Source organism: Streptomyces peucetius (assembly GCF_025854275.1).
Taxonomy (GTDB): domain Bacteria; phylum Actinomycetota; class Actinomycetes; order Streptomycetales; family Streptomycetaceae; genus Streptomyces; species Streptomyces peucetius_A.
Map to the genome: position 1 here is coordinate 5,295,187 of NZ_CP107567.1, position 114,541 is coordinate 5,409,727.

The 114,541-nt window shown below is 71.4% G+C and carries 104 protein-coding genes, 1 tRNA gene and 2 pseudogenes (2 of these 107 running past the window's edge); 55 read left to right on the plus strand and 52 right to left on the minus strand.

Translation table 11 applies throughout. The annotated features are described in order from the left end of the window. Positions 1-437, plus strand: the 3' end of a protein-coding gene (locus OGH68_RS24505) for a PAS domain-containing sensor histidine kinase (protein WP_264250259.1). It extends 1,039 nt beyond the left edge of the window; only the last 437 of its 1,476 coding nucleotides appear in the window; its start codon lies beyond the left edge, outside the window; the stop codon is at positions 435-437. A 217-nt stretch (positions 438-654) separates the two neighbouring features. Here OGH68_RS24505 and OGH68_RS24510 read toward each other — a convergent pair whose 3' ends face one another. Further along, on the minus strand, positions 655-912 hold the full coding sequence (locus OGH68_RS24510) for a WhiB family transcriptional regulator (protein WP_003953983.1): 258 nt from the start codon (positions 910-912) through the stop codon (positions 655-657). 319 nt (positions 913-1,231) lie between these two features. Then, positions 1,232-2,200, minus strand: a complete 969-nt coding sequence (locus tag OGH68_RS24515) for a diacylglycerol/lipid kinase family protein (protein WP_264247120.1) — start codon at positions 2,198-2,200, stop codon at positions 1,232-1,234. A 119-nt stretch (positions 2,201-2,319) separates the two neighbouring features. On the opposite strand from OGH68_RS24515, the gene OGH68_RS24520 reads away from it, so the two are divergent. Beyond that, complete coding sequence (locus OGH68_RS24520; protein ID WP_264247121.1) at positions 2,320-2,736, plus strand: hypothetical protein; 417 nt, start codon at positions 2,320-2,322, stop codon at positions 2,734-2,736. A gap of 354 nt (positions 2,737-3,090) precedes the next feature. On the opposite strand, the gene OGH68_RS24525 is transcribed toward OGH68_RS24520, so the two are convergent. The 3 genes from OGH68_RS24525 to OGH68_RS24535 form a co-directional block, all read right to left on the minus strand. Continuing rightward, entirely contained in the window at positions 3,091-4,140 is a 1,050-nt protein-coding gene (locus OGH68_RS24525; RefSeq protein ID WP_413471123.1) for an RNA polymerase sigma factor SigF, read from the minus strand. After that, entirely contained in the window at positions 4,029-4,442 is a 414-nt protein-coding gene (locus OGH68_RS24530; RefSeq protein ID WP_005312080.1) for a hypothetical protein, read from the minus strand. Before OGH68_RS24530 ends, OGH68_RS24525 begins: the two co-directional genes overlap by 112 nt. Positions 4,443-4,685: 243 nt before the next feature. Beyond that, on the minus strand, positions 4,686-4,946 hold the full coding sequence (locus tag OGH68_RS24535; protein WP_264247122.1) for a UBP-type zinc finger domain-containing protein: 261 nt from the start codon (positions 4,944-4,946) through the stop codon (positions 4,686-4,688). Between the two features lie 40 nt (positions 4,947-4,986). Here OGH68_RS24535 and OGH68_RS24540 point away from each other — a divergent pair, with 40 nt between their 5' ends. Continuing rightward, the gene (locus tag OGH68_RS24540) at positions 4,987-6,585 is read left to right on the plus strand and encodes a Na+/H+ antiporter (RefSeq protein ID WP_264247123.1); all 1,599 of its coding nucleotides are present in this window, start codon (positions 4,987-4,989) and stop codon (positions 6,583-6,585) included. 4 nt (positions 6,586-6,589) lie between these two features. Here OGH68_RS24540 and OGH68_RS24545 read toward each other — a convergent pair whose 3' ends face one another. Beyond that, positions 6,590-7,519, minus strand: coding sequence for a 1-aminocyclopropane-1-carboxylate deaminase/D-cysteine desulfhydrase (locus tag OGH68_RS24545; RefSeq protein WP_264247124.1), 930 nt, complete (start codon positions 7,517-7,519; stop codon positions 6,590-6,592). Positions 7,520-7,667: 148 nt separating this feature from the next. On the opposite strand from OGH68_RS24545, the gene OGH68_RS24550 reads away from it, so the two are divergent. The 4 genes from OGH68_RS24550 (at position 7,668) to OGH68_RS24570 (ending at position 11,849) form a co-directional block, all read left to right on the plus strand. Further along, complete coding sequence (locus tag OGH68_RS24550; RefSeq protein ID WP_264247125.1) at positions 7,668-9,086, plus strand: family 2B encapsulin nanocompartment shell protein; 1,419 nt, start codon at positions 7,668-7,670, stop codon at positions 9,084-9,086. Between the two features lie 98 nt (positions 9,087-9,184). Continuing rightward, complete coding sequence (locus OGH68_RS24555; RefSeq protein WP_264250262.1) at positions 9,185-10,216, plus strand: family 2 encapsulin nanocompartment cargo protein polyprenyl transferase; 1,032 nt, start codon at positions 9,185-9,187, stop codon at positions 10,214-10,216. Between the two features lie 205 nt (positions 10,217-10,421). Further along, positions 10,422-11,003, plus strand: coding sequence for a dihydrofolate reductase family protein (locus tag OGH68_RS24560; RefSeq protein WP_264247126.1), 582 nt, complete (start codon positions 10,422-10,424; stop codon positions 11,001-11,003). Between the two features lie 402 nt (positions 11,004-11,405). Next, the gene (locus tag OGH68_RS24570; RefSeq protein ID WP_264247128.1) at positions 11,406-11,849 is read left to right on the plus strand and encodes a DUF6304 family protein; all 444 of its coding nucleotides are present in this window, start codon (positions 11,406-11,408) and stop codon (positions 11,847-11,849) included. A 76-nt stretch (positions 11,850-11,925) separates the two neighbouring features. Here the strand turns inward: OGH68_RS24570 and snpA are convergent, their stop codons facing one another. Beyond that, positions 11,926-12,594: a snapalysin gene (gene snpA / locus OGH68_RS24575; RefSeq protein ID WP_264247129.1), complete on the minus strand. Its 669-nt coding sequence runs from the start codon at positions 12,592-12,594 to the stop codon at positions 11,926-11,928. Between the two features lie 193 nt (positions 12,595-12,787). Here snpA and OGH68_RS24580 point away from each other — a divergent pair, with 193 nt between their 5' ends. After that, complete coding sequence (locus tag OGH68_RS24580) at positions 12,788-13,768, plus strand: LysR family transcriptional regulator (RefSeq protein ID WP_264247130.1); 981 nt, start codon at positions 12,788-12,790, stop codon at positions 13,766-13,768. Positions 13,769-13,801: 33 nt separating this feature from the next. Here the strand turns inward: OGH68_RS24580 and OGH68_RS24585 are convergent, their stop codons facing one another. Then, complete coding sequence (locus OGH68_RS24585) at positions 13,802-15,196, minus strand: glycosyltransferase family 39 protein (RefSeq protein ID WP_264247131.1); 1,395 nt, start codon at positions 15,194-15,196, stop codon at positions 13,802-13,804. A 298-nt stretch (positions 15,197-15,494) separates the two neighbouring features. Continuing rightward, the gene (sodN, locus tag OGH68_RS24590) at positions 15,495-15,890 is read right to left on the minus strand and encodes a superoxide dismutase, Ni (protein WP_100109020.1); all 396 of its coding nucleotides are present in this window, start codon (positions 15,888-15,890) and stop codon (positions 15,495-15,497) included. A 151-nt stretch (positions 15,891-16,041) separates the two neighbouring features. Here sodN and sodX point away from each other — a divergent pair, with 151 nt between their 5' ends. Further along, positions 16,042-16,461: a nickel-type superoxide dismutase maturation protease gene (sodX, locus tag OGH68_RS24595; protein ID WP_264247132.1), complete on the plus strand. Its 420-nt coding sequence runs from the start codon at positions 16,042-16,044 to the stop codon at positions 16,459-16,461. On the opposite strand, the gene OGH68_RS24600 is transcribed toward sodX, so the two are convergent. Further along, positions 16,365-16,994: a CGNR zinc finger domain-containing protein gene (locus tag OGH68_RS24600; RefSeq protein ID WP_264247133.1), complete on the minus strand. Its 630-nt coding sequence runs from the start codon at positions 16,992-16,994 to the stop codon at positions 16,365-16,367. The two genes, sodX and OGH68_RS24600, sit on opposite strands and share 97 nt — an antisense overlap. Positions 16,995-17,200: 206 nt before the next feature. Between OGH68_RS24600 and OGH68_RS24605 the strand changes: the two genes are divergently transcribed. Next, positions 17,201-17,890, plus strand: a complete 690-nt coding sequence (locus OGH68_RS24605; RefSeq protein ID WP_264250263.1) for a class I SAM-dependent methyltransferase — start codon at positions 17,201-17,203, stop codon at positions 17,888-17,890. A 59-nt stretch (positions 17,891-17,949) separates the two neighbouring features. Here OGH68_RS24605 and OGH68_RS24610 read toward each other — a convergent pair whose 3' ends face one another. Genes OGH68_RS24610 through OGH68_RS24620 form a run of 3 tightly spaced genes read right to left on the minus strand, consistent with a single transcriptional unit; the run spans position 17,950 to position 20,696 of the window. Beyond that, positions 17,950-18,726, minus strand: a complete 777-nt coding sequence (locus OGH68_RS24610; protein WP_319020239.1) for an amino acid ABC transporter ATP-binding protein — start codon at positions 18,724-18,726, stop codon at positions 17,950-17,952. Continuing rightward, positions 18,723-19,703: an amino acid ABC transporter permease gene (locus OGH68_RS24615; protein ID WP_264247134.1), complete on the minus strand. Its 981-nt coding sequence runs from the start codon at positions 19,701-19,703 to the stop codon at positions 18,723-18,725. Before OGH68_RS24615 ends, OGH68_RS24610 begins: the two co-directional genes overlap by 4 nt. A 45-nt stretch (positions 19,704-19,748) precedes the next feature. Next, positions 19,749-20,696: an ABC transporter substrate-binding protein gene (locus OGH68_RS24620; protein ID WP_264247135.1), complete on the minus strand. Its 948-nt coding sequence runs from the start codon at positions 20,694-20,696 to the stop codon at positions 19,749-19,751. A gap of 523 nt (positions 20,697-21,219) precedes the next feature. Between OGH68_RS24620 and OGH68_RS24625 the strand changes: the two genes are divergently transcribed. From OGH68_RS24625 to OGH68_RS24655, 7 genes are all read left to right on the plus strand, one after another. Further along, positions 21,220-22,431: an NADP-dependent malic enzyme gene (locus OGH68_RS24625; RefSeq protein WP_264247136.1), complete on the plus strand. Its 1,212-nt coding sequence runs from the start codon at positions 21,220-21,222 to the stop codon at positions 22,429-22,431. A gap of 621 nt (positions 22,432-23,052) precedes the next feature. Continuing rightward, positions 23,053-23,631: a phosphoesterase gene (locus OGH68_RS24630; protein ID WP_264247137.1), complete on the plus strand. Its 579-nt coding sequence runs from the start codon at positions 23,053-23,055 to the stop codon at positions 23,629-23,631. Then, entirely contained in the window at positions 23,628-25,193 is a 1,566-nt protein-coding gene (locus OGH68_RS24635; protein WP_264247138.1) for an alkaline phosphatase D family protein, read from the plus strand. The genes OGH68_RS24630 and OGH68_RS24635 overlap by 4 nt, the downstream gene beginning before the upstream one ends. 63 nt (positions 25,194-25,256) lie before the next feature. Next, on the plus strand, positions 25,257-26,222 hold the full coding sequence (locus tag OGH68_RS24640; protein ID WP_264247139.1) for a zinc-binding dehydrogenase: 966 nt from the start codon (positions 25,257-25,259) through the stop codon (positions 26,220-26,222). 62 nt (positions 26,223-26,284) lie between these two features. Next, a complete protein-coding gene (locus OGH68_RS24645; RefSeq protein ID WP_264247140.1) occupies positions 26,285-27,730 on the plus strand; it encodes a cellulase family glycosylhydrolase in 1,446 nt (481 codons plus the stop codon). A 5-nt stretch (positions 27,731-27,735) separates the two neighbouring features. After that, positions 27,736-27,945, plus strand: a complete 210-nt coding sequence (locus tag OGH68_RS24650; RefSeq protein ID WP_005312042.1) for a helix-turn-helix domain-containing protein — start codon at positions 27,736-27,738, stop codon at positions 27,943-27,945. After that, complete coding sequence (locus OGH68_RS24655; protein WP_264247141.1) at positions 27,945-28,517, plus strand: Clp protease N-terminal domain-containing protein; 573 nt, start codon at positions 27,945-27,947, stop codon at positions 28,515-28,517. Before OGH68_RS24650 ends, OGH68_RS24655 begins: the two co-directional genes overlap by 1 nt. A gap of 88 nt (positions 28,518-28,605) precedes the next feature. On the opposite strand, the gene OGH68_RS24660 is transcribed toward OGH68_RS24655, so the two are convergent. Both OGH68_RS24660 and OGH68_RS24665 read right to left on the minus strand, forming a co-directional pair. Further along, the gene (locus tag OGH68_RS24660; RefSeq protein WP_264247142.1) at positions 28,606-29,598 is read right to left on the minus strand and encodes a helix-turn-helix transcriptional regulator; all 993 of its coding nucleotides are present in this window, start codon (positions 29,596-29,598) and stop codon (positions 28,606-28,608) included. Between the two features lies 1 nt (position 29,599). Continuing rightward, on the minus strand, positions 29,600-30,469 hold the full coding sequence (locus tag OGH68_RS24665) for a DUF4097 family beta strand repeat-containing protein (protein ID WP_264247143.1): 870 nt from the start codon (positions 30,467-30,469) through the stop codon (positions 29,600-29,602). Between the two features lie 170 nt (positions 30,470-30,639). On the opposite strand from OGH68_RS24665, the gene OGH68_RS24670 reads away from it, so the two are divergent. Then, the gene (locus tag OGH68_RS24670; protein WP_264247144.1) at positions 30,640-31,413 is read left to right on the plus strand and encodes a hypothetical protein; all 774 of its coding nucleotides are present in this window, start codon (positions 30,640-30,642) and stop codon (positions 31,411-31,413) included. 88 nt (positions 31,414-31,501) lie between these two features. Here OGH68_RS24670 and OGH68_RS24675 read toward each other — a convergent pair whose 3' ends face one another. The 12 genes from OGH68_RS24675 to OGH68_RS24730 all read right to left on the minus strand — a co-directional run bounded on the left by OGH68_RS24675 (position 31,502) and on the right by OGH68_RS24730 (position 44,696). Then, entirely contained in the window at positions 31,502-31,681 is a 180-nt protein-coding gene (locus OGH68_RS24675) for a DUF6104 family protein (RefSeq protein WP_030049542.1), read from the minus strand. Positions 31,682-31,761: 80 nt separating this feature from the next. After that, positions 31,762-35,547, minus strand: a complete 3,786-nt coding sequence (locus tag OGH68_RS24680) for a multifunctional oxoglutarate decarboxylase/oxoglutarate dehydrogenase thiamine pyrophosphate-binding subunit/dihydrolipoyllysine-residue succinyltransferase subunit (protein ID WP_264247145.1) — start codon at positions 35,545-35,547, stop codon at positions 31,762-31,764. Positions 35,548-35,870: 323 nt separating this feature from the next. Further along, positions 35,871-36,977 (minus strand): ATP-binding protein, encoded by a 1,107-nt coding sequence (locus tag OGH68_RS24685; RefSeq protein ID WP_264247146.1) that lies wholly within the window; start codon positions 36,975-36,977, stop codon positions 35,871-35,873. Then, on the minus strand, positions 36,974-37,711 hold the full coding sequence (locus OGH68_RS24690; protein WP_100111355.1) for a response regulator transcription factor: 738 nt from the start codon (positions 37,709-37,711) through the stop codon (positions 36,974-36,976). The genes OGH68_RS24685 and OGH68_RS24690 overlap by 4 nt, the downstream gene beginning before the upstream one ends. 103 nt (positions 37,712-37,814) lie before the next feature. Continuing rightward, on the minus strand, positions 37,815-38,510 hold the full coding sequence (locus tag OGH68_RS24695; RefSeq protein WP_264247147.1) for a spermidine synthase: 696 nt from the start codon (positions 38,508-38,510) through the stop codon (positions 37,815-37,817). A 123-nt stretch (positions 38,511-38,633) separates the two neighbouring features. Next, positions 38,634-39,269: a hypothetical protein gene (locus OGH68_RS24700; protein ID WP_264247148.1), complete on the minus strand. Its 636-nt coding sequence runs from the start codon at positions 39,267-39,269 to the stop codon at positions 38,634-38,636. Beyond that, the gene (locus OGH68_RS24705; RefSeq protein ID WP_264247149.1) at positions 39,266-40,633 is read right to left on the minus strand and encodes a hypothetical protein; all 1,368 of its coding nucleotides are present in this window, start codon (positions 40,631-40,633) and stop codon (positions 39,266-39,268) included. The genes OGH68_RS24700 and OGH68_RS24705 overlap by 4 nt, the downstream gene beginning before the upstream one ends. Next, entirely contained in the window at positions 40,630-41,418 is a 789-nt protein-coding gene (locus tag OGH68_RS24710) for an ABC transporter ATP-binding protein (RefSeq protein WP_264250267.1), read from the minus strand. Before OGH68_RS24710 ends, OGH68_RS24705 begins: the two co-directional genes overlap by 4 nt. Before the next feature lie 2 nt (positions 41,419-41,420). Continuing rightward, the gene (locus tag OGH68_RS24715; protein WP_264247150.1) at positions 41,421-42,359 is read right to left on the minus strand and encodes a zf-HC2 domain-containing protein; all 939 of its coding nucleotides are present in this window, start codon (positions 42,357-42,359) and stop codon (positions 41,421-41,423) included. After that, positions 42,356-42,913 (minus strand): RNA polymerase sigma factor, encoded by a 558-nt coding sequence (locus OGH68_RS24720; protein ID WP_264250269.1) that lies wholly within the window; start codon positions 42,911-42,913, stop codon positions 42,356-42,358. The genes OGH68_RS24715 and OGH68_RS24720 overlap by 4 nt, the downstream gene beginning before the upstream one ends. A 123-nt stretch (positions 42,914-43,036) precedes the next feature. After that, positions 43,037-43,684: a GNAT family N-acetyltransferase gene (locus OGH68_RS24725; RefSeq protein ID WP_264247151.1), complete on the minus strand. Its 648-nt coding sequence runs from the start codon at positions 43,682-43,684 to the stop codon at positions 43,037-43,039. Between the two features lie 175 nt (positions 43,685-43,859). Then, the gene (locus OGH68_RS24730; protein ID WP_264247152.1) at positions 43,860-44,696 is read right to left on the minus strand and encodes a nucleotidyltransferase domain-containing protein; all 837 of its coding nucleotides are present in this window, start codon (positions 44,694-44,696) and stop codon (positions 43,860-43,862) included. Positions 44,697-44,834: 138 nt separating this feature from the next. Between OGH68_RS24730 and lon the strand changes: the two genes are divergently transcribed. Further along, complete coding sequence (lon, locus tag OGH68_RS24735) at positions 44,835-47,246, plus strand: endopeptidase La (RefSeq protein WP_264247153.1); 2,412 nt, start codon at positions 44,835-44,837, stop codon at positions 47,244-47,246. Positions 47,247-47,330: 84 nt separating this feature from the next. Further along, positions 47,331-48,128 (plus strand): pentapeptide repeat-containing protein, encoded by a 798-nt coding sequence (locus OGH68_RS24740; RefSeq protein ID WP_264247154.1) that lies wholly within the window; start codon positions 47,331-47,333, stop codon positions 48,126-48,128. A gap of 34 nt (positions 48,129-48,162) precedes the next feature. Here the strand turns inward: OGH68_RS24740 and OGH68_RS24745 are convergent, their stop codons facing one another. After that, positions 48,163-48,990, minus strand: coding sequence for a lysozyme (locus OGH68_RS24745; protein ID WP_264247155.1), 828 nt, complete (start codon positions 48,988-48,990; stop codon positions 48,163-48,165). 229 nt (positions 48,991-49,219) lie between these two features. Here OGH68_RS24745 and OGH68_RS24750 point away from each other — a divergent pair, with 229 nt between their 5' ends. Both OGH68_RS24750 and OGH68_RS24755 read left to right on the plus strand, forming a co-directional pair. Continuing rightward, entirely contained in the window at positions 49,220-49,708 is a 489-nt protein-coding gene (locus tag OGH68_RS24750) for a MarR family winged helix-turn-helix transcriptional regulator (RefSeq protein ID WP_264247156.1), read from the plus strand. An 803-nt stretch (positions 49,709-50,511) separates the two neighbouring features. Continuing rightward, on the plus strand, positions 50,512-51,810 hold the full coding sequence (locus tag OGH68_RS24755) for a hypothetical protein (protein WP_264247157.1): 1,299 nt from the start codon (positions 50,512-50,514) through the stop codon (positions 51,808-51,810). 77 nt (positions 51,811-51,887) lie between these two features. On the opposite strand, the gene OGH68_RS24760 is transcribed toward OGH68_RS24755, so the two are convergent. Then, positions 51,888-52,676: a hypothetical protein gene (locus OGH68_RS24760; RefSeq protein ID WP_264247158.1), complete on the minus strand. Its 789-nt coding sequence runs from the start codon at positions 52,674-52,676 to the stop codon at positions 51,888-51,890. A gap of 493 nt (positions 52,677-53,169) precedes the next feature. Here OGH68_RS24760 and OGH68_RS24765 point away from each other — a divergent pair, with 493 nt between their 5' ends. The 5 genes from OGH68_RS24765 (at position 53,170) to OGH68_RS24785 (ending at position 59,252) form a co-directional block, all read left to right on the plus strand. Further along, complete coding sequence (locus tag OGH68_RS24765; RefSeq protein ID WP_264247159.1) at positions 53,170-56,388, plus strand: nitrate- and nitrite sensing domain-containing protein; 3,219 nt, start codon at positions 53,170-53,172, stop codon at positions 56,386-56,388. Next, positions 56,385-56,879, plus strand: coding sequence for a roadblock/LC7 domain-containing protein (locus OGH68_RS24770; protein ID WP_264247160.1), 495 nt, complete (start codon positions 56,385-56,387; stop codon positions 56,877-56,879). Before OGH68_RS24765 ends, OGH68_RS24770 begins: the two co-directional genes overlap by 4 nt. After that, a complete protein-coding gene (locus OGH68_RS24775; protein WP_264247161.1) occupies positions 56,879-57,277 on the plus strand; it encodes a DUF742 domain-containing protein in 399 nt (132 codons plus the stop codon). Before OGH68_RS24770 ends, OGH68_RS24775 begins: the two co-directional genes overlap by 1 nt. Further along, positions 57,258-57,908, plus strand: a complete 651-nt coding sequence (locus OGH68_RS24780; protein ID WP_413471026.1) for a GTP-binding protein — start codon at positions 57,258-57,260, stop codon at positions 57,906-57,908. The genes OGH68_RS24775 and OGH68_RS24780 overlap by 20 nt, the downstream gene beginning before the upstream one ends. A 108-nt stretch (positions 57,909-58,016) precedes the next feature. Next, positions 58,017-59,252, plus strand: a complete 1,236-nt coding sequence (locus OGH68_RS24785) for a styrene monooxygenase/indole monooxygenase family protein (RefSeq protein WP_264247162.1) — start codon at positions 58,017-58,019, stop codon at positions 59,250-59,252. Here the strand turns inward: OGH68_RS24785 and OGH68_RS24790 are convergent. From OGH68_RS24790 to OGH68_RS24805, 4 genes are all read right to left on the minus strand, one after another. Beyond that, a complete protein-coding gene (locus OGH68_RS24790) occupies positions 59,225-60,073 on the minus strand; it encodes a hypothetical protein (RefSeq protein ID WP_264247163.1) in 849 nt (282 codons plus the stop codon). The two genes, OGH68_RS24785 and OGH68_RS24790, sit on opposite strands and share 28 nt — an antisense overlap. Before the next feature lie 200 nt (positions 60,074-60,273). After that, on the minus strand, positions 60,274-60,555 hold the full coding sequence (locus OGH68_RS24795; protein ID WP_264247164.1) for a hypothetical protein: 282 nt from the start codon (positions 60,553-60,555) through the stop codon (positions 60,274-60,276). A gap of 10 nt (positions 60,556-60,565) precedes the next feature. After that, on the minus strand, positions 60,566-61,294 hold the full coding sequence (locus OGH68_RS24800) for a TetR/AcrR family transcriptional regulator (protein ID WP_264247165.1): 729 nt from the start codon (positions 61,292-61,294) through the stop codon (positions 60,566-60,568). A gap of 43 nt (positions 61,295-61,337) precedes the next feature. Next, a complete protein-coding gene (locus OGH68_RS24805; RefSeq protein WP_264247166.1) occupies positions 61,338-62,273 on the minus strand; it encodes an AurF N-oxygenase family protein in 936 nt (311 codons plus the stop codon). Positions 62,274-62,440: 167 nt separating this feature from the next. Between OGH68_RS24805 and OGH68_RS24810 the strand changes: the two genes are divergently transcribed. After that, complete coding sequence (locus OGH68_RS24810; RefSeq protein ID WP_264247167.1) at positions 62,441-63,553, plus strand: ferritin-like domain-containing protein; 1,113 nt, start codon at positions 62,441-62,443, stop codon at positions 63,551-63,553. Positions 63,554-63,644: 91 nt separating this feature from the next. Here OGH68_RS24810 and OGH68_RS24815 read toward each other — a convergent pair whose 3' ends face one another. The 6 genes from OGH68_RS24815 to OGH68_RS24840 form a co-directional block, all read right to left on the minus strand. Continuing rightward, entirely contained in the window at positions 63,645-64,097 is a 453-nt protein-coding gene (locus OGH68_RS24815; RefSeq protein ID WP_264247168.1) for a DUF3291 domain-containing protein, read from the minus strand. Beyond that, the gene (locus OGH68_RS24820; protein ID WP_413471027.1) at positions 64,094-65,152 is read right to left on the minus strand and encodes an amidase family protein; all 1,059 of its coding nucleotides are present in this window, start codon (positions 65,150-65,152) and stop codon (positions 64,094-64,096) included. Before OGH68_RS24820 ends, OGH68_RS24815 begins: the two co-directional genes overlap by 4 nt. Then, a complete protein-coding gene (locus OGH68_RS24825; RefSeq protein ID WP_264247169.1) occupies positions 65,149-66,609 on the minus strand; it encodes a penicillin-binding transpeptidase domain-containing protein in 1,461 nt (486 codons plus the stop codon). The genes OGH68_RS24820 and OGH68_RS24825 overlap by 4 nt, the downstream gene beginning before the upstream one ends. Next, positions 66,606-67,994: an FtsW/RodA/SpoVE family cell cycle protein gene (locus OGH68_RS24830; RefSeq protein ID WP_264247170.1), complete on the minus strand. Its 1,389-nt coding sequence runs from the start codon at positions 67,992-67,994 to the stop codon at positions 66,606-66,608. Before OGH68_RS24830 ends, OGH68_RS24825 begins: the two co-directional genes overlap by 4 nt. A gap of 109 nt (positions 67,995-68,103) precedes the next feature. After that, complete coding sequence (locus OGH68_RS24835; RefSeq protein ID WP_264247171.1) at positions 68,104-68,415, minus strand: zinc ribbon domain-containing protein; 312 nt, start codon at positions 68,413-68,415, stop codon at positions 68,104-68,106. A 48-nt stretch (positions 68,416-68,463) separates the two neighbouring features. Continuing rightward, positions 68,464-70,596 carry a HEAT repeat domain-containing protein gene (locus OGH68_RS24840; RefSeq protein ID WP_264247172.1) on the minus strand — a complete coding sequence of 711 codons (2,133 nt, stop codon included), beginning with the start codon at positions 70,594-70,596 and terminating at the stop codon, positions 68,464-68,466. A gap of 189 nt (positions 70,597-70,785) precedes the next feature. Between OGH68_RS24840 and OGH68_RS24845 the strand changes: the two genes are divergently transcribed. Beyond that, a complete protein-coding gene (locus OGH68_RS24845) occupies positions 70,786-71,586 on the plus strand; it encodes a nuclease-related domain-containing protein (RefSeq protein WP_264247173.1) in 801 nt (266 codons plus the stop codon). A gap of 55 nt (positions 71,587-71,641) precedes the next feature. Here OGH68_RS24845 and OGH68_RS24850 read toward each other — a convergent pair whose 3' ends face one another. The 3 genes from OGH68_RS24850 to ligD form a co-directional block, all read right to left on the minus strand. Beyond that, a complete protein-coding gene (locus tag OGH68_RS24850) occupies positions 71,642-72,073 on the minus strand; it encodes a nuclear transport factor 2 family protein (RefSeq protein WP_264247174.1) in 432 nt (143 codons plus the stop codon). A 78-nt stretch (positions 72,074-72,151) separates the two neighbouring features. Further along, positions 72,152-73,057 carry an ATP-dependent DNA ligase gene (locus OGH68_RS24855; RefSeq protein ID WP_264247175.1) on the minus strand — a complete coding sequence of 302 codons (906 nt, stop codon included), beginning with the start codon at positions 73,055-73,057 and terminating at the stop codon, positions 72,152-72,154. After that, entirely contained in the window at positions 73,054-73,941 is an 888-nt protein-coding gene (gene ligD, locus OGH68_RS24860) for a non-homologous end-joining DNA ligase (RefSeq protein WP_264247176.1), read from the minus strand. The genes OGH68_RS24855 and ligD overlap by 4 nt, the downstream gene beginning before the upstream one ends. A 49-nt stretch (positions 73,942-73,990) precedes the next feature. Here ligD and OGH68_RS24865 point away from each other — a divergent pair, with 49 nt between their 5' ends. Both OGH68_RS24865 and OGH68_RS36490 read left to right on the plus strand, forming a co-directional pair. Further along, the gene (locus OGH68_RS24865; RefSeq protein WP_264247177.1) at positions 73,991-75,085 is read left to right on the plus strand and encodes a Ku protein; all 1,095 of its coding nucleotides are present in this window, start codon (positions 73,991-73,993) and stop codon (positions 75,083-75,085) included. A gap of 108 nt (positions 75,086-75,193) precedes the next feature. After that, entirely contained in the window at positions 75,194-75,268 is a 75-nt protein-coding gene (locus tag OGH68_RS36490; RefSeq protein WP_373297613.1) for a 50S ribosomal protein bL37, read from the plus strand. A 116-nt stretch (positions 75,269-75,384) separates the two neighbouring features. On the opposite strand, the gene OGH68_RS24870 is transcribed toward OGH68_RS36490, so the two are convergent. From OGH68_RS24870 to OGH68_RS24880, 3 genes are all read right to left on the minus strand, one after another. Next, the gene (locus OGH68_RS24870; protein WP_264247178.1) at positions 75,385-75,789 is read right to left on the minus strand and encodes a DUF779 domain-containing protein; all 405 of its coding nucleotides are present in this window, start codon (positions 75,787-75,789) and stop codon (positions 75,385-75,387) included. Then, a complete protein-coding gene (gene adh, locus OGH68_RS24875; protein ID WP_264247179.1) occupies positions 75,789-77,306 on the minus strand; it encodes an aldehyde dehydrogenase in 1,518 nt (505 codons plus the stop codon). The genes OGH68_RS24870 and adh overlap by 1 nt, the downstream gene beginning before the upstream one ends. Positions 77,307-77,499: 193 nt before the next feature. After that, positions 77,500-78,747, minus strand: a complete 1,248-nt coding sequence (locus OGH68_RS24880; protein ID WP_264247180.1) for a GAF domain-containing protein — start codon at positions 78,745-78,747, stop codon at positions 77,500-77,502. Between the two features lie 303 nt (positions 78,748-79,050). Here OGH68_RS24880 and OGH68_RS24885 point away from each other — a divergent pair, with 303 nt between their 5' ends. Next, positions 79,051-80,022, plus strand: coding sequence for a polyprenyl synthetase family protein (locus tag OGH68_RS24885; protein WP_264247181.1), 972 nt, complete (start codon positions 79,051-79,053; stop codon positions 80,020-80,022). Between the two features lie 145 nt (positions 80,023-80,167). On the opposite strand, the gene OGH68_RS24890 is transcribed toward OGH68_RS24885, so the two are convergent. Beyond that, complete coding sequence (locus OGH68_RS24890; protein ID WP_264247182.1) at positions 80,168-81,262, minus strand: hypothetical protein; 1,095 nt, start codon at positions 81,260-81,262, stop codon at positions 80,168-80,170. 109 nt (positions 81,263-81,371) lie between these two features. Between OGH68_RS24890 and OGH68_RS24895 the strand changes: the two genes are divergently transcribed. Next, positions 81,372-81,887, plus strand: coding sequence for a hypothetical protein (locus tag OGH68_RS24895; protein WP_264247183.1), 516 nt, complete (start codon positions 81,372-81,374; stop codon positions 81,885-81,887). Positions 81,888-81,967: 80 nt separating this feature from the next. Further along, positions 81,968-82,699: a hypothetical protein gene (locus tag OGH68_RS24900; protein ID WP_264247184.1), complete on the plus strand. Its 732-nt coding sequence runs from the start codon at positions 81,968-81,970 to the stop codon at positions 82,697-82,699. 497 nt (positions 82,700-83,196) lie between these two features. On the opposite strand, the gene OGH68_RS24905 is transcribed toward OGH68_RS24900, so the two are convergent. After that, positions 83,197-85,797 (minus strand): NACHT domain-containing protein, encoded by a 2,601-nt coding sequence (locus tag OGH68_RS24905; protein ID WP_264247185.1) that lies wholly within the window; start codon positions 85,795-85,797, stop codon positions 83,197-83,199. A 272-nt stretch (positions 85,798-86,069) separates the two neighbouring features. Between OGH68_RS24905 and OGH68_RS24910 the strand changes: the two genes are divergently transcribed. Further along, the gene (locus tag OGH68_RS24910) at positions 86,070-87,161 is read left to right on the plus strand and encodes a nuclease-related domain-containing protein (RefSeq protein WP_264247186.1); all 1,092 of its coding nucleotides are present in this window, start codon (positions 86,070-86,072) and stop codon (positions 87,159-87,161) included. 484 nt (positions 87,162-87,645) lie between these two features. On the opposite strand, the gene OGH68_RS24915 is transcribed toward OGH68_RS24910, so the two are convergent. Beyond that, the gene (locus OGH68_RS24915; protein WP_264247187.1) at positions 87,646-88,344 is read right to left on the minus strand and encodes a phospholipase D family protein; all 699 of its coding nucleotides are present in this window, start codon (positions 88,342-88,344) and stop codon (positions 87,646-87,648) included. A gap of 45 nt (positions 88,345-88,389) precedes the next feature. On the opposite strand from OGH68_RS24915, the gene OGH68_RS24920 reads away from it, so the two are divergent. Next, positions 88,390-88,539, plus strand: a complete 150-nt coding sequence (locus OGH68_RS24920; protein WP_264247188.1) for a hypothetical protein — start codon at positions 88,390-88,392, stop codon at positions 88,537-88,539. A 175-nt stretch (positions 88,540-88,714) separates the two neighbouring features. Here the strand turns inward: OGH68_RS24920 and OGH68_RS24925 are convergent, their stop codons facing one another. Beyond that, a complete protein-coding gene (locus tag OGH68_RS24925) occupies positions 88,715-89,917 on the minus strand; it encodes a S8 family peptidase (protein ID WP_264247189.1) in 1,203 nt (400 codons plus the stop codon). Positions 89,918-90,249: 332 nt separating this feature from the next. Between OGH68_RS24925 and OGH68_RS24930 the strand changes: the two genes are divergently transcribed. The 4 genes from OGH68_RS24930 (at position 90,250) to OGH68_RS24945 (ending at position 95,943) form a co-directional block, all read left to right on the plus strand. Beyond that, positions 90,250-90,975: a DUF6333 family protein gene (locus OGH68_RS24930; RefSeq protein WP_264247190.1), complete on the plus strand. Its 726-nt coding sequence runs from the start codon at positions 90,250-90,252 to the stop codon at positions 90,973-90,975. Positions 90,976-91,143: 168 nt separating this feature from the next. Beyond that, positions 91,144-93,600: a hypothetical protein gene (locus OGH68_RS24935; RefSeq protein WP_264247191.1), complete on the plus strand. Its 2,457-nt coding sequence runs from the start codon at positions 91,144-91,146 to the stop codon at positions 93,598-93,600. 314 nt (positions 93,601-93,914) lie between these two features. Beyond that, positions 93,915-95,105: an IS110 family transposase gene (locus tag OGH68_RS24940; RefSeq protein ID WP_264241780.1), complete on the plus strand. Its 1,191-nt coding sequence runs from the start codon at positions 93,915-93,917 to the stop codon at positions 95,103-95,105. 304 nt (positions 95,106-95,409) lie between these two features. Beyond that, complete coding sequence (locus tag OGH68_RS24945; protein ID WP_264247192.1) at positions 95,410-95,943, plus strand: hypothetical protein; 534 nt, start codon at positions 95,410-95,412, stop codon at positions 95,941-95,943. Positions 95,944-95,947: 4 nt separating this feature from the next. Here the strand turns inward: OGH68_RS24945 and OGH68_RS24950 are convergent. The 3 genes and pseudogenes from OGH68_RS24950 to OGH68_RS24960 form a co-directional block, all read right to left on the minus strand. Beyond that, positions 95,948-96,103: pseudogene (locus tag OGH68_RS24950) on the minus strand (IS701 family transposase); the annotation flags it as partial. Positions 96,104-96,106: 3 nt separating this feature from the next. Further along, positions 96,107-96,954: pseudogene (locus tag OGH68_RS24955) on the minus strand (transposase); the annotation flags it as partial. 257 nt (positions 96,955-97,211) lie between these two features. Then, a tRNA-Arg gene (locus OGH68_RS24960) sits at positions 97,212-97,283 on the minus strand. Between the two features lie 242 nt (positions 97,284-97,525). Between OGH68_RS24960 and OGH68_RS24965 the strand changes: the two genes are divergently transcribed. The 15 genes from OGH68_RS24965 to OGH68_RS25035 all read left to right on the plus strand — a co-directional run. Next, entirely contained in the window at positions 97,526-98,017 is a 492-nt protein-coding gene (locus OGH68_RS24965; RefSeq protein WP_413471124.1) for a response regulator, read from the plus strand. Between the two features lie 113 nt (positions 98,018-98,130). Beyond that, entirely contained in the window at positions 98,131-99,117 is a 987-nt protein-coding gene (gene nrtL, locus OGH68_RS24970; protein WP_264247194.1) for an ArgS-related anticodon-binding protein NrtL, read from the plus strand. 23 nt (positions 99,118-99,140) lie between these two features. Beyond that, entirely contained in the window at positions 99,141-100,532 is a 1,392-nt protein-coding gene (lysA, locus tag OGH68_RS24975) for a diaminopimelate decarboxylase (RefSeq protein WP_264247195.1), read from the plus strand. A 100-nt stretch (positions 100,533-100,632) separates the two neighbouring features. Then, a complete protein-coding gene (locus OGH68_RS24980; protein ID WP_264250274.1) occupies positions 100,633-101,922 on the plus strand; it encodes a homoserine dehydrogenase in 1,290 nt (429 codons plus the stop codon). Between the two features lie 7 nt (positions 101,923-101,929). Further along, on the plus strand, positions 101,930-103,000 hold the full coding sequence (gene thrC / locus OGH68_RS24985) for a threonine synthase (RefSeq protein ID WP_264247196.1): 1,071 nt from the start codon (positions 101,930-101,932) through the stop codon (positions 102,998-103,000). A 278-nt stretch (positions 103,001-103,278) separates the two neighbouring features. Beyond that, positions 103,279-104,196, plus strand: coding sequence for a homoserine kinase (gene thrB, locus OGH68_RS24990; protein ID WP_264247197.1), 918 nt, complete (start codon positions 103,279-103,281; stop codon positions 104,194-104,196). A gap of 398 nt (positions 104,197-104,594) precedes the next feature. Further along, the gene (gene rho / locus OGH68_RS24995) at positions 104,595-106,655 is read left to right on the plus strand and encodes a transcription termination factor Rho (protein ID WP_264247198.1); all 2,061 of its coding nucleotides are present in this window, start codon (positions 104,595-104,597) and stop codon (positions 106,653-106,655) included. A 280-nt stretch (positions 106,656-106,935) separates the two neighbouring features. Beyond that, complete coding sequence (locus tag OGH68_RS25000) at positions 106,936-108,099, plus strand: LCP family protein (protein ID WP_264247199.1); 1,164 nt, start codon at positions 106,936-106,938, stop codon at positions 108,097-108,099. A gap of 147 nt (positions 108,100-108,246) precedes the next feature. Then, entirely contained in the window at positions 108,247-108,471 is a 225-nt protein-coding gene (gene rpmE, locus OGH68_RS25005; RefSeq protein WP_264247201.1) for a 50S ribosomal protein L31, read from the plus strand. A 129-nt stretch (positions 108,472-108,600) separates the two neighbouring features. Further along, a complete protein-coding gene (gene prfA / locus OGH68_RS25010; RefSeq protein WP_264247202.1) occupies positions 108,601-109,680 on the plus strand; it encodes a peptide chain release factor 1 in 1,080 nt (359 codons plus the stop codon). A 54-nt stretch (positions 109,681-109,734) separates the two neighbouring features. Then, a complete protein-coding gene (prmC, locus tag OGH68_RS25015; RefSeq protein ID WP_264247204.1) occupies positions 109,735-110,580 on the plus strand; it encodes a peptide chain release factor N(5)-glutamine methyltransferase in 846 nt (281 codons plus the stop codon). Between the two features lie 40 nt (positions 110,581-110,620). Continuing rightward, a complete protein-coding gene (locus tag OGH68_RS25020) occupies positions 110,621-111,268 on the plus strand; it encodes an L-threonylcarbamoyladenylate synthase (RefSeq protein WP_264247205.1) in 648 nt (215 codons plus the stop codon). Next, positions 111,265-111,921 (plus strand): protein-tyrosine-phosphatase, encoded by a 657-nt coding sequence (locus tag OGH68_RS25025; protein WP_264247207.1) that lies wholly within the window; start codon positions 111,265-111,267, stop codon positions 111,919-111,921. Before OGH68_RS25020 ends, OGH68_RS25025 begins: the two co-directional genes overlap by 4 nt. A gap of 411 nt (positions 111,922-112,332) precedes the next feature. Then, the gene (gene glyA, locus OGH68_RS25030) at positions 112,333-113,598 is read left to right on the plus strand and encodes a serine hydroxymethyltransferase (protein WP_264247209.1); all 1,266 of its coding nucleotides are present in this window, start codon (positions 112,333-112,335) and stop codon (positions 113,596-113,598) included. A 117-nt stretch (positions 113,599-113,715) separates the two neighbouring features. Continuing rightward, on the plus strand, positions 113,716-114,541 hold the 5' portion of the coding sequence (locus OGH68_RS25035) for an MraY family glycosyltransferase (RefSeq protein ID WP_264247210.1). Its footprint extends 506 nt past the window's final position; only the first 826 of its 1,332 coding nucleotides appear in the window; its start codon is at positions 113,716-113,718; its stop codon lies off the right edge, out of view.

Below are 114,541 nucleotides of genomic sequence, written 5' to 3' on the forward strand. Positions count from 1 at the left end.
TGGAGTTCGACGACATCGCGGACCGGGTGATCGCGATGGTGGCGGAGATCTCACCGGGAAAGGTCGACTGCCGGCGCACGGGCCGCTTCGGCATCCTGGACGCGGAGGTCGCCACACCCCTGTCCATGGTGCTCACCGAGGTGCTGCAGAACGCCCTGGAGCACGGCTTCGCGCAGGGGGAGCAGGGCTCGGTGGAGGTCGCGGCGGTCCGCGGCGAGAACCGCGCCCAGGGCTCCCGGCTGCTGATCACCGTCCAGGACGACGGGGCGGGTCTGCCGGAGGGCTTCGACCCGCAGCGGGCCGGGAATCTGGGGCTGCAGATCGTCCGGACCCTGGTCGAGGGGGAGCTGGGCGGCACCTTCGACATGCTTCCGGTCCCCGAGCCCGGGCGTGGCACCCGGGTCGTGCTGGACGTCCCCGTACCCGACAAGCGCTGACCCCGCCGACGGTGCCCCCGCCGACGGTGCCCCTCCGGCGCCGGGGTGCGGGCCGGTGCACAGCGAAGAGCCCCGGACCGTGTGGAACGGTCCGGGGCTCGAAGCTCACGTGCTCGCATGTGCGATGCGCATCGGGGGTACTGCGCGCTGCGGCTCGAAGGCGGTGAGTGCGTACTCGCTGTACGCGCCGCCGGCGGAGGCCGGTAGCGGGGTGGCGTCAGGCGCTGGCGTTACGCGCCCGGTTGCGGGCGGCGCGGCGCTTCATCGCGCGGCGCTCGTCCTCGCTGAGGCCACCCCAGACGCCGGAGTCCTGGCCGGACTCGAGCGCCCACTGCAGGCACTGCTCCATGACGGGGCAGCGACGGCAGACGGCCTTGGCTTCCTCGATCTGCAGCAGCGCAGGACCGGTGTTGCCGATGGGGAAGAACAGCTCGGGGTCTTCCTCGCGGCAAACGGCGTTGTGACGCCAGTCCATGGCTGCTACCTCTCCTTGGTATTACGTTCAGGTTGCTTGTGAATGTGAACGCTTTCACGAATCCCTACGCGAGGGAAGGGCCGATCGCCAGTTGCCCGGCGCTGGGTCCTGGATTCGTGGAAGGGGTTCCGGCGGTCTGTGGGGCCGATGTTGCGGGCCGTCCCGATCGCCATGTAGAGATTCGCAAACCTCGGCGGCGGATACAACCCCTTCCGGAAAGTTTTTTTTGATTCCTCGGTGTCGACTAGGTCACAGCCGTACTTCTATGGGGTGGATCGCAGCCCATACGTTCGAGATAAAGGACTTTCGGTCCTTCTGGTCACACAATCACACGCAGTGCACGGCGTACGCCTGTGAACGCCACGCTGGTACGCAGCCCGAGGTGGTCACCGTCCATCTGGAAGGGCAGCGGCACCTTTGAATGCAAGGTGAAGTCGGTCTGGTCATGAAGTGTGAGTGCGTGCTTTCCGCGCGGCCCGCGCTCCGGGCCGGAAGTCAGCAGCTGGGTCCCGTAACGGGCCACGGCGGGGGTCGACAGCTTCGACAGTCCGAGCACGTCGAGAGCCGTGTCGAAGGAGGCCTTCGGGGACGCGTACACCGGGCGATTGCCCAGGTAGGTCCAGGGGGAGGTGTTGCAGACTATGGACAGCACCAGGCCCGCCACGGGGTCCGCGCCGGGCCGTTCCAGGGTGATCGTGCCGTGCCGGCGGTGCGGGTCGTCGAAGAACTGGCGCAGTACCTGCCGGACGTAGAGCGAGTGGGTCGAGCGCTTGCCGCGTTCGCGATGCTGTTCGACCCGGCCGACCACGCCGGCGTCGAAGCCGAGCCCGGCGCAGAAGGTGAACCAGCGCGGCGGCACACCCTCGTCCTCGGTCCCGGGAACGCCGGCCGCGAGACCGAGGCCGACCGTCTGCTCGGTCCGGTCGCGCAGCGCGTCCAGGATCGCGCCGGTCGCTTCGACGGCGTCGTTCGGCAGACCGAGGGCGCGGGCGAACACGTTCGTCGAGCCGCCGGGGACGACGGCGAGGCGGGGGAGATGGTCGGGGTCGGGGCCGTTGTGGAGCAGCCCGTTCACGACCTCGTTGACGGTGCCGTCGCCACCGAGGGCGACGACGAGGTCGATGTCACTGGACTCGGCGGCGCGGCGGCCGAGGTCGCGGGCGTGGCCGCGGTACTCCGTGGTGACCGCCTCGAGTTTCATCTCGCTGGCGAGCGCGTGGATCAGTACGTCGCGCGTGCGGGCACTGGTGGTGGTTGCTGCCGGATTGACCACGAGAAGTGCGCGCATGCGATGCAGCGTACCTACTGGGGGGTACCTGGCCCAGTCCGGGCTTCCGGGGCGGGGGCGGGCTTCCGGGTCCGGCCCGGAAGCCCGGGGAGGCTCGGCGTGACGGCTACCCTGCAGGGGTGAGCAGCGACGACCAGACCCCCCGCCCCGACCGCCCCTCGCGCCTGACCGCGGCGGCCGCGGTGTGCGCCGCCGAGGGGCTGGCGCTGGTGGTGGGTGGCGTGTACATGCTTGTGATGGGCCTGCTGGGGCGCTCCGACAGCGCCTCCCAGGCGGAGATGGGCGGCCTGACGCTGATGGCGCTCGGCGTGATCCCGCTGGCGGCGGCGCGTGGGCTGGTGCGGCGACGCGGCTGGAGCCGCGGGCCGGCGATCATCACCCAGCTGATCGCGCTGATCCCCGCGTGGACGCTGCTGCGCGCCTCGGGCGCGCTGATTCCGCTGGGCGTGGTGCTGGCGGCGGTCGCGGTGACGGGGCTGGTGCTGCTGGTCAACCCGACGACGGCGGAAGCGCTGGGTATTCGCGGCCGCGCGTAGCCCTTGGGCGGGCGGCAGGCCGGTCCGCTCGGGTTGCGGTGGGCCGCTGCGCGGGGCCTGTTCCCCACCCCGCCCCTTCCCGCTGTACCGATATGCGCCTCCGCTGCGTGGCGGGCTCCTCCCCCTACGCCTGGCGGCGTGGGGGGACCCCCAGGACCGGTACCGCGCTTCGCGCGGCGGCCTCGAACGCCGGCCGGGCCGACTGTGTCAGCCGCGCTGGGGGTACTCCCCCTACGCCTGGCGGCGTGGGAGGTACCCCCCACCCACGGCCGCCAGGCCGTAGGGGAGATCGAGGCGCGGGGGTCCGGTGGGGGTCCCCCCAGGCCGCCAGGCCTAGGGGGAGGAGCCCCGGGGCTACTCCTCGACCAGCAGGCGTTCGCGCAGCTGTGCCAGCGTCCGCGCCAGCAGGCGGGAGACGTGCATCTGGGAGATGCCGACCTCCTGCGCGATCTGGGACTGGGTCATGTTCCCGAAGAACCGCAGCAGCAGAATGCGCTTCTCGCGCGGCGGCAGGTCCTCCAGCAGCGGCTTGAGGGACTCGCGGTACTCGACGCCCTCCAGCGCCTCGTCCTCCGCCCCCAGGGTGTCCGCCACCGCGGGGGACTCGTCGTCGGTGTCGGGGACGTCGAGGGACAGCGTGGAGTACGCGTTCGCGGACTCCAGGCCTTCAAGGACCTCCTCCTCCGAGATGCCGAGGCGCTCCGCCAGCTCGTGCACGGTCGGGGAGCGGCCGTGCTGCTGGGAGAGCTCGGCGGTCGCCGTCGTGAGCGAGAGCCGCAGCTCCTGCAGACGGCGCGGCACCCGGACCGCCCACCCCTTGTCCCGGAAGTGCCGCTTGATCTCGCCGACCACGGTCGGTGTCGCGTACGTCGAGAACTCGACACCGCGGTCCGGGTCGAACCGGTCCACCGACTTGATCAGACCGATCGTCGCGACCTGAGTGAGGTCGTCCAGCGGTTCCCCGCGGTTGCGGAAGCGCCGCGCCAGGTGCTCGACCAGCGGCAGATGCATCCGGACGAGCTGGTTGCGCAGCTCCGCCCGCTCGGGCGACCCGTCGGGCAGTGCGCGCAGTGCGATGAACATCGCCCGCGCGCCGCTGCGGTCGTGGGGGTCCGGGTGCTGCCGGTGTTCGCTCATACGGTCCGCCCGCTCTGCCGAGGCCGTACGGCCCTCAGGTTCGTCCACCACCGGGTGCGGCCGCGCCTGTTGCTCAGGGATGCCGGCCGACGTGCTCAGCGCCCTGGGGCTCCGCTCCTCGTCCTCCCGCATCGAACCGTCCCCGTTTCCGCTGCTCACGCCGGCCCGGGTCCCGCGCCGCGCTGTTTGTACAGGCTGATGGCCACCGTACGGTCGTCGGCGACCGACGAGTCGACCTTCCCGGCCAGTGCGGAGAGCACCGTCCAGGCGAACGTGTCGCGCTCCGGCGCCCGGCCGTCGGTGGTGGGCGCGGAGACCGTCACCTCCAGTGAGTCGTCGACGAGGCGGAACACACAGCTCAGAACAGATCCGGGGACGGCCTGCTGGAGCAGGATCGCGCACGCCTCGTCCACCGCGATCCGCAGGTCCTCGATCTCGTCGAGGGTGAAGTCCAAGCGCGCTGCGAGGCCGGCGGTGGCCGTTCGCAGCACGGACAGGTAGGCACCCGCAGCGGGCAGCCGGACTTCCACGAAGTCCTGGGTCCCGGGCTCGCCTGCGATATGGGACACCCTCACCTCCAAGGTGGCACAAGCTCAATCCGGGCCGCGGCGTTGGCCCGCGGCCGTGCGTTACGTGTTCGATCACGCAGCCAGGTCTGGCCTGGCGACGCTATCGCGATCCATGGTGCCGTGTCGCCAGGGCCCCCATGGTGATGACTGTCACTCAATGTAAATCGATGAGCACACACAGTGGCTAGTGGTCTGCGTCTGCCAATTCATCCGGATCCGGGGGATGGTTGACGTACCCAGACGTCAGACGATCGAACCGTCGACGAAGCACCACCGCCACACCTGTCCCGGCTCGAAACTGCGCATCACCGCGTGCGCGGTCTCCTGGAAATGCGTGCTCGCGTGCTGTTTCGGCGATGAGTCGCAGCAGCCGACGTGCCCGCACACCAGGCACAACCGCAGCTGGACCGGGTGGCTGCCGGCCGCCAGGCACTCCACGCAGGTGTCGCTCAGCGGCAGTGGTTCGGGGCGCGGCAGTTCGGCCACGTGCGGACACTCGCTCATGATTGCCAGACTACGACGTAGCTGAGCGAGGGTCGGTGCGATGGAAGCATTGCCGCTGGTGGGGCTGATCGCCGTGAGCGCCGCGGTGGCCGGGGCGGCCCGCAGGACGCCGGTGCCGGCGCCGCTGCTGCTGGTGGCGGCCGGGCTGATCGCCTCGTACGTACCGGGCGTACCCGACTACCACCTCGACCCGCACATCGTGCTGCCGCTGGTGCTGCCGCCGCTGCTGCACATGGCCGCTCTGGAGAGCTCGTACCTCGACCTGCGGGCCAACATCCGGCCCGTCGCGCTGCTGTCGGTGGGCTATGTCCTGTTCGCGACGGTCGCGGTCGGCTGTCTCGCCTACCTGCTGGTGCCCGAGCTGCCGCTGCCGACCGCCCTGGTGCTCGGCGCGGTGATCGCGCCTCCGGACGCCGTCGCCGCCACGGCCATCGCGCGCCGGCTCGGTCTGCCCGGCCGGATCACCACGATCCTCCAAGGTGAATCCTTGGTGAACGATGCCACCGCGATCACCGCCTACAAGGTGGCACTGGCCGCCGCCGTCGGTGCCGGCGCGAGCTGGGGCGGCGGACTCGAGGAGTTCGCGCTCGCCTCGCTCGGCGGTGTGGGCGTCGGCCTGGCGCTGATGCTTCCCATCCACTGGCTGCGCCGCCGTCTGAAGGAGGCGCTGCTGCAGAACACGCTGTCGTTGCTCATCCCGTTCATCGCCTACGCCGCCGCGGAGCAGGTCCACGCGTCCGGGGTGCTCGCGGTGGTCGTCGTCGCGCTGTACCTGGGCCACCACTCCTGGCAGGTGGACTTCGCGACACGGCTCCAGGAGGAAGCGGTCTGGAAGATGGTCGCGTTCGTCCTGGAGTCCGCCGTCTTCGCGCTGATCGGCCTGCAGCTGGCGTTCGTGGTGGAGGGGCTCGGCGGCTACGGCGTCGCCGAAGCGCTCCTGTACGCGGCCGGGGTGTTCGCCGCCGTGGTCGTGGTGCGGTTCGTGTGGGTGTACCCGGCGACGTTCCTGCCGCCCATGGTGTCCCGGCGGATCAGGGAACGTGAGCCCGACACCAACTGGACCGCTCCCCTGATCGTCGGCTGGGCCGGTATGCGCGGAGTCGTGTCCCTCGCCATCGCCTTCTCGATCCCGCTGACGACCGCGAGCGGCGAGGACTTCCCGGCCCGCAACCTGGTCCTGTTCCTCACCTTCACGACGGTCATCGGGACGCTGGTGGTGCAGGGACTGACACTGCCGTCGCTGATCCGCGCGCTCAGGATTCCCGGACGCGACGTCCAGGCGGAGACGCTGGCCGAGGCGCAGGCCCAGAGCAAGGCGTCCGCGGCGGCCGAACAGCGGCTGCGCGAGCTGCTCGACGACGAACGCAACACGCTGCCCGAGCCGCTGGCGGACCGGCTGCGGGCAGTGCTAGAACGCCGCAGGAACGCCGTCTGGGAGCGCCTCGGCACGGTCAACGCGGTGACGGGGGAGTCCGCGGACGACACGTACCGGCGGCTGGCCAGGGAGATGATCTCCACCGAGCGGGACGTCTTCGTCGAGCTGCGCGACCGGCGGGAGATCGACGACGAGATGATGCGTACGCTGCTGCGCCGGCTCGACCTGGAGGAGGCGGCCGCGTACCGCGAGGAGACGGCCTGAGCGGTCACGCGCGGCGGTCGAGGGCCGATCCGTCCTCCTGGCCGGTGACGACCGCCGCGACGGTCGTACCGGGCGCGAAGGCGCCCTCGGCGGCGAGTCCCACCAGCCCGTGGAGCAGCTTGGCGACGTACACCCGCTCCACGGGCACCTTGTGACGGGCCTCGAAGTCGGCCGCGAACCGCTCGAGTCCGGGGGTCGTACGGGCGTATCCGCCGAAGTGGAACCGCTCGTCCAGGGACCAGTCGCCGACGGGGCCGCCGAAGGCGGCGTGCTGGAGGGAGCGCACAGCCTCTGCCATGAAGCCGCCCCTCAGTACGGGGAAGCCCACGGCACGCTGTCCGTCGTCGAGGCCCGCGGCCAGCCCCGCGAGGGTGCCGCCCGTCCCGCAGGCGACGGCCACCACGTCGGCCAGGCCGCGCAGTTCGCGGCCGAGCTCCGCGCAGCCGGTGGCGGCGAGTGCGTTGCTGCCGCCCTCGGGGACCACGTACACGTCGTCCGCCCCCGTCTGTTCGCGTATCCGTGCCAGCACCGCGGGGTCGTCCTTGGTGCGGTAGGTCGTGCGGTCGACGAACAGCAGCCGCATGCCGTCCGCGGCGCACCGGGCCAGGGAGGGGTTGAGGGGGCGCTTGGCGAGCTCGTCGCCCCGCACGACGCCGATGGTGCGGAAGCCGAGCAGCCGGCCCGCGGCGGCCGTCGCGCGCAGATGGTTGGAGTAGGCGCCGCCGAACGTCAGCACCGGCCGGCCGGCGGCGGCCCGCAGGTTCGGGGCCAGCTTGCGCCACTTGTTGCCCGGCAGATCCGGATGGATCAGATCGTCGCGCTTGAGGAGCAGCCGCACCCCGTAGCGGGAGAAACGATTGTCCTCGACCTGCTCCAGCGGTGACGGCAGCCTCGGCCGCAGGGTGGCGGCGGGATCGGGGGTCGTCTGCGGCATGGATACATTCTGGCCGCCGGTGCGAACAGATCCGGCTACTGCCCGGTTCTGCGGTGATTCAGTCGCACTCATTTGTGTAATGGCGTACTTACAGACCGCGGTGAAACGCTCTCTTCTGCAGGCCAGCACATGATCGAGAGGGAGTCCCATGACGGTTGGTTCGGTCGGTTCCGTAGGCGAGGACGTGCGCGACCAGTCGCCCCAGCAGAGTCTCGGCACCGCCGCCGCACGGAATCTCGCAACCACCACCAAGTCCGTGCCGCAGATGCAGGAGATCACCTCTCGGTGGCTGCTGCGGATGCTGCCGTGGGTGCAGGTCCAGGGCGGCACGTACCGGGTGAACCGCCGCCTCAGCTACTCGGTGGGCGACGGGCGGGTCACATTCGTCCAGACCGGGGACCGTGTCACGGTGATCCCCGCCGAGCTCGGTGAGCTGCCCGCACTGCGCAACTTCGGCGACGAGGCGGCGCTCACGGAGCTCGCGCAGCGGTGCGAGCAGCGCGAGTTCGAAGCGGGGCAGGTGCTGGCGGCCGGCGGGGAGGCGGCCGACAGGATCTTCCTCCTCGCGCACGGCAGGGTGGAGAAGGTCGGCGAGGGCCCGTACGGGGACGAGGCGGTCGTCGAAGTCCTCGCCGACGGCTCCTACTTCGGCGACCAGTCGCTGCTGGACGGCGACGCGGTCTGGCAGTACACCGCGCGGGCGGCGACCGCCTGCACCGTGCTGGTCCTCACCAGGGCCGACGTGCTCAACCTGGCGGAGCGGGCGGAGTCGCTGCGCACCCATCTGGCGAGCCTCGTGTCGCTGCCTCGGCAGCGGACGAACAAGTACGGCGAAGCGGAAATCGACCTGTCGGCCGGCCATGTCGGCGAAGCCGTCGTGCCGCACACCTACGTGGACTACGAGGCGGCGCCGCGGGAGTACGAACTGAGCGTCGCCCAGACGGTGCTGAAAGTGCACAGCCGGGTCGCGGACCTCTACAACCAGCCGATGAACCAGACGGAACAGCAGCTGCGGCTGACCGTCGAGGCACTGCGCGAGCGACAGGAGCACGAGCTCGTCAACAACCGCGAGTTCGGTCTGCTCAACAACTGCGACTACGGGCAGCGGCTCCAGCCGCACGACGGTGTGCCCAGCCCCGACGACATGGACGAACTGCTCTCGCGGCGCCGGGGTTCGAAGCTCTTTCTCGCCCACCCGCGTGCCATCGCCGCCTTCGGACGCGAGTGCAACAGGCGCGGACTGGTGCCCGACAGCGTGGAGGTCGCCGGCCACCAGGTGCCCGCCTGGCGCGGGGTGCCGATCTTCCCGTGCAACAAGATCCCGGTGTCCGAGGCCCGGACCACCTCGATCATCTGCATGCGTACGGGCGAGGAGGAGCAGGGCGTCATCGGGCTGCAGCAGAGCGGCATCCCGGACGAGATCGAGCCGAGCCTGTCGGTGCGCTTCATGGGTATCGACGAGCAGGCGATCATCTCGTACCTGGTCACCGCCTACTACTCGGCGGCGGTGCTGGTCCCGGACGCGCTCGGCGTCCTGGAGAACGTGGAGGTGAGCCGTTGGCGGTGACATGCCCCTCCACGACGTGACCTCCGGGGACGCGGCACCGCCGCGTCCCCGCCCGTGAGGAGCGAAGCCACCATCGGGAAAGGACCGCCCAGTTGACCATGCCGGACACCGTCGAGGGCCGTGACGCCGTCGACCTCCTCGAGCGCACCCGCAGCGCCGTGGACCCCGAACTCCGTTCCGCCGTGGCGTCGCTGCCCGCCTCCATGCGCCGGGTCGCCATGTACCACTTCGGCTGGGAGCGGGCCGACGGCGCCGCGGACACCGGGTCCGTCGGCAAGGCCGTCAGGCCGGCACTGGTGCTCGCCGCCTGCCGGGCGCTCGGCGGCGATCCGCACCGGGCGGTACGGGCGGCCGCCGCCGTGGAGCTCGTGCACAACTTCACCCTGCTGCACGACGACGTGATCGACGAGGACCCCACCCGCAGGCACCGCCCCACCGCGTGGAGCGTCTTCGGTGTCCCCGACGCCATCATCGCCGGGGACGCGATGTCGGCACTCGCGCTCGGACTGCTCGCGGGCGACCCGCACCCGGCCGCCGCGGCGGCGTCGGTACGGCTGAGCGCCTGCGTCATCGAACTGTGCGCGGGACAGCAGGCCGACTGCGCCTTCGAGGAACGCCCACCGCACGAGGTCACTCTGGAGGAGTGCCTCACCATGGCGACCGCCAAGACCGGGGCGCTGCTCGGCTGTGCCTGCGCGATCGGCGCGCTGTACGCGGGCGGGGGAGCGGAGGAAGCCGCGGCGCTGGACGCCTTCGGTCGGGAGGCCGGGCTGGCCTTCCAGCTCATCGACGATCTCATCGGCATCTGGGGGGACCCGGAGCGGACGGGCAAGCCGGCCGGCGCGGATCTCGCCGCGCACAAGAAGTCCCTTCCGGTGGTCGCGGCGCTCGCCTCGGGCACCGCGGCCGGCGCCGAGCTGGCCGAGCTGTACCGCGGCGCGATGAACGCTTCGGCGGTCCGCCGTGCCGCCGACGCCGTGGAGCGGGCAGGCGGCCGGGAATGGGCCCAGCTGCAGGCGGGCGACCGGATGTCCCGGGCGGTCGGCGAACTGTCCCGGGCGGTACCCGACCTGACGGCGGCGGGTGATCTGCTGTCACTGGCCGACTTCGTCACCCGCCGCAACCGCTGAGCGAGCCGTCGGCCAAGGGACCGGTCGAGCCGCCGCCTCATCGACCGGTCCCGGTCCCCGGGAGATGTGTTGATCCCTGTGGACGCCGCAGAAAGCACTTGCGGTGATCACTGCGCCCGAAGCACTATGGCCGAAGTGGTCAGCGGCGGGGTGAACCCCGGCCGCCGGTCGCCGCCCCTTAGGTGCCGACGGACAGAGGATCAGAGTGCGAAAGCTCAGCTACTTCATGGCGGCCTCCATCGACGGCTTCATCGGGGCGCCGGACGGTGAAGCGGACTTCTTCACCAAGCTCGTGACCGGCGACTACCTGGAGTACCTCAAGAACGAGTGCCCCGACACCCTGCCGACCGCGGCCCGCCGCGCCTTCGGCGTCGACGACGTGCCGACCACCAGGTACGACACGATCGTCCAGGGCCGCGGCAGCTACGACCTCGCGCTGAAGGCCGGCATCACCAGCCCGTATGCGCACCTGCGCGAATACGTGGTGTCGGCCGGCATCACGGAGTCCCCCGACCCGAACGTGCGCCTCCTCTCCGGCGACGTGGTGGCCGCGGTCCGGGAGCTCAAGAAGGAGGAGGGTCTGGACATCTATCTCTGCGGGGGCGCCAATCTCGCGGGGCAACTCATCGATGAGGTCGACGAACTCCTCATCAAGACCTACCCGGCCGTGCTCGGGTCCGGCATGCCCATGTTCGCGGCGCCGTTCCAGGTCGCCGACTTCTCGCTGGACTCGGTGCGCGCCTTCGACAACGGCGTGGTCGTCAGGCAGTACAGCCGGAAAAGCTGACGGGCGGGGCGCGCCGCCGGAGGGGCCGAACCGGCATATTCTGGATGTATGGGCAGCAGTAAAGAACCTGAGTCGTCCCGAACCAGTCATGACCCGCGGCACGCATACAAGTGCCCCGAATGCGGACAGCCGGTGGTCGCGGTGGCGAAGCGGCACAAGACGCTGGGGGCATACGTCCCGCTGTGGGAAGCCGGCCCCTGCCGCAATCCGGACTGCCCGCTCTATGTGCCTCCGGAGCCGACCCACAATCCCTCGGAAGGGCGGGACGACCCCTCGGAAGGGCGCGGTGGTCCCTCGAAAACATCGGACGACCCGCCCGGGCGGGAGGCGGAAACGTCCTGAGAGGCGCCTGAGGGGGCACCTGGGGCGCAGCCGGCGCGGCCGTACCGCTACAGTCCGCGCATGTCATCGGAGTCTACGGAAGCCTGGGCGGGCTGGTACCGCGACCGGCAGGGCGCGGAATCGGTCACCATATCGGCGAGCGGCGGCCAACTGCGCACATGTATCAGGGGTGTTGAGTACGAAGGGGCGACCTTCGCCGCGCTCACGTCCGTGGGGGCGTCTCACGTCCTGGCCTCATGCGTCCTGGAATGGGACATGCCGCTGCCCGTCCACACGGACGGCACGGTCCAGCAGGCCACTCTCAGCTGTCTGCTGACACTGGGTGAGCCCACTCAGGGCGACCCGCCCCTCGACCGGTCGGACCTCAACCTCACACTCCACTTCGGCGGTGCGGCGTACGAGGCGGGGGTCGGGGACGGCGACTTCGACGACGCGCTCGCCCGTGTCGGCCGCCAACTGCCGCCCGGCGCCCGGCTCGGACAGCGCGAGCCGACCGGGGCCTGACCCGGCCCGGAAGGACCGGACGCGACGAGGCGCCCCGCCGTGCACTGCGGGGCGCCCCTGGCTGTGCCGGGCCCTGTCAGGAGACCTTGGCGAGGGCCGCCGCGAGCCCGTAGGCCCACAGCTGGTTCACCCGGGCCCGCTCCCGCGAGTCCGGGTAGGCGTTCTGGCAGGAGGTGCCGGGCCCGCCGCCCGACATCAGCTCGCTGCACGGACCCGAGTAGTGGTCCGGCAGACCGAGCACGTGCCCGGTCTCATGGGCCGTGACCCGGGTGGAGTTGTACTGCTGGTTCTGCCGGTAGTCCAGGAAGATGTAGCCGCGGCCGTGCCCGTCGGTGCTGGCGTACGAGCCGCGTGAGTCGTTGCCCTCGTAGTAGGCGAAGTCGGCGCCCGAACCCTCGACCAGCCGGACATTGCTGACCGAGCTGTTCCAGATCTGGGTGCTGCGCGCTATCTGGGTGCGGAAGGTGGGCGCGTTGCTCGCGTTGTAGACGACGGTCACGGCCTGCGCGCCCGGGTTGGCGGCGCGCTTCTCGGCGACCGACTTCACGACGGCGTCGAAGAAGGCCCGGGTGGCCTTCGCGTCCTCGGCGGACCCTTCGTACGCGGCGTACGAGGAATGCGACGCGTGCCAGGGCGATGACACCGCGGCCGCAGGGGAGTTGGCGGCGGTGGCGGACCCGGTGCCGAGGGCCGCGGCGAGGCCGAGGCCGAGTACGGCGGAGATCAACGTTCTCGAGTGACGCATGGGGGGCTCCTACTCGTCCGTTGAACGAACTTCGGTAGCCCAGAGTCTCGATGAGCCCGTCCCAGGGCGGATGATGCCGGCCGGCGATAGCGCAAGCGCATCCCCCACAGGGCCACAGCCTGTCCCGATCCGCCCGTCCTGCCCCGACTAGGGTGTCTGGTGTGGCAGTTGGTGCGGCTCTACGCTCGCATGCATGGAGCTCGAGGTGAGGCACCTGCGCGCGCTGTGCGCCATAGCCGACACCGGCAGCGTGCACAAAGCCGCCCGGCAGCTCGGTGTGAGCCAGCCGTCCTTGACCACCCAACTGCGCCGCATCGAGAACTTCCTGGGCGCGGCGCTCTTCTCCCGGGAGCGCACCGGCTGCCGGCCGACACCGCTCGGCCGTGCCGTACTGAGCCGCGCCCGGCCGCTCGTCGCGGAGATGAGGGCTCTCGTCGTGGAGGCGAAAGCCGCCGCGGCGGGCGACGGCGGTCACCGGCTGCGTATCGGCTCGACCGCGAGCCGGGCGCTCGCGGGCTGGCTGCGCCGGCTGCGCCAGCGGCTCCCGGGAACCGACATCTCGCTCCATGTGGACGTGTCGGCCAACGCGTTGCTGCGGATGGTCGCCGTCGGCCAGCTCGACGTCGCCTTCGTGCACGAGGTGGAGGGGTGTCCGCTGCTGGTGCCCGACGGGCTGTCGTTACGCGTACTCGTCGAGCGGGAGCCGCAGTTCGTCTCCATGGCGCGTGACCATCCGGCGGCCGCCGCGGCCGTCGTGGATCTCGCCGAACTGGCCCACGACCGCTGGATGGTCGATCCCACGGTGGACGGCGAATGGGACGCGCTGCGCCGGGTGCTGTGCGCCGCGGGCATCGATCCGCCCGTACTGCACGGGGACTACCACACCGCGGCCACCCTGATCGCCGTCGGTGAGGCGGTCGCCCCCTGCCAGCCGACGTCCCTCCCGCACGACGACATGGCCATCCGCCCGCTCAGCGGTGACCCCCTGGCCGTACGGCTGCTGCTGTTCTCCAGACCCGGGCCGTCCGCCGAGCTGCACGAGGCGGTGTACGCGGACCTGACCGACGCGTACCGCGAGGCGGCGATGCGGGCGGCCGGGTACCGGCAGTGGCTGCTGCGCCACAACAGCCCGCTCCTGGAGACGACTGCACCCGCCCCGCTGCCGGTGGCGTGACCCGGTGGTGCGACCGTGGGCGAGACGCCCCCGCTACGGCGTCGCCGGGCACTTCCCGGGGCGGGCGTAGAGCGTCACCTGAGCGCCCTTCACCTGCGCCCGCGAGCATGCGCGGAAGCGGGTACGCAGCACCTCACGTTTGACCGCCTCCTGTTCGACCGCGTCCTCCGGCCGGCCCGGAGGGTCGCTCAGCACGACGATCCGGTCCATGGCGAGCATGCGGCTGCGGATCTCCGCGGCGGGGAGTTCCTCGCCCTGGAGCGACGCCGAAGCCCTGGGACCGGTCCCCAGCGCGAGGTCCACGAGGCCGCCGTACTCGGCAGGGTGGGAGAGCCTCCACTCGCGCCGGCGTGAGGGTGTGAAGACGACCCCGTCACCCGGGGCGGAGAGGCGCTCCACCTCGTCGGCGACGGCCGTCACATCGTCCTTGCGGCTGTCCGGCGTGCGCATCTGCAGCATCACGGGGGTCAGCGCGAGCAGCACCGGGATCGCCACCGTGCCGACCGCCGCGGCACGCGGCAGCCGGCCGCGCAGCGGCGCGAGAGCGGACACCCGCGTGAACACCCGGCTCAGCGCGGTGCCGACGAGCAGCGAGAGACCGACGTCGGTGAACAGGACGTACCGGTCCACGTACATGGGCTCATGGACGGCGGCCAGCAGCAGCACGGCCGTCGGAAGGAGCGCCAGCGGCAGTGCCAGCCGGGGCACGAATCCAGCTCCGCCGCCCGGGTCTTGGCGCCCGGCGCCCGCGCCGGAGGCGAGGTACCCGGCGCACAGCACGGCGACGAAGGCCACGCCCGCGATCTCCAGCCACTCCCTGAGCCCGGGCCCGCTGATCCAGGACACCTGGCCGGACTGCCCCGCGCTGAACACGACGAGCGGGACCGTACCGGCCGCTGCCGCTCCGGCCGCCACCGCCCAGGAGCGCCTGACCTGCCGGGCGGTGCGGGCTGCCCGTACGGTGACGCCGTGCGCCATGAGGGCGAGCACGGCGAACTCGTGCAGCAGGCCGGCGGCGAGCACGGCGAGCCCGTACGCGGCATGGCCGCGCCACCCGGACGATCCGGTCAGCGCGCGGGTGAGCAGATATGTGGCGAGCGCGACGAGGGCGCAGACCAGCGCATAGGAGCGGCCCTCCTGCGCGTACATCTGCACTTCCGGGGTGAGCGCGAACACCAGCCCGCTCACCACGCCCGCCCGGCGCCCGGCGACACGGGACGCCGTCAGCCCCACGAGCCCCGCGGCCGCGGCCACGGCCAGTACGGACGGCAGGCGGAGCGTGACGAGGCCGCCCTCCCACACGGAGTAGAGGGCGTGCATGAAGAAGTAGTAGAGCCCGTGCACCGCATCGGCGTTGCCCATCAGCGCCCAGATCTCGGCCGGGCTGCGGTGGGCGACCTGGTATGTGACGGACTCGTCGCGCCACATCGTGCCCTGCCGTGTGATGCCCCACAGCCCGAGGGCCAGCGCCAGGGCGGCCGGGGCGAGGAAGGCGGTGGCCGGCCCGGTCCACGTCCCGCGAGCAGCCGTCGTCCCCGGACCGGGCGGCGCGGCCCCGGGCGACGGGCCCGCGGCCGGGGCCTGTTCCTGAAGCTCGATGGCTCCTCCTCCACCGCCCTGGAACCGGGGGGTACGTGTCCGGTTGACGCCTCATACGGCCGCACCCGGCCCGCACGGACTCCGGTGAGGAGTCCCGCTGGCCGGGTGCGGGGAAGCCGACGTGTCGTCAAGCCTTCTTGGTCTCCCAGAAGATCTTGTCGATCTGGGCGATGTAGTCGAGGGCCTTCTGGCCGGTCGCCGGGTCCGTCGAACCCTTGGCGGCCGAGAGCGCCTTCAGCGTGTCGTTGATGAGCTGGTGCAGCTCCGGGTACTTCTCGAAGTGCGGGGGCTTGAAGTAGTCGCTCCACAGCACCGAGACGTGGTGCTTGGCGAGCTCCGCGCGCTGCTCCTTGATGACCGTGGCGCGGGCGCGGAAGTGCGGGTCCTCGTTGGCCTGGTACTTCTCCTGGACGGCCTTGACCGACTCCGCCTCGATGCGGGCCTGGGCCGGGTCGTACACACCGCAGGGCAGGTCGCAGTGGGCGCTGACCTTCACCTTGGGGGCAAACAGGCGGGAGAGCATTGAGCTGTCCTTCCTCGTGATCGTCTTCTCAGGTGGGACATTACTCCGTGTGGCACCCGTTTCGGCGGGTGCCCCCTTGGGCTTAGGTCAAAAGTCCGGGGTCCGTGTCGGGCCGGTGGCCGAACATACAGTGGGGAGCCGGAGGTGGCTGATGACTGAGCAGTGGCACGAGCCGAGGGCGCGTTTCGGGTTCGCCGAAGTGACGGGGCCCTCCATGGTGCCGACGCTGGTGCACGGTGACCAGTTGCTGGTCGACTACCGCGCCCCGTTCCGTGCCGGCGACGTGGCGGTGCTCCGTCACCCGTTGCAGCAGGACCTCCTGATCGTCAAACGGCTGGCCGAGCGGCGCGGCGAGGGCTGGTGGGTGCTCGGCGACAACCCCGGCGCGGACGGCGACAGCCGGGTGTTCGGCGTGGTGCCGCCCGAGCTGCTGCTCGGGCGGGTGCGCAGCCGGTTCCGCCCGCTCGGGCAGGATCAGCGGTCCGTACTCGGTGTCCTGATCTGGCTGGTTTCGGCGGTGCGTCCCGTGCTCGCCGACCGCTCGCTCTCCAGGCGCTTGCGGGCGCGGTAGGCGGCGACGTTGGCGCGGGTGGCGCAGCGGTCGGAGCAGTAGCGGCGGGAGCGGTTGGTCGACGTGTCGAGGTAGGCGTTGCGGCAGGGGGCGGCCTCGCACAGACCGAGACGGTCGACGCCGTACTCGGTGAGGTGGAAGGCGAGCCCCATCGCGGCGATCGCGGCGTATCCCGCCGTCGCGTTGGAGGGGTGGTCGGCGAGGTGCATGTGCCACTTGGGGCGGCCGTCCTCGTCGCGGTAGTCGTGCCCGGAGATCTGCGGGCTGACGGGGAACTCCAGCAGGAGCGAGTTCAGCAGGTCGACGGCCTGGGTCTCCTCGCCCGCGTCCGCCGCGGCGAAGACCGCGCGCAGCCGGCCGCGTACGGAGCGGAAGCGGGTGACGTCCGAGTCGCCGACGCGGCGTGCGGCCTGGGTCGACTCGCCGAAGAGCTCGCGGACCGACTCGACCGAGGTGAGGGAGTCCTTGTTGCGAGCCGGCTCCTCGGTGTTGACCAGGCGCACGGCGTAGTCCGAGTAATAGGCCAGTTCCACTTGTAGTCCTTACCGCAGACATTCTAAGGTGAGGTAACGGCTGCTTTTGCTTCGAGGGTATTACGGACGGGAGGATTCCGGTGAGCGGGACCGAGACGGGGACGGACATCGTGGCGGACGCTGGGACGGGTGCTGAGGCGGGTGCCGGGACGGGTGCCGACTGGACGGCCTGGCAGCAGAGCTGGGACCGGCAGCAGGAGTGGTACATGCCCGACCGCGAGGAGCGGTTCAGGGTGATGCTGGACATGCTCGAGGCGACGGTCGGCCCCGAGCCGAGGGTGCTGGACCTCGCGTGCGGTACGGGAAGTATCACGGACCGGCTCCTGAGGCGGTTCCCGAAGGCGACCAGCACCGGGGTGGACCTCGATCCCGCGCTGTTGACCATTGCCCGGGGCTACTTCGCCGGGGACGAGCGCGCCACCTTCGTCACCGCCGACCTCAAGGACCCGGACTGGACGGCGGCCCTGCCGCACACCACGTACGACGCGGTGCTCACCGCCACCGCCCTGCACTGGTTGCACAGCGGACCGCTGGCCACCCTCTACGGGCAGGTCGCCGCGCTCGTGCGCGACGGCGGCGTCTTCATGAACGCCGACCACATGAAGGACGGATCCACGCCCCGCATCAATGCCGCCGAGCGCGCGCACCGGCACGAGGGCATGGAGCGGGCCAGGACGGCCGGCGCCCTCGACTGGGCGGACTGGTGGGCGCTCGCCGCCAAGGACCCGATGCTCGCGGAGCCCACCGCGGAACGGTTCCGCATCTACGGCGAGCACGCCGACGGCGACACCCCTTCCGCACGGTGGCACGCCGAGACGCTGTGCGCGGCCGGCTTCGACGAGGCCCGCGCGGTGTGGGCGTCGCCGAGCGACGCGCTGGTACTGGCGCTGAAGTAGCGCATGCGCGAGGGGGCGGCAGGGACCCGAGGTCCTTGCCGCCCCCTCGCACTGCCGCGCTACAGCACCTTCGACAGGAACGACTTCGTCCGCTCGTGCTGCGGGTTCCCGAGCACGTCACGCGGGTGGCCGGCCTCGACGACGACGCCGTCGTCCATGAAGACCAGCGCGTCGCCGACCTCACGGGCGAAGCCCATCTCGTGCGTCACGACGATCATCGTCATGCCGTCCTCCGCGAGACCGCGCATCACGTCCAGGACCTCGCCCACCAGCTCGGGGTCGAGGGCCGACGTCGGCTCGTCGAAGAGCATCAGCTTCGGCTCCATCGCCAGCGCACGGGCGATGGCGACACGCTGCTGCTGGCCACCGGAGAGCTGGGTCGGGTAGTTCCCGGCCTTGTCGGCCAGGCCCACCCGGTCCAGCAGCCGCAGCGCACGCTCACGTGCGACGGCCTTCGACTCGCCCTTGACCTGGACCGGAGCCTCCATGACGTTCGCGAGAGCCGTCATGTGCGGGAAGAGGTTGAAGCGCTGGAAGACCATGCCGATGTCTCTGCGCTGCGCCGCGACCTCCTTCTCCTTCAGCTCGTAGAGCTTGTCGCCCTTCTCGCGGTAGCCCACCAGCTGCCCGTCGACCGAGAGGCGGCCGCCGTTGATCTGCTCCAGGTGGTTGATGCACCGCAGGAAGGTCGACTTGCCGGAACCCGACGGGCCGACCAGGCAGAACACCTCGCGGTGCGCGACCTCGAGGTCGATGCCCTTGAGCACCTTCACATGGCCGAACGACTTGTGGACGTTCTCGGCCTTCACCATCGGCTGCGCCGTCTGGGACTTCATACCTTCACGCCTCCGACGTTGCTCTGCACACGGAACGAGGACAGCTGCTTGCGCAGACGCTGCAGCGGCGTCGGGGGAAGCGAGCGGCTCGAACCGCGGGCGTAATACCGCTCAAGGTAGTACTGGCCGATGCTGAACACGGTCGTCAGCGCCAGGTACCAGAGCGAGATCACGATGTAGCCCTCCATGATGGCGAGCGTCCGCGAGCCGAATTCACGGCCGCGCAGGAACAGCTCGCCGTAACCGATGGCGAACGCCAGCGAGGAGGTCTTGAGCATGTTGATGAACTCGTTGCCGGTGGGCGGAATGATCACCCGCATGGCCTGCGGCAGCACGATGCGGCGCATCGTCTTGCCGCCCTTCATGCCGAGCGCGTGCGCCGCCTCCGTCTGACCGGAGTCGACCGACTGGATGCCGGCCCGGCAGATCTCGGCCATGTACGCGGCCTCGTTCAGACCGAGGGCCAGCAGCGCCGCCACGAACGGCGTCATGACCTGGTTCATCTCGTCCTTGTAGATGAAACCGAGGTCGAGATACGCGAAGACCAGGGAGAGGTTGAACCACAGCAGGATCTGCACCAGCACCGGAGTGCCGCGGAAGAACCAGATGTAGCCCCAGGCCACGGAGGAGAGCACCGGGTTCGGCGAGAGCCTCATCACCGCGAGGATCGCGCCGAGGACCACACCGATCACCATCGAGTACACGGTGATCTTCAGGGTCTCCCAGGCGCCCCAGGCGAACGTGCCGTTGGTGATCTGCTCACCGACCACGCTCCACTGGATCTGGGCGTCCGCGAACGCCCGCACCAGCAGCGCCAGGAGTCCGAGCACCACGACGGCGCCGATCCAGCGTCCGTAGTGGCGCACGGGAACCGCCTTGATCGGTCCCGGATGGGCGGCGGTGTCCTTCCGGGGGGAGTCGCCCTGGCCGCCGTCCGGTGGGACGTCGGCCGGTGCCTTGTCGAGGGGGTCAGTCACAGGGTTGCTGCCTTACATGGGGGAGACGGTGGCGAAAAGTGGTCGTCACTTGCCGGCGTTGATCGTGGCCTTCTCGATGGCGCCGCTCTCGGCCTTCCACTCCTTGAGCACCTCGGCGTACGAGCCGTCGTCGATGATCTTCTGGACGGCGGCCTTGAGCGCGTCGCGCAGTTCCGGGTTCTTCTTGCTGACCGCGATGCCGTACGGCGCGGCGTCGATCTGCTGGCCCACGACCTCGAAGAGCTTGCCGCCGCCGGCGTTCAGCTCGTTGTAGAGGGCGACCGGGAAGTCGGTGATCACCGCGTCGGCACGCTTCGTCTGGAGCTGCGTGATCGAGTCGCTGTCCTGGTCGGAGATGAAGGGCTTGATCTTGTTGGAGCCGCACTTCTTCTGCGTCTCGTTCAGCAGCGTCTCGTTCGCCGTGCCGCGCTGGGCGGCGACCGTCAGACCGCACAGGTCGTCCAGCGTGGTGACCTTCTCGGGGTTGCCCTTCTGGACGAGGATGGCGGAGCCTGCCCGGAAGTAGTTCACGAAGTCGGCGCCGCCCTTGGCGTCGTCGGTCGCACCCTGCTGGCGCTCCTTGGTGTCCGTCATCGAGGACATGACGATGTCGGTGCGGCCGTTGTTCATGCCCAGCACGAGCTGGTCGAACGTGGCGTTCTCGAACTGGAACTCGACGCCGAGGACCTTGCCCAGCGCCTTGGCGATGTCGATGTCGACACCGGCCGGCTTGTTGTTCTCGTCCATGAACTCCATCGGCGCGTACGCGATGTCCGACCCGACCTTGATGACGCCCCTGTCGCGGATGTCCTGCGGGAGCTGGTCGTTGAGCGGCGCGCTGGACGCGTTGCCCTTGGTCTCCGACTCCTTGGATCCGCTGTCCGTCTGGTCGCCACAGGCGGTCAGCAGCATGGCGCCGGCGACCGCGATGGCGCTGACCGCCGCAATCCGGGCCTTGACGGCGGTCGTACGGCGCGTGGTGCTTGCGGTCATGATCGGGGTCCTCCGGCGGGTGAAGGTGGGTGTTACCAGGTCGTATGTACTCATCTTCGAGTGTCGCGACCTTGTCTGTTTTCGGCATCTTGCCATTCGGACGAGCCCATTCAGGGGGCCGCGCATGTCAAAATCGGATAACGGGTGACCCCCGAACCCCAGCGGGCCGGTACATCAAGGCCGGACCATTCGCTGGAAAGCCTCCTTCTGACCGGAAGATCTTCGGCCGTCTTGCCTTCTGGACGGGTACCACCGCAGCTGGTGGTCTTGTCCGGGTTTCCGGCTATGAGTCGCGTCACCGGGCGCATATGGACTCGTCCGCGGTGCGGTCGTTCCGGTAAGAAGGATCCTTACACCCCTCATCCGGGGCTCAGGGCGCGTGTGCGGCGCGCCCGCGCGTGCGTACCTCCCCCTGCCGGGGCGGGCCAACCGCCTGGTGCAGGGACGGACGCGGTGCCCGCCCACCCCTCCTCAACCAGGAGTGGCCACCCTCAACCTTGAATACTTAAGGGGTCAACGAAAAATGGCAGCGGAGATCGTCAATCCTCACAGCGACAGCGCCGACACGGAGAGTGCCGACGAGCCCTTCGATCCGGCGTTCGCGCTGCACCGCGGCGGCAAGATGGCCGTCCAGGCCACCGTGCCGGTGCGGAACAAGGACGACCTGTCCCTCGCTTACACACCCGGTGTCGCCAAGGTGTGCACCGCCATCGCCGAGAAGCCCGAGCTCGTCCACGACTACACGTGGAAGTCGCAGGTCGTCGCCGTCGTGACCGACGGCACGGCAGTGCTCGGCCTCGGTGACATCGGACCGGAGGCGTCGCTCCCGGTCATGGAGGGGAAGGCGATCCTCTTCAAGCAGTTCGGCGGCGTGGACGCGGTCCCGATCGCCCTCGCGACGACCGACGCCGACGAGATCGTCGAGACCGTCGTGCGCCTCGCGCCGTCCTTCGGCGGAGTGAACCTCGAGGACATCTCGGCACCCCGGTGCTTCGAGATCGAGCGCAAGCTCCAGGAGCGCCTCGACATCCCCGTCTTCCACGACGACCAGCACGGCACCGCCGTCGTGACCCTCGCCGCCCTGCGCAACGCCGCGAAGCTGACCGGGCGCACGCTCGGCGACCTGCGCGGTGTCATCTCCGGTGCCGGCGCGGCCGGCGTGGCCATCGCCAAGTTCCTGCTGGAGGCCGGTCTCGGTGACGTGGCGGTCGCCGACCGCAAGGGCATCGTCAGCCGTGACCGCGACGATCTGACCCCGGTCAAGCGAGAGCTCGCCGAGCTCACCAACCGGGCGGGGCTTTCCGGCTCCCTGGAGACCGCGCTCGCCGGCGCCGACGTCTTCATCGGTGTCTCCGGCGGCACCGTGCCGGAGGCCGCCGTCGCGTCGATGGCGCCGAACGCGTTCGTCTTCGCCATGGCCAACCCGAACCCGGAGGTCCATCCCGACGTCGCGCACAAGTACGCGGCGGTCGTGGCCACGGGGCGCTCGGACTACCCCAACCAGATCAACAACGTCCTCGCCTTCCCGGGCATCTTCGCGGGTGCGCTCCAGGTGCGGGCCTCCCGCATCACCGAGGGCATGAAGATCGCGGCGGCGGACGCGCTGGCGGACGTCGTCGGCGACGCGCTCTCCGCGGACTACGTGATCCCCTCGCCCTTCGACGAGCGGGTCGCCCCGGCGGTCACCGCGGCGGTCGCCGCGGCGGCGCGGGCCGAGGGTGTCGCCCGGCGCTGATTCGCTGCGCCTGCGGTTTCCGTGACGGGCCGCGCCGTCCCCGTGCGGGGGGCGGCGCGGCCCGTTCGCATACGGGCGTGCCGCTGCACGAAGCCGCTCCCTTCCCCTCCCTTCCCCTCCCCTCAACCGGGGCAAGCCCCGGCCCAGCCGGGCTCGCCCCGGCCCGTCACCGGGCTGCGCCCGGGCCGCCGTGGGGCAGCCCGGGGCCCCGGTTGGGCTGCGTCGGGCCCCGTTCCGGGCTGTGTCCGGGCCCCGTTCCGGGCTGTGTCCGGGCCGCAGTGAGGCAAGCCCGGGCCCCGGTCGGCTTGTGCACGGGACCCCCGGTTGGGCTGCGCCCGGGTCCGTCACGAGGCTGCGCAGGGCCGTCGACATGTCCTCGCCAACTCGTGAGGGTTCTGCGGTCGTAACGGTCAGAACTCGTCGAGGCCCCGGATCCGGCGTCCAGGGCGCCACCGGAGCGAGGAGCGCTGACCCGACCCGCCGGAATCCGCTTCGTGCCGGGCGGGGTCCGGAGGGGGAGGAGTGGCCGGAACACGGCGGGCGTTTCGTCGGGGGACTTCTCAGGTTCATCTCGCGCTGGTGTGCTGCTCGGCGCCAACCCACGTACTCCAGGAGGCGCTTGTGAATCTGGTCGTCAACGGTGATGCGGAGAGCGGCCCGGGAGGGAGCGCCGAGCCGGTCGGCAGGGTGACCGGCTGGGTGGTCGCTCAGGGCGCTCCCGCACTGGTCGGGTACGACGTGGGCGGCGGCTATCCGACCGCCGCCGACCCCGGGCCGGCCCGCCGCGGATCGCGGTTCTTCAGCGGCGGCAACTCGCCCCGCACGGCCCTCGTACAGGACGTCACGCTCCCCGCGACCGGGCAGACCGGCCGGGGCGCCGTCGACGCCGGGCGGGTGCGGTACACGCTGACCGCCCATCTCGGCGGATACGCCACGCAGGAGGACGGAGCCCGGCTCTCCGTCGAGTTCCGGGACGCGGCGGGGAACCCGGTGGCGCTCAGTGTGCTCGGGCCCGTCACGGCCGCCGAACGCGGTGGGCGCACCGGGCTGCTGGAGCGGACGGCGTCCGCGGCCGTACCGCCCGGCTCCCGTACCGCACGTCTGCTGCTGGTGTTCACCCGCAGCGGCGGCGGGACCTCCAACGACGGCTACGCCGACGCGATGACGCTCGGCCTCACGACCACCGGGGGACGCATATGACCGGGCTCGACCGACGGACTCTGCTCAGGGCCGCCGCGGCCGCCGGTGCGCTGAACGTCGCCTGGCCGCTGAGCGCCGGGCTCAGCCCCGCGCAGGCGCGCGAGGCGGCGGAGGCACTCGGCGCCGACTACGATCCCGCGCCGTTCACGCTCGGCGTCGCCTCCGGCGACCCGCAGCCGACGAGCGTCCTGCTCTGGACCCGGCTCGCGCCCGAGCCGCTCGCCGCCGAACAGGCTCTGCCCGAGGTCGTCGAGGTCGAGTGGACCGTCGCCCTGGACCGGTCGCTGCGCCGTGTCGTGGCGCGCGGTACGACGCCGGCCTCCGCGACCCTCGGCCACAGCGTGCACGTGCCGGTCTCCGGGCTGCGGCCGGGCACCCGCTACTGGTACGCCTTCAAGGTGCTGGGCAGGACCAGCCGTGTCGGCCGTACCCGGACCGCGCCCGCCGGCCGGGTGGCCGGTGTGCGGTTCGCCGCCGCCAACTGCCAGGCCTTCCACGACGGTTTCTACGCCGCCCACCTCGGGATCGCCCGCGAGGACGTGGACTTCGTCGTCCATCTCGGCGACTACATCTACGAGCACGGCCAGGTCGGCGGCGTACCCGCCGACCATGTGCGCGACCACGAGGGCCCGGCCGTCTTCACCGTCGCCGACTACCGCCGCCGGCACGCGCTCTACAAGGGCGACGCGTCCCTGCGCGCCGCGCACGCCGCCCATCCGTGGTTCCTGACGTGGGACGACCACGAGGTGGCCAACGACTACTCGGGCACCGGCGGCGGCGCGCCGTTCATGCGGCGCCGGGCGGCCGCGTACCAGGCGTGGTACGAGCACATGCCCCACCGCGACAGCAGCGCCTTCGCGCTGCCCGACCCGGAGATCCACCGGGTCCGCCGCTGGGGCGACCTGCTGGAACTGACCGTTCTGGACCTGCGTTCGTACCGCTCCGCGCAGAACATCGAGGGCGGCACGATCCTCGGGGCCGAGCAGAAGTCCTGGCTCAAGGAGGGCATCGGCCGGGCGCCCGACTCCTGGCACGTCTGGGCCAACTCCATCATGCTCAGCCAGCTCCGCGGCAGGCCCGGCGGCCCGTACATGTTCACCGACCAGTGGGACGGCTTCCTCGCCGAGCGGAAGGAGGTGCTGGGCCATGTGCACGCGAGCGGCCTTGAGGACCTCGTCGTCATCACCGGCGACTGGCACTCCGCGTTCGTCGACGACATCAGGACCGACTTCGACGACCCGTCGTCCCCGCTGGTCGGTACGGAGTTCACGGCGCACTCGGTCACCTCGGGCGCGTACAGCGCGGACTGGAACGAGGCGAACGGACCGCTCATGGGCGCCGCCAACCCGCATCTGAAGTACTTCGAGGGCAACCGCTACGGCTACGACGTCTACGAGGTCACCCCGGAGCGCTTCAGCGCCCACATGCGGGTCATCGCCGACCGCCGGGACGCGGCGTCGCCCGTCACCACGCTCACGAGCTTCCACGTGGACCGCGGCAGCACCGGCTCGTACGAGGACCCGGCGACGAAGGACTCGCCCGCCCAGTGGCGGAGGGAGTAGCGGGACGCGTGTCACACCGGTGCGTGGTTCCACCACGCACCGGCCCGGCCTACTCTCGACGTCATGTTCGCCGCCTACGCCGCCCGTATCGACCGTGACCAGCCGCTCAACGGCCTCGAACTGGGCGAACGCCCGGCGCCGGAGGCACGACCGGGCTGGACGACCGTCACCGTCAAAGCCGCCTCGCTCAACCACCACGACCTCTGGTCGCTGCGCGGTGTCGGTCTCGCCGAGGACAAGCTGCCGATGATCCTCGGCTGCGACGCCGCCGGTGTCGACGAGGACGGGAACGAGGTGGTGCTGCACTCCGTCATCGGACAGAGCGGTCACGGCGTCGGCCCCGACGAGCCCCGGTCCATCCTCACCGAGCGCTACCAGGGCACCTTCGCCGAGCAGGTCGCCGTGCCGGCGTGGAACGTGCTGCCGAAGCCCAAGGAGCTCAGCTTCGAACAGGCCGCGTGCCTGCCGACCGCCTGGCTCACCGCCTACCGGATGCTGTTCACCAACGCCGGGGTCCGTCCCGGTGATTCGGTCCTCGTCCAGGGTGCGGGCGGCGGCGTGGCCACCGCCGCGATCGTGCTCGGCAAGGCCGCCGGCCTGCGGATGTTCGCCACCAGCCGCGACGAGGCCAAGCGCAAGCGCGCCGTCGAGCTGGGCGCTCAGGAGGCGTACGAGCCGGGGGCACGGCTGCCGCGGCGGGTGGACGCCGTCATCGAGACGGTCGGGGCCGCGACCTGGTCGCACTCGGTCAAGTCGCTGCGCCCGGGCGGGACTCTGGTCATCTCCGGCGCGACCAGCGGTGACCGTCCGTCGCACGCCGAGCTGACCCGGATCTTCTTCCTCGAACTGAAGGTCGTCGGCTCGACGATGGGCTCGAAGGACGAACTGGAGGACCTGCTCTCGTTCTGCGCCGCCACGGGTGTGCGGCCGGTGATCGACGAGGTGCTGCCGCTGGACCGGGCCAGGGAGGGCTTCGAGAAGATCGCGTCCGGCGATCTGTTCGGAAAGATTGTCCTGACGAACTGTTGATGGGTCGTCAGTTCCACTGATGGGATCTCCGGCACTGCTCCACGACCGTGCCGGAGGTCCTCATGCACCGCCGTCTGCTCGTCGTCCTCTTCTGCGCCGTCCTGCTGCTTGGCCCCGCACCCGTGCGGGCGCACGGCGACGCGGTCGCCGGCGCACCGGACGGCATTCCCCGGCTGACCGACGACCGGGGCCGCGTCCTGACCCTGCGCGGCTGGAACGTCGAGGACAAGACCCACCGCGGCGAGGCCGCCCTCTCCGCCATCACCGAGCGGCACTTCCGCGACCTGCGCGCGAACGGCTTCAACTTCGCCCGGCTGCTCGTTTTCTGGGACGACCTGGAGCCGGAGCCCGGCCGGTACAGCGAGCGGTACCTGCGCAGGATCGAACGGGTGCTGGACTGGGCGGCCGAGTACCGGATCCATGTGCTCATCGATGCCCACCAGGACGTCTTCGGGCCCGCCTTCGGACACCGGGGCATCCCCGAGTGGGCGACCCGGACCGACGGGCTGTTGTTCACCCCGCACCCCGACGACTGGTTCGCCGAGTACTTCGAGCCGGCCGTGCAGCGCGCGTTCACCCATCTCTACGAGGACCGGGACCTGCGGCTCGCCCAGGCGCGGATGTGGCGGGTGCTGGCCGGCCGCTTCGAGCACCACCCCGCCGTCATCGGCTACGACCTGATCAACGAACCCATGGGGGAGATCCGGGACGGCGAGGACCTTCCGACGGCCGCCCGGCGCATCGAGGCCGAGCAGCTCACGCCGATGTACAACCGGCTCGCGGACGCGGTCCGTTCGGTGGACCGGGACACCTGGCTGTTCGTCGAGCCGACGCCGATCGTCGGTGAGGGGGTGCCGACCGGCCTGGGACGGATCGAGGACCCGAGGACCGTCTACGCCCCGCACTTCTACAACACCGCCATGGAGGCGGGCGCCGACTACGATCCCGCCGCGGGCTGGATCGAGGCGTACGAGCGTGCCGTGACCCAGTACCCGGCGCGGCACCGGATGCCGGTCGTGGTGGGCGAGTGGGGCCCACTGAACAACGCGCTGCCGAACATGGGCCGTTTCTACCGTGAGGCACTCGCCTCCCTGAACCGCTACAGCTCCGGCTGGGCCGGCTACGTCTGGTGCTACGGCGGTGGGTACTGCGCGGTCGGCGCGGACGGCCGCTTCCGTACCAACAAGGAGCAGACCGCGGCCCCGTACGCACCGGCCGTGGCGGGCCGGGTGACGGCCGAGGGGTACGACGACGGAAGCGGCACGTACCGGCTGGAGTACCGCTCCTCGCGCGGGGTCAGCGAGATCTCCGTGCCGCCGGGCGCCGGCGGCTGGCGGATCGAGGTGTCCGGCCGTGCCCACCCGCAGGTCCGCACCGTCCCGGCCGGCCGCACGGCCACGGTCCGCGTCCACGCCCGCCCGGGCGAGCACGTCACGGTCCGGGTGGGCCCCCGGTGCGCCGCTTGTCAATTAAGGTTGACAGAGGCAGAGTGTGTCAATGTAGGTTGACAGGCATGACGGAAGCAACGGATCTCGCCGAGCGTGCGGGCGACCGCGACCCGCGCGTCGGGCTGCGAGCGGTCGCCGCACTGCGCCGGCTGCTGGAACAACTCGAAGCCGTACAGGTCAGAAGCGCCCGCAACCAGGGCTGGTCGTGGCAGGAGATCGCGGCGGAACTCGGCGTCAGCCGCCAGGCGGTCCACAAGAAGCACGGGAGGCTGTGATGTTCGAACGGTTCACCGACGACGCCCGCGCGGTGGTGACCGGCGCCACGGCCTGTGCGCAACGGGCCGACGCGTCCACCGTCACCAGCGAGCATCTGCTGCTCGCCCTGCTGGATCTGGAGGGAGCGCGGACCGGGTTCGCCTTCCGGGCCCTCGGGATCACGGACCGGCGGGCGTCGCTGGAGGCCGCCCTCGCCGAGGCGCGGCGGCGCGGCGGCATGTCCAAGGCCGACGAGGAGGCCCTCGCCGGTCTGGGGATCGACGTGGGGGAGATCGTCGCCAGGGTCGAGGAGACCCACGGAGCCGGTGCTCTGGCGGGCGACCGCAAGGGCCGCCGCTGGTGGTCGGGCCACCGGTCGTTCACCCGCGAGGCGAAGCAGACGCTGGAGAAGTCGCTGCGGATCGCGCTGGGAAGACGCGACAGGTCCATCGGCGCGGAGCACATCCTGCTGGCGCTGACCGCCGTGCCCGGCGTCGTCTCCGAGGTCCTGGCCGACCACGGCGCGACCTACGCGGCGCTGGAGCGGGCCATGTTCGGCCAGGCGGACGGCGGTACGGCGAAGGCCGGCTGAGCGGGACGGGTGGCGCGGCGGGGCACCGGGCCGGTGAGACCCCGGCGCCCCCGGGGTCGCCGTCCCCTCGGACTGCCCGTTCCCGCCGTCAGGCCTTGGGGCCGCGCAGCAGGGCGACGATGTGCGCCGCCGCCGTCGACAGATGGCGTCTCGTCTCGCCCAGCTGCTCCGGCGTCACGCCGTGGTCCCGCGCCGCGTCCCGCACGTCGTCGCGGAAGCGGTCCAGCAGCCGTTCGAGGTCACGCGCCGGATCGGCGGAACCCTCCGGGCCGACGGCGTCCTTCGCCCAGTCCGGGTCGGCGTCCGCCGGGTCCGGCTTCACGTACGGCGGCCAGGCCGTGCCCCGCGCCAGCCCGCCGAGCTGCGTCGTCAGCTCCGACAGGCCCTCGCGCACGCCGGTCGGCCAGTCGCCGCGTGTGAAGTGGTCCTGCACCTGCTCCTGTACCTGCCGGGCGATGCGCTGCATCTCGGCGCGGGCGGTCTCCTGCGCCTCCTGTGCCTGGCGGCGTGCCTGCCGGGCGTCCTCGCGGGCCCGCCGTGACTCGTCCTTCGCGCGGCGGGTCTGCTCCTTCCACTCCTGCTTGGCGCGCTTGAGTTCCTCCTTCGCGGCGCGCCACGACTCCTTGTCCGTGAAGTCGCCCAGGTCGCCGAAGTCCCCGGGGGCGTGCCCCGGGCCACCGGTGCCGGACGACTTGCGGGTCCGGCTCGCCGCCGCGCGCATCTCGCTGCGCAGCTGGCCCGCCGCACCGCGGACGTCGTCGCGGATCTCCGCGGCCAGTTCGGAGACGGAGTCGCGGATCTCCAGCTCCAGGTCGGCCAGCTCACCGCTGCGGCCGGCCAGCTCCGCACGGCCCGCGTCGGTGATCGAGTACACCTTGCGGCCGCCCTCGGTGGCGTGGGTGACGAGGCCCTCGGCCTCCAGTTTGGCCAGCCGCGGGTAGACGGTGCCGGCGCTCGGTGCGTACAGCCCCTGGAAGCGTTCCTCGAGGAGGCGGATCACCTCGTAGCCGTGGCGCGGCGCCTCGTCGAGCAGCTTCAGCAGATACAGGCGCAGCCGGCCGTGGGCGAAGACGGGAGGCATGTCAGAGCACCTTCCCACTCGGGCGGTCGGCGGTCGGGTCCTCGTACGGATCGTCCTGCGCGGGGGGCCTGCGCAGCAGGGCGATGGCCCCGGAGACGGTGGTCGCCTTGAGGGTGCCGGTGCCCGCTCCCAGGGTTCCGGTGATGCGCTTCGTGCCCCACTGGCCGCTGACCCGCAGATCGTCGAAGGCGTTGGACAGGGCGCCGCTGGCGGTGTTCGCGTCGACCCGCGCGTCCGCCGGGTGCGGGAGCCGGATGGCGACCTCGCCGGAGACCGTGGTCAGCCGGATGTCCGTCGGTCTTCCGCCCGGGCCCAGATCGACGACCATGTCACCGCTGACGGATTCCGCCTTCACCGAGGCGCCCGCGCCGTCGATCACGGTCAGGTCGCCGGAGACCGAGTTGTACCGCAGGTCGCCGGTGACCGACTGGGCCTCGACGTTGCCGGTGACGGTCTCCGCGCGGACGTCGCCCGACAGGCCGACGAGGGTGGTGTCCCCGCTGACGCCCCGCACCACGGTCGTGCCCCGTACGCCGGAGACGACCGCGCCGGCACCGACGGCACCGAGCTCGACGGCCGTCTGCGCCGGCACCGCCACGGACACCACGGCGCTGCGGTGGTGTCCCTTGGGACCGAGCCACTTGAGGAGGCCCTTCCAGGGCAGGTCCTCGTAGGCGACGGTCAGCGTCGAGCCGCTTCTGGTGACGACCAGGGGCGGGCCCTCCACCGCGGAGATCTCCAGACGGGTGGAATCCTCCTCCGTGCCCACGACGTTGACCGTTCCGCCTACGATCCGGACACTGAGCGTGGTCAGCGGGTCGTCGAAGGTGAGCTTCCGGTTCTCGGAGACTTCCCACGTCGTCTCTGCCATGGTGCTGACCTCCCGGATCGCCCGCGACGCAACATATCGCGTCTATTGATGAACACGATATATCGCGGCCTAGAGATGTCAAGTGAGGTGCCGTCGGGCCGGTCCGTTCGTCGGCGGGCGACGCGCGGCATTGCCGCCTGATACGGGACAAATTGCCCTAGCGTAGGGGCATGAACGCGACACCCGCAGGAGCCGTGCTGCTCTGCCGGGCCGACCTCGCGGCCGTACGGACCCCGGCCGCCCATCTGCTCCGCGAACGGATGCTGCTCGCCCCGGCAGGCGACGGCTGGAGTCTGCTCGTCCCCGAGGGCGGGCCGTGGCAGGACGGCGGCGAAGCGGTCGACGCGGTGCTGGGCGGCTGGGCCGCGGCGCTCTCGATCGGCGCCGGGCGGCCGGTCCTCGCCCTGTGGTGGGACGACGACGGCGCCGGTCTCACCCTGGCCTCCGGCTTCCGCCGCCCGGTCGGATACGTCTGGCTGGCCGACGGCACTCCGGTGGGCGAGGACGAGGCGATGCGGACCTTCGCGGCGCGGCTGGGGCTCGACCCGGTCCTCGATCTGCAGGCCCTGGAACCGCTGACGGCCGAGGACCGCGAGTCCGACGCACGGGCCAGGCTGATCGCACTGACCGCCGTCCTCACCCACACCGGCCTCGCCCTGCCCACGGGCCTGGTGCCCGGTGCCTCGGCGGAAGCACTGCGTACCGCCGCGCACGCGGCGGCAGTCGAGGAGGTGCCCGCCACCCGGGGCCCGCGCGAGGCGCCGGCCGGTGGGACCTCACCGGGGCCCTCCTGGCACCGCGCGGCCGGCGCGGCCCAACTGGCGGCCGGGGTGGCGCTGGTGGCGTGGGGAGTGCGGCGACGCAGCGGGGGATGGGTGACGGCTGGAGCGGTGCTGATCGCGCACGGGCTGGTGCCGTTGGCGCGGGAGCGGCCACGGCCGTGACACCGGCCCGGTAGCGCCGTCCGGGGGCCGCGCCCCCGGTCCGGTGGAGCCGTAGCACCGCGCCCCGCGGAGACCGGCCCCGCAGGGATCAGTCGTCGTCCTCGTCGTCGAGGCGGGCCAGCCAGGTGGCGAGGCGTTCCACGGGGACCTCGAAGTCCGGGTTGAGGTCGACGAACGTGCGGAGCTGTTCGGCGAGCCACTCGAAGGTGACCTCCTCCTCGCCGCGCCTCTTCTCCAGCTCCTCGATACCGCGATCGGTGAAGTACATACGGACAGAATATGGCCCGGCCCCGCGATCGGATCGCGGGGCCGGGCCAGAGACTGCGGTCATGCGGCGGCGCAGCCGCCTCAGGCGTCGAAGACCTCGTTGACCAGCTGCTGCTGCTCCGCCTGGTGGCGCTTCGCGGAGCCCACCGCCGGGGACGAGCTGTGCGGACGCGAGATGCGCCGCAGGCGCTCGCCGTGCGGGATGTCCGCGCCGACGGCCAGGTCCAGGTGGTCGATCAGGTTGAGCGCGATGAACGGCCAGGCACCCTGGTTCGCCGGCTCCTCCTGCGTCCACAGGTACTTCTCGGCGCTCGGGTACTTGGCGATCTCGGCCTGGAGCTCCGCACCCGGCAGCGGGTACAGGCGCTCGAGGCGGATGATCGCGGTGTCCGTGACGCCCCGCTTCTGACGCTCGGCCTCCAGGTCGTAGTAGACCTTGCCGGCGCAGAAGACGACCTTGCGGACCGCGGCCGGGTCGACCGACTCGTCGCCGATCACCGGGCGGAAGCCGCCGGTGGTGAACTCCTCCGCCTTGGACGCCGCGGCCTTCAGACGCAGCATCGACTTCGGGGTGAAGACGATCAGCGGCTTGTGGTGCGGGTTGTGGACCTGCCAGCGCAGCAGGTGGAAGTAGTTCGACGGCAGGGTCGGCATCGCGACCGTCATGTTGTCCTGCGCGCACATCTGGAGGAAGCGCTCGGGACGCGCGGACGAGTGGTCCGGGCCCTGGCCCTCGTAGCCGTGCGGCAGGAGCAGCGTGACGCCGGAGTGCTGGCCCCACTTCTGCTCGGCGGAGGAGATGAACTCGTCGACGACGGTCTGCGCGCCGTTGACGAAGTCACCGAACTGGGCCTCCCACATGACCAGCGCGTTCGGGCGGGCCAGCGAGTAGCCGTACTCGAAGCCCATCGCCGCGTACTCGCTGAGCAGCGAGTCGTAGACGTTGTAGCGGGCCTGGTCCTCGGACAGGTAGAGCAGCGGGGTGTAGTCCTCGTTGGTCTCCTGATCCACCAGCACTGCGTGGCGCTGGCCGAACGTGCCCCGGCGGGTGTCCTGGCCCGAGAGACGGACCGGGGTGCCCTCCATCAGCAGGGAGCCGATGGCGAGGGTCTCGCCCATGCCCCAGTCGATGGTGCCGTCCTCCACCGAGGCCGCGCGGCGCTGCATCTGCGGCATCAGACGCGGGTGCACGGTGATGTGGTCGGGGATGTTGACCTGGGACTCGGCGATCCGCTTGACGACCTCCTGGGAGACCGCCGTGTTCACCGAGACCGGGAACTCGGGCTCGGCGTCCGGGACATGGGCCGGGGCCGGGTGGCTGGTGGCCTCGCGGACCTCCGCGAACACCTTCTCCAGCTGGCCCTGGAAGTCCTGGAGCGCCTGCTCGGCCTCTTCCAGCGTGATGTCGCCGCGACCGATGAGCGACTCGGTGTAGAGCTTGCGCACCGAGCGCTTCTTGTCGATCAGGCTCACCATCTGCGGGTTGGTGAACTGCGGGTTGTCGCCCTCGTTGTGACCGCGGCGACGGTAGCAGATGAGGTCGATCACGACGTCCTTGTTGAACGTCTGGCGGAACTCGAAGGCGAGCCGCGCCACGCGGACGCACGCCTCCGGGTCGTCGCCGTTCACATGGAAGATCGGCGCCTCGATCATGCGGGCCACGTCGGTCGCGTACATCGAGGAACGCGAGGACTCCGGCGCCGCCGTGAAGCCGACCTGGTTGTTGATGACGACGTGGACCGTGCCGCCGGTGCGGTAGCCGCGCAGCTGCGACATGTTCAGCGTCTCGGCGACGACACCCTGGCCGGCGAAGGCCGCGTCACCGTGCAGGGCGATCGGCAGGACCGTGAAGTCCGTGCCGCCCTTGTTGATGACGTCCTGCTTGGCGCGGGCGACACCCTCGAGGACCGGGTCGACGGCCTCCAGGTGGGAGGGGTTGGCGACCAGGGAGACCTTGATCTGCTCGCCGTCGAGGCCGGTGAAGGTGCCCTCGGCGCCCAGGTGGTACTTCACGTCGCCGGAGCCGTGCATCGACTTCGGGTCGAGGTTGCCCTCGAACTCGCGGAAGATCTGGGCGTACGACTTGCCGACGATGTTCGCCAGGACGTTGAGCCGGCCGCGGTGGGCCATGCCGATGACGACCTCGTCGAGGCGCGACTCGGCGGCCGAGTCGATGACCGCGTCGAGCAGCGGGATGACGGACTCGCCGCCCTCCAGCGAGAAGCGCTTCTGGCCGACGTACTTGGTCTGCAGGAAGGTCTCGAACGCCTCCGCCGCGTTCAGCCGGCGCAGGATGCGCAGCTGCTCCTCGCGCTCCGGCTTGGTGGCGGCGCGCTCGACCCGGTCCTGGAGCCACTTGCGCTGCTTCGGGTCCTGGATGTGCATGAACTCGATGCCGGTGGTGCGGCAGTACGACTCACGCAGCACGCCCAGGATGTCGCGCAGCTTCATCATCGACTTGCCGGCGAAACCGCCGACGGCGAACTCGCGCTCCAGGTCCCAGAGCGTGAGGCCGTGCTCGGTGATGTCCAGGTCGGGGTGCTTGCGCTGGCGGTACTCCAGCGGGTCGGTGTCGGCCATCACGTGCCCGCGGACCCGGTAGGAGTGGATCAGCTCGAAGACCCGCGCGGCCTTGGTGACGTCGTCGTCGTGGGAGGCGTCGATGTCCTTGAGCCAGCGGACCGGCTCGTAGGGGATGCGCAGCGCCTCGAAGATCTCGTCGTAGAAGTTCTCCTCGCCGAGGAGGAAGTTCGCGACGATCCGCAGGAACTCGCCCGACGCGGCGCCCTGGATGACCCGGTGGTCGTACGTCGAGGTGAGGGTCATCACCTTGGAGATGCCCAGCTTGTTCAGGGTGTCCTGCGAGGTGCCCTGGAACTCGGCCGGGTAGTCCATGGAGCCGACGCCCATGATGACCGACTGCCCGGGCATCAGACGCGGCACGGAGTGGACGGTGCCGAGGCCGCCGGGGTTGGTCAGCGAGACGGTGACGCCGGTGAAGTCGTCCATCGTCAGCTTGTTGTTGCGGGCGCGGCGGACGATGTCCTCGTAGGCCTGCCAGAACTCGAAGAAGTTCAGCGTCTCGGCCTTCTTGATGCCCGCGACGACCAGCTGGCGGTCGCCGTTGGGCTTCACCAGGTCGATGGCCAGGCCGAAGTTCACGTGGTCGGGCTTGACCAGGGTCGGCTTGCCGTCCTTCTCCGCGAAGGACCAGTTCATCGACGGCATGGCCTTGATGGCCTGCACCATCGCGTACCCGATGAGGTGGGTGAAGGAGATCTTCCCGCCACGGGCGCGCTTGAGGTGGTTGTTGATGACGATGCGGTTGTCGAAGAGCAGCTTCACCGGGACGGCGCGCACGGACGTGGCCGTGGGCAGCTCCAGGGAGGCGTTCATGTTCTTCGCGACCGCGGCGGCCGGGCCGCGCAGCGTCACGAACTCGGGGCCGTCGGCCGGCTGCGCATCGGCCTTGGCGGCCGGGGCCGGCGCGGCGGCGGGCTTGGCCGGGGCGGGCTGCGCCGGGGCCGCCTTGGCGGGTGCCGGAGCCGGGGCCTCGGCGGCCGGGGCCGGGGCGGCGGGGGCGGCAGGCTGCGCCGGTGCGGCGGCCGGGGCGGGAGCCGGAGCGGCCCCGTCGCCCTGAGTCTGCTTCGCTCCCGCGGCGGGGGCGTCCGCGGTGGCGGCCGCGCCCGGCTTGTAGTCGGCGAAGAAGTCCCACCAGGCACGGTCGACCGAATTCGGATCCTGGAGGTACTGCTGGTAGATCTCGTCGACGAGCCACTCATTGGCGCCGAACGCGGTGGCAGGGTTCTGACCCTGACCGGTTTGGTCGGTCGAGAGACTCGAGTTACTGGGGGACTGAGACGACACGGCGAGAACCGCCCTCTTCCGCTTCACAAGGTGATGGACAGCGGAAATAAAGGCTACGCCTCCCTGGCCGGGAGGTGCAGGCCGGGCCGGTCAACGTCGCGCAAGTCACACCGAACAGCGCGTTTCGGTGCTGGGAATGGCGGGAAACAAGCATGGTTCGGTCGCGCCGGGGTACGCCTGGCGGCGGGCACAGGCCCTCGGCCCGCGTCCCTGACGGAACTCCGCAGCGGTTTGACCGGCAGTTTTCCGTGGCTCGGCAGGTCGGCTTCCCGGTGTCTCGACCACTTACACGGAGAATCTGCGTTTCCGGTTCGAACCCTACGTCAAGCGCGTGCCGACCTGGCCCCCGGAAGAGTGACCCGGATGCGGCAGCCTTGTGCGGATTCGGCCACTCCGATGCGCCCGCCGTGCAGATCGACCGCCCAGCGCGCGATCGCCAGCCCCAGTCCCGTGCCACCGTCGCTGCCCGGCCCGTGCGGGGACGGGACGCCGCCCCGGTTGAACCGCTCGAAGACCCGGTGCCGCTCCTGCTCGGGGATGCCCGGCCCTTCGTCCAGCACCTCCAGGTCGAGCGACTCCGGGTACGGCCCGCGCCTGGCCCGTACGGTCACCCGGCCGTGCGGCGGGGAGTGCTTCACCGCGTTGTCGATCAGATTCGCCACCACCTGGTGCAGCCGTTCGGCGTCCGCGTGCGCCGTCAGCTCCGGCGGCGACACGTCCAGGTGCAGATGGACGTCGGTACGGGTGTGATGACCGGACCCGGACGCCAGGCCGCGCCGGGAGGACACCAGGCCGGCCTCCTTCAGCACCCCGGACAGATAGGGCCACACCTCGAAGCGCGAGGCCCGCAGCGGCAGCACGCCGTTGTCGAGGCGGGACAGGTCGAGCAGCGTCTCGACCAGCCGCCCCAGGCGCTCGGTCTGCTTCAGCGCCGTGCGCATCGTCTCCGGATCGGCGGCGGACACCCCGTCGACGACGTTCTCCAGCACGGCGCGCAGCGCGGCGATCGGGGTGCGCAGCTCGTGCGAGACGTTGGCGACCAGCTCCTTGCGGTGCCGGTCGACGGCCTCCAGGTCGTCCGCCATGCGGTTGATCGTGGAGGCCAGGTCCCCGAGTTCGTCGCGGCGGTCGGCGCCGCGCACCCGGCGGGTGTAGTCGCCGTGGGAGATGCCCTTGGCGACGGTGTTCATCTCGTCCAGCGGCGCCGTCAGGCCGTGCGCCACGAACTGGGTGATCAGCAGGGTCGCGATGATCGTGAAGACCGTGATGAAACGCACCTCGGTCTTGCTGTGGAACGCCATCAGCATCAGACCGGTGGTGATGAGGACCGAGACCACGACGAGCGTGCTGAGCTTGGTCTTGATCGATATCGTGATGGACGCGGTACTCAGCCGCTTCCCCGGCCTGCCGCCCTGCCGCCGCCGTCTCATGGCGCCGGCGTCTCCAAGGCGTATCCGACACCGTGGACGGTACGGATCCGCTCGGCGCCGATCTTGCGGCGCAGAGCCTTGATGTGACTGTCCACCGTGCGCGTGCCGGAGGCGTCCGCCCAGTCCCACACCTCCGCGAGCAGCTGCTCGCGCGAGAGGACGGCGCGCGGCGTGTTCGCCAGGCACACCAGCAGGTCGAACTCCGTCGGTGTCAGGTGCACGTCCTCGGCCCGGACCCGTACGCGGCGCTGCGCGTGGTCGATCTCCAGTTCGCCGAGACGGAGGATGCCGCTACGGGGAGTCACCGCGGCGAGCGCCGCCCGCTCCACACGGCGCAGCAGGACATGCACCCTGGCCGCGAGCTCCCGCATCGAGAACGGCTTGGTCATGTAGTCGTCAGCGCCGACGCCGAGCCCGACGAGCATGTCCGTCTCGTCGTCCCGCGCCGTCAGCATCAGCACCGGGACGGGGCGCTGTGCCTGGACCCGGCGGCATACCTCGAGACCGTCGAAGCCGGGCAGCATGACGTCGAGGACCATCAGGTCCGGCTGCCAGGCGTCCGCCGCGTCGACGGCGGCCGGGCCGTCGAGTGCGGTCTGCACCAGAAAGCCCTCGGCCCGCAGCCGTGCCGCGATGGCATCGACGATCGTGGCGTCGTCCTCGACCACCAGCACCCGGCGCTGGGCCCCGGGAGTGGCCGCGACGCCGCCTTGCGTGGTGTGTGTCTGCTCCATCGCCCCGCCCTTGTACGCGTTCTCTGCGAGCTGCATGTGGTTCTGCTTCGAAGGTGGATCCGGTGTGTAGTCCAGCAGCGTAAAGGCAGCGGCTGTGTCCCGGCTACGCAGGGCGAACAGCGAGGTGGACGACGTCCGGTACGCCCCGGGCAAGGTGGATCTCTTCGGTTCTTACCCCGGTGAATCCGGCATTCCGCAACGCCTCTTCGAATTCCGGGGACGGCTTCGCGGACCATACGGCGAGCACTCCGCCCGGTTCCAACGCGGCTGCGCACGCGGCGAGTCCGGCCGGGGAGTAGAGCGCCCCGTTGTCCTCCGTGACGGTCCAGTCGGGCCCGTTGTCGATGTCCAGGCACAGCGCGTCGTAACGGTCCGCAGTCGAATGGAGATGACTCACCAGGTCCGTGTGGAGGATCACGCACCGGGGATCTCCGAGCGCCCGCCCGGAGATCGCGGCGAGCGGCCCGTCGTGGTGCCAGTCGATGATCGCCTGCTCGCGCTCCACCACGGCGATCCGCCGCCACGACGGCATGGCCGCGGCATGGGCGAGCGAGAAGCCGACCCCCAGACCGCCGATGAGGACCCGCGGGGCGGCGTTCCCCGTGCCGATCGCCCGGTATGCGGCGTCGACGAGAAGCCGCTCGGACCGCCCGTCGGAGGTGTCCATCAGGAAGCACCCGTTGGCGATGATCTCGTACACCTTCTCCGCGCCGTCGCCACGGCTGCGTAGCACCACCTCCCCGAAAGGCCCCTCGCGCCGGTCCAGCGTGACGGGAGCGTCGGTGGCGGGGAACGGCATGGCTATCGGCCTCCGGGGGCGGCTGTTGGACACGACACGGACCGGAGCCATCTTGGCCGGGTCCCGGTGCAGGAACAAACCGCCGGCCCGGCCGCCCACTCGTACGGCGGGGCCCGGCCGTGGTCAGACGGGCCCCCGGCCGCATCCGAGCCGGGCGTGCAGGGCGACACCGAGTGCGAAGAGCGCGACCGCCGCCGCCCACGCCCAGGGCCGGTCGCCCGGCTGCATCGGCCACGCCCAGACCTGGGCGGCGCCACTGTGCGTCCTGGGCGCGCCCAGATAGACGGCACTGAGGTAGGCGAACGCGGGAAGCCAGCTCAGCCGCGCGCCGGTCACGGTGGCCGCGGCCGTCGTGATGCCGACGGCGCCGAGCGTGTTGCGGACCATGGCCGCGGCGCCGAACCGGCTGTCGTGCGCGACCACCGCGAGCGCCAGCAGGGCCGCGGCGACCGCCGTCGGACCGGCCGACTGCGCGAGGCGGCGTGGCCGCCAGGGGCGCACCGCCGTGCGTTCGAGTTCCTCCATGGACGAGTGGAGACCGGTGCCGATCACGGCGGCGGCCATCAGCGGGGCGAGCGCGACCACCGGCACGAGACGCCGGGGATCGAGGTACACGTCCAGGCCGTACGCCGCCCAGGCCGCCAGCAGGGCGACGCCCGTGAGCGACACCAGGGTGAGCGGGACGCCGTGCGCGCGGGCCGGCAGCAGCGTGCCGGTGGGGCGGGGGAGCGGGGCGACCGGTGTCGTACGGGCGGTCACAGCGCAGGCACGTCCTTCGGGTCGCAGTTGTCGGCGGTCGCGAAGTACCGGGACAGCCAGGCACGCCGGGCGTCGTCCGGCATGGCGGCCAGGCGGTCGCGCGCGGCGCGGTCGGCGGAGATGTCGGCGGCCTCGGCCTGGTCGCCGCGCTCAAGGGCCCACCGCAAGGAGTCCTGCTCGGTCCGCGCGCGGCCGGGGGCGAGCCATTCGGTGACCGCCGTGTCGACGCGCAGGGCCCGCTCGTCGCTGCGGCGCGCGTCGCAGGCGTCATGGCTGCCCGTGATCGCGGCCGCCGCCTCCCAGGCGTACTGTTCCGGATCGGTCAGCTTCCCGCGTACGACGGACCAGCCGAGCGGTGTCAGCATCGGCAGACCGGCCTCGCCAGGGCCCGGGTCCGCAGGCAGGTCCTCGAAGCGGACGGGCAGGTTCTCGACCCCTGCCAGGCGGCCGTGGAGACCGCCGAGGGCGCTCCTGACCTCCGAGAGAAGGCCGGCGTACAGGGCGTTCACACAGATGTGGGGCCGTACGGCGGTGTCGCACACCTGCTTCCGCGAGAGGGGGTGGTCGCGCCACATGCCGTCGCCGCTCTGTACGACGACGGCGGCCGCGACCGCCGCGGCGGTGAGCGGCAGCAGAGCGGTGGACCGGTGACGGCCGGCGTACGCGAGCACCGCGGCGGCTGCCAGACCGCCCATCCAGGCGATCGCGGCGATGGGCTGCCACCACACGGGGAGCATCTCGCCCATGGTGGAGGCCGATGCCGGGCTGAGGTGACGAGCTCCGCCGGTTCCGTACGACGGGACGCCGAGCAGCGGGTAGCAGCAGACGGCGAGAGCCGGTGCGGCTGCCCGCCATGCCACCAGCCGCCCCACCACATGACCCAGCAGAGTCATGGCTGCCAGGAAGACGGCGTCCACGAGCATCCAGGAGAGCAGCGGACGGCCCGCCGAGGTGTACGGCCAGGTGGCGGCCAGCGCCCCGGCCGCCACCAGGGCATAGCCGGCGACGATCCAGACCGCCGTGGGCACCGCTGCCGTCAGGAACTGGGCGAGCGTCCCGCGCACGGCCGTGGCACGCAGCTCGCCGGTGCCCCTGCGCCGTTCCCGGCCGCCCTGCCAGCAGCCGGCGGCCGCCGCGAGCGGGCCGCCCAGCAGTGAGGCCACGACGTGCAGCAGGGTCTGGGTCTCGCCCCAGCTTCCCTGCCACTGCGCCGCCTTGGCGGCTAGGGAGATCCCGAGCGTGACGGCGACGGCGGTGCCCGTCCACGGCGCGGAGCCGCGCAGCAGCTCGCTGCGGAGCGGATGCGGTGCGCGGAGCGCCGCCGTGCTGTCCGGGGCGGCGGGTGCGGCGGCCGTGGTGGTCATCGGCGCGTCCCGACCGGGAGCGAGGGATGGGCGCGGTGGGCGCGCAGCGCGGCCGTGTAGCCGCGTTCGACGGGGTTGTCCCCGTGGTCGTCGGCGGAGTCCTTGCCGAGGACGGTCAGTTCCGCGGTGGAGCCGTGGAACGCGAGCCGGCCGGACTCGATCAGGGTCACCTCCGAGCAGGCCGCCGCCACGTCCTCCACCAGGTGGGTGGAGACGATCACGGTGGCAGCGGCGCCCAGTTCCCGGAGCAGTGCTCTGAATTCGACGCGCTGCTCCGGATCGAGACCGGCGGTTGGCTCGTCGAGCAGCAGCAGTTCCGGTTCGTTCACGATCGCCTGTGCGATACCGACCCGGCGCACCATGCCGCCCGACAGCGTCTTCACCTTCGTGTCGATCCGGTCCCCGAGACCGACCCGCCGCACCGCGCGTTCCACCGCCGCCGGGACGTCTGCCGTCCGCATCTCCTTCAGCCACGCCACATAGGCGACGAACTCGCGCACCGTGAAGCCCGGGTAGTAGCCGAACTCCTGCGGCAGATAGCCCAGCCTGCGCCGGACCTCCGCCCGCTCGACGTGCCCCGACACATCGCGGCCCAGCAGCGTCACCCGGCCCGCGGCGGGTGCGGTGACGGTTGCCAGGACCCGGATCAGCGACGTCTTGCCCGCGCCGTTGGGCCCGAGCAGACCGTGCACCCCGCTCCCGAAGGAGATGTCGACCGCGTCCAACGCCACCGTCCTGCGGTGCCGGACCGTCAGACCGGTGACCTGTGCCGTGCTCCCGGTGATGCTCACATCTTCTCCAGACGGTCGAACGAGTAACGGCGCAGCGTGAGGAGCCCCGCGCACAGCGCCGCCGCGACCCCCCAGGCACCCTGCGCGGACGGTCCGCCCGCGATGTGACCGAGGCGGTCGGCCATCTCGGGCGGCATCGCCGCCAGTACGGGAAGCACCACCACGGCCAGCCAGCCGGCGCCCAGGACCGCGGCCGCGGTCCGGCAGCCGACGTACGAACCGAGCGCCAGTGCCGCGAGGGTCAGAGCCAGCCCGGGCAGCAGCCACGCCGCCGCCCCGGGTCCCCCGGCGCCGGACGGCAGCAGCGCGCCGACCGCAGTGAGCAGGGGGACACCTGCCGCGAGCACGGCGGCCGTGCGGGTCAGCAGGAGGCGCAGCCCGCCGGACGGGGTGGACACGGCGATCTCGTGGGCCGGATCGGAGTGCCGCCCGTACGACAGACCGACCCCGGCGAGTGGCAGCAGCGGCGCGACGAGCAGCAGCAGGGGCCGGGCGCCGGCGAAGCCGGCGCCGTACCCGAGCCCGAGCGCCCCCGCCCCGACCAGCAGCAGCGCGACGGTCCACGCCCGGTGCAGCCCGTGTCCGAACGTGCCCGTCAGCCGGACGACGGCCCGTGCCCGGCGGGCGCGTCCGATGGCGGTCGGGTTTGCCGGGCGGGCGCGTCCGGCGGCGTGCGGCCCCGCCTCCGAGGCGGCCCGGAGGCCGGACAGGAACGGGCGGCGGACCGGGGCCGTCGTGCCTGTCGTCGCCAGCAGTCCGGACCGCAGCTCAGCCAGCAGTGGTCCTGCGGCTCCCGCAGCGACCATGGCGGAGACACGGGACGCGCAGCCGGTGCACGACTCGACGTGCTTCTCCAGCGACCAGGCGTCGGGCTCCGGCGCGGAGCCGTCGGCGTACCGGGCCGCCAGCTCGTGGCTCACATGCCAGCTGTTCACGCGGTGCCCCCCAACGGCAGCCGGCCGAGTGCGGTGCGCAGCTCGCGGCGCGCCCTGAGGGCCCGGGTCTTGACCGTGCCCTCCGGTATGCCGAGCAGATGCGCGGTCTCACGTGTCGTCAGGCCATCGACCACCGTGGCCCGCAGAACCTCGCGCAGCTCCGGCGCGATGCGGTCGAGGGCGGAGCCCACATCTCCGTACTCCAGGTTCGCGAGGACGCGTTCCTCCGCCGAGGGTGCCGTCCCGGCCGGTTCGTGGACGACACGCTCCTGCCTGGCTCGCACCCGCTGCGCGTCGACCAGCCGGCGCGCGGCGATCACCCAGAGCCAGCCGCCCGCCTCGCCGCCCCGGTGGGAAGCGGCCGAACGCCAGGCGGTCACAAAGGTGTCTTGGAGCACTTCCCGTACGGTCTCGGGGTCGGTGCACCGGCGGGTCAGGCGCATGTGCAGCCACCCGGCGTGCCGGTCGTACAGCACGCCGAGGGCTTCTGTGTCCCCGCGCGCGACGGCCCGCAGCAGTGCCGCGTCGTCCCGCTCTCCCCCCGAGGGGCGCATCAGTCTCACGTCACCTCTATCGCCGCCGCCCCGGCCGTCGGTTCACGGCACTTCCACGGCGGCGGCATTGCCGCAGTATCGGCCGCGGTCCGCCGCCCGGCCGGTGTCCCCCCGGCGGCCTGATCAGGAGCCGGGCGGGGCGTGGAAGAGGCTCACGAGCGGCGCGTGCGTGTGCCAGCCCAGGGACTCGTACAACGCACGGCCGTCCGGGGTGCCGCCCAGCACGCCGACGGTGGCGCCGTGGTCGAGGGCGGCGTTGTGGAGGGTGTGCATCACGAGCCGGCCGAGGCCCTTGCGGCGGTGCTCGGGGGCGGTCTCCACCTGGTCGACGACGGCCGTGCGTCCCGTCGGCGCGATCTGGGCGCGCGCCGCGAAGGAGCCGTCGGGCGCCACGACCAGGGCCCGGACGACGCCGCCGCGGGTCCAGGTCCGCAGGGTGTAGCCGGCGGGGACCACCGTCGGGTTGCGGCGCAGCGTGGTCGACATCAGCCAGCCGGGCTCGTCGACGGCCCAGTCGGGACCGGCCCATTCGACGACGGAGTCCGGATCGGCGAAGACCTTCAGCCACACCGTCGGTGCGGCCACCTCGGCGGCGACCTTGCGGACGGTGGCCTCGTCGTCCGCGGTCAGGACGTGGCGGGTGGCGTGCTTGACCTGGCCGACGTCGACGGTGAAGCCCCAGGGCCGGGCCACCGGGTCCGCCGCGCCGCGGGAGACGACCCAGCCCTGGACCCAGGCGTGGACGGTCTCCGCGGTCGACTCGAAGGACATACAGGCTCCTCAGAAGCGCTAAGTAACAGGTGGAGTAGGTCTGTGTCTATTACGCGGAGCGTATTACACACTGCTCGGGCGCGCCCTGGCCACCGAATAACCGACGGCGTGACGGGCGACCGGCGGCGCAGGTTCACGGCCGCGCACCGTCCGTCCGCGCCCGCGCACCGCAGGTTCACGGCCGCGCCGCTTTCCGGCCGTGCACCGCCGTGTACTCGGCGGCCAGCCAGGGGCCCAGGTCCTCCACGAGGACGCGGATCACGGCCGGGTCCGACGTCGGGGCACGGGCCACGGCGGCGGCGATGCGCATCTGGTCCGCACGCTGTGGGTAGTGGCCGGCGAAGAGCTCCGCCGACTCGTGCAGATCGCTGGTCCAGCCGCCCCAGCGGGGCATCACCAAGGTGAACCCGGACCGCACGACGCGCCGCGCGATCCGGCGGCACAGCGTCCGCCGCCCGGCGTCCGTCCCGGCGTTCCGCAGTGCCTCCCGCCAGCGCGGCAGCGTGAGCTCCAGGTCGCCGTTGGTCTCACGGGCCAGCAGCGAGGTGGGGCGCTGGGCGGGAAGGCGGGCGGCGAGATCGTCGCCCAGCAGCGGCGTGCACAGGCAGGAGATGAAGAAGCCCAGGTCGTACCGTTCGAGTTCGCTCAGTGCCGCCCGGGTGTCGACGAGCAGGATGCCGGCGCCGTCGATGGCGTCGAACGACCCGTCGAGCGCGGCCTCGGCCGCGTCGGCGTCCGCCCGGTCCCGCGCGGCGGGCTCCTCGTGCAGCACCAGCATGAGGTCGAGGTCCGAGGTGCCGGGCACGGCCGTGCCGCGCGGGATGCTGCCGTACAGGTACGCGCTGTGCAGCCGTCCGCCACCGGGTCGTCCGCCACCGAGCCGCCCGTCGCCGAACCGGCCGGTGATCTCCGTGCGGGCGGCGGCGACCACGGGTGCGAAAGCCGTGGTCACGCGGTCGAGGGAACCCTCACGCGCGATGGTCCCGTCCGGGTTCAGTCCCTTGTCTGCCATCGGCTCACTCTGCCCGCCGGGCCCTGCGTCGCCCACCGGATTTCTGTGATCGCTCAGAGCGAACACGCCCGGGGGAACATTGGCGGGCTCATATGCATTGAGTCGGTACAGCTCAACTTGACTGCCTAAGGGGAGATCATGGCTGCCGATATCAAGGCGAACTCACCGCTCACTCTGCCCGTGCTGCCGCTCGACGACGAGGTCGTGCTGCCCGGCATGGTCGTGCCGCTCGACCTGTCCGACACCGACGTACGCGCTGCGGTCGAGGCCGCCCAGGCCGCCGCCCGCCCCTCGGGCAACAAGCCGAAGGTGCTGCTCGTTCCCCGGGTCGACGGCACCTACGCCGCGACCGGTGTGCTCGGCACCGTCGAGCAGGTCGGCCGGCTCTCCGACGGCGACCCCGGCGCGCTGATCCGAGGCGTCGGCCGGGTCCGCATCGGCGCCGGTACGACCGGGCCCGGCGCGGCCCTGTGGGTGGAGGGCACCGTGGTCGAGGAGACCGTGCCCGATCCCCTGCCCGGCGCGGTGACCGAACTGGCCAAGGAGTACAAGGCCCTTGCCACCGACTGGCTGAAGAAGCGCGGCGCCTGGCAGGTCGTCGACCGTGTGCAGCAGATCGAGGGCATCTCGCAGCTCGCCGACAACTCCGGTTACTCACCGTTCCTGACGACCGCCCAGAAGATCGAGCTGCTCGAGACCGGTGACCCCGTCGCCCGGCTCAAGCTCGCCACCGAGCAACTGCGCGAGCACCTCGCCGAGCAGGACGTCGCCGAGTCCATCGCCAAGGACGTCCAGGAAGGCGTCGACAAGCAGCAGCGGGAGTACCTGCTGCGCCGTCAGCTCGACGCCGTACGCAAGGAGCTGCGCGAACTGGGCGGCCAGGAGGGCGAGGACGAGTCCGACGACTACCGCGCCCGCGTAGAGGCCGCCGACCTGCCCGAAAAGGTCCGCGAGGCCGCGCTCAAGGAGGTCGACAAGCTGGAGCGGGCGAGCGACCAGTCGCCCGAGGGCTCCTGGATCCGCACCTGGCTGGACACGGTGCTCGAACTGCCGTGGAACGAGCGCACGGAGGACGCCTACGACATCCAGGGCGCCAAGTCCGTCCTGGACGCCGAGCACGCGGGCCTGCAGGACGTGAAGGAGCGGATCACCGAGTACCTGGCGGTGCGCAAGCGGCGCGCCGACCGCGGGCTGGGCGTGGTCGGCGGGCGGCGCGGGGGCGCGGTGCTCGCGCTCGTCGGCCCGCCCGGTGTGGGCAAGACTTCGCTCGGCGAGTCCGTCGCACACGCCATGGGCCGCAAGTTCGTGCGCGTCGCGCTCGGCGGCGTACGGGACGAGGCCGAGATCCGCGGTCACCGCCGTACGTACGTCGGTGCGCTGCCCGGCCGGATCGTGCGTGCGATCAAGGAGGCCGGCTCCATGAACCCGGTCGTCCTCCTCGACGAGATCGACAAGGTCGGCTCCGACTTCCGGGGCGACCCGGCCGCCGCGCTGCTCGAGGTCCTGGACCCCGCGCAGAACCACACCTTCCGCGACCACTACCTCGAGGTCGAACTCGACCTCAGCGACGTCGTCTTCCTCGCCACCGCCAACGTGCTGGAAGCCATCCCGGAAGCGCTGCTCGACCGGATGGAGCTGGTGCGCCTCGACGGCTACACGGAGGACGAGAAGATCGTCATCGCCCGCGACCACCTCGTACCGCGTCAGCTGGAGCGGGCCGGCCTGGAGGCCGGCGAGGTGACCCTCGACGACTCGGCGCTGCGCAAGCTCGCCGGCGAGTACACCCGCGAGGCCGGCGTACGGAACCTGGAGCGGTCCGTCGCGAGGCTGCTGCGGAAGGTCGCGGCGCAGCACGAGCTGGGCGACAGGGAGCTGCCGTTCACCATCACGCACGAGGAGCTGCGCGGGCTCATCGGCCGGCCGCACCACGTGCCCGAGTCCGCCCAGGACCCGGCCGAGCGCCGCACCGCCGTGCCGGGTGTGGCCACCGGGCTCGCCGTGACCGGCGCCGGCGGGGACGTGCTCTTCGTGGAGGCGTCGCTCGCCGACCCGGAGACCGGCGCGTCCGGACTGACCCTGACCGGTCAGCTCGGTGACGTGATGAAGGAGTCCGCGCAGATCGCGCTGAGCTTTTTGCGCTCGCACGGCGCCGAACTGGAGCTGCCGGTCGCCGATCTCAAGGACCGGGGCGTGCACATCCACTTCCCGGCGGGCGCGGTGCCCAAGGACGGGCCGAGCGCCGGCATCACGATGACCACGGCCCTCGCGTCGCTGCTCTCCGGTCGCCAGGTGCGCACGGACGTCGCGATGACCGGCGAGGTGTCGCTCACCGGCCGGGTGCTGCCCATCGGCGGCGTGAAGCAGAAGCTGCTCGCGGCGCACCGGGCCGGCATCACCACGGTCGTCATCCCGAAGCGGAACGAGGCCGACCTGGACGACGTTCCGGCGGAGATTCTCGAGAAGCTGGAGGTGCACCCGGTGACGGATGTCCGCCAGGTGCTGGAGCTCGCGCTGTCCTCGGCCGAGGTTCCGGTGACGGCGGCGGCCTGACCGGCTCCGCAGCACGCGCACGGGCCCGGCGCTGGTGATCCACCGCCGGGCCCGGCCGTGTCCGCCCTCCCGCACAATGGACGGATGACCACCCTGCGGGCCGACTGCTCGAACTGCTTCGGGCTGTGCTGTGTCGCACTGCCCTTCGCCGCCTCCGCCGACTTCGCTGTCACCAAGGACGCCGGCACGCCGTGCGCCAACCTGCGCACCGACTTCACCTGCGGCATCCACGACCGCCTCCGTGACAGCGGCTTCCCCGGCTGCACGGTCTACGACTGCTTCGGCGCCGGACAGCACGTCTCGCAGATCACCTTCGGCGGCACGAGCTGGCGGGACGCCCCGGCCACGGCCCGGCAGATGTTCGACGTCTTCCCCGTGGTCCGGCAGCTGCACGAGCTGCTCTGGTACGTCGAGGAGGCACTGACCCTGAGCGCCGCGCGCGAGGTGCACCCGGAGCTGCGCCGGCAGCGGGACGTCGTCACCGGCCTCACCCGGCTCGCGCCCGACGCCCTGGAGAAGACGGACGTGGCCGCCCACCGCCAGGAGGTGAACGTCCTCCTGCTGCGGGTGAGCGAACTGGTGCGGGCCCAGGTGAAGGGCCGGCGGAAGGACCGCAGGGGAGCGGACCTGATGGGTGCCCGCCTCAGGAACGCCGACCTGCGGGGCGCCGGGCTGCGCGGCGCGTATCTGATCGCCGCCGACCTGATGGGCGCCGACCTGCGGCTGGCGGACCTCATCGGTGCCGACCTCAGGGACGCCGACCTTTCCGGCGCGGACCTGACCGGCTGCATCTTCCTCACCCAGCCGCAGCTGGGCGCGGCCAGGGGCGACGCGGCCACCCGTCTCCCGGACGGGCTGGCCCGCCCCGCTCACTGGGCGTGAACGGGGCGGGCCGTGGCGGCGTCACCGGGCGGGATCAGCCGTTGGCGAGAGCCACGACGCGGTCGTACGCGCCGTTGAACTTGTTGTGGTCGCCGACGATCGGTCCGGACGAGGTGTACTGCCACATCGTGTAGTAGGGCCAGCCGGCAGGCAGGGTGCCCGGCGTGGTGTTGTAGCGGGCGACCCACAGCGGGTTGGTGGAGCCGAAGCCGGCGTAGTTGCCGGTGCACCGGGTCCACCAGCTGGTCGCCGTGTAGATGACCGCGTCGCGGCCGGTGCGGTACTCGTAGCGGTTCAGGAAGTCGCGGATCCAGGCGACCATCGCGGACTGCGACTTGCCGTAGCAGGCGGCGCCGTACGGGTTCCATTCGATGTCGAGCACGCCCGGGAGGGTTTTGCCGTCGCGGGACCAGCCACCGCCGTTGTTGACGAAGTAGTCCGCCTGCGCGGCGCCCGTGGTGGTGTTCGGGGTGGCGAAGTGGTACGAGCCGCGGGTCATGCCGATGTTGTAGGAGCCGTTGTACTGCTGCGTGAAGTAGGTGTTCTTGTAGTACGTGCCCTCGGTGGCCTTCACATAGGCCCACTTGACGCCGCTGTTCCACAGGGCCGCCCAGTCGACGTTCCCCTGGTGGCCGGAGACGTCGACGCCTTCCGTCTGGGCGGCGCGGGTGTCTCGTGGGGGACCGCCCTGACCGTCGTGGGCGACGACCCCCATGCCCATGTGGGCGGAGCCCCGCTCCGGCTTGGGGTCGGCCGTCGCGGTGCCGGGGAGAGCGAGAAGGAGGGACAGGACGGCGAGGAGGGTGGCGGCCGCGGCGAAACGCCTGCGGCAGGTCGTCGTTCCGGATCTGTGCACGGGCATGGCGTGCCTCCGAAGCCTCGGTGGGGGTCGTTTGACGAGGTGTCGACATGTCGCGGGCATCGATTGGTGTGAACATGCCATGCAGGACGCTACGCACGTAGACCCGCAGGCAGGAAGAGGCGTCGGCCGCCGCCGTTGGTCTACGCCTGCGAAATACTGGCCGAGCTGCGGCAATACCGGCCGCCGGAAGAAACTTTCACGATCCAGAAAGCGCGCGAGGAGTGCTGACGTGCACGAAGGCAGTACGGCGGGTGAAGCGGACCCGAAGGGCGAGAGCGGCGGCGGGGCGGACCAGGAATTCCTGGCGCTCGAGCGGGAGCTGACCGTCTTCCTGCGCCGCGCGAGGGCGTCCTCCGGCGAGATGGCCCGCGAGGTCCACCCGGAGCTCGAACCCGCCGCCTACGGGCTGTTCGTACGCCTGGAGGAGGCCGGACAGCAGCGGGCGACGGAACTGGCCGGCTACTTCGGCGTCGGCAAGGCGACCATGAGCCGCCAGCTGCGCGCCCTGGAGGAGCTCGGCCTCGTCACCCGTGAGCCCGACCCCGCCGACGGCCGCGCGTCCCTCGTGCGGCTCACGGACGAAGGGGTGGCCCGGTTCCGCCATGTGCGCGACGCGCGCCGTGACCGGTACCGAAGCAAGCTGGCAGGCTGGGACCGCGGCGAGGTCGCGGAGCTGGCGAGGCTGCTGCATCAGCTCAACGCCCGCGCGGAGGGCTGAGGAGGGCCGCTGCGCGGGGCCTGTGCCCCTACCCGCGCCTTCCCGAAACCGGGGCAAGCCCCGGGCTCCGTACGGATTCGGCCGTGCCCTCAAACGCCGGGCGGGCTGGATTTGTGGTCGGCCCGCTGATCCAACGAAACCGTTTGGGTGAGGGTCTGGAGGCAGCGCAACGAATCGTGCGGCGAACGGTCACAATAACCGCAGCGCGTACGCCGGAGGGATCTTCAACTTTTTCCGTGTCAATTGCGGTTGGTTGTGGTGATCTTAGGATTCTCGGTCTGACGCTCGGTGATGGCCGCAGGCCCCGATCCCGTAGGTCTGCCAGAGCGGCGGAGTCGGCGTCCCTGGAGGCCGCTGCCCGTTGTGCGCGGCAAGCAGGTGATGTTCGCGTGTCCCGACCTTTCAGTACGACTGCGGGTTTCACCCCCTCTCCATGATGGCCCGGTATTTCCGACATCAGCCTTAGGGCTGTGCATCAGGAAAAGAGGGTCATCTTGACGACCAGACGAAGCGTTCGTCGAGTCCTGCCACTCGTGCTGGCAGCACTCACGCTGGGCTTCGGCATCCCCGAGGCGCCTTCGAGCGCCGCGGCACGGGACCACGGGGACGCCGTGGTGGCGACCGACCACATCCGACTGCCACCGGCGAAGGCCGTGACGCCCAGGGGAAACGCAGAGTCCGAGGACCGACGTCAGCCCCCGGCGCCACTCCCCACCGACACCGAAGAGCTGCGTGCCACCCCCCGAGGGCTTCCTCCGCAGCAGCGCCCGAGCCTCGGCGGCTCACGGTCATCCACTCACCTGGTGCCGCCTGCGAGTCAGTTCGGCTTCGAGGGCCTGAACCAGGGCAGCACTGGCGTCCGCCCACCGGACACGCACGGCGCCGTCGGCCTGAACCACTTCGTGGAGGTCACCAACGGCAGGGGCATCGGCGTCTTCAACAAGGCCAACGGCACCAACGTGCTGACGGTGTCGTTCGCCAGCTTCTTCAACTACACGACGAGCTTGATCTTCGATCCACGGGTCGTCTACGACAAGAAGTGGAATCGATGGGTCATCGTCGCCGAGGCGCTCCCCGAGCCGAGCAGCCCTTCGGTCCAGTACCTCCTCGTCGCCGTGTCCACGTCGTCCGACCCGACCGGCTCGTACTACCGCTACAGGTTCGACCTCCCGGAGGGCATTCAAGGCGACTTCTTCGACTTCCCGCAGCTGGGCCTGGACCAGGGCGCCGTAATCATCACGGGCAACGTCTTCAACGCGTCCCTCACCGCCTACCTCCGCACGCGTACGCTGGGCCTCGCCAAGGCGGACATCTACAACGGGCGCGCCACCGCGTTCCAGTACTTCAATCTCGGGGCGGTGGGTTCGGTGGCCCCTCCGATCGTTGAGGACAACAACGCCAACGCTTTCCTCCTGACGGCCAGCCCCTCCGGGGCCCTGAGGCTGTTCCGGGCCACGGGCCTTGGGCGGAGCAACGCGAGCATCGCCGGGCCGGTGAACGTGCCGGTGCCGGCGTTCGCCCTTCCTCCGGACGCGCGGCAGCCCGGAATCGCCGCCCGGCTCGACGCGCAGGACGCCCGTTTCCAGAACGCCAGCACCCAGATCGGCAACCAGCTCCTCAACATTCACACCATCGCGGACGGCTCGCGCCCGACGTCGAAGTGGTACCAGGTCAACACCACCACCAACGCCCTGACCGCGTCCGGGTTCGTCTTTGAATCCGGTGACTCCGACGACTTCAACCCCGCGGTGGTCGGCTCCCCGGTCGGCGGCACCGCGGCCAACCCCATCGGACGCATGTTCTTCACCTGGTCGTCGACCGACGCGGTCGGCTCCGGCCTCCACCACGCAGCGGTCAAGGGCAGCGGCCGGTTGGCGACCGATTCCACGACCGTCACCGGAGGGGTGACCTTCGCGCTGGCGACCGGTCCTTACAACCCGTCGTCGGCCACCGTCGAACGGTGGGGAGACTACTCGGCGGTCACCATCGACCCCGTGGCCGCCAGCGGCTGTCCCGTCGGCCAGCGTGCCTGGCTCGTGAACGAGCGGCACGTGAGCACGGCCATGTGGGGTTCACGGATCGGACGTCTCGGTTACTGCTAGGGGGAGGAGTCCCCGGTTTCTGGAAGGGGCGGGTAGGGGACGGCCCCGCGCAGCGGCCCCCCGCCGCCCGCCCCCTGTCAGAGCTCCGCGAACACCGCCGACGCGTCGTCGTGCAGCTTCCACCGGACCGCCGCCGCCCGCGCCTGCGCCGCCACCTCCAGCTCCCGCACCCGGTCGATCAGCCCCTGCGCCCCCTCCTTGCGGAGCAGCGCCACACACGCCGCCCAGTCGCCCTCGGCGAACATGTCCACCCATCGCGAGGCGCCGTCCGTGAGCGCGACCACCGAGCGCACCCCGCCGCGCGGAACGCTGCCCGCGACCGCGCGCAGGGCCACCGACGGGTCCGCAGCCGCCGTGAAGAATCCACCCTCCGCGTTCCGCAGCGCGTCCGCGGAGGCGTGGGTCCGCAACGCCTCGTGCGGCAGGCGGTCCAGCCGGTCGTCCAGCACCGGGCGGACCGCGCCCTCGGGCGACTCCAGCAGGAGTGTCGAGTCGGAGAGCACCAGGTACTCGACGTCCCGATCCGGTCCGCCCCAGCGCACCAGGACCACTGTCGCCTGAGGCGTGCGGACGTGAGAAAGGTCACAGGTTTCGCGGTGGGCGTCCGCGGTGCGCCGGATTGATTCCGCGAGAACGTCCCGAAGCGTCAGTTCGCGCCGCGAACCGGACAGTTCGACCAGGGCGCCGCCCAGCCGGGCGGTGAACCACGGCACGCCGTGCACACACCCCGCGTCGTCGCGCGGCGGTGTCACGCCGTCGAGCGCCACCAGTGTGCCGCCCTGACCCGAAGCGGGCAGGGAGACGGACACCCAGTCCTCGTTGGGGCGTGCGGGGGAACCGGGCGAGGAGGCGAGCTCGATGCGCATGGGCCCAGTCTGCATCAGACCTTCACAAGGGTCTCACCGAGCGGTGGTTGGTCTGTACCGGCAGGTCAGGCGGGTGCTTCGCCCCGAATGAGCAGCTGTGCGAAGCTGCGGGCGGGCATCTTGCCAAAGGGGCGCCCGAAGGTCCAACCCGCCCGCGCCGCAGGGCCCCGTGGGCGGCGCGCGGAAGTTGTTCGCCAACTCCAGAGTATTGTTCACTCGTTCGGGTGGCGGAGCGGCCGATGCGCGCCTCCCTCCCAAAAGCACTGGAATGGTCGGAAGCCGTACCAGGGGTGGGGCTCTCGCGTGTGACCGGTCGTCATCTCTGCTTCAAGGGTGGACGAGTCAAGCAAGATTGCGAGCACCGGTGCAGATGAAGCGGCCTCGGGGCAACGGCGGCAGGCCTACGGGAACCCCGTCCACGGGAGCCTCGGGCGACCCTCAGGTCCCGGCCTCTCCCCGACCGATCCCGGCCCCCCGTGATCACGGCACAGGCATGTCCGACGCAGCCGTGCAGACCCCAGCCGCACCGCCCTCGCAGACCGCCGACGCGCAGTCGCCCGCGGCCCTGCCGTCCCAGGCGCAGTCGCCCGCGGGTCGCCCCCGTCGCGTGCGCAACCGGCTCGTCGCAGGCGTCGCCGTCACCGTTCTCCTCGTCGTCGGTGCCGGCGCCCCCGGCATCCTCGCGAGCTCCGCGGACATGACCGAGTCCCAGCGGCTCGTCACCCTTGCCGCGCTCGACCGGCAGGCCGTCACCCTCGCCCACTCGCTCGCCGACGAGCGCGACGAGGTCACCGCGTACATCGCCGCCGGCCGCGACGACCAGGAAGGCGGGAAGAAGGACCGCCGCAAGATCTCCGGCAGCCTCAGCGCCCGCGTCGACCGGCAGACCGACGAGATGCGCGACGCCCTGGGCTCCGAACGTGCCGAGCTGCGCCAGCAGCTCGCGTCCGTGCCCTCCGTCCGGCGCGCCGCGCTCACCGGCAAGGGCACCGCGATGGAGGCCCACCAGGCCTACACCGCCGTCATCTCCGCCCTGCACGCCCTCGCCGGTGAACTCGCCGACCGGACACCGCCCCGCGCCGCTGAGGCCACCCGGGCACCCTCCCAGCTCGGACTCGCCGTCGAGCAGGCCTCCGCCGCCCGCGGGCTGCTGCTCGCCGCGCTCGCCGTGCCGCAGCCCGACCCGGTGATCGGCTACGACCCGGTCACCGGCCTCCCCGTCGAGAGCCCCGGCGAGGACTCCGGCGCCGACGCCCGCACCCGCAACGCCCTCACCGCCGCCGCGCAGCAGGCCCGGGTACGCGAACTCGCCGCCCTCGCCGACTTCGACCAGGCCGCGGGCAAGACCACCCGCGAGAAACTCGCCGCCACCGTCACCGGTCCCGAGGTCAAGGCCGCGGAGAGCTACCTGGCCCGCCTCACCGACCAGCCCACGCTCTCCGACGCGGAACGCGGCACCGACCCCGCCAAGCTGGAGGCCGCGCTCACCGCCCGTATCGAACAGATGCGGGGCGCGGAGTCGTCCCTCGCCACGGAGCGGACCGAACGCTTCGAGCAGCTGCGCGACGACGACCTCACCGCGCTCGAGATCCGCATCGCCCTCCTCGGCGGACTGGTCGTCGTCACCATCGGCGTGCTCGCCGCCGTCTCCCGTACGCTCACCCGCCCGCTCGCCGTCCTGCGCATCGGCGCGGCCAGGCTGGCCGAGGCGCCCGCCCCGCAGACGGAGGAGCCGGTCCGCTTCACCGGCCGTAACGACGAGTTCGCCCAGGTCGTACGGTCCCTCAACGCCCTGCACGGCAGGCTCGGCGACCTCGGGGCACGGGCCGAGCGGCTGGAGTCGGAGAACGGCGAACTCGCGGGCGCCCGCGAGGCGCTCGAGGCGGAAGTCGCCGCGGCGCGTCGGGAACTGCGGGAGCGCACCGAGGAGATCAGCACCGAACTGGACCGGCTGCGCCACACCGTCCACCACACGTTTGTCAACCTCTCGCTGCGCACCCTCGGCCTCGTCGAGCGGCAACTGGGCGTCATCGAGAGGCTGGAGGAGCGCGAGCAGGACCCCGAGCGCCTCGCCACACTCTTCAAGCTCGACCACATGGCCACGGTCATGCGCAGACACAGCGAGAACCTGCTGGTCCTCGCCGGCACCGAGCACGGGCACGGGCACGTCGCGCCGGTCCCGCTCGTCGACGTGCTGCGCGCGGCGGTCAGCGAGATCGAGCGCTACGAGCGGGTCGTCATCCAGTCCCTGCCGCCGCACGCCCAGGTCGCCGGCTTCGCCGCGGACGACCTCAGCCACCTGGTCGCCGAACTCCTCGAGAACGCCACGTCGTTCTCGCCGCCGGACGCCCAGGTCGAGCTCTCCGGCTGGCTGCTGGAGAGCGGGGAGGTCATGCTCTCCGTCCAGGACGCGGGCATCGGCATGACCGCGGGCCGCATCTCGGAGATCAACGCACGGCTCGACAATCCGGAGTCGTACGAGACCGAGCCCCCGGCGGGCCGCGAGGGCGAGGGCCTCGGCCTGCGGGTCGCCGCGCTGCTGGCGGCACGCCACGGCGTACGGATCCAGCTGCGCGAGCACAAGCAGGGCGGGATCACGGCGGTGGTCGTCGTGCCGAAGCCCCTGCTGCCGACGGGGCCGCCCGCGGCGAGCGGCCGCCAGGTGCCCGTACCGGGCGCGGCACCGACGTTGAACCTCCCGGGCTCGGTGGCCGAGGCCAACTCCAACGCGCTCCCCAGCAGCGACCGCCGCGCCGTCCCGGCCGAGGCCGCCGCACAGGACGCGGCCGTCGCCGACGACGCCGCTCCGGCGGACCCCGTCACCGCGCCGGGTGGGGCAGACGTACCGGACCCGGAGGCCGGCACCGATCCGGTCGACCTGCCGGATCCGGCCCCCGACGAGCCGCTCACTCACGCGGACGCGACCCCCGGCCGTCTGGACGCCGGGGCCACCTTCGAGCCGGACCTGTTCGCGCAAGCGCCCGCCGAGCGGGACCCGTCCGCGGACGCGGCCCCCGACTCGGACGCCGAGGCCGCTCCTGAGCGCGACCTGTTCGCGGACGCGGCTCCTGAGCGCGACCTGTTCGCGGAAGCGTCGCCCGCGCCGGGCGCCGAGGCCGCCCCCGAGCGCGACCTGTTCGCGGAGACCGTCTCCGAGCCGGACCCGTTCGTCACGGTCGCCCCTGAGCGGGACCCGTTCGCGGAAGCGTCCCCCGCCCCGGACCCGTTCGCGGAGACCGTTCCCGAGTCCGACCCGTTCGTCGAGGCCGCCGAACGGGCCGTCGCAGCCGCGGCGGAGTCGGACACGCACGAGCAGGTGGCCGACGGCGGTCCGGGGACGGCCGGTGTCGATCAGGAGACGTTCGTCATGCGGCTCCCGGAGCCGCCCGAGCCGGAGGCACCCGAGCCTCCGGCCGTCTGGGACCGTGTGACCGACAAGGGGCTGCCCAAGCGGACCCCGAAGTCCGTCACGCCCGCCACCGCCCCGACCGGGCGCACCGGGAGCGTCGACGCGGAGGCCCTGCGCCGGCGGCTCGGCGGCTTCCAGCAGGGCGCGAAGGACGGCCGCCGGGACGCCGAGGCGGAGATCGCGGAGCTGACGGAGGCCACCGAGCCCACGGACACCGCGGGGACCACCGCGACCGCCGAGCCGGGCAACAGCGCACACACCGAAGCGGAAACGGGGGACACAGTCGAGGAGGTACGCAGTTGACTGCGACCGGCACGTTCGGCCTGAGCAGCGAGGCCCGCAACCTTCAGTGGTTGCTGGGCAATCTGGTGGAGGAGGTGCCAGGCGTCCACTCGGTCGCCGTCGTCTCGTCCGACGGCCTGCTGCTGCTCTCCTCCGACCCCGAGCAGAACGCCGCCCAGGCCACCGGCCAGGACACCGTCACGCCCCGTGAGGGGCCGAAAGGCTCCGGCGCGGACCTCGCGACGATCGTTTCCGGCATCGGCAGTCTCACGATCGGGGCCGCGGGCCTGATGGACGGCGGAGGCGTCAAACAGACGATGGTCGCCATGGACGAGGGCAGCCTCTTCGTCATGTCGATCAGCGACGGCTCCCTCCTCGGAGTGCACGCCACGCCCGACTGCGACATGAGCGTGGTCGCCTACCACATGGCCCTCTTCGTGGGCCGCGCCGGACACGTACTCACCCCCGAAGTCCGCAGTGAACTGCGCAAATCGATGGAGAGGGGCCTGTGATGTCCGTCCCCAAGCTACCCGTCCGCAGTGACGGCAAACGCCCCGCCCGAGTACGCCCGTACTCCCTCACCGGCGGCCGTACCCGCTTCGGGCACGTGCTGCTCGTCGAGACGTTCGTCGCCGCGCTGGAGGCGCCTGTGGAGCGGCGGGAGCTGCCCGGCGGCAACCTCACCTCCCGCGTCATGCCCGAGCTGCGGGCGATCGTCGAGCTGTGCCGCCGGATGCGTACCGTCGCCGAGATCTCGGCGCTGCTCAAGATGCCGCTGGGCGTCGTCCGGGTGCTGCTCAGCGACCTGGCGGACCAGGGAAAGATCCGCGTGTACGGGACCGGTCACGGCACCGGCCAGCCCGACCGCGCACTGCTCGAAAGGGTGCTGAGTGGACTCCGCCGCCTCTGACACGCTCCTCGACCGCACTCAGGCCGCCGCGCCCGGCACCGAACCGGAAGGGCCCCTCCAGCCCTGGCAGTTGGACACCACCCGGGCTCCCACCGCGACGAAGATAGTCGTCGCGGGCGGTTTCGGTGTCGGCAAGACGACGTTCGTCGGCTCCGTCTCCGAGATCAAGCCGCTGCAGACAGAGGCGCTGATGACCCGCGCGAGCGAGGACACCGACGACCTCACCGCCACGCCGGACAAGGTCACCACGACCGTGGCGATGGACTTCGGCCGGATCACGCTCGACGACGACCTGGTGCTGTACGTCTTCGGCACACCGGGCCAGCAGCGGTTCTGGTTCATGTGGGACGACCTGGTGCGCGGGGCGATCGGCGCGATAGTGCTCGCCGACACCCGACGGCTGCCCGACTGCTTCCCCGCGCTCGACTACTTCGAGAGCTGCGGGCTGCCGTACATCGTCGCCGTCAACCACTTCGAGGGGTCGACCGCCTACGAGGCGGAGGACGTACGGGAGGCCCTGACGGTGCCGCCGCACGTACCGGTGGTGATCATGGATGCCCGTCACCGGATCACGGTGATCGAGTCGCTGCTGGCGCTGGTCGCCCACGCCCTCGAAGCCACCCCCGAATAACCTTCCGGGACCGGGACGCCGCGACCGGGAAGCCGGAACCAGGACCCGGCAGCAGGACGCCGGACCACGACCCCGGAACCACGACGCAGAACCACGGAGAACCCCGCCATGCGGAAGATACTCATAGTCGGAGCAGGTCAGTCAGGCCTCCAGCTCGCCCTCGGCCTCCAGTCGAAGGGCTACGAGGTCACCCTGATGTCCAACCGCACGGCGGACGAGATCCGGTCCGGCCGGGTCATGTCCACCCAGTGCATGTTCCACACGGCCCTGCAGCACGAGCGGGACCTCGGCATCAACTTCTGGGAGTCGCAGGCCCCGAAGATCGAGGGACTCGGTGTCTCCGTCGCCGCCCCCGACTCGAGTCGCGCGATCGACTGGGTCGGCAAGCTCGACGGCTACGCGCAGTCCGTCGACCAGCGCGTGAAGATGGCCGGCTGGATGGAGACGTTCGCGCAGCGCGGCGGGCAGCTCGTCATCCACGGCGCGGCCGTCTCCGACCTGGACTACTTCTCCCGCGCCTACGACCTCGTGCTGGTGTCGGCCGGCAAGGGCGAGCTGGTCTCGATGTTCGGCCGGGACGCGTCCCGCTCCCCGTACTCGGAGCCGCAGCGCGCGCTCGCCGTCGCATATGTGCACGGCCTCGGCCCCCGCCCCGAGCACCCGGACTACGACGCGGTGCGCTGCAACCTCGTGCCGGGCGTGGGCGAGATGTTCGTCATGCCGACGCTCACCCTCTCCGGCAGGGCCGACATCCTCTTCTGGGAGGGCATCCCGGGCGGGCCGCTCGACGCCTTCCAGGGCGTCAAGGAACCGGCGGAACACCTTGCCCTGACACTGGAGCTGATGGAGAAGTTCCTGCCGTGGGAGTACGCGCGGGCAACCAACGTCGAGCTGACCGACGCGGGCGGCACGCTCGCCGGACGGTACGCGCCCACGGTGCGCAACCCGATCGGCCGGCTGCCCGGGGGCGGGCTGGTCCTCGGTGTCGCGGACGTCGTCGTCGCCAACGACCCGATCACCGGTCAGGGCTCCAACTCGGCCTCCAAGTGCGCGGCCTCGTACCTCGCCTCGATCACCGAGCACGGCGACCGGCCGTTCGACGAGCAGTGGATGCAGGGCACGTTCGACCGGTACTGGGAGACGGCGCAGCACGTCACCAAGTGGACGAACGCGATGCTCGGCGTGCCGCCGGAGCACGTCCTCAACCTGATCGGCGCGGCCGGTCAGCTCCAGCCGGTCGCGAACCGGTTCGCCAACGGCTTCAACGACCCGTCCGACTTCGAGAACTTCTTCTACGAGCCGGAGAAGACCTCCGCCTACCTGGCGTCCGTGTCCGGCGCCTGACCGCTGCCGCCCGCTTCGCCCGCCTCGTCCGCCACGACCGCCTCGTCCGGGCCGCCGTCCGCCACGACCGCCTCGTCCGGGCCGCCGTCCGCCACGGCCCCGGGCGGGGCGGCGGCCGCGCCCTGCGCGGTGGCGAGGGCGGTGAGCTGCTCGGCCGAGAGCGAGGCGAGCAGCCCTTCGGCCGACCGCAGCCGGGCCGCGGCCCGGTCGCGGGCCTGCTTCTTCCTGGCGGCGAGCACCAGTTCCCGGTCCAGGGCCTTGCGTGCGGCGGCGGCCAGCTCCCGGGACCGCTTCTCGCGGGCCTCCAGCCGGGCCATGGACGCCAGACGGCCGGTGGCCACGCGTTCGATGAGATGCCCTTGGTCCAGGGCACGTTGCGGTTCGCGGGCGAGCAGCAGCTCCAGGTACGCGGAGAGCTGGGACGTGCCCTGGTACTGCTCGCGTGCGATCCGGCCCGCCTCGGCGCGGCTCAGCGCGAGCGCGCCGCGCGCCTCGGCGAGCGCCTTGTTCAGCCGTGCGGTCCCGGTGCTCCGGTAGGTCTCACCGGCCGCCTCCGCCTGAGGGTACAGCTCGCGCAGCCGGGTCAGCACACCGGCGGTGCCGGGCGCGGCGGTGAGCTCCCCGAGCCGTAGTGGCGGGCCGGCTGCGGGCCCCTCGGCGGCGAACCGCTCCATGACGGCGTCCCCGAGCTCGCCGAGCACCTTGTCGACGGCCCCCTTGTGACGCTCCCGGTCCTCCGCCGCCGCGGGCAGCGTCGTCGCCGTCGCGGCGACGACCACCGCCCCCACGCAGAGGGTAGGCAGCACATACCTGCCTGACACCCGATCACCTCCGGCCGTACGGGCGGCTCCTCCGCCCGCACCCGAGGCTGCGCGTCACGCGTCCCGGCGGCGACCGGGGCTGCGCGCCCCGGCGCAACCCGGTCACTCCCGCAGTGCACGATCCCCGTCCTCCCGGCGCGGCTGCTTGCCCACGACGCCCCGGCATCCCGCACCGACACCCCGGGACCCGGCGCTCGTGCCTACGCCGCGCCGCCGCCCCCCGGCTTCGACCAGGGCCACTTCAGCTCCCGGCGCTCCACGCCGCCGGGGGCGTACTCGTACTTCCAGCCGCGCTGGAGCCCCAGGCGCCTGGTGTAGCCGGAGGGGACGCGGCGGTAGGCGTGGACGGTGGGCGGGGTGCCGTCGTCGTTCGGGACGGGGACCTTGTACCACTTCGGGGGGTGGCCGGTGGGGCCGACCAGCACGGGCAGCACGCGGCCGTCGAGCGGGCCGCCCTCGAAGGGGGTGTTCTCGCTTCTCACCGGACCAGTCTCACAGCAGGTGCGCGGCGCCGCCGACGACGGGCCCGAGCCTTTGCACCAGCGTGCCGACGGGGCCGTCCGCCGTCTCCTGCGCGAGCAGGTCCGCGACCACGGCCGCCGTCTCCTCGTCCGTCGCCGCCGTCGCGGTGAGCAGCGCGACCAGATGGTCGACGAGCCATTCGCGCAGCTCGTCCGCCGCCGGCTGCTTGTCCTCGTCCAGCCAGATCAGCGACGCGGCCTCGACCGACGCGATCCAGGTGCGGACCATCATCCCGAGGCGCGGGCCGGGCCGGTCCACGCCGAGGTGGACGAGGATCTGCTCGGCCGCCGCCCGCCGCACCTCGTCGACGATCGCGGTCGTACGGGAGGTCTCCGCGACGCTCCCGCCGCGCAGCAGCGCGCTGAAGCCCGCGTCGTGCTCGTCGACGAAGACGAGGTAGCGGTCCAGCACCCGGGTCAGCCGCTCGGTCGGCGGTCCGGTCTGCGGTTCGGCGAAGCACTGCTCCAGCCGGTCGGCGGCCGACCGCAGGGCCGCCTCGTACAGCTGCTGCTTGCCGCCGGCGAAATACCGGTAGACGAGCGGCCTCGACACCCCGGCCGCCTCCGCCACGTCGTCGAGCGAGATCTCCTCCGGCGGCCGGTGCGCGAAGAGGGTGAGCGCCGCTTCGAGCAGCTGCTCGCGGCGCTCCTCGACGCTGAGCCGTCGGTAGGCGCGGGTGGCGGGAGCGGGACCGGTCATGCTCCGCAGCGTAACCGCAGGGTGCGCGGCGCCCCTCATACGATCACGCGAGAAGGCCGGAACTCTTCCACAGCCTGCGGCCGGGCCCGCGCAGCACGCCGATGTCGTCCAGGAAGTCGGTCAGCCTGCGGGCGCCCGTCTGCATGACCTCGCGGCGGTGCCCGCTCGCCCGCACCTGGGAGACGGCCTCGCGGCGGTCGAGGCCGACGTTCTCGTACACCTGCGGATTGACGAAGCAGACGCTGAAGACGCGGGCGGCCTCGCCGCAGCTGAGCCGGGTGAACTCCTGCTCCCAGCGCGGCGCGGTCACCATCTGGCGGCGCAGCTCCTCGCGGGCGTACCGCACATGGCGGGCCTCCTCGACGACATGGATACGGGTGACCCCGCGCACCAGCGTCTGCACCCGCTCGTCGGGGAAGGTGAGACGCTGCATCCAGTCGAGGATCTCCTCGCCGAGGAGGGTCGCGGCGAACGAGCCGGGGGTCGTGGAGACCGTCTTCAGCACCCGGGCCATGTTGTGGTAGACCCGCGGGACCTGGTACGACGGGGCCCCGCCCTTCTGGATCATCCGGGCGAACATCATCGAGTGCCGGCACTCGTCGGCGATCTCGGTGAGCGCGTAGCGGACGTGGTTGCTGGTCACCGACTTGTCGTAGACGTGGCGCACCAGCAGCTGCATCAGGATGATCTCGAACCAGATCCCGAGCGAGGCGAGCGAGGCGGCCTCGTGCCGGGCGAGGTCCATCCGCTGCTCCTCGGACATCCTCCGCCACAGCGGCGTGTCGTAGAGGGAGACCAGCTCCGGAGGCCAGAACCACTTGCCCTCCTCGACGGGCGCCTCCCAGTCGAGCTCCTTGTCGGGGTCGAAGGAGTGCTTGGCCGAGGACTCGAGCAGGCGTGCGGCGACCTGTTCGCGGTCCCGTAGCGGGCCGAGGGCGTCGCGGAGCAGCTGCACGTCGCGGTCGGTCACTGTCGTCATGGCTGAGGGCACCTCGCGAGTGGGGGTCACCGGCTTCTGTGGTTATGAGACTCCCTGTCAGTAACCTCGTCAATCCCCCGTGCACGACTTGTTGACTCCTCGTCTACCAACGTGTGAGCCTGCCAACTGTCCTTGTGCGTAAGGGATACGAGGCGAAGGAGCCGCCGGTGTCGAGTCAGGACCGCTACACGAAAGCCCCCTCGGAGCCGATCTGGCAGATCCCCGCCACCGGCTCGGCCCGCTTCAGCTGGGAGTACGAAGAGGGGCGCGAACGCCTCCTCGCCCTCTACCAGAAGGGCAAGGACAAGCAGTGGGACGGCGCCAAGCGCATCGACTGGGACCTGGAGGTCGACCCGTACGACCCGCTGGGCACCCCCGACGAGGCGCTCACCCTGTACGGCACCCGCCACTGGGCGAAGATGACCGAACAGGACAAGGGTGAACTGCGCAAGCACTACACGTCCTGGCAGTTCAGCCAGTTCCTCCACGGCGAGCAGGGCGCCATGGTCTGCGCGGCGCGCATCGTCGAGTCCGTCCCCGACCTCGACGCCAAGTTCTACTCGGCGACCCAGACCATGGACGAGGCGCGGCACGCCGAGATCTACGGCCGGTTCCTGCACGAGAAGATCGGGATGCTCTACCCGGTCAACGACAACCTGCAGTCCCTGCTCGGGGACACCCTGCGCGACTCCCGCTGGGACATGCCCTACCTCGGCATGCAGGTGCTCATCGAGGGCCTGGCGCTCGCCGCCTTCGGCATGATCCGCGACACCACGACCAAGCCGCTGCCCAAGCAGATCCTCGCGTACATCATGCAGGACGAGGCCCGGCACGTGGCCTTCGGGCGGATGGCGCTGCGCGACTACTACAAGCAGCTGACCGACGCGGAACTGCGCGAACGCGAGGAGTTCGTGATCGAGGGCTGCTATCTGATGCGCGACCGGCTGCGCGGCGTCGAGGTCCTGGAGAACTTCGGCGTCTCGAAGAAGGAGGCGGAGGAGTACTCCGAGCAGTCCGAGTTCCTCCACCTCTTCCGCAAACTGCTCTTCAGCCGGATCGTGCCCTGCGTCAAGGACATCGGCCTCTGGGGCGAGCGGCTGCAGAAGGCCTACCTCGACATGGGTGTCTTCGAGATGGGTGACGCCAGCCTCGACCTGCTGATGTCCCAGGACGAGGAGATCGCGGAAGCGCTCGACCGCGAGCGGTTCGCGGCCGAGGAGCAGGAACGGGTGGCGGAGGTGGCGGAGGCCGTCGCCCAGGGCGCGGCAGAGGCGTCCTGACCCGGGGCTGCCGCCGTGACGGCCTCGGGCCGGAGCCGTCCGTCCCTTCCGCGTCGACATCGACCTCACCGCCGTCAACCGGCGTCGCTGATCACATCTGGGGCGCCGGGAACGGCTTGCGGAGGGTGAACGCGTACTGCGTCGGGCCGTGTTCGCGTACATGGAGGAGGCGTTCCTCCGCCTCGGGGACCGTCGGGCGGTGGCCGGCCGGGACCCACCACATCGTCGTCATGACCTCCTGCATCCGCTCGAAGAACTCGTAGCGGCGCGCCAGCAGTTCGCGGTGCGTGCCCTGGTACATGAACGCCGTCAGAGCGTTGCTGTCCCGCCACACCGACATGTTGACCAGCAACCACTCGTCGCCGAAGATCCGCAGGTCTGTCGCGTCACCGGTCTCCGTCTGGAGGCGCCAGACGAAACCGTCGGCCGCGTCCGCCACCGCGTTGACCGGCTCCAGGTTGTCGCTGAAGTCCTTCAACTGCGGCGAGTCCAGCGGGGCCCTGAGGCGGCCTATGTTCACCTGGGCGAGCTCGTAGGAGGTCATGGACGCACAGTAATCAGACCCCCCTCCACGGTCACCGCCATTTCGACCAGTGAGACGTCCGTCCCACGGGCCGTCACCAGTTGGAGCCCGACCGGGCAGCCGTCGCTGGTGAAACCGGCGGGGACGCTGGCCGCCGGGTGGCCGCTCAGGTTGAACGCCCAGGTCAGCGCCGTCGAGTAGACATCGCGACCGGGGCCGTCGTGACCGTGCGGGCGGTTCGGGGTGGCCGGCGTGAGCAGGACGTCAGCGCCGTCGAACAGCGCGTCCAGACGCCGGTCGTTCTCCGCGCGCACCGCCGCACCCCGCGACGGCCGGCCGCCCCGTACCGCCGACCACGCGTCGAAGGGGTCGGCCAGCACCGGGCGGGTGTCCGCCGTCCGTACGACACCGGCGGACTCCAGCCGTTCCACCGCCGCCTGCGCGACCGCCGCCACCTCGGGGTCCGTGTCCGCGAAGCCCAGGTCGGGAGACCACACCGCGCGCAGCGGAAGCTCCGGCGCCACCGGCTCGCAGACGTCCAGGACGCAACGCAGATAGACCCGGGCGCCGGCCGCCGACGGCGTCAGCACGCCCGCCGACGCCAGGCCCGTACGGTCGGGCGACGGCAGCAGCCCGTTGGTCGTCTTCAGCCCGAACACGCCGCACCACGCCGCCGGGATCCGCACCGAGCCCGCCCCGTCGCTGCCGGTGGCGAGACCCACCATGCCCGCCGCGACCGCCGCCGCGGACCCCGCGGACGACCCTCCCGGCGTACGGTCCGCCCGCCACGGGTTGCGGGTCGGCCCGTGCGCGCCGAGGCCCCAGGTCTGCCAGTACGTGCCGGGTCCCGGCACCGAGGTCGCGCCGACCGCCACCGCGCCCGCCGCGGTCAGCCGCCGCGCCGCGTACGAGCGGATGCCGGTAGGTCCCTTCACCGCGAACGGCCGTCCCGCGAGGGGAAGTTCCGGGTCGGTGCGGCCCGCCTGGGCGAGCGCCTCCTCGCCCCACACGTCGGTGAAGGCGCTCAGGCCGGGGTCGAGGCGTTCGATGGCCTCCAGTGTCGCGTCGATGCTCACGAGGTCCACAGTGCCGCCTCCATCACGGCCCGTGCGACAGGTGCCGCGCTGCCCCCGCCGCTGATGTCCTCCCGCAGGACTGCCGCGTCCTCCACGACCACGGCGACGGCGACGGCGGGCTGCGCCGCGTCATGGGCCTGGGCCCACCCGATGAACCAGGCGTAGGGAAGTCCGGAGTTGTCGATGCCGTGCTGGGCGGTGCCGGTCTTGCCGCCGACCGTGGCGCCCCTGATCACCGCGTTCTCCCCCGTGCCCTCCTCGACGGCCCGCACCATCAGTTCCCGCATCCGCTGCGCGGTGACCGGCGTCATCGCCTCCCGGTAGGCGCGCGGGCCGTTCTGCGCGACCAGGTCGCCGTTCGCCCTGGTGACCCGGTCCACCAGGTAGGGGTGCCGGATGTCGCCCCCGCCCGCCACGGCGGCCGCGACCATCGCCATCTGCAGGGGTGTGGCCGTCGTGTTGAACTGCCCGATCGAGGACAGGGCCAGCTGGTCGGGGGACATGTCGGTGTCGAAGTTGGAGGCCGTGACACTCGCGGGGATCCGCAGCCCCGGGTCGTTGAAGCCGAACCCGCGGACCGTGGCGACCATGTCCGCGAGGCCGACCCGCGCCCCCAGGTTCGCCATCACGCTGTTGCAGGACCACTGGACGGCATACGCGAGCGAGGCGTTCTCGCACCCCTCGGTGGCGTTGGGCAGCGGCGTGCGGGTGTTCGGCAGCAGATACGGCTCCGGGGTGCGGGTGGGGTCGTCCACGTCGTGGACGACCCCCGCCTCCAGGGCCGCCGCGGCCGTCACGATTTTGAACGCGGAGCCGGGCGGATACGTCTGGCGGATCGCCCGGTTCAGCATCGGCTGCTCCTCGGCGCCGTTCAGGTCCGCCCATGCCCGGGAGACCTTCCTCCCGGTGCCCGACAGCAGGCCGGGGTCGTACGAGGGGCTGCTGACCAGCGCGAGGATCCGGCCCGTCGCCGGCTCGACCGCCGCCACCGCGCCGCGCCTGCCGTCCAGGCCGCGGTAGGCGGCCTCCTGCGCGGCCGCCCTGATGGTGGTCGCCACGTCTCCGCCGGGCGGGCGGCTTCGGGTCAGGTCGTTGAAGAGGGGCAGCGGCGCCAGCAGCGGGTCGGTGCCGCTCAGGACCGGGTCCTGGGCGTACTCGACGAACGAGGTGCCGTACGTCTGCGACGCGTAGCCCGTCACCGGCGCGTACAGGGGGCCGTCGCGGTACGTCCGCTCGTGGCGCAGCTGCTCGCCGGTGTCCTTGGAGCCGGTGACCGGTTTCCCGTCGACGAGGATGTCGCCGCGCGGCTGGGCGTAACGGGCGATGTCCGCCCGGCGGTTGGCCGGGTGGTCGTCGAGCCCGGGGGCCTCGACGACCTGTACGCGGGCGGCGTTGACCAGTAGCGCGAGCAGCAGCAGCAGGCACAGGACGGCGGCGTGCCGGATGGTGCGGGTCACCGGCGCACCGCCTGCGGGGTGAGAATGCCCGTCTCCACGGGCGCGGGCAGCGGTGCGCGGGCCGAGTGGCTGAGCCGGATCAGCAGCGCCACGATGACCCAGTTGGTGACCACGGACGAGCCGCCCTGCGCGAGGAACGGCATCGCCATGCCGGTCAGCGGGATCAGCCCCGTCACGCCGCCCGCGATGACGAAGACCTGGAGCGCGACGATCGAGGAGAGGCCGACCGCGAGGAGACTGCCGAACGGGTCGCGCAGGCCGAGTGCGGTGCTCAGCCCGCGTGCCACCAGCAGTCCGTACAGCAGGAAGATCGCGCTCAGGCCCGCCAGACCCAGTTCCTCGCCGGCGGTGGCGAGGATGAAGTCCGACTTGGTGGCGAAGCCGATCAGGACCGAGTGGCCGAGCCCCAGACCGGTGCCCAGCACCCCGCCGGCGGCGAAGGCGAACAGGGACTGCGCCAGCTGACCGGGGCCCTGCCCGGCCTCGATGCCGGCGTACGGGTTCAGCCAGTCCTCGACCCGGCTGTGGACGTGCGGTTCGAGCGAGCCGACGGCGAACGCCCCGGCGGAGGCCAGCACCAGTCCCACGGCGATCCAGCCGATCCGGCCCGTCGCCACGTAGAGCATGACGACGAACAGCCCGAAGAAGAGGAGCGAGGTGCCGAGGTCCCGTTCCAGCACCAGCACCCCGACGCTGACCAGCCACACCGCGACGACCGGTCCGAGCACCCGTCCGGTGGGCAGTTGCAGCCTGCGGATCAGCCGGCTCGCGTGCGAGAGGGCGCCCCGGTTCACGGCGAGGTACGCGGCGAAGAAGACGGCCAGCAGGACCTTGGCGAACTCTCCTGGCTGGAAGGACAGTTGCCCGATCCGGATCCAGATCCTGGCGCCGTTGACGGCGGGGAAGAAGATCGGGGCGCAGAGCAGGGCGAGGGCGGCCGTGACGCTGACGTAGGCGTACCGGGCCAGGACCCGGTGGTCGCGCAGGAGGACGACGGCGGTGATGAACAGGGCGACGCCGAAGGTGGACCAGACGAGCTGGGCGGGGGCGGCCCGGTCCAGCGGGGTCTCCAGGTCGAGGCGGTAGATCAGCACCAGGCCCAGTCCGTTGAGCAGGACCGCGATGGGCAGCAGCAGCGGGTCGGCGTAGGGCGCGCGCAGCCGGACGGCCAGGTGCGCGAGGAGCGCCAGGACGCCGAGGCCCGCCCCGTAGCCGGCGACGTCCGGCGGCACGGCGCCGTTCCTGGCGAGCCCGACGGCGACATAGCCGTGGACGCAGATCAGGACGGCGCAGACGAGGAGCGACAGCTCGACGCCCCGGCGCTTCGGCGGACGCGGCCCGGGGCCCGGCTCGTGCGGCGAAGTCCCCGCCGTCGTTGCGGTCATGCCACGCAACGTAGCAAGCGGCGACTTGCTTTGTCCCTTTATGTCATAGTGTGCCGACGTCGAACAGACGCGCCGTCACATCCGGCCCGCCGCCTGCACGGAACCGCCCTCAGCGCTGGTAGGGGTGCTGCCCGGGCTGCTGCACGTGACCGCCCGGCTGCCCGCCCCGGAAGTCCTGGCCGCCGCCCGCGCCCTGGAGCTGGAGCTGCTCCGCCTGCTCCGAGGTGATCTGCTGCTCCGCGCCGCAGAAGGTGCACTGCGTGGCGTACTTCGTCGAGAACGGGAACAGCGGCACGAAGAACAGCGTGAACTTGGTGACCCGCTTCCTGAGCGTGTGCGCCGACGGATTGCCGCAGTGGCCGCACACCAGGGTGAGTATCGCCAGCTGGTAGATGTACCCCTTGGTGCCAAAAATGATCATGATCTCGGGTCCTCCCCGTCGATGGTGCGTCCGATGACCGACGGCCGGTCACGGCCCGCGATGGACCGCCTGCCGGCACAGGGCCAGCAGCCTCTCGTCCTCCACGATGTCACGACTGTCCGCCACGTTGTCGTTCCCGTTGTGGCGCCGGGCGGACAGCAGCTCGCGGTCGACCAGCCGCTCGGCGCCCTCGGCGCCCGCCGTGGACAGATCCGCCAGGCACGCCGCGGCCGACATCCGGGTCCGCGGCATCGTCTCCCAGGCCGCGCGCAGCACCGGCCACGCCTGCTCGGGGTCCTCGCTCACCCGCCACAGCGCGACCGCCGCCCGCACCCGCGTCCACGGCTCCATCGACCGCAGCAGCCTCGCGAGCTGCGGCGCGGCGGCCGCTCCGGCCGTGCCCATCGTGCCGAGCACCGAGGCCGCCGACTGCCGGCCGGCCTGCTCGGGCGTGTTCAGCACCGCGCACAGCACCGGCAGCACCGCGTCCCGGTCGCCCTCGATCGCCCACAGGGCGCCCGCGGTCCGCGCGGCGAGCGCCGGCGGTAAGGCGGCGCCGGCGGGGGACAGGTACGCGGCGGGGTCGGCGCCCTGCCCGTATCCGGCCTCGCGCAGCAGCCCCCACAGGTGCGGCACTGCCTCCCGGGCGGCGGGCCCGAAAGCCGTGAGCGTCCGCACGGCGGACCTGACCACCCCCTCGCGCCGCTCACCCGTCGCGCCCCGCAGCACCCGCAGGACGGCAGGCACCGACTCGGCCGCCGCGGCACCCGGGCCCAGCACGGACAGTCCGTGCAGCAGCGGCCCGACCCGGTCGGCCAGCCGGTCGTCGAGCGCGAGACCCGCCAGCCGCTCGCGCAGCGCCGGGGCGAGCGGCGCGGCGGCCCTTCCCAGCTCGTCCAGCGAGTGCCCCAGGTCCCCCGGGGCCTCCGCCCGATCGAGGATCTCCGCCAGTACGGGCACCACGCGTGCGTCGCCCGCCCGCGCGAGCGCCACGATCGCGGGGCAGAGCGTCGGCGGCCCGTTCTCCCATCTGAGCACCCAGGTGGACGGCTCGGCGGCCACCCGCTGCGCCAGGGCGTCCGCCGCCGGCAGCGCGAGGCCGAACAGCTCCTTGAGCGCGTACGCCGCGCCCATGGCGAGCCGCGGCTCGGGGTCCGCGAGCTGCTCGCCGAGCAGGCCGACCAGTTCCCCGTACGCGCCCCGCCACGTCCGCAGCAGCGAGCTGCTCATCCGGACCGCCTCGACCCGCTGCGCCCGGTCCGGGCTGCACAGCTGGTCCGCGAGCAGCGCTGTCCGGTCGTCCACCCGGTCGCCGAGGCCGTCGTGGAGCGTCCGCAGCAGGTCCGCCGTCCACGGGGCGCGGTGGGGCGCGGTGTCCGCGGACCGCACCTGCCGCAGCTGGCCGAGCAGCGTCGCCGAGGGGAGCCCCTCGGCGGCCGGGGCCGATGCCACCGGCTGTGTGCGCAGCTCCCGCAGCAGGCCCGTCACGCCCGGCACGACGTCGGACGGCAGCGCACCGGGCGCGCAGCGGGCCAGCTGCGCGAGCGCCGCGAGCCGCACCCCCGCGCCGTACGCCGCGCGGGACAGGGTGGTGAGCAGATCCACCACCTCGGGCAGCAGGCTCTCGTGGCGCAGCGCTATCCGGCCGGCGGCCTCCACGCACGCCAGCCGCACCTCCGTGTCCTGCTCCGCCTCGAGCCGCCCGCGCAGCAGGCGCAGCACCCGGACCGGATCGCTGTGCAGCGTGGCCAGCGCGTGCGGCGCCGCGAGCCGCACCCCGCGGTCAGGATCGTCCAGCAGCCCGAGGAAGACGTCCGCGCCGGCCGTGACCGCCGACGCGGCCATGGCGTAGTTCGCGGCGTCCTCGAACTCCTCGTCCTCCGGATCCAGTTCGTCGCCGTCCAGATCGATGCCGCCGATGCTGGTCAGCAGTTCGACGACGCAGCCCCGGTCCCGCACGTCGGGATCGGCCACCAGCTCCATCAGGAATGGGATGCAGGCCAGCGTGGAGTCGTACACGTCCCCCTGGTGGTGCACGGCCCCGTACATTCCGTCGAGTGCGTTCTCGCGCTCGGCCGGATCCGCGGAGGCGAGTCCGCGCAGCAGCTCCGGCACATCGTCGGCCGGGCCGTAGGCATGCTCCAGCGAGGCCCACTCGACCTCGTCGATTCCCGCGAACACGACTGTCCCCCTCCCAAGAAACCTTGGGTCTCCAAGCAACTTCGGGTCTCGACCCTTGTGTCTGGGGGAAGTGTGCCCCAAGGACCCGACATCCTGACCGGTATCGGTCGGGGTTGTCCGGGGGTTGTTGAATCCAGGCCTGTTGCCGCCGTCGGCGGCGGCTGTTCCCATGGGCGGGGGGTGATGCCGATGCAGCGACTGCGGGTGACGCCGGTGCGCGTCCGGGGCGGGGACCGGCTCTGTGTGAGCCTTCCCGACGGCCGTGACGTCGCCTGGTGCGACCGCGACACGGGCCGGGTCGCCCTGTTCTCCGCCGCCCACCGCGACGCGGTGCTCCAGGCGCTCGCCCCCTTCACGGCCGGGGAGCTCACCGTGGGGCCGCCGCCCGTGCCCACCCGCGACGAACTCGCCCGTCTCGCACTGCCCCCCGACGACGACCTGGCCCCCAACCGGCCCGGCGAGGCGCTGTGCACGGACCTCGAACGCCGTCCGCCGGCCGCGCTGCGGCTGCGGCGCGACCCGCGGCGTGCGGACCTGGCCGCGCAGCAGCGGCTCGGCGACGCGCTCGACGGACTGGAGCCCGCGGGATGGCGGGTGCTGCACGCCGTGCCGCTGCCGGGCGCCGACCACATCGACCACCTGGCCTTCGGTCCGGGCGGGGTGCTCGCCCTGCACGCGTTCGCGGCCGACCGGACGCGGGTGCGCGTCGGCGACCGGCTGGTCCAGGGCGGCCGGGGCACGGCCGTCGACCTGACGCTGACGCGCCGCCGGGCCGACCGGGCCGCGCATGTGCTGGCCGTCGTGGTCCGGCCGGTCCTGGTCGTCGTCGGCGCGGCCCGGCTGGACGCGGCCTCGGCGCCGGGTGACATCCAGGTTCTGCGGGACGACGAGGTGCCGGCGCTGGCCCGGCTCGGCGGCGTGCTCAAGCCCGCGGACATCGAGTCCCTGTACGCGGCGGCCCGCGACCGGCGCACCTGGCTCGCGGCCTGAGCGGGCGGCCGAGGCCCGGCCGATTCCGCCACGGCCGGGCCACGGCGCGCCGGACCTACCGCAGGCCGTCGCCCCAGCCGGCCTGCATCATCGTCTGGAACGCCCACGTCCCGTTCCGCCTGACCAGCACGTCCGCGTACCGCAGCTGCCGGGTTTGACCCTCCATGGTCATGGTGGAGTCGGTGAAGACGACGGCCATCGCGGCGGACAGGAACACCGGCGTCCGCACCGACTCGAACGAGATGTCGGCATCGCCGTCGCCCATCACCCGGGTCATGGTCTCCACGAACTGCCGGCGGTCCCACTGGGCGCAGACACCGTCGCCGGCGGTGTCGTCGCTGATCAGGTTGAGCGGGAAGACGGCCATGTCCGCCATGCGCTCGACGTCGCGTGCGGCGCTGTGCGCGTCGTAGGCGGCGAACCACTCCTGGATGCTTGCCAGCTCCTCGGCGCTCGGGATGTGTCCGGTGTCGGGCAGAAACGTCACTCTGTCTCCTCGTCGTCATACGTGACCGGTCGCTCGGCCATGGAAGGTAATGCCCGGACGCAGACTAGTCAAACTTGATTAGTCGAGTTCCTCGGGTGCCCTCAGCCGCACCACCGTCGTCACCGTGTGCCGCGTGGTGCCCAGTTCCACCTCCGCGACCACCCCCGGCTCGACGACCCGGTAGGCGACCTCGCCGATCCCGGTCGCGACCGCCGTCCCGCTCGCGCCGCCGGCCCGCCCGGCCAGCAGGGCCGCCGCCTGCGCCCGCAGCCCGGGCGGCATCGGGCTGGACACCACCGGCGTGTCGTCGTCGGGCAGCACCAGGGTCAGCGCGGTGGGCCGGGCCGGAGCGCCGGTGAAGCCGACCACGGCCGCGTCGTGCGTGCGGGTGTGCCGGAGCTTGCGCCACAACCGCACCCCGCCCCGGTAGGTCTGGTCCAGCCGCTTGACCACCAGCCCCTCGACACCGATCGCCGGCAGGCTCTCGTACCAGCCCGCCGCCTCCGCCCGGTCCAGCGTCATCGGCACGGGCTGCAGCGGCGGCCCCAGCGGCCCGGTCACCGCCACCAGCCGCGCCCGCCGCTTCTCGTACGCCAGCGGCCGCAGGTCCTCGCCGGCCTCCGCCAGCAGATCGAAGGCGGCGTACGAGGCGGGCAGGGCGCGGGCGAGCGCGGGAGCCCGTCCGGGCGTGGCGGCCGCCCGCTTCTGCACGGCGGCGAAGTCGGTCCGCCCGTCCCGCCACACCACGACCTCGCCGTCGAGCACGGTGTCGTCCGGCAGCTGCCGGGCGGCGGCGGCGAGATCGGGGAACGCGGCCGTGACGATCCGCCCCGAACGGGCCTGCAGCAGCACCTCGCCGCCGATGCGGAAGATCACCATGCGGTGCCCGTCGAACTTGGGCTCGTAGGCCAGATTGGTACCGCTCGGCAGGGCGTTCACCGACTCGGCGAGCGCCACCTTCAGGGGCGGCCGGGGCAGCGTCACGGCAGGTGCCCGGCTCTGTCGCGGTCGTCGAGCGGGGCGAGCAGGTCGCCGTACCGCTCGAGCCGGGGGGCGATGTCGGAGAGCCGGAAGACGAGCCCGGCCCCGTCCGCGCGGCCCTCGTCCACCTCCTCCCAGGTCACCGGCGCGGAGACGGCCGGCTCCGGGCGCGCCCGCAGGGTGTACGGGGTCGCGGTGGTCTTCGCGGCGGCGTTCTGGCTGTGGTCGACGAAGACCTTGCCGGGCCGCAGAGCCCGGGCCATCCGGTGCAGGACCAGCTTCGGCAGGGCGGCCTCCCCCTCGACGGCCAGCGACTTCGCATAGGCCGAGACCTGCTCGGAGGGGGTGGGCTCCAGCGGCACGGCCAGATGCAGCCCCTTGGAGCCGGACGTCTTGGCGTACGCGTCGAGGCCGTCGCGCGCGAGCCGGTCGCGCAGCCACAGGGCCACCTCGCAGCACTCGGCGATGCCGGCGGGCGCGCCCGGGTCGAGGTCGAACACCATGCGGTCCGCGACGGCGGGCCGGTCGGCCCGCCACTGCGGCGTGTGGAACTCGACCACCAAGTTGGCCGCCCAGACGAGTGAGGCCAGGTCGCAGATCACCACCTGGCGCGCCTTCGGGTCCTCCGAGCGGGGGACCGGCGCCGTGCGCACCCAGTCGGGAGTGCCGGGCGGCGGGTTCTTGGTGAAGAACACCTGGCCGTCGGGACCGTCCGGGTATCGGAGGAAGGAGACCGGGCGGTCCCTGAGGTGGGGCAGGATCGCCTCGGCCGTGACCGCGTAGTAGTGCACGATCTCGCCCTTGGTGGTCCCGGTGGCGGGATGGATGACCTTTTCCAGGTTGGTGAGCGCCAGGCGCCGCCCCTCCACCTCTGTGATCGGCGTCATACGATGAGAATCCCACGATTTCCGGAATTTCGGATGAAAGGGATGAAACGTGCGATCCATCTGGAACGGCGCGATCTCCTTCGGGCTGGTCAGCATCCCGATCAAGCTGGTCAACGCCACGGAGAACCACTCCGTCTCGTTCCGCCAGATCCACGCCGCCGACGGCGGGCGCATCCGCTACCGCAAGGTGTGCGAGCTGGAGGAGAAGGAGGTGACGCAGGCCGAGATCGGCAAGGCGTACGAGGACGCGGACGGGTCGATGATCCCGATCACGGAGGAGGACCTCGCCGCCCTCCCGCTGCCGACCGCGAAGACCATCGAGATCGTCGCCTTCGTGCCGGCCTCCGAGATCGACCCGCTCCAGATGGACGCGGCCTACTACCTCTCGGCGAACGGCGTGCCGGCCGCCAAGCCGTACACCCTGCTGCGCGAGGCGCTCAAGCGCAGCAACCGCGTCGCCATCGCCAAGTTCGCGCTGCGCGGACGGGAGCGGCTCGGCATGCTCCGCGTCGTCGACGACGTGATCGCCATGCACGGGCTGCTGTGGCCGGACGAGATCAGGCAGCCGGAAGGCGTGGCCCCGCAGAGCGACGTGACCGTGCGGGACGCGGAACTCGACCTCGCCGACGCTCTGATGGACACGCTCGGTGAGGTCGACCTCGAGTCGCTGCACGACGACTACCGCGACGCGGTCGAGGCCATGATCGCCGCGAAGGCCGAGGGCGGCGGCGCTGCCGTCGAGCCGGCTCCGGCGGAGCGCGAGGGCGGCAAGGTCATCGACCTGATGGCGGCGCTGGAGAGCAGTGTGCGCGCGGCGCAGGAGGCGCGCGGCGAGGGGGCGGAGGAGCCCGCCGGTGACGAGGCGCGGGTGACGCCGATCAAGGGGCGGCGTTCCGCGGCGGCTCCGAAGGAGCAGGGCGGCAAGAAGTCGACGTCCGCGGCGAAGAAGACCGCGGCCAAGAAGACCACGGCCAAGTCGACGTCCACGGCGGCCAAGAAGTCCGCGTCGAAGTCCACGGCGGCCAAGAAGTCCGCGTCGAAGTCCACGGCCAAGTCGGCGTCCTCGGGCTCCTCTTCGTCCGGCGGGGCGTCGAAGAAGTCCGCGTCGAAGAAGGCGGCCCCGAGGAAGCGCTCCTCGGCGTGAGTACGGGGCCGCCCCGGTCGGCGGCCACGGTCGAGCTGATGCGGGCCGTGGGGGCCGAACCTAGACTGGCGAGGCCCGGAAAGTCCCGTTTCAAGGGAGATGCACGTCATGTCCAAACGAGGCAACAAGCGCCGCGCCCGCAAGAAGAAGGGCGCGAACCACGGCAAGCGCCCCAACGCCTGACGCCGAGCGGTCGTGCGAGCTGTGCGAGGGAGCCGGACCCGGCGAAACGGGTCCGGCTCCGTGCCGTGAATCCGCCGCCACCGCGGCAGCGGCAGAGTGCGGTCGGCGGTAAGCGGTCAGCCGGTCACCTCGGCGCCTGTCGGGAGCGGCGGTTCGGCGCCGATCCGGTCCAGCTCCTCGTCGGTGAGGACCCGGGAGCGGAGCAGGAAACGCACCCCCTCCGGCGCCTCCAGCGAGAAGCCGCTGCCGCGCCCGGCCACCACGTCGACGGTGAGGCGGGTGTGCCGCCAGTACGCGTACTGGTCCGCGCTCATCCAGAACGGCGTGTCACCGGCCACCCTGCCCAGCAGGACGTCCGAGCCGCCGACCCGGAACTCGCCGCGCGGATAGCACATCGGCGCGCTGCCGTCGCAGCAGCCGCCCGACTGGTGGAACATCACCGGCCCGTGCACGGCGACCAGTTGGGCGACGAGCTCCCCGGCTGCCGGCGTCAGCGACACCCGGACCGCCCGCTCGGCCATCAGAAGAACCCGAGCTTCTTCGCGGAGTAGCTGACCAGCAGGTTCTTCGTCTGCTGGTAGTGGTCGAGCATCATCTTGTGGTTCTCCCTGCCCACCCCGGACTTCTTGTAGCCGCCGAACGCCGCGTGCGCCGGGTAGGCGTGGTAGCAGTTGGTCCACACCCGGCCGGCCTTGATCTCCCGCCCCAGGCGGTACGCCGTGTTCCCGTCGCGGGTCCACACGCCCGCGCCCAGGCCGTACAGCGTGTCGTTCGCGATCTTCAGGGCCTCGTCGACCGAGTCGTACGTCGTCACGGAGACGACCGGCCCGAAGATCTCCTCCTGGAAGACCCGCATGTCGTTCCTGCCGCGGAAGATGGTCGGCTCGATGTAAAAGCCGCCGTCCAGGCCCGGCACCGAGCGCCGCCCGCCACCGGTGAGGATCTCGGCGCCCTCCTGCGTACCGATGTCGATGTACGAGAGGATCTTCTCGTACTGGTCGTTGCTCGCCTGTGCGCCGATCATGGTCGCCGGGTCGAGCGGGTCGCCGCCGACGATCGCCCGGGTGCGCTCCACGCAGCGCGCCATGAACTCGTCGTAGATGGAGGAGTGGACCAGGGCACGCGACGGGCAGGTGCACACCTCGCCCTGGTTGAGCGCGAACATCACGAACCCCTCGACGGCCTTGTCCAGGAAGTCGTCGTCCGCGGCGGTGACGTCGGGCAGGAAGATGTTCGGGCTCTTGCCGCCCAGCTCCAGCGTGACGGGGATGATGTTCTCGCTCGCGTACTGCATGATCAATCGCCCGGTCGTCGTCTCGCCGGTGAACGCCACCTTGGCGACGCGCGGGCTGGAGGCGAGCGGCTTGCCGGCCTCGACGCCGAAGCCGTTCACGACGTTCAGCACGCCGGCGGGGAGCAGGTCGGCGATCAGCTCGACCACCAGCAGCAGGCTGGCCGGGGTCTGCTCGGCGGGCTTGATGACGACGCAGTTGCCGGCCGCCAGCGCGGGCGCCAGCTTCCACGCCGCCATCAGGATCGGGAAGTTCCACGGGATGATCTGGCCGACCACGCCCAACGGCTCGTGGTAGTGGTACGCGACGGTGTCGGCGTCGATCTCCGCGATGCTGCCTTCCTGGGCGCGGACCACACCGGCGAAGTAGCGGAAGTGGTCCACGGCCAGCGGGATGTCGGCGGCCAGCGTCTCGCGCACCGGCTTGCCGTTCTCCCAGGTCTCGGCCACGGCGATCTTCTCGAGGTTCTGCTCGATCCGGTCCGCGATCCTGTTCAGGATGTTCGCCCGCTCGGTGGCGGACGTCCGCCCCCACGCGTCCGCGGCGGCGTGGGCGGCGTCCAGGGCCAGTTCGACATCGGCCGCTGACGACCGGGCCACCTCGCAGAAGACCTTGCCGGTCACGGGAGTCGGGTTCTCGAAGTACCGGCCCTCCACGGGGGCGACCCAGTCGCCACCGATGAAGTTGTCGTACCGGCGGGCGAAGTCGACGATGCTGCCTTCTGATCCTGGCTGCGCGTACACCATGGTGGCTCTCCTCGGAGGATGGCGAGTGAGGTGCCGCGGCGGCGTCGTGCCGCCGTGGCGGCTCACACTGTGCGCCGGAGAGGTTGGCGCGAGGTTGGCGTCCGGCGCGGGCACCGCCACCGGCTGGGCAGCAGCCGGCCGTCGTCCGCCGGCCTTCGGTCGTCGTGCGGGCCGCCGGCCGTCGTGCGGGCCGTCAGTCGTCGTGCAGGGCCGTGCTCAACCGCCCGGCGGCCAGCGCCCGGCGCGCGTCGCCCGCCCCCAGCAGACGCAGCGCGTGCTCGTGCACCGCCACGTCGTACGGGGCACGTTCGCCGTAACGGAGCGCGTGCTCGGGGCGGGTGCTGGCGAGGACCGCCTCCCGTACGGCCACCTCCAGCCGGGCCCGCCACTCGACGATCCCCGGCGCCTCCGACCGGTGGAGCAGCGGGCCGCGGTAGTGGCGCAGCGCGGCGGCGGTGTCACCGCTCTCCAGCGCGCGCATCAGATCGACGGCGTCGCACGAGACGGGCGCGGTGAGGGCGTACCTGCGCGTGGCGATGCCACCGGACAGCGCGCGTCGCAGGTGCGAGATCTCCGCCTTGAAGGTGGAGGCCGTGACCGGCCGCTCCCCGTACAGCGCCTCGCGCAGCCGCTCCGGCGAGAAGCCGTCCGGCTCCAGCGTGAGCAGCGTCAGGATCTCCAGCTGGCGTGGCCGCAACGGCAGCGGAGCACCGTCCCGCACCGCCTCCCGCGCCCCGAGGCAGCGCAGTCGCACGCCGCTGCCCGGCGCCCCGGGCGGGCCCGCGGCCCCGGCATCGGCCCGCAGCCGTGCCTCGATCGTCGAGACGAGCGTCCGCACGGTGGACATGGCCAGCGGATGCGAACGGTCCCATGTCGTCGACAGGTCCAGGACACCGAGCACCCGGCCGCCGGGGTCGTGGATCGGCGCGCAGTAGCAGACCCAGCCGTGCAGCGCGGTCACCAGGTGTTCGGCGGAGAAGACGGTGCTGGGGCGGTCCGTGCGCAGGGCGAGTGACAGGGCGTTGGTGCCCATGGCCTGCTCGTCCCAGCGCCCGCCGGGTGCGAAGTTGACCCGCTCGGCGCGACGCTTCATGGTCTGCCCGCCGCAGGTCCACAGGATGGTGCCGGACTCGTCGGTCACCGCCGTCACGAAACCGGCGTCCTCGGCGATGCTGAGCAGTTCGTCCCCGAGATCGTCGACCGGCCGGCGCAGCGGCGAGCGGGCCCAGCGGTGGTGCACCGTGCCCCCGTCGGAGACCGGGGCGCTGTCCAGGCCGGGGTCCACGCTGCTCAGCGAACGCACCCACGACTCGGTGACCTCGGGCCGCAGTGCCTCGCCGCCGCCCGGCGACCGTCGGGCGGCCCTCAGCCGGGGCACCCAGCGGGACCACTCGTCCTCCAGGGCGGCCCGGCGCCGCCGGAGGTCACTGCGCTGTGACATGTTCTCCCCTGTCGCGGATCGGGGGACGACCGCCCATTCTCCGCCGGGAAGCCCCGCAGCGCACCACCCCGTACGGACGGTTTCGGGGTGGGTCCCGAGCCGCCGGCGGCAGCCCGTATCGGATGCGAGTGCACGTTCCCAGCGCCGCATGGTTGGGGTAGCGTCCCGAAGGGCAGCGCCCAGTACCTGCTGCCCACATGGCCTGCGCCGGCCGGCGGCCGGGCGAGCAGCGCAACCGCCCCCGCAGCCGTACACCGCGACGTGGGCCGGACCCGACGGTACTCACCGGGACGGAGCCCGCGCATGGCATCCATGTCGTACCTTGACCTGCACCAGAAGTTCGCCGCTGACATCGAAGCGGAGACGGAGATCGCCCTCGAAAGGCTCGGCCCGGCAGCGGGGGAGCTGCGGAACGCGGTGACCGGTCTCTTACGGAACCAGAAGTTCACGTACCCCCTGTCCGTCCTGCCGTTGCTCGTGCACGGTGCGGAGACCGGTGTGCCGGGTCCTGCCGTCCCGCTCGCCGTCGTGCACGACCTCTGGTGGACCTCGGCCTGCTACCTCGACGACGTGGCGGACGGCAATACGTCGATCGTGGCCGGCGGTGCCATGGGCGCGAACGAAGCCCTCCTCGCGTCCGTCGTCACGGGGCACGTGCTGCCGCTGTCGATCCTGCGGTCCCTGCGGGTCCCGGAAGAGATACGCGCCGTCCTGACGACCGAGGCACTGTCCTGCGCGACCGCTGCCGCCGAAGGCCAGCTGGCCGACATGCGCGGGGACGCCGCGGGCGCCACCAGGGCGTCCGTCCTCGCCGCGTACCGCGGCAAGTCGAGCGCACCCTTCCGCATGATCATGGCGATGGCGGCGACCCTGGCGGAGGCGGACACGGACCGGACCGAAACGTGGCGCGGCTTCGGCGATGTGTTCGGCGTCCTGTGGCAGCTCTTCAACGACCAGGAGGACATGCTCACCGGCCGCGACGAGGACCTGCGGAACGGCACGGTGACCTACCTCTTCGCCTGCGCCCTCGACGGCGGCTCTCCCGCGCCGGCCGAACGCCTCCTGTCGCTGCACGCCGCTGCCCCGGCGTCCCACGCCGCGCGCCGCGAACTGGCCGGCCTCCTCAGGGCGCCCACCAACCTCGACCGCTTCCGCCGGGACGTCGACGCCTTCCGCGAGAGCGCGCTCCGTCTGCTCGGCGAACTGGGCGGCGACAAGGAGTACTTGCCGGTGCTGGCCGACCTCGTGGACCGCTCGTCCCGGGTGATGCTGTGATCCGACGGGGGACGACCCGCCGGCCCCGGGTCCTGGGTGTTGCTCCTCGACGTGGCGAACGGTGACTGCCCACCGACGAGGAAGAGTGGTCGCGACTCCTCACGCATCGCCCTCTCGGGGCCGTCGGCCTCGCGGCCGCCACGGTTCAGCTCCCGTCCGGCGGCAGGTCCCACAAGCACAGCGATGTCCCGTCCCCGGAGACCGTGTACCAGCTGCCGCCACCCGCCGAGCGGGCCGGTCCGGCGACGGCGAAGGGGTAGGCGATCCGGCCGCGCAGCGACATCGTGCGCGCGTCGACGAGCCAGTGGCGGGCCGTGCCGTGGGCCGCGTCGCACTCTGAGGTGCCGGCGACGACGGTGTCCTCGTCCACGAAGGCAGCCTCGTGGTCCCAGTGCACGCGGCCCTCGCCGGTGCCGTCGGGGTGCGGCGGCACAGTGCCCTCGGCGTCGAGCTCCCGCAGGACCGAGCCGTCGTCCGCCGAGTGGAGGTACAGGGTGTACTGCCCGATGTCCCCGGCCAGCAGCAGCCCGCCGGACGGACTCACCCCGTGCAGCAGCAGTTCGTCGTCGATCTTCCTGACCGACAGCCGCCGCCCGTCCCACCGCCCCCAGAGCGCGGGGGACCCCTCCTCGCCCTCGCCGACACTCAGCCCCGTCTGCGCCGGGTCCGGGTGCGGCGTGTGGTGCGAACCGGAGCCCACGGTCAGGGTCTGCGCCTGTCCCAGCACCCTGCCGTCGGCGGCGTCGAGGACCAGCCACAGCTCCTGGTCGTCCTCACCCTGCCCGCCGGCGCTCAACGGTCCGCGGACGTGCGTCCACACGAGCCTGCCGTCCGCGGAGAACGCCGCCGACCCGCTGTCCGGATACCGGTGGTCCTCGTCGTCGGCGTACTCGCCGAACGACTCGTGCGCCGAGAAGCACGCGCCGCCCCAGCAGCCGTGCCGCACCTCCCAGCGCGTCGCCCCGGAGGCGTCGACGGCCCGCACCGCGTGCACACCGGCGAACACCGCCAGGTCACCCTCCGGCGACACCGCGACCTCGCCGAAGCGCCGCGGCCAGGGAGCGGGGATACGTGCTTCCGCGGGTGGCCCGTCCGCATCGAGATCCCGTACGACGACTTCGTCGTCTCCGCGCTGGACCAGCAGCCGTCGACCGGGCGGGTGCGCCACTTCGGGTGCGTCCGCCGTCGCCGCCCGCAGCGGAGCGGCGACGGTGGCGACGAGACGGGCGGTGACGGTCACAGGGGACTCCGCACGGGGATGCGACGCGGGGGAGACTGACGCCGCCAGAATAGGGGGCGGGGACCGGGGCGGAGCCTCCCGTCCGGGAGTGTGGAAGGCAGGTGTGCCGGTGAACCGGGAACTGATCGACGTGATCGGGCAGTTGCGCGCCGCCTTGGCCACCCGCCGCGAGTGGACCATGATGAACCTGCTGCCCGCGCCGGCCGCGGCCGGCGGTCCGGACGCAGCCCGACTCCCCGCCGCCGTCCGCGAGTTCCTCGCTGTCACGGACGGCGCCACCTGCGGCGACGTCACGCTCTTCTCGGCCGCGAACGTTCCGGCGATGCAGTTCTACGCCGACCCGGTCCCCGGAGCGGCGGCGGCCGTGCTGAGCCGTGAGGAATGGCTGTGCTGCGGCGTCGTCGGGGACGAGCCGCTCTTTGTACACCGCGCCACGGGAGAGATCTGGTACTTCCCCGACACGGGGACCGAGTGGCCGAAGTCCTCCGCGTTCGAGAAGGCCGCGGACGACCTGCACTCCTTCTTCCTGCACCACATGGCCGGCCCGGGCTACCCCGCTCTCTCCGCCACCGGCCGCGACGACCAGTGGGCCGACCTGCTCGACAGCCTCGGCCGGCTGGCCTGACACGGGCGGCGGCCCACGGAAAACCACAGGACCGGGTGCCACTTCCTCCGGTACGTTCGGTGCTGTTCGAAGGGGGAGAAGTGGCGAAGCTCAATCAGATCATCGCCGTCGAAAAGGGCGTCAAGAGCAAGTCGTACCAGGACATCACCGCGGCCCACCAGAGGGTGCAGAAGGTGGCGCTGCTGGCCGGGATCTCGCGCACCTACCAGCCGAAGGACGAGGAGGGCGAGCAGTTGCCGCCCGAGTCCACGCGGGTGCAGGTGATGGCCGAGGACGTGCTGCGCGAGATGTCGGAGTCGCTGACCCGGCTGTTCGACGTGACCGCCACCAAGGACTGGGCCAACTGCTCGGCCCGCGCGGACGTCGTCGTCGACGGGCGGACCGTGGTCCCGCAGGCGCCGGTCAGCTACCTGCTCTTCCTCGAGAAGCAGCTCACCGACCTGCACACCTTCGTGAAGAAGCTGCCCGTGCTGGACGCCGCCGAGTCCTGGTCCCCGGACCCGTCGACGGACTGGTGGAAGACGGACCCGGTGCGGACCATCCGTACGAAGAAGGTGCCGCGCAACCACGTCAAGGCCGAGGCGACCGACAAGCACCCGGCGCAGGTCGAGGTGTACTACGAGGACGTGCCGATCGGCTACTGGACCACGGTCAAGTTCTCCGGCGCGCTTCCGGCGCGACGGGTGAACGAGCTGCTCGGACGGGTCGAGAAGCTGCAGCACGCGGTGAAGTTCGCCCGCGAGGAGGCCAACGGCACCGAGGTCACCGACCAGCGCGTCGGGGACGCGGTGTTCGGCTACCTCTTCGGCTGACGGCACCCCGGCCGGCGCCTTCGGGCACCGGCCCCACGATCGCCCCCGTGCGAGCGCGGGGGTGCGCAACAGGCGCGGGCCGGAAATGAGGACCGGTCCGCGTGATGGGCGCAAGCTGAAACTGAGGTTCAGCCTGAAGACGCGGTGACAGTGAAGGTTCGAGTCCTTCCCCCGGCACGGATCCTGGCCGGGGTGGCCCAACACGGCAGAGGCAGCCGCGATCACACTCAGACTCTCGCTCCAGCTTCAGCATCGCCACCGATCGCCAGATCGACCGAGTACGGACGAACGCCGGCGGATGCTGGTTCGAATCCCGCCTGCGCCTCTCACGCGGCGCGGTAGTTCAAAGGAAGAACACGACGGCCTGATGACTGATCCGTACTTTTAAACGCCGCTGGCGTGCGCAATTGGGTGGCATCCCCAGGGACCCGGGAGCTGGATACGACTCCCGGGTCCCGCCACGTCCGTGGGTCGGCGGCACGAGACCCGGCCCCGCCTCACGCCCCGTCGCGCTCCACCCGTACGCCCTCCGGCACCCCGCGGACCGGGCCCACGTGCCGGCCCAGCCGCAGGGTGGTCAGGCGGGGGAACGCCCGGAGCGGGGTCAGGTCCTGGCGGGCGTCGTGGACCAGCAGGTACAGGTGGGTGAGGCGGTCCGCCACCAGGCCCTCGACCAGCTGCTCGACGGGCAGCAGCTCGGCCACCTGGATGCGCTCACGGCCGCCGAGCCGGCGAAGCTCCGCCATCTCCTCCGGTCCGGTCACCGTGAAGTACAGGCCCGCCGGGTCCAGATGGGCGATCACCTCGTCCGCGTACCGCTCGGTGTCGAACCGCCGCCACGCGCCCGCCAGTTCGGCCCGTACCGCGAGCGAGCGCCGGTCCCGCAGCCGCACCAGGTAGTCGATCGCCGCGTCGTCGCGGACACCGGCTGCTGTCGCGGCCAGCAGCAGGGCCCGGTCGTCGGACACCTTCTCCGGGTCCGGCAGCAGTTCGAGGGCTATCGGCCCGATCCAGCCCAGTCCCCGCGCACTGTCGAGAGTGTCCGGCTGGACGATGAACCGGGTCCGCTGGCGCACCATCTCCCGCGTCTGGGGGCTCATCTCCGTGGCGTGCTCCAGGCACGCGGAGGCCAGCAGCTTGCAGTACTTCGCCTCCGCCGCCGTCAGCTCCGGCCGGGCGGAGACCAGCTCCTCCATCATCTGCGCGCATTCGTCCGGCCGGGCGAGCGAGACCGCCATCCGGATCACCTCGTCCCAGTCGGAACGGTGTGCGTTGTTCACCAGGAAACGGATGTCGTGCCGTTCCACGGCCTCCTTGGCGCTCAGGTAGTCCTGGAACGTGCGGTGGACGAAGTCCACCACCCCGGGTGTCGGCATCCGCAGCAGCCCCGTCCGGTGCAGAAGATGCTCGAACAACTCCTCCGCGCTGCCCTGCCGCCCGGCGCTGGGGATCGCCGGCAGATAGCGGTCGAGGATGCTGACCGCCGTGGTCCGGTCCACCTCGGTCAGGTCGTTCAGGAGCATCCAGTGCGCGAGCTTCTGCAGCAGCCGCTCCTTGGCCTCCCGGTCGATGACGATGCCGTCCGCGTCGACCTCGCGCTCGGGGTCGCGGCGCTCCAGCAGCATCGCCAGCGCCGCCTTGTACAGGGCTTTGCGGCCGCGCGGCAGGATGCCGCTGCGGTCGCGGTTCAGGGCGCAGATCAGGCTGCACATCAGCGGATTGGTCGCCAGGCCCCGCAGCTCCCTGATGAGCCGCACCGAGTGCAGCAGCCGCCGCTCGTAGCGGGGGAGACGGGAGTGGTCGGTTCCCGGGTCGGAGGCGGCCGCCGCGTGCCAGGAGCGGATGAACCGCGACACCTGGTCCCGGGTCATGGGCGACAGCGTCAGCTCCGTGAAGCCCTGGTCCGCCAGCCATCGTTCGCGTACGGCCGTCGGCCGTGACGTCACCACCCACCGGTTGCCGGGAAACGTGCGCTGGAGCGCGTCGATCTGCCCGCGGACGAGCTCGCGCCGCTCGGCGGGCGCCTCGTCGATGCCGTCGATCAGCAGCAGCGCGCGCCCGGAGGCGAGCACCCGTACCGCCCAGCCGCTGGGCTCGGAGCCCGCCATGGGGTGGTGCGCGGCGGACAGGAACTCGGCCGGAGCGGGCACGTCCTGGTCGGAGAATCGGCGCACCGGCAGCACGAACGGCACCAGCCCCCGCAGTGCCGCCAGCTCGTCCGGCAGCCGGTCACCGGCGGTGGACACCGCCAGCCACTGCATCAGGGTCGTCTTCCCCGACCCCGCGGTGCCCCGCACCAGCACCCGTGGCTGCCCGGCGAGCGCGTGGTCCACGGGCACGGGTACGGGCGGACGCGGCCCCGACCCGCCGAGCGGCCCGGCCGGCTGGTCCTGGTCGGCGATCTCCGCGCCGAGCCCGATGTACGTCGCGTCCAGCGGCCAGCGCCCCGGCGAGTTGATGAAGTCGACGCCGACGATGGTCACCTGGCTGTACAGCTGGACCAGGCTCGCCAGGTACCCGGACTCGAACCGCGCGTCGACACCGTCGGGCGACGGGTGCCGTTCCAGCAGCCGTACGACCTCCTCGATCCGCCGGCTCTGCTCGACCGCCGTCCTGGCCACGAACGTGGACCGCTGCGTGAAGAAGTGCAGGACGTGCACGCTCGCGGTGTCCACCAGCCGGTCGTGGAACCACGCCGCGTCCGCCGACAACTCCCGGCAGGTGTCGGGCACATGGCGGCGCAGCCGCCGCGCGAACTCCTCCGGACCGAGGCCGACGGCCTGGACGTCGTCCATGTCCAGCTCGCCCAGCCCGTACAGGGTCCGTACGACCGCGTCCACGACGGCGGAGTGCTCGTCCTCGGGGAAGGTTTCGCGCGGACCGGCCTCCCGCCGGGCGCGGCGCACCAGTTCATCGGTCAGCCTGCGGAGGTCGTCGTCGGAGAGGGCCCGTTTCTCACCACGGAACGACACCAGCCCGGACAGCCGGACGCCCCGTTCGACGAGCCCGGCGCCTGCCCCCTCCCGTACGAAGAGCCGCTTGACGAGGGGGGTGACCACGCTCGCCCCGATGCGTAGGCCGATGCTCGCAGGGTCCATCGTTCCGACCGTAGGGGAGGGGAGGGCGCCGCTCAAGAGCCCGCCGGCACCCCTGTCCGCCGTGGCGTCCGTGCGCCCCGCCGCGCCCGGGCCGCCGCGCCAAGGCACGTACCCACGGCATAGTCCCAGGTCCTGCCCGGGGAGGACGCCCGTCGACCAGTGCGCCCGCTCTGCGCCCTTCTGCCGGGCGGGCCGGCGGGTGAGTCTGTGAGGCACGGGGGCCGGTGCCGCCTGACGGCGGCACCGGACAATACCGCGAGGGAGGCAGGGGCATGCTCGAGGAACTGACGGTCACCGCATGGCAGTACTTCGGGCACGACCGGCTGTACGTCAATCTGCCCGACGGCACACCCATCGGCTGGGCGGACCGCAGGACCGGCGGCATCACCGTCGTCCACGCCCGCTACCGCGACGACGTGACGGACATGCTGGCCCGCCGGGCGCCGGAGCTCCTGACCCCGGCGGAGCCCGACGTACGCGTCCACCCGGGCGCCTTCGACACGCCGTCCGCCGACCCGCCGGCCCGGTCGGCCCCGCCCGTCAAGCCGCCGGTCCCGTCGGCCGAGTCGCTGGTCCCGTCCGCCGAGCCGCGCCCGTCCGGCATGCCGCCGGCCCCGTCCGCCGAGCCGCGTCCCGTACCACCCGCACCACCCGCGCCGCCGCGGTCCGCCGCGCCGCCGTCCACCCGGCCGGCCCGTTCCGCTCCACCGCTCCGACCCGCCGGGCTGCCGGAGCTGACCCCGGAGACGGACCTGGCCTCCCAGCGCCCCGGCGCGACCCTCCGTGCGACGGCCCCGGAGGCCGGGCCCGGTGAGTCGGGCCTGCTCGAACGGCTCAGCTCCCGGGTCCAGCGCCGCCGGCCCATGGACGCCGCACGCCGGAAGGAACTCCTCGGCGAGCGCAGAACCGGTGCCGAACTCGGCCGCCTCACCCGCCACGGCTGGCGCGTCCTGCACTCGATCCCGCTCCCGGACGGTGGCGACATCGACCACCTGCTGATCGGTCCCGGCGGCGTGTTCAGTATCCGCACCGAGTACCACCCGCAGCAGTCCGTACGGGCCGCCGACGACACGGTCACCGTCGACGACGGCGATCCCCGCCCGTACATCACCGAGTGCCGCGCCGAGGCCGCCCTCGTCCAGCAGGCCCTGGAGCGCCACACCGACTTCCCGGTCACCGTCCAGCCGGTCCTCGTCCTCGTCGACGCGGCCTCCCTCGACGTGGCGGCCACCCAGACTGGCATCCGCGTCTACCGCGAGCGCCAGCTCTCCGCCCTGGCCCCGTTGTCGGGCGCCCTCACCGCCCACGAGGCGGACCGGCTGTACGACATCGCACGGCGTCGAGGGGTGTGGGCCGGGGCGTGACACCGCCCCGGTCCCCGGTCCCCGTCGGAGGCCGGGAACACCTCGCGGCCGGCGCCCGGTCGGCCCGGTCCACGCAGACGTCCCCGCCCCCCTGTCAGCCGCGCGGCCAGGGGGCCGTCGAGCCGCTTGATGTCGCTGTTCAGCCGGCTGAGGTGCGTGGCGAAGTCGGCGACCTCCTCGGCCGGCCCCTGACCTCCGCGGCGGCCCCCGGCACGACCGGCGGCCGTCGGGTGGGCGGCTACTGAGCGCTCTGCCGGTCGGCGACGGCGCGCTGCCGGCGGAAGTTCTCGCGGTAGGCGGTCGTCGTTCAGCCGGTGCATGGTGATCCCGCCGTACCTGGTCGACCTGGTGAGCTGGTCCGCGACGGCCGTCCCGCTGTTGTCGAGGAGGCGGTGAACGATGTCGACGCAGCAGCCCGCGTCGTCGAGTTCCCAGAGCTTCTTCGCCACTTCGACGCGGGTGATCTGGTGCATGGCGACCCGGATCACCGTGCGGCCGTCGGCCGTGCCGTAGCCGGGGGAATTGCCGTGGCACACGGGCTGCCCGTCGACGGGGTTGTCGACGGTGTGGACGATGTTGAGGATGACGTCCGACTCGGACCGGGGGAAGAAGTACGCCTTGGCCTTGCCCGCCTCGTACGACTTGGCATAGTCGAGACCTGCTCGGCCGGGTCTGCCTGGGCGGCGGCCAGGTCGGCGAAGTAACCGGCGTACGCCGCATACAGCGCGGGGTTCTCCGCCACGGTCATCGCGTCGTTCCACGCCCGCTGACGGTCCCACGCGGTCTGGTTCGCCGAGGTCTGGACGACGACGTCGTCGACGGGGACCGTACCGGCCGCGTTGCCCGTGGTGCGGGAGAACTTGTTGTGGTTGACGTTGTGGAAGCCGTCCTGCGGATTCGGGTCCTTGGCCAGGCAGGCCGTGTTTTCCATGCACACCCGCAACCAGGACGTCCCCGGCGTCCCGGTCCGCCGGGCCAGGCCCTCGGCGAGTTTGGCGTACGCTCCCGAGCCCGCGTAGTGCTTGAGGCTCCTGTCGTCCAGGATCACCTGCACGTTCACGCCTCGCTCGTGGGCGGACACGAGCCGCCCCGCGAGCCAGTCCGAACCCAGCACGTACAGCGGGACTTTGTTGTCCGAGCCCGGCACGGCGCCGTCGATCAGGTGCGAGAGATGCCCGGACACCGCGTTCTGCCGTTCCGGGTCCGTGGGGTCGTTGAAGGTGGGCCCGTGGTGACGAGGGGCGTGGTGTCGGCGGCCGCGGCGGGCTCGGTACCGGTGGCGGCGGGGACCGCGCCGAACGGCATCACGGCGCCGAGCGGGAGCGCCGTCATGTACCTGATCTTCATCATGGAGGGTCACTATGAGTTTGAGCAGTGAGGGAGGCACGGCTGCCTGGCGGAGCGGGTCCTCAGGCCCCGCAACACCCGTTCATCGTCTCGCTGATGACGACCACGCCGCGGACGACGGCACAGACCGGTCCTCGGGAGGGGCGACGCGCGAACGGCCGCCCGGCGTCGAAGACCACCGGGCGGCCGCTCACTGCGCGGCTGGATCAGAAGAGCGAGTACAGGAGCTTGTCCGGTGAGCCGTTGCCGGCGTTCTGGACGACGCCGGTGGTGGCGTTGGCGGTCACGGCGTCACTGACCTGGGCCGGGGTGGCCGAGGGGTGATTCGCCAGGTACAGCGCGGCGGCGCCCGCGACGTGCGGGGAGGCCATGGAGGTGCCGCTGATGCTGTTGGTCGCGGTGTCGCCGGTGCTCCAGGCGGAGGTGATGCCCACGCCGGGTGCGAAGAGGTCGACGCAGGTGCCGTAGTTGGACCACGAGGACTTCGTGTCCGCCTTGTCGGTGGCGCCGACGGTGAGGGCTTCGGGTACCCGGGCGGGCGAGTACTTGCAGGCGTCCTGCGCCCTGCCGCCCTGGTTGCCGTTGCCGGCGGCGACGGCGTAGCTGACCCCGGAGGCGACGGAGTTCCGCACGGCGGTGTCCACCGCTTCACTGGCGCCGCCGCCGAGGCTCATGTTGGCCACGGCCGGCTTGACGGCGTTGGCCGTCACCCAGTCGACCCCGGCGATGACGCCGGACCACGTCCCCGAACCGTTGCAGTCGAGGACGCGCACGCCGACCACCGCGGCGGCCTTGGCGACGCCGTACGTCGAACCGGCGGTCGTCCCGGCCACGTGCGTGCCGTGACCGTTGCAGTCGTCGCCGTTCCGGCCGTCGCCGACGGTGTCGGTACCGATGCTGGCGCGTCCGCCGAACTCGCTGTGGCCGACGCGTACACCGGTGTCGATGACGTAGACGTGGACGGCGGAGGCAGTGGTGTCGTACGTGTACGAGCCGTCGAGCGGCAGCGCACGCTGGTCGATGCGGTCCAGTCCCCAGGTGGCGTCGGACTGGGTGGCGTTGACGCGGACCTCGGCGTCCTGTTCGACGTAGGCGACGCGGGGGTCGGCGGCGAGGCGGTGGGCCCGGGCGGCGGACATCTTCACCGAGAAGCCGCGCACCGAGGAGCCGTACACGTGGGTGAGTTCACCGTCGTACGCGCTGCTGAGGGCCTCGGCGGTCGGCCGCACGGTGGCCTTGTCCCCGTCCTTCAGGACCACGATCCAGCCGTTGTCGACAGCGGTGGCGGCGGGGGCCAGACGGATGTCGGGACGGTCCGCACCGTGCGCGGGAGCGGTGGCGGTGAGGAGTCCGGCGGCCAGGGCGGCCGCGGGGATGAGCACGCGAAGGTGTCGCGCGGGGGATCTCATGCGATGAACCAGACCTTTCGTTGTCCGGGTTACGGGCAATCCGGGTCGTACGGGTGTCGCCGTCCGGGTTCTCCGGCCGGCTGTCGGCCACGGGTGGTCAGACCGTGGACGTGCGACTCAACAGCCCCTGGCGGGAGCTGATTGAGCCGTCCATGACAGTGCCACGGTGCTCCGTGAGGCCGCAAGAGCTGCGGCGCCAGGCCGAAATCGGGCGGACCAGGAGGGGTGGCCCGGGACCCCTGAAATCAGCCGATGGGCGGGGACTCGCGTACGGGGGGACCGGTAGAGCACGACCAACCCGCTGAAATCAGGGACCCGTTACGGTGACGGGCATGTCTGACACCGACTTCTGGAGCTTCCCGCCCGACCGTATGACCCATGGCAGCGACACCCGCTACGAACTGACCGTCCTGCACCCGCCGTTCACCGTGGACGCCGCCGACCTGCCGGCCAACGACCGGGAGCGGGCCGCGGAGTTCGCGCGCTCCCTGGGCACGATCGACGACGTGATCGAAGACCTCGGCCCCCGTAAGCAGAGCGACACGATCACGGTCGCCACCAGAGCTGATCTCGACGTCGTGCAGGTGGGGGTGTGGGGGAACCTCATGTCGATCGCCGATCCGGCGTTCGCGGACGACGGCAACGACATGCCGCTGCTGGCGGAGGCCACTCGGCTGCGGGAGCGCTTCCCCGACGCACGGATCGTGGGCAGGGTGGAGGTGCACTGCGGCGCCGAGCACACCGAGGATCTCGTGTGGCTGCCGGACGGCACGATGTTCCATGCCTGCGGCTGGCCCGGTGACGAACCGTTCGTCGTGACCGGCGACCCGCAGGCGGTGATGTCCGCCCTCGGGATCACGACGGAAGTCCTCGAAGACCTCGACGTGTACTTCGACCTGGACGACGAACCGAACCAGAACGACTGGGGCGCCCTCGCCACGGCCTGCCTCGCCGGCGCGGACCCGTGGGGCCGGGCCGACCTGGACGCCTCCTCACTGCGGGTGCGGCACAGCGAGCACGCCACCAGCCACATGGAAGCTCTCTACTTCAGCGACTGACCCCAATTGCGTCCTCACCCGTGTCGTTGACACGCCGACACGGCCAAAACCGCCTCCGGTCCGTCGGCGGTTGGGTCTGGGGTGCGATTGGGCGACGCGTACACGTCACGGGGGCCTCACGCGCCGCCCCGTGTCCCCTCAGGCCCCACACGTGAGGGAAGATCAGCCTTGAACAGAGCACTGCGCATACCCGGGCGGTGGCGTCTGGCAGGCCGGGTTCTGGTCGCGGTCGGGATCGCCTCGGCGGTCACCGTGACCGGTCTGCCCGGCATCGAGACCGACACCGCCACCGCCGCGCCGCGCGCCGTCGCGGCCAGGATCAAGTCCGGCGCCAAGCGCTGCGACGTGATGAACCTCGGCAAGCAGTACCAGAGCACGCCGAGGAACTCGTGGTTCCCCAACGACCCCACCGGCTCGAACTTCTCCGCCTGGCAGGGCAACCCGAAGAACTTCAACTACGACCTGCCCGGCAAGGCGTACGACGGGGTGAAGCCGCCGACGGCCGCCGACAGGAAAACGGCTCTGTCGCAGGACCCGAACGACACGGAGAAGAACTACAAGGCGTGGCAGAAGATCGCGGACCGGACCGGTAAGCCGGAGGACCGCAAGTTCGAGATCTACGCCCGGTACTTCCACAACAAGGAGGGCCTGAGCTTCGAGCACTGGTTCGAGCACCGGTTCATCCGCAACCAGACCAACAATCACAAGGGGTCGGCGTTCGAACGTCAGCTCGTCCGTGATTTCCGTCTGATCGGGCCGGACTGGCTGTGCGAGGTCACCGTCGAGCTCATCGACGCAAAGGGCAACGTCGTCGAGACACGCCGGTACGACGCATACAACCAGAAGACCAAGGAGTTCAACGAGTTCAAGTCGAACTCGGAGCTGACGAACAAGCAGCTCGCGAAGGACCGGAAGATCGCCCGGTTCATGCCGGACCACAGGTTCCGGTTCAGCGGCGGGAAGCCGTTCAGCCAGACCCAGCGCAAGAAGATCGACAACCTGAACCGGTACGTCAACCGGCTGCGCCCCGGTCAGACGAACCAGGTCCGCGGCAACCAGCGGCTCTACAACCCCATCCCGCAGACCAAGCCCATCCGGGAGTACTCCGACTACCAGCGGTGGTTCGCCCCGGGCTGCCAGGGGGGCCAGGGCAGGATGCAGCTCGCTGCCGCGTCCTCGTGCGGGACGCGCGGCCCGTTGAACGACCGTATCAACGGCTCCGGGAAGACCCTGGAAGAGGCCAAGAGGATCCAGGCCGACGCCCGCCGGCTCGACCCCCGCGGAACCCTCCCGCGCGGCGGCCCGGGCGGCGTCGACTTCACCACCCTGCAACTGCGGTACGTCGGCGGCTTGGGCAAGGGCAAGGGTATGCAGTACTCCATGCGTGCCGACCAGATGCCCGACCCCGACGAGAACCCCGGCTTCGGCGGCGAGGCGCGCATGCAGCTCTTTTCCGACGCCCTGTTCACCTGGCTCGCGCTCACCCCGGACAAGTTCTGGGTCAACCTCAACCCGGACCAGCCGGACAAGATCATGGACGCCAAGTTCGGCAGGACCGACGCCGGACGGGTCCTGCTCGAGGCCGACTACCTGATGAAGGAGGACTTCGCCGAAGCCCTCAACCCGAACAAGCACGCCGGCGGCAAGCGGTACTGGGACACCGCCCCCCGCCAGAACGGCCTTCCGTGCTTCCCCGGCGTCCGGTTCTGGGCCGAGCCCAAGACCGCCGAGGTCCGCGAGCAGGACGGCGGGATCTACATCCTCGACGCGCCCCTGAAGGTGTCCGCCGAGTGGCTCGACATCGAGTGGGAAGCGCCGGGCAGCACCGAGTGCAAGGGCCTGACCGAAGCGCAGAAGAAGTCGATGGAAGCGAGCGTCCGCGCCAACATCGTTGCCCTCATGGAGGAGCGGGTCAACAACGACAAGCGCTACGCCGACCTGCGCGCCGTCTACACCGCACGTGTCGCGGCCGAGTACATCCGCCAGCAGGACGCCAAGTCGCCGACCGACTTCCGCGAGATCATCAACTCCAACGACGTCACCACGTGGCCGCTGCGTGCCCCGCACGACAAGTGGACCCGCGAAGACGTGTACCAGAAGTACATGAAGTCGCTGCGCGAGGGCATCGAGTGGTTCGAGCTCGAGTACGGCGGCAAGGTCTTCAACCAGGGTGTCGGCGGCGTGGACTTCTCCAAGCAGCCGAAGCGGAACATCAGCCAGACCCGGTTCAACGTGGAACACCGGACCCTGGACACCACGACGAAGACGTCTCTCCAGTCGGATGACGTGTCCTACCTGGACACCGACGTCCTCTACCTCGGCGGCAGCGGCAACATCGAGGCCGGCGGCGGAGACCCGTCCCCGGACCCCACCCCGACCCCGACCCCGACGGACGACCCGAAGCCGACCGACCCGCCGTCGACCCCGGCGCCGGACCCGTCCACCCCGGGCGACGACGGCAAGCCGACCCCGCCGGCGAACAAGCCGGACCCGGACGGCAACCTTGCCGACACCGGCTCCGACACCCCGATCGGGCTGATCTCCGGCATCGCCACGGCGATCGCCGCGGCCGGCGCGACCCTCGTGTGGTGGATGCGCCGCAGGCGCCAGGACGCCACGGGCTAGGCAATTCGCACGCTGCACACAAAAGGGCCCCACGCGGGGACTGAGTTGTAGTGGTCGTCGCCACCAACAGGTTCAGGGGGTCCTACGTTGTTCGTGGGTTGGACGGGCCGTCGTAAGGTCCAGAGGCCCAGAGACACCGGGTGTGGCTTTCAGGGGGTTGCCCTCGATGGTTCCCGCCACCTGGCCGCCCGGTGTCTCACGACGACTCGGCCGCTGATTAGGAGCTGCGAGCCCCTGCGGGTGCATCGCTGAGTAGGACCACGCTGGCGAGGTCGTCCGGGAGGACAACGCATATCGAACGACCGGAGGAACAGGTGGCCCAGATCTGGGCGGGTACGGACATCGGCAAGACGCACCATCACTGCGTGGTCCTTGACGCCGAGGGCAAGCGGCTGCTGTCGCGGCGGGTGCTGAACGACGAGCCGGAGCTGCTGGCTCTGCTCGCCGATGTGCTGGCGATCGACGAGGACGTGGTGTGGGCGGTCGACGTCGCCGACGGCATGGCCACTCTGCTGATCAACGTGTTGCTCAACCACGGGCAGCAGCTCGTCTACATACCCGGCCTGGCGGTCAACCGGGCATCCGCCGGCTACCGGGGCGTGGGCAAGACTGACGCCAAGGACGCGACCGTCATCGCCGACCAGGCCCGGATGCGACGGGACCTGACGATCCTGCGGCCGGACGACGAACGGGCCGTCGAACTGCGGATCCTCACGGACCGCCGCGCCGACCTCAACGCGGACCGCACCCGCCGGATCAACCGCCTTCGTGGCCAACTCACCAGCATTTTCCCGGCGTTGGAACGCGTACTGGATCTCGGCAACGTCGGCCCGCTGATCCTCCTGACCGGCTACCAGACCCCGGCCGCCCTGCGCCGAACCGGCCGCAGCCGACTGGAGACCTGGCTCAGGAACCGCAAGGTCCGCAGCGCCGAAGCCCTCGCCGAGGCCGCCCTCGAAGCTGCCGGGCGCCAGCACACCGCCGTCCCCGGGGAGAAGATCACCGCCCAGGTGATCCACACCCTGGCGAAGGAGGTGATGAGCCTCAACGAGCAGATCGCCGAGATCGACAAGCTCATTGCGGCCCGGTTTCGCGAACACGAGCTCGCCGAAGTGATCTCCAGCATGCCCGGCATCGGCCCCCTCCTGGGCGCCGAGTTCCTTGCCGCCACCGCGGGCGACATGAGCCGCTTCGGCAGCTCCGACCGCCTGGCCAGCTTCGGAGGCGTGGCTCCGGTGCCCCGGGACTCCGGCAACGTCAGCGGCAACCTGCATCGCCCCCGGCGTTACCACCGCGGCCTGCAGCGCGTCTTCTACACCTCCGCGCTGATCAGCATCCGCAACTGCGACGCGTCCCGCCGCTTCTACGAACGCAAACGCTCCGAAGGCAAGCGGCATACGCAGGCGGTCCTCGCCCTGGCCCGCCGACGGGTCAACGTCCTGTGGGCCCTGATCCGTGACGGACGGTGTTTCCAACGCGAACTCCCGGTCACAGTCCCGGCTTGACAACATCATTAGGAGGTGGCGACGAACTTCGAGATCCGAGCGGCCCGGAGGCCGGTACCACCGATCCACGTGGTGGTACCGGCCTCCGGCCCGTCCCGGTCCCTGTCCCTGCACGGGGAAACCCAGGGGGCGTTTCAGCGACCCCGAGTCGCACACGGCTGCACACACGCGAAGACCCCGATCTCAGTGTTTCCGCTGGTGACGGGGGTCTTTAGTGCTCCAGCGGCAAATCGTGATCTTGTGGTCTGCGGTAGGGGCGTTTTTGAGGTGCTGCGGGTTCGGTAGTGCTGCACACTTCGTTGTTGTGGAGATCGTGGAGGGTGAGCTGCGGCGCCTTCGGACGGGGCTGGGAGCTGGCGATCGTCGGGAGTGGGCGTTTCTCGTGCGGGTCCGGTTTACCGCCGATGACGCGGCACGAGTCATCGGCGGTGCGCGTGATGTTCTGGCCGCCGTGATCGAACGGGTAGGCAACTGGCCTGCGTTCGAGTGTTGGCCCGAGTTGTTGCCGGCGTGGTTCGTGCAGCGTTGTGAGCCGGAAAGTGTTCCCGACCCGTCCTTCGACGTCGAGGCGTGGGAGCGGTGGTGGCGCGGGCTGACTTCCGAGCAGAAGGCGGCGGAGTGTCAGGGGCCATGGATGCTCTCGGACTGGCTCTACTACTTCGATCCGACTGAGGAGGGACGGGGCGACGATCGCAGTTGGTGGTGGTGGGATGCGGGAGTGAGCGAACCGGGCAGTGGATGGGTCGAGGTCGCCACCACGGGCTGGCCGTGCGAGACCGGATCCTTGTCCTGGCTCATCAAGGCGAGCGGCGGCACGGATCTTGGCTACGGGACGTGAGTCCTCATCCCTGGCAAGCGGCCTGTCTCCGGTAATGGCTGGCCCGGGCGCGGGCTTGATGGCGTCGCCGCCAGTGCGACCAGCCGAGTAGGGCAGTCACGGATGTGGCAGGAGCGATCAGCAGGTTGAACAGTCGCTGGATCTCGTTACAGGTCAACGGGATGCCGATCGCGGAACGCTCCAGCCCGGTGATCAGATCCCCTTCCCAGTGGCCCGGGACAGCGCGGTCCTCGTGCTCGGCGGGCCTCTCGCTGATCAACGCTTCTGGCGTGACGTGCGCCCAGGTCTTCCTTCGTGAAGGTGCCCGCGGCGCACGCAGAGCGCGACCGGTCCGAAGACACAGGATGAGCTCGCGTTTCAGCGCACCGCGGCCCTGAATGGAGAGGGCCTGGTAGATCGCCTCGTGACTGATGCGCATGGTTTCACCATCCGGGAAATCACGCTTGATCCGGTTCGCGATCTGTTCTGGACTCCATACCTGAACCCACGCATCATCCTTGCGGTGCGGCTTGTTCCGCCCCGTCCACGAGCCCGTCACCGGTCCCGCGATCGGCATGCCTCCAGATGTGGTGATCTGGCCGGACAGCCTCTCCTGGACGTAGGCGTGCAACTTCGGATTGGTGACCAACTTCGCTGTCTTCGGACACCGGGCCGCCATATCTGATTTCCACTGCGCCACCGACGCCCGGTAGCCGAGCTTCCCACTTCTTGTGGCGGCGTTGCGTCGCAGCTCGCGGGAGATCGTGCCTGGATTACGACCGACGTCTCGAGCGATCTCGCGCACTCCCTTGCCCTGCGCCCAGAGCAACGCCGCATGCCGCCACACTGGCGGTACCAGCCCGTCGCGACCGCCGGCGCCACGCCGATGACGGCGGCGGCCTCCTCAGCGAGAAGGCCCTTGGCGATCTCCGTCCAGAACGCCGCCTCGACATGACGCTGATACTTCGGATGCCCCGGAGACCTCAGCTTCGGACGCAGCGCCCGGTCCGCTGCCTGCTGACGACGCACCATCCAACACCTCCACGCGTACGAGGTGTTGCGACGACCAGTTGAATCCGCCCTGCGATCCGCGATCGCTGTGCAGAATGCAGCCGTCGACGTTTTCACGCCGGGCCACGGCGTTGTCCAGGGCGGTCACGGTCAGGCGGGACTTCATCCGCTCGTCGATGGAGTGACCCCGACATACGCCCGCTCCGGCTGCACATACGCGAAGACCCCGGCCTCAGCGTTTCCGCTGGTGACGGGGTCTTTGGGCACCTCATGAAGGGTGCCCCCGGCAGGATTCGAACCTGCGCACACGGCTCCGGAGGCCGTTGCTCTATCCCCTGAGCTACGGGGGCGTGCGCCGCGCTGGTGCGTGGCGACGGGTAGAACCCTACCAGCTCCCGAAGGGTCTTCGTGAACAGGTATTTCGGGCCACCGGGCGCCGCCCGCGCAGCGCTTCGAGGGCCCCGTACGTGATCGTGTACGCGGGCTCCGGTGACGCGGGAAACCGCGCACACGAATCCGCGCACACGATCACCGGAGCTCTGCGCCCCCGGAGTGCCTCAGCGTGCCCCCGCTTCGCCCGCACGGGTCGGAAGTGGGGAAAACCCGGACGCAGCCGGGGCGGCGGACCTACTCTCGAGTTGTGTCCGGCGCGTCCGGCCGAGTGCTCGTTGTCGATGACAACCGGGTGATTCGGCAGCTGATCAGGGTCAACCTCGAGCTGGAGGGCTTCGAGGTCGTGACCGCGGCCGATGGTGCCGAGTGTCTGGATGTCGTGCGTCAGGTGCAGCCCGACGTCGTCACGCTCGATGTCGTCATGCCGCGGCTCGACGGCCTGCGGACCGCGGCCCTCCTGCGGGACGATCCGCGGACGAGTCGCATCCCCCTCGCGATCATCAGCGCTTGTACGCAGTACGAGGTGGACCGCGGGGTCGCCGCCGGCGTGGATGCCTTTCTTGCCAAGCCCTTCGAGCCCGCCGAGCTGGTCCGGATCGTGCGTCGGCTGATGCGCAGGGAGACCGGGGAGGGTCCGCCGTCCGTAGACGGCCGGCATGGAGCCGGGCGGGCGGGGAGCGCGACCGGCTGACCGCGCGGTCGCGTACCACCACCCGCGCCCGCCCCCTCACGGCTGGCCGCACGGCTGACCGCATGGCGAAACCGGTTCGCGAAGTGCCCCCCTTCCTCCCATACGCTTGACCCGTGACCCCCGCCGAGCTCTCCCGTACCGTGCGGCACGCCGTGTGCCGTGCCGTGGAGGACGGCGTGCTGCGCGTCCGGACCCCCGACAGCGTGAAGATCGAGCGGCCCCGGCCCGGCGGGCGCGGGGACTACGCGACCGCGCTCGCGCTGCGGCTGGCGCCGCAGGCCGGGCGGCCCGCCCTGGAGGTGGCCGAGGCGATCAAGGAGCGCATCAGGCACGAGCCGGGCATCGCGTGCGTCGAGGTAACCGGACCCGGGTTCCTGAACTTCACCCTCCACAGCGGCGCCCAGGAGCAGCTCGTACGGCAGGTCCTGCGCGAAGGGCCGGGCTACGGCGCCCCGCGGCAGCCCGGCGGGCCGTTCCCGCACCCCGACGAGTTGCGCGCCCGTGTCTGGGCCGACACCCTCGCGCGGCTGGGCGCCGAAGCCCGCCCGGGGGAGGCGGTACGGGTCCTGCCCGCCGCCGACCAGGCCCTTCATGAGCGTCTCGGCGCCGACGCCGCCCGCTGGGCGCTCCTCGCCGCCGCCGCGCACGATGCGCCGAAGCCGGGGGACGGGCTCCTGGTGCAGCACGAGCGCAATCCGCTGTTCCGGGTGCGCTACGCCCACGCCCGCGCCCGTGCCCTCCGGCGCAACGCCGCCGCGCTCGGATTCGGCGCCGCGCCCGACGAGCGCGTCGACTCCGAGGACGCCCGCGCGCTCACCGCCGCCGTCGCCGACCACCCCGCCGTCGTCGCCGACGCCGCCCGTCTGAGGGCCCCCGACCGGCTGGTCAGGCATCTGGACGTCACCGCCGACGCTCTCCTCTCCTTCCAGGGCCCGGCGCAGAGCTCGTCCCCGAGCGGCGTCCGGCACTCCGTGCTGCCCGTCGGGGACGAGAAACCCTCGGCCGCCCACCGTGCCCGGCTCGCCCTCGCCGAAGCCGCCGGGACGGTGCTGGCCGGTGGCCTGTTCCTGCTCGGCATCAGCGCGCCCGACCATCTGTAAGACGTGAGAGAGACCAGATTCCGATGAGCCGATCCGCACACCCCGCCGGTCCCCGTCACGCCGACGTCCTCCCCGAGGGCCACTACACGGCCCCGCCCGCCGACCTGAACGCCCTCGACCCCAAGGTGTGGGCCGACACCGTCGGCCGCAACACGGACGGTGTCGTCACCGTCGGCGGGATCGAAGTGACCCGGCTGGCCGAGGAGTTCGGCACCCCGGCGTACTTCCTCGACGAGGCCGACTTCCGTGCCCGCTGCCGCGCCTGGGCCGACGCCTTCGGCAAGGACGCGGACGTGTTCTACGCCGGCAAGGCGTTCCTCTCCCGCGCGGTCGTCCGCTGGCTGAAGGAGGAGGGGCTCAACCTCGACGTCTGTTCGGGCGGGGAGCTGACCACCGCCCTGGACGCCGGGATGCCCGCCGAGCGCATCGCCTTCCACGGCAACAACAAGTCGGTGGGGGAGATCCGGCGCGCGGTCGAGGCCGGTGTCGGGCGGATCGTGCTCGACTCGTTCCAGGAGATCGTCCGCGTCGCGCACATCGCGCAGGAGCTGGGCAGGCGGCAGAAGGTCCAGATCCGCGTCACCGTCGGTGTCGAGGCGCACACGCACGAGTTCATCGCCACCGCCCACGAGGACCAGAAGTTCGGCATCGCGCTGGCAGGCGGGCAGGCGGCGGAGGCCGTACGCCGCGCGCTGCAGCTCGACGGGCTGGAGCTGATCGGGGTCCACTCGCACATCGGCTCGCAGATCTTCGACATGGCCGGCTTCGAGGTCTCCGCCCGCCGTGTCGTGCGGCTGCTCGCCGAGATCAGGGACGAGCACGGCGTCGAGCTGCCCGAGATCGACCTCGGCGGCGGCCTCGGCATCGCGTACACGTCGGAGGACGACCCGCGCGAGCCGCACGAGATCGCCAAGGCGCTCACCGAAATCGTCACCCGTGAGTGCGAGGCGGCGGACCTGCGCACCCCGCGGATCTCCGTCGAGCCGGGCCGGGCCATTGTCGGGCCCACGGCCTTCACGCTGTACGAGGTCGGCACCGTCAAGCCGCTCGAGGGGCTGCGGACGTATGTGAGTGTCGACGGCGGCATGTCGGACAACATCCGCACCGCGCTGTACGACGCCGAGTACAGCGTCGCCCTGGTGTCGCGGACCTCCGAAGCCGCCCCCATGCTCAGCCGCGTCGTCGGCAAGCACTGTGAGAGTGGCGACATCGTGGTCAAGGACGCGTTCCTGCCGGCCGACCTCGCGCCGGGTGATCTGATCGCCGTGCCGGCGACCGGCGCGTACTGCCGTTCCATGGCCAGCAACTACAACCACGCACTTCGCCCGCCTGTCGTCGCCGTCGCGGACGGCGAGGCGCGGGTGATCGTCCGGCGTGAGACGGAGGAAGATCTCCTGCGTCTCGACGTCGGATAGTTGAGATAGACGTCTCGTATGGCGGACGAGGTATAGAAACTCGCGTCCGGTAAGTGAGACTGGTCCACACCGTAGAAGTGATGAGAAGCGAGGTCGGATGATGCGTACGCGTCCGCTGAAGGTGGCGCTGCTGGGCTGTGGAGTGGTCGGCTCAGAGGTGGCGCGCATCATGACGACGCACGCCGACGACCTCGCCGCGCGGATCGGCGCCCCGGTGGAGCTCGCCGGGGTCGCCGTGCGCCGCCCGTCCAGGGTGCGCGAGGGCATCGACCCGGCGCTGATCACCACGGACGCCACCGCGCTGGTGAAACGCGGCGACATCGACGTCGTCATCGAGGTCATCGGCGGTATCGAGCCGGCAAGGACCCTCATCACCACCGCGTTCGAGCACGGCGCGTCCGTCGTCTCCGCCAACAAGGCGCTGCTCGCGGAGGACGGCGCGACGCTGTACGCCGCCGCCGAGCAGCACGGCCGCGACCTCTACTTCGAGGCCGCCGTCGCCGGTGCGATCCCGCTGATCAGGCCGCTGCGCGAGTCGCTCGCCGGCGACAAGGTCAACCGTGTGCTGGGCATCGTCAACGGCACCACCAACTTCATCCTCGACAGGATGGACAGCTCGGGCGCCGGATACTCCGAGGCGCTCGACGAGGCCACCGCCCTCGGATACGCGGAGGCCGACCCGACCGCCGACGTCGAGGGCTTCGACGCCGCCGCCAAGGCCGCCATCCTCGCGGGGATCGCCTTCCACACCCGCGTACGGCTCGACGACGTCCACCGCGAGGGCCTGACCGAGGTGACCGCCGCCGACATGGCGTCCGCGCGCCGCATGGGCTGCACCGTCAAGCTGCTCGCCATCTGCGAGCGGGCGGCGGACGGGCAGTCGGTGACCGCCCGCGTGCACCCCGCGATGATCCCGCTCAGCCACCCCCTCGCCTCCGTCCGCGAGGCGTACAACGCGGTTTTCGTCGAGGCCGAGGCCGCGGGGCAGCTGATGTTCTACGGCCCCGGCGCCGGCGGTGCGCCGACCGCGTCCGCGGTGCTCGGCGACCTCGTCGCCGTGTGCCGCAACAAGCTCGCCGAGGCAACGGGCCCCGGTGAATCCGCGTACACGCAGCTGCCCGTGAGCCCCATGGGCGACGTGGTGACGCGGTACCACATCAGCCTCGACGTGGCCGACAAGCCGGGCGTTCTCGCCCAGGTCGCGACGGTCTTCGCCGAGCACGGGGTGTCGATCGACACCGTTCGTCAGCAGGGTAAGGACGGCGAGGCGTCTCTCGTCGTCGTCACCCACCGCGCGCCCGACGCCGCCCTTTCCGGGACCGTCGAGGCGCTGCGGGGGCTCGGCACCGTACGCGGTGTCGCCAGCATCATGCGTGTTGAAGGGGAGTAAGGGACCCATGACCACCAACGGCACCCACCAGTGGCGCGGCATCATCGAGGAGTACCGGGATCGTCTCCCGGTCACGGACACGACGCCGGTCGTCACGCTCCGTGAGGGTGGCACGCCGCTCGTCCCGGCGCAGGTCCTCTCCGAGCGCACGGGCTGCGACGTGCACCTCAAGGTCGAGGGCGCCAACCCCACCGGGTCCTTCAAGGACCGCGGTATGACCATGGCCATCACCAAGGCCAAGGAGGAGGGCGCGCAGGCCGTCATCTGCGCCTCCACCGGCAACACCTCCGCGTCCGCCGCCGCGTACGCGGTACGCGCCGGGATGGTCTGCGCGGTCCTCGTGCCGCAGGGCAAGATCGCCCTCGGCAAGATGGGCCAGGCACTGGTCTACGGCTCGAAGATCCTGCAGGTCGACGGCAACTTCGACGACTGCCTCAATCTGGCCCGCGGCCTGTCGGAGAACTACCCGGTGGCGCTGGTCAATTCGGTCAATCCGTACCGCATCGAGGGCCAGAAGACGGCATCCTTCGAGATCGTCGACGCGCTCGGCGACGCACCCGACATCCATGTGCTGCCGGTCGGCAACGCCGGCAACATCACGGCGTACTGGAAGGGGTACAAGGAGTACGCGGCGGACGGCGTGTCCACCCGGACCCCTCGTATGTGGGGATTCCAGGCGTCGGGCTCCGCGCCGATCGTGCGCGGCGAGGTCGTGAAGGACCCGTCGACGATCGCCACCGCGATCCGGATCGGCAACCCGGCCTCCTGGACGCAGGCGCTGGCCGCGCGTGAGGAGTCCGGCGGCTTCATCGACGAGGTGACGGACCGTGAGATCCTGCGCGCCTACCGCCTGTTGGCGTCCCAGGAGGGTGTCTTCGTCGAGCCGGCCTCGGCCGCGTCCGTCGCCGGTCTGCTGAAGGCGGTCGAGCAGGGCAAGGTCGACCCGGGACAGAAGATCGTGTGCACGGTCACGGGCAACGGCCTCAAGGACCCCGACTGGGCGGTCGCCGGAGCGCCCCAGCCGGTCACCGTCCCGGTCGACGCGGCAGCGGCGGCGGAGCGTCTCGGCCTGGCGTAACGGCCGTACCGGCCCGGTCCGCTACCGGAAAGTACGCAACCCGGGCAACGCCACACGTAGAGGCACGGGAGGCTCGCGACACGCATCGTGCGCCTCCTGTGCGCCCTATGTCGCAGGTGAACTTTCCTTCGATAGGCTGTACCCGAACCCGGCCCGGCCGCATATGCGCGGTGTCGTTGCCATCGCGGTGTTTCCGCCGCCGAGGCCCACGGGTATTCCTGCCTCTCGAACCCATCTTGTACATCCCGCAGTTCAGAACCAAGGAGAGTCGTCGAGCGATGGCCGGTCCAGCGTTCCGCGCCGCCGCCGTCCGGGTGCGCGTCCCCGCAACCAGCGCCAACCTCGGTCCGGGCTTCGATGCCCTCGGGCTGTCGCTCGGTCTGTACGACGACGTGGTCGTCCGGGTCGCGGACTCCGGTCTGCACATCGACATCGCCGGTGAGGGCGCGTCGACCCTGCCCCGCGACGAGAGCCACCTGCTCGTGCGGGCGCTGCGCACGGCCTTCGACCTGCTCGGCGGTCAGCCGCGCGGCCTCGAGGTCGTCTGCGCCAACCGCATCCCGCACGGCCGTGGGCTCGGCTCCTCCTCCGCCGCGATCTGCGCCGGCATCGTCGCCGCGCGAGCCGTGACGATAGGCGGCGACGCCAAGCTCGACGACGCGGCTCTGCTCGAGCTCGCCACCGAGATCGAAGGGCACCCCGACAACGTCGCGGCCTGCCTCCTCGGCGGTTTCACCCTCGCCTGGTCCGAATCGGGAGCGGCGCGCGCGATCAGGATGGATCCCGCCGATTCCGTCGTTCCGGTGGTTTTCGTCCCCAGCAATCCGGTGCTCACCGAGACGGCCCGCGGACTGCTTCCGCGCACCGTCCCGCATGTCGACGCCGCCGCCAACGCCGGCCGGGCCGCCCTCCTCGTCGAGGCCCTGACCAGGCGTCCCGAACTGCTGCTGCCCGCCACGGAGGACCGTCTCCACCAGGAGTACCGGGCCCCGGCGATGCCGCAGAGCGTCGACCTGGTGAACCGACTGCGCGCCGACGGCGTACCGGCAGTCATCTCCGGCGCGGGCCCCACGGTGCTCGCGCTGGCCGAGGACAGTGCGGCCGACAAGGTCGCACGGCTGGCGGGCGAGGGCTGGGCGGCCAACCGGCTGGCCTTCGACGCCGCGGGGGCGAGCGTTCTGCCGCTCGCGCCCTAGGGACACACGATCGCCACGATTGCCGGTGAGAGAGAGGGGGAATGTTTGTTGGAGCCGGTAGTGTTAACCTCAAGTCAGCAGCCGTCGTCTATGCGACGCGGTGCTTTGTGTCCCCCATCGGGACCACCATTCTTCCGGGAGCCTCCCAAACTGCCTGAGCAGCCTGCCTGAGCAGTTTCGAGCACGCTCCGGAACCGGCACGACACCCCTCGCTTTCCCAGGAGTGGGCCGAGCAGGGGGACCTCGGGCCGGGCCTTGCACGTATGCATGTATCTCTCCGCCGTCAATTTCCCGGCGGGACCACCGCTCCGGCACGGTCCACACCCAGGACCACAACCGGACAGCACAACCGGTCGCCGAGCCAGAAGGCCGACGTCCGCTCCAGGGAAGGACCCTTCGTGAGCGACACCACCGATCTGATGGGCGTGAGTGCCGACAACAACGTCGACAACGCCGCGCCCGCCGCAGGTGCTGCCTCCGGCACCACCTCACGGCGCCGCCGCTCCGGCACCGGCCTCGAGGGCATGGTCCTGGCCGAGCTGCAGCAGGTCGCGTCCGGCCTCGGCATCAGGGGCACCGCGCGTATGCGCAAGAGCCAGCTGATCGAGGTCATCAAGGAGGCGCAGGCCGCAGGGACCTCCCCGGCGAAGAGCGCCGAGGAGGGCACCGAGGCCGCGGCCAAGCCGAGGCGCCGTGCCACCTCCAAGGCCCGTACGGGTGACGAAGCCGCTGCACCGGCTGCCGAGAAGGCGCAGGCCCCGCACAAGGCGGACAAGTCCGACAAGGCCGAGAAGGCCGTCGCGCAGCAGCAGATCGACATCCCGGGACAGCCGGCGAGCGACGACCAGCCGGCCGGTGAGCGCCGCCGTCGTCGGGCCACCGCGCAGGCGGGCAGCCCGGAGGCCCGTACCGAGGCCCGGGGCGACACCGCCGTCGACGTCAAGACCGATGTCAAGACGGACGTGAAGACCGACGCCAGGACCGAGGCGCAGCCCGAGTCCAAGGCCGAGGCCGCCGTCGACGGCGCCGAGGGCCGCCGCGACCGCCAGGACCGCGGCCAGCGCGGCGACCGAGGCGACCGTGGCGAGCGCGGTGACCGCCGCGAGCGCCAGCGCGACCGCCGCGGCAAGGGCGACGACCAGCAGCAGGGCGGACAGCGCCAGCAGCGTCAGGGCGGTCAGCAGAACACCGGCCCGCAGGACGACTTCGACGAGGACGGCGGCGGCCGCCGTGGCCGTCGCGGCCGCTACCGCGACCGCCGTGGCCGTCGTGGCCGTGACGACTTCGCGAGCGGCGAGCCGCAGGTCTCCGAGGACGACGTCCTGATCCCCGTCGCGGGCATCCTGGACATCCTCGACAACTACGCGTTCATCCGGACCTCCGGCTACCTGCCCGGCCCGAACGACGTGTACGTCTCCCTCGCCCAGGTCCGCAAGAACGGCCTGCGCAAGGGCGACCACGTCACCGGTGCCGTGCGCCAGCCCAAGGAGGGCGAGCGCCGCGAGAAGTTCAACGCGCTGGTCCGCCTGGACTCCCAGAACGGCATGGCACCCGAATCCGGGCGCGGACGCCCGGAGTTCAACAAGCTGACCCCGCTGTACCCGCAGGACCGGCTGCGCCTCGAGACCGACCCGGGCGTGCTGACGACCCGGATCATCGACCTCGTGTCGCCGATCGGCAAGGGCCAGCGAGGCCTGATCGTGGCCCCGCCGAAGACCGGCAAGACCATGATCATGCAGGCGGTCGCCAACGCGATCACCCACAACAACCCCGAGTGCCACCTGATGGTCGTCCTCGTCGACGAGCGTCCGGAAGAGGTCACCGACATGCAGCGGTCGGTGAAGGGCGAGGTCATCTCCTCGACCTTCGACCGTCCCGCCGAGGACCACACCACGGTCGCCGAGCTGGCCATCGAGCGCGCCAAGCGCCTCGTCGAGCTGGGTCACGACGTGGTCGTCCTGCTGGACTCGATCACCCGCCTCGGCCGTGCCTACAACCTGGCGGCCCCCGCCTCCGGGCGCATCCTGTCCGGTGGTGTCGACTCGACCGCGCTCTACCCGCCGAAGCGCTTCTTCGGCGCCGCGCGCAACATCGAGGACGGTGGCTCGCTGACCATCCTGGCCACCGCGCTGGTCGACACCGGTTCGCGCATGGACGAGGTGATCTTCGAGGAGTTCAAGGGCACCGGCAACATGGAGCTCAAGCTCGACCGGAAGCTCGCCGACAAGCGCATCTTCCCGGCGGTGGACGTCGACGCGTCCGGCACCCGTAAGGAAGAGATCCTGCTCGGCAGCGACGAGCTGGCCGTCACCTGGAAGCTGCGCCGTGTGCTGCACGCACTGGACCAGCAGCAGGCGATCGAGCTGCTGCTCGACAAGATGAAGCAGACGAAGTCGAACGGCGAGTTCCTGCTGCAGATCCAGAAGACGACTCCGTCCGCCGGCAACGGCAACGACTGAGAGAGCTTCACCACAGCCGCCGGGCCCGCGGAAAGCCCGGCGCAAGGCTCCGGAGCCACCGCCTCCACTCGCTGATAACGCTGGTGGGACGGGGGAGCCGGAGCCCGGGAACGGTCCGTCGGGCCCACCGTGCGTCGCGCGGTGGGCCCGACGCGTTCTCAAGGACTTCTCATCCGGCCGTGCAACGCTTCTCGCTGCTTCGACGTCTGAACACCTACCGGCACACCGCGCCTGAGCACCGTCGGCGGGGGTGGCGGGAGTATCGAGAGCCGAGGAGAGCATGAGCGAGCAGAGCAGCGGCGGCGGCCGGATACTCCCCCTGCGCCCAGGGGGCGTGGGGGGACCCTCGAGCCGCGGCAGGCGCCGCAGAGAGCCCGCGAAGGCCCGCCGGATATGGACCTTCGCCGCCTGGGTCGCGGCGGCGCTGGTCGTCGTCGGCGGGTCCGGCCTCGGCCTGCTCTGGTTCAAGCTCAACGGGAACCTGCACGGCGTCGACGTCAACCAGGCACTCGGCGAGGACCGTCCGAAGAACATCGACAACGGCTCCATGGACATCCTCGTCCTCGGCTCCGACTCACGGGCCGGCGTGAACTCCGCGTACGGCGCCGACGAGGGTGCCGCCCGCTCGGACACCGCGATGGTCGTCCACGTCTACCAGGGCCACAAGACGGCCAGTGTCGTCTCGATCCCGCGCGACACCCTCGTCGAGCGGCCCGCGTGCACGGACCGTGAGGGCGGCGGCGTCCCCGGTGAGCAGCGGGCGATGTTCAACACCGCGTACGAGGTCGGCGGCCCCGCCTGTGCGGTGAAGACCGTCGAGGCGATGTCGGGGATCCGCATGGACCACTACATCGAGGTCGACTTCACCGGCTTCACGAAACTCGTCGACGAGCTCGGCGGCGTCTCCGTCACCACCACACAGCCGATCCACGACGCCAAGAGCCATCTGAACCTCCTGCCCGGCACCCACCGGCTCGACGGTGAGCAGGCGCTCGGCCTGGTGCGCACCCGCAAGAGCGTCGGAGACGGCAGCGACCTCGGGCGCATCCAGCTCCAGCAGGCGTTCACGAAGGCGTTCATCGAGCAGGTCAAGGACGTCGGAGCCTTCACCAGCCCGAAGAAGCTCCTCGACCTCTCCGACGCTGCCACGAAGGCGATCACGCCCGACTCCGAGCTGGACTCGGTGAACGAGCTGATGGGTTTCGCCAGGGGCCTGAGCTCCCTGGGCGCCGAGGACGTCCACATGATCACCATGCCGGTGCGGTACGACCCGGCCGACCCCAACCGGGTCGTCCCCGTCGAGACCGGCGCCCGCCAGGTGTGGACCGCGCTCAAGCAGGACAGGCCGATCCCGGCGTCCGCGGTCGCGGACTCCGCGGGTGACCAGGGCGAGGCCGCGACCGTCGTCCGGGCCGCCGGCGCCGCCCGCGAAGAAGCCCCGTAATACCCGCTTCGGCCGCCAGGAATACTTCCGCACCTACCCCGGTTTTGGGAGATACGGCCGGTCCTGGCAGACTGGTACGTCGGCCCCGGTTCACGCACGAGCATCCCGCCCGTGCGACCCGGCGCCCTCCCGAAACTAGGAGACACCTTGAAGCGCGACATCCACCCCGAGTACGTCGAGACCCAGGTCAGCTGCACCTGCGGCGCGTCGTTCACCACCCGTAGCACGATCGAGAGCGGCAACATCCGCGCCGAGGTCTGCTCCGAGTGCCACCCGTTCTACACGGGCAAGCAGAAGATCCTCGACACCGGTGGCCGTGTGGCCCGCTTCGAGGCCCGCTTCGGCAAGGCTGCCGGCTCCGCCAAGAAGTAGCGAGCCACTGCGCCGGTCTTCGGCCGCCCCCTCCCGGGTGGCCGAGACCGGCGCTTTGTCCGTTCTGCGCACACACACTGCGCGCAGCCACCGCAGCCACCCTTACGTGCATGAACCAGGAGCCCGAAGATGTTCGAGGCGGTCGAGGAACTGATCGGCGAGCACGCCGATCTCGAGAAGAAGCTCGCCGACCCGTCGGTCCACGCCGACCAGGCGAACGCGCGCAAACTCAACAAGCGCTACGCCGAGCTCACCCCGATCGTCGGCACGTACCGCTCCTGGAAGCAGACCGGTGACGACATCGTCACGGCACGTGAATTCGCCGCCGACGACCCGGACTTCGCCGCCGAGGTGAAGGAGCTGGAGAAGGAGCGCGAGGAGCTCACCGAGAAGCTGCGGCTGCTGCTCGTCCCGCGCGACCCCAGCGACGACAAGGACGTCATCCTCGAGGTCAAGGCCGGTGCGGGCGGCGACGAGTCCGCCCTGTTCGCCGGCGACCTGCTGCGGATGTATCTGCGCTACGCGGAGCGCGTCGGCTGGAAGACCGAGATCATCGACGCGACCGAGTCCGAGCTCGGCGGCTACAAGGACGTCCAGGTCGCGGTCAAGACCAAGGGCGGCCAGGGCGCGACCGAGCCCGGCCAGGGCGTCTGGGCGCGGCTGAAGTACGAGGGCGGCGTGCACCGCGTGCAGCGCGTGCCCGCCACCGAGTCCCAGGGCCGTATCCACACCTCCGCGGCCGGTGTGCTCGTCACGCCGGAGGCCGAGGAGATCGACGTCGAGATCCACGCCAACGACCTGCGCGTGGACGTCTACCGCTCGTCCGGCCCCGGCGGCCAGTCCGTCAACACCACCGACTCCGCGGTCCGCATCACCCACCTCCCGACCGGTATCGTCGCCTCCTGCCAGAACGAGAAGAGCCAGCTCCAGAACAAGGAGCAGGCCATGCGTATCCTGCGCTCCAGGCTGCTCGCCGCGGCCCAGGAGGAGGCCGAGTCCAAGGCCGCGGACGCCCGCCGCAGCCAGGTACGCACGGTCGACCGGTCGGAGAAGATCCGTACGTACAACTTCCCTGAAAACCGGATCTCGGACCACCGGGTCGGTTTCAAGGCGTACAACTTGGACCAGGTGCTCGACGGAGACCTGGACGCAGTGATCCAGGCGTGCGTCGACGCGGACTCCGCCGCCAAACTCGCGGCCGCGCAGTAGAGCGCGACGGGTAGTGCCAACGGTCCGCACGAGCGTCACAGGAAGGGTAGGCGCGTGAACCTGCTGCTTGCCGAGGTGGCCCAGGCCACCCAGCGGCTGGCCGACGCCGGCGTGCCGTCTCCGCGGTTCGACGCGGAGGAGCTCGCCGCGTTCGTGCACGGTGTGAAGCGGGGAGAGCTCCACAACGTCAAGGACGCGGACTTCGACGCCCGCTACTGGGAGGCCGTCGCCCGCCGCGAGGCCCGCGAACCGCTCCAGCACATCACCGGCCGTGCCTTCTTCCGCTATCTGGAACTGCAGGTCGGCCCCGGCGTCTTCGTCCCACGCCCCGAGACCGAGTCGGTCGTGGGCTGGGCGATAGAGGCCGTCCGCGCCATGGACGTCGTCGAGCCTCTCATCGTGGACCTGTGCTCCGGCTCGGGCGCCATCGCGCTCGCCATGGCCCAGGAGGTCCCGCGCTCGCGCGTGCACGCCGTGGAGCTGTCCGAGGACGCCCTGAAGTGGACCCGGAAGAACGCCGAGGGCTCCAGGGTCGCCGTCCACCAGGGCGACGCCCTGACAGCGCTGCCCGAGCTCGACGGCCAGGTCGACCTGGTCATCTCCAACCCGCCGTACATCCCGCTCACCGAATGGGAGTACGTCGCACCCGAGGCCCGCGACCACGACCCGCAGATGGCCCTGTTCTCCGGCGAGGACGGCCTGGACACCATCCGCGGGCTCGAACGCACCGCGCACCGGCTGCTGAGGCCCGGCGGTCTCGTCGTCATCGAGCACGCCGACACCCAGGGCGGCCAGGTGCCGTGGATCTTCAACGAGGAATCCGGCTGGGCCGACGCCGCCGACCACCCCGACCTGAACAAGCGGCCGCGGTTCGCCACCGCCCGCAAGGCCATGCCATGACCAAGCACCTGACGAAGCACGTGTACGAGGAGGCCCGCTGATGGCTCGGCGATACGACTGCAACGACGCTACGGATCGCACCACCGGCCTGCGCGAGGCCGCGTCGGCCGTCCGCCGCGGCGAGCTCGTCGTGCTGCCCACCGACACGGTGTACGGGATCGGCGCCGACGCCTTCACCGCCGAGGCCGTCGCCGATCTGCTCGACGCCAAGGGGCGCGGCCGCAACATGCCCACCCCCGTCCTCATCGGCTCCCCGAACACCCTGCACGGGCTCGTCACCAACTTCTCCGAGCAGGCCTGGGAGCTCGTCGACGCCTTCTGGCCCGGCGCGCTGACGCTGGTCGCCAAGCACCAGCCGTCGCTGCAGTGGGACCTCGGTGACACCCGCGGCACCGTCGCCATCCGGATGCCGCTGCACCCCGTGGCGATCGAACTCCTCACCGAGGTCGGCCCGATGGCCGTCTCCAGCGCCAACCTCACGGGACACCCCTCGCCCGAGGACTGCGACGCCGCGCAGGAGATGCTCGGCGACTCCGTCTCCGTCTACCTCGACGGCGGTCCGACGCCGGGCATCGTGCCGTCGTCGATCGTCGACGTCACGGGCAAGGTCCCGGTCCTGCTGCGGGAGGGAGCCCTCTCCGCGGACGAGCTGCGCAAGGTGGTACCAGACCTCGAGGTGGCCAATTGACCGCCCCGCAGGGGCGTGGCATAGCGGAAACCAGCAGTACGGGCAGTACGGCGTCGACCTTCCGCATCCTCCACGTCAGCACCGGCAACGTCTGCCGCTCGCCCATCACCGAGCGGCTGACCCGCCATGCCCTGAGCGACCGCCTCGGCGATCCCCTCACGGGCGGCCTGATCGTGGAGAGCGCCGGCACCTGGGGTCACGAGGGCGCCCCGATGGAGGCCAACGCCGAGATCGTCCTCGCGGACTTCGGCGCGGACGCGAGCGGGTTCGTGGGGCGGGAGCTCCTCGACGAGCACGTCATCCGCGCGGACCTGGTCCTCACGGCGACCCGTGATCACCGGGCGCAGGTCATCTCCATGGGCCACTCGGCGGGCCTGCGGACCTTCACGCTCAAGGAGTTCACCCGCCTCGTGCGGGCCATAGACCCGGCGACCCTTCCCGACCCCCGGGAGGAGGGCGTCGTCGAACGTGCGCGCGCGCTGGTGCGGGCGGCGGCGGCTCTACGCGGGTGGCTCCTGGCGCCGAGCCCCGACGCGGACGAGGTCTTCGACCCGTACGGGGCGCCGATCACCTTCTTCCGCTCGATCGGCGACGAGATCCACCAGGCGCTGGACCCGGTCGTCACGGCACTGACGGGTGTGCGGTCGGGGTAGGGCTTCTTCCCTCACCCTGCCCCTTCCCGAAACCGGGTGCTCCGCCCCCGGCCCCCGTCCCGCCCTTCGGGCGGTGCGCGGGGCTGCGCCCCCAGCCCCCGTACCGCGCGTCGCGCGCTGGCCTCAAACGCCCGCCGGGCTGATTTCGCTCCGCGGAATCCAGCCTCGCCGGCGTTTGAGGCGCGGGGTCCGGGGCGGAGCCCCGGGTTCGGGAAGGGGCGGGTGGGGGAGCGGCCCCGCGCAGCGGTCACCTCCGCCCCGACGGCCCGCCCCCCCGCCGCGGTCATCCACCCCCGACGGCCCGGTCCCGGAACGCCGCTCCGACGCCCCCGTCCGCGCATACACCGCGCGCCCCACCCCGCCCGGTCCTACATTGGAGTGGCCGCACAGGCCCGAGGACCCGGAGCCGTCATGTCCGTCACACGTGAAGCGCCCGCCCACCGCGTCGCCCCCGCCGCCTCGCTCGACGCGCTGCGCCGCCAGGACCCCCAGATCGCGGACATCCTCTTCGGTGAGGCACAGCGTCAGTCCACCACGCTCCAGCTCATCGCCGCGGAGAACTTCACCTCGCCCGCGGTCCTCGCCGCCCTCGGCTCGCCGCTCGCCAACAAGTACGCGGAGGGCTATCCCGGCGCCCGCCACCACGGCGGCTGCGAGCTCGTCGATGCCGCCGAGCGCATCGCGATCGAGCGTGCCACCGCGCTCTTCGGCGCCGACCACGCCAACGTGCAGCCCCACTCCGGCTCCTCGGCCGTGCTCGCGGCGTACGCGGCCCTGCTGCGGCCCGGCGACACCGTGCTCGCCATGGGGCTCCCGTACGGCGGGCACCTCACCCACGGCTCGCCCGCGAACTTCTCCGGCCGCTGGTTCGACTTCGTCGCCTACGGCGTGGACGCCGAGACCGGGCTGATCGACTACGACCAGGTACGCCTTCTGGCCCACCGGCACCGGCCGAAGGCGATCGTCTGCGGCTCGATCTCGTACCCCCGCCACTTGGACTACGAGCAGTTCCGGGACATCGCGGACGAGGTCGGGGCCTATCTGATCGCCGACGCCGCGCACCCGATCGGCCTGGTCGCCGGCGGCGCCGCGCCGAACCCGGTGCCGTACGCGGATGTGGTGTGCGCCACGACGCACAAGGTGCTGCGAGGGCCGCGCGGCGGGATGATCCTGTGCGGCTCGGAGCTGGCGGAGCGTATCGACCGGGCCGTCTTCCCGTTCACGCAGGGCGGCGCCCAGATGCACACGATCGCGGCGAAGGCCGTCGCCTTCGGCGAGGCGGCGACGCCGGCGTTCACCGCCTACGCGCACCAGGTGGTCGCCAACGCGCGGGAGCTGGCGGCGGCGCTCGCCGAGGAGGGTTTCGCGGTGCTGACGGACGGCACGGACACCCACATCATCGGCGCGGACCCGGCACCGCTGGGCGTCGAGGGAAAGGCGGCCCGCGGCCGTCTCGCCGCGGCGGGCATCGTGCTCGACACCTGTGCGCTGCCGTACGGGGACGGCCGTGGCATCCGGCTGGGTACCGCCGCGGTCACCACGCAGGGCATGGGCCGCCCGCAGATGGGCCGGATCGCGGCCCTGTTCACGGCGGCGCTGCGGGACGGGCGAGCGGCGCGCGACATCCGTGAGAAGGTGCAGGAGCTCGTCGCGGGACATCCGCCGTTTCCCGGGTAGCCGCACAGTTGTGCCGTAGCTGTGCAACCATCGCGGGCCGCCGGATGTCCTCAATCATGTGGCCACCACAGCTAAGGTGTGGGGCTGAGATGGCCAGCGATTCCTGTGGGGCAGCCCGTGCGTGATTACCTGCTGACGCTATGTGTCACGGCCGCGGTGACGTATCTGCTCACCGGTCCGGTGAGGAAGTTCGCCATCGCGAGCGGTGCGATGCCGGAGATCCGCGCCCGCGACGTGCACCGCGAACCGACGCCGAGGCTCGGCGGGATCGCGATGTTCTTCGGTCTGTGCGCCGGTCTGCTGGTCGCCGACCATCTTGAGAACCTGAACAGCGTCTTCGAGTTGTCGAACGAACCGAGGGCCCTGCTCTCCGGCGCCGCCCTGATCTGGATCATCGGTGTCCTGGACGACAAGTTCGAGATCGACGCCCTGATCAAGCTGGGCGGCCAGATGATCGCCGCCGGCGTCATGGTCGTCCAGGGCCTGACGATCCTGTGGATCCCGGTGCCGGGTGTCGGGACCGTCTCACTGACGAGCTGGCAGGGGACCCTGCTCACGGTCGCCCTGGTCGTCATCACCATCAACGCGGTCAACTTCGTCGACGGCCTGGACGGTCTCGCGGCCGGCATGGTCTGCATCGCCGCTGCGGCGTTCTTCATCTACGCGTACCGGATCTGGGTCAGCTACGGCATCGAGGCCGCGGCCCCGGCCAGCTTGTTCACCGCGATCCTGATGGGCATGTGTCTGGGCTTCCTGCCCCACAACATGCATCCCGCGCGGATCTTCATGGGCGACTCGGGTTCGATGCTCATCGGCCTGGTGCTCGCCGCGGCGGCGATCTCGGTGACGGGTCAGGTCGACATGGACGCGCTGCGGCTCTACGAGGGGGGTGCCCGCGAGGCGACGCACGCGGCGCTGCCGGTCTTCATCCCGCTGCTGCTGC

Excerpts from the sequence above, each read along its gene's own strand:
- OGH68_RS24605 (WP_264250263.1), top strand. The coding sequence starts at position 17,201 with ATGCCCGACCGCGAGGAGCGGTTCAGGGTGATGCTGGACATGCTCGAG.
- lysA (WP_264247195.1), top strand. The coding sequence starts at position 99,141 with ATGAGCCGATCCGCACACCCCGCCGGTCCCCGTCACGCCGACGTCCTC.
- OGH68_RS24905 (WP_264247185.1), bottom strand. The coding sequence starts at position 85,797 with ATGGACCCTGCGAGCATCGGCCTACGCATCGGGGCGAGCGTGGTCACC.
- prfA (WP_264247202.1), top strand. The coding sequence starts at position 108,601 with ATGTTCGAGGCGGTCGAGGAACTGATCGGCGAGCACGCCGATCTCGAG.
- OGH68_RS24650 (WP_005312042.1), top strand. The coding sequence starts at position 27,736 with ATGACGGAAGCAACGGATCTCGCCGAGCGTGCGGGCGACCGCGACCCG.
- OGH68_RS24835 (WP_264247171.1), bottom strand. The coding sequence starts at position 68,415 with ATGATCATTTTTGGCACCAAGGGGTACATCTACCAGCTGGCGATACTC.
- OGH68_RS24830 (WP_264247170.1), bottom strand. The coding sequence starts at position 67,994 with ATGACCGCAACGACGGCGGGGACTTCGCCGCACGAGCCGGGCCCCGGG.
- OGH68_RS24695 (WP_264247147.1), bottom strand. The coding sequence starts at position 38,510 with ATGCCGTTCCCCGCCACCGACGCTCCCGTCACGCTGGACCGGCGCGAG.
- OGH68_RS24785 (WP_264247162.1), top strand. The coding sequence starts at position 58,017 with ATGCGGAAGATACTCATAGTCGGAGCAGGTCAGTCAGGCCTCCAGCTC.
- OGH68_RS24725 (WP_264247151.1), bottom strand. The coding sequence starts at position 43,684 with ATGTCCTTCGAGTCGACCGCGGAGACCGTCCACGCCTGGGTCCAGGGC.
- OGH68_RS24625 (WP_264247136.1), top strand. The coding sequence starts at position 21,220 with ATGGCAGCGGAGATCGTCAATCCTCACAGCGACAGCGCCGACACGGAG.
- sodX (WP_264247132.1), top strand. The coding sequence starts at position 16,042 with ATGACTGAGCAGTGGCACGAGCCGAGGGCGCGTTTCGGGTTCGCCGAA.
- OGH68_RS24740 (WP_264247154.1), top strand. The coding sequence starts at position 47,331 with ATGACCACCCTGCGGGCCGACTGCTCGAACTGCTTCGGGCTGTGCTGT.
- OGH68_RS24610 (WP_319020239.1), bottom strand. The coding sequence starts at position 18,726 with ATGAAGTCCCAGACGGCGCAGCCGATGGTGAAGGCCGAGAACGTCCAC.
- OGH68_RS24645 (WP_264247140.1), top strand. The coding sequence starts at position 26,285 with ATGCACCGCCGTCTGCTCGTCGTCCTCTTCTGCGCCGTCCTGCTGCTT.
- OGH68_RS24745 (WP_264247155.1), bottom strand. The coding sequence starts at position 48,990 with ATGCCCGTGCACAGATCCGGAACGACGACCTGCCGCAGGCGTTTCGCC.
- glyA (WP_264247209.1), top strand. The coding sequence starts at position 112,333 with ATGTCCGTCACACGTGAAGCGCCCGCCCACCGCGTCGCCCCCGCCGCC.
- OGH68_RS24675 (WP_030049542.1), bottom strand. The coding sequence starts at position 31,681 with ATGTACTTCACCGATCGCGGTATCGAGGAGCTGGAGAAGAGGCGCGGC.
- thrB (WP_264247197.1), top strand. The coding sequence starts at position 103,279 with ATGGCCGGTCCAGCGTTCCGCGCCGCCGCCGTCCGGGTGCGCGTCCCC.
- OGH68_RS24805 (WP_264247166.1), bottom strand. The coding sequence starts at position 62,273 with ATGACGACAGTGACCGACCGCGACGTGCAGCTGCTCCGCGACGCCCTC.
- OGH68_RS24815 (WP_264247168.1), bottom strand. The coding sequence starts at position 64,097 with ATGACCTCCTACGAGCTCGCCCAGGTGAACATAGGCCGCCTCAGGGCC.
- OGH68_RS24670 (WP_264247144.1), top strand. The coding sequence starts at position 30,640 with ATGAACGCGACACCCGCAGGAGCCGTGCTGCTCTGCCGGGCCGACCTC.
- OGH68_RS24515 (WP_264247120.1), bottom strand. The coding sequence starts at position 2,200 with ATGCGCGCACTTCTCGTGGTCAATCCGGCAGCAACCACCACCAGTGCC.
- OGH68_RS25020 (WP_264247205.1), top strand. The coding sequence starts at position 110,621 with ATGGCTCGGCGATACGACTGCAACGACGCTACGGATCGCACCACCGGC.
- OGH68_RS24535 (WP_264247122.1), bottom strand. The coding sequence starts at position 4,946 with ATGAGCGAGTGTCCGCACGTGGCCGAACTGCCGCGCCCCGAACCACTG.
- OGH68_RS24620 (WP_264247135.1), bottom strand. The coding sequence starts at position 20,696 with ATGACCGCAAGCACCACGCGCCGTACGACCGCCGTCAAGGCCCGGATT.
- OGH68_RS24635 (WP_264247138.1), top strand. The coding sequence starts at position 23,628 with ATGACCGGGCTCGACCGACGGACTCTGCTCAGGGCCGCCGCGGCCGCC.
- OGH68_RS24880 (WP_264247180.1), bottom strand. The coding sequence starts at position 78,747 with ATGTCACAGCGCAGTGACCTCCGGCGGCGCCGGGCCGCCCTGGAGGAC.
- OGH68_RS24665 (WP_264247143.1), bottom strand. The coding sequence starts at position 30,469 with ATGGCAGAGACGACGTGGGAAGTCTCCGAGAACCGGAAGCTCACCTTC.
- OGH68_RS24705 (WP_264247149.1), bottom strand. The coding sequence starts at position 40,633 with ATGACCACCACGGCCGCCGCACCCGCCGCCCCGGACAGCACGGCGGCG.
- OGH68_RS24925 (WP_264247189.1), bottom strand. The coding sequence starts at position 89,917 with ATGAGATCCCCCGCGCGACACCTTCGCGTGCTCATCCCCGCGGCCGCC.
- OGH68_RS24685 (WP_264247146.1), bottom strand. The coding sequence starts at position 36,977 with ATGAGACGGCGGCGGCAGGGCGGCAGGCCGGGGAAGCGGCTGAGTACC.
- thrC (WP_264247196.1), top strand. The coding sequence starts at position 101,930 with ATGACCACCAACGGCACCCACCAGTGGCGCGGCATCATCGAGGAGTAC.
- OGH68_RS24540 (WP_264247123.1), top strand. The coding sequence starts at position 4,987 with ATGGAAGCATTGCCGCTGGTGGGGCTGATCGCCGTGAGCGCCGCGGTG.
- OGH68_RS25000 (WP_264247199.1), top strand. The coding sequence starts at position 106,936 with ATGAGCGAGCAGAGCAGCGGCGGCGGCCGGATACTCCCCCTGCGCCCA.
- OGH68_RS24570 (WP_264247128.1), top strand. The coding sequence starts at position 11,406 with ATGTCATCGGAGTCTACGGAAGCCTGGGCGGGCTGGTACCGCGACCGG.
- OGH68_RS24730 (WP_264247152.1), bottom strand. The coding sequence starts at position 44,696 with ATGGCAGACAAGGGACTGAACCCGGACGGGACCATCGCGCGTGAGGGT.
- OGH68_RS24910 (WP_264247186.1), top strand. The coding sequence starts at position 86,070 with ATGCTCGAGGAACTGACGGTCACCGCATGGCAGTACTTCGGGCACGAC.
- OGH68_RS24870 (WP_264247178.1), bottom strand. The coding sequence starts at position 75,789 with ATGGCCGAGCGGGCGGTCCGGGTGTCGCTGACGCCGGCAGCCGGGGAG.
- OGH68_RS24545 (WP_264247124.1), bottom strand. The coding sequence starts at position 7,519 with ATGCCGCAGACGACCCCCGATCCCGCCGCCACCCTGCGGCCGAGGCTG.
- OGH68_RS24585 (WP_264247131.1), bottom strand. The coding sequence starts at position 15,196 with ATGTGGCGCGACGAGTCCGTCACATACCAGGTCGCCCACCGCAGCCCG.
- OGH68_RS24930 (WP_264247190.1), top strand. The coding sequence starts at position 90,250 with ATGTCTGACACCGACTTCTGGAGCTTCCCGCCCGACCGTATGACCCAT.
- lon (WP_264247153.1), top strand. The coding sequence starts at position 44,835 with ATGGCTGCCGATATCAAGGCGAACTCACCGCTCACTCTGCCCGTGCTG.
- OGH68_RS24690 (WP_100111355.1), bottom strand. The coding sequence starts at position 37,711 with ATGGAGCAGACACACACCACGCAAGGCGGCGTCGCGGCCACTCCCGGG.
- ligD (WP_264247176.1), bottom strand. The coding sequence starts at position 73,941 with ATGACGCCGATCACAGAGGTGGAGGGGCGGCGCCTGGCGCTCACCAAC.
- OGH68_RS24760 (WP_264247158.1), bottom strand. The coding sequence starts at position 52,676 with ATGCGCATCGAGCTCGCCTCCTCGCCCGGTTCCCCCGCACGCCCCAAC.
- OGH68_RS24660 (WP_264247142.1), bottom strand. The coding sequence starts at position 29,598 with ATGCCTCCCGTCTTCGCCCACGGCCGGCTGCGCCTGTATCTGCTGAAG.
- OGH68_RS24720 (WP_264250269.1), bottom strand. The coding sequence starts at position 42,913 with ATGCGCCCCTCGGGGGGAGAGCGGGACGACGCGGCACTGCTGCGGGCC.
- sodN (WP_100109020.1), bottom strand. The coding sequence starts at position 15,890 with ATGCTCTCCCGCCTGTTTGCCCCCAAGGTGAAGGTCAGCGCCCACTGC.
- snpA (WP_264247129.1), bottom strand. The coding sequence starts at position 12,594 with ATGCGTCACTCGAGAACGTTGATCTCCGCCGTACTCGGCCTCGGCCTC.
- OGH68_RS24775 (WP_264247161.1), top strand. The coding sequence starts at position 56,879 with ATGTCCGTCCCCAAGCTACCCGTCCGCAGTGACGGCAAACGCCCCGCC.
- OGH68_RS24845 (WP_264247173.1), top strand. The coding sequence starts at position 70,786 with ATGCAGCGACTGCGGGTGACGCCGGTGCGCGTCCGGGGCGGGGACCGG.
- OGH68_RS24980 (WP_264250274.1), top strand. The coding sequence starts at position 100,633 with ATGCGTACGCGTCCGCTGAAGGTGGCGCTGCTGGGCTGTGGAGTGGTC.
- OGH68_RS24655 (WP_264247141.1), top strand. The coding sequence starts at position 27,945 with ATGTTCGAACGGTTCACCGACGACGCCCGCGCGGTGGTGACCGGCGCC.
- OGH68_RS24800 (WP_264247165.1), bottom strand. The coding sequence starts at position 61,294 with ATGACCGGTCCCGCTCCCGCCACCCGCGCCTACCGACGGCTCAGCGTC.
- OGH68_RS24640 (WP_264247139.1), top strand. The coding sequence starts at position 25,257 with ATGTTCGCCGCCTACGCCGCCCGTATCGACCGTGACCAGCCGCTCAAC.
- OGH68_RS24580 (WP_264247130.1), top strand. The coding sequence starts at position 12,788 with ATGGAGCTCGAGGTGAGGCACCTGCGCGCGCTGTGCGCCATAGCCGAC.
- OGH68_RS24510 (WP_003953983.1), bottom strand. The coding sequence starts at position 912 with ATGGACTGGCGTCACAACGCCGTTTGCCGCGAGGAAGACCCCGAGCTG.
- OGH68_RS24555 (WP_264250262.1), top strand. The coding sequence starts at position 9,185 with ATGCCGGACACCGTCGAGGGCCGTGACGCCGTCGACCTCCTCGAGCGC.
- OGH68_RS24550 (WP_264247125.1), top strand. The coding sequence starts at position 7,668 with ATGACGGTTGGTTCGGTCGGTTCCGTAGGCGAGGACGTGCGCGACCAG.
- OGH68_RS24885 (WP_264247181.1), top strand. The coding sequence starts at position 79,051 with ATGGCATCCATGTCGTACCTTGACCTGCACCAGAAGTTCGCCGCTGAC.
- adh (WP_264247179.1), bottom strand. The coding sequence starts at position 77,306 with ATGGTGTACGCGCAGCCAGGATCAGAAGGCAGCATCGTCGACTTCGCC.
- OGH68_RS24765 (WP_264247159.1), top strand. The coding sequence starts at position 53,170 with ATGTCCGACGCAGCCGTGCAGACCCCAGCCGCACCGCCCTCGCAGACC.